The sequence below is a fragment of the Bacillus sp. BC08 genome (assembly GCF_054326875.1).
Genome location: NZ_JBTGPA010000028.1, coordinates 1 through 115,343, shown reverse-complemented (window position 1 = coordinate 115,343; position 115,343 = coordinate 1). Strand labels below are relative to the sequence as shown.

The window sequence follows — 115,343 nt, the reverse complement described above, 5'->3', positions numbered from 1 at the left end:
ACGATTTCCTCAACACGTAAATCTTCTAATAGAACAAATAATTGTGTTAAAAACTTTTTTAAGGGTGATTCTTGTAATTCAATCGCATAAGAACGAATTAAAGTCATGTCCGAGTAATGTTTATTACCAAGTGCCTTTAAAAACACTTCGCTTTTTAATCCGATTACTGTATCCTCTTCTTTTCGATCATCCCAAAAGTGACTAATGACAACCTTTTTTTCAATTTCGTCGTAGTATGCTTTATAGCCATACTCAAGGTAGGCATCATCTTCTTTTAGAAGAGCATACATTAAGTTTTCCATTTGTAGAAACAGCGACGCATCAATTTTTTTGTCACTAAAAATTTGTCTCATGAATTATCCCTCAAAGAAATAACTTTCTGCTAATTCACGGACAGTCATTTGTTCTGTTTCATCGTTTAATTTTGCGATAATACTACGTTCGATTGCGCGCATAACAGGAATATATACACCTAAATCACATGCGTCGATAATGCCGCGAATACTTGCTGCCTCTTCACTTACACGTCCATCACGAGCTAAAGGCATAAGATCGCTTGCAAATGCAACGAACTTTTCAATTGTTGCAACATCATTTAATTTTGATTCAGCTAATAATAGTTCTTTTAATGTATCACCTTGAATGTAAGGAACTTCAATAATAACGAAACGGTTTTTTAATGCTTCGTTTAGTTCACTTGTACCAACGTAACCTTCATTAATTGCCGCAATTACACGATACTCCTCATCACCATATACAACTTCTTGTGTAAACGGGTTAGTAATCATTTTACGGTAATCTAACGCACCGTGAAGAAGTGGTAACGTTTCAGGTTTTGCCATATTGATTTCATCAATATATAAGAAATGACCGCTCTTCATTGCTTTCATAAGAGGACCGTTAACAAATGTAACTTCAGATGCGCCATCTTTTGTTTGTAGCGTGTTGTATCCTAAAATACCTTCTACATCTAGGTCGACAGAACAGTTAATGCTATGCATTGGTTTTTGGAATAAAGAAGAAAGAGTTTCCGCTAGTACTGTTTTACCACTACCAGTTGGTCCTTTTAATAGAATGTTTTTGCCAAGAAGAAGTGCTGTAATAGCATCTTCAATAATGCTGTTATCAGATGCTTTATATATTTTCTTTCCAATTAAATGTGCATTTTCACCAGCTTCTTGTTTATTCTTTTCGTGAATGGTTGAGAGCTGTTGTTTTAAATCAGCATGTATATGAAATTGTTCTAACATGTATTTCCCACCTAACATTATTTTCATAAAGTAATACATCTTATGATAACTTGTTTTAATATGGTATGCAAAGAAAAGGAGAGAGGGGAAATGGAAAAGAAAAAGCAATCAATAGTACATTGATTGCTTACAGTAAAGGAGAAATGAGTCGCATAAAAGACTCTAATATTCTTTTTTTGATACTTCTTTTTTGGAATGCGTTCCATTTAATTTCAGTGGAATGCTTAAAGTCCTCTTCAAAATCACGTTTAATATTATGAACGGTTTCTGATTCATAAAGTACGCTAATAAGTTCGTAATTTAATTCAAAGCTACGTACGTCCATATTTGCTGTTCCGATTGTCGCGATTTTATCATCAACGAGTACAATTTTTGCATGCATAAAACCATCTTTATAACTATAAATGGAGGCACCAGCTTTTAAAAGTGGGGTGAAGTAGGATTGTGATGCTTGATCACTAATAATACTATCACTTTTACCAGGATATAAAATGCGTACATCTATGCCAGATATTGCACTTAAACGTAATAATGTTAAGGTTTCTTGATCTGGAATAAAGTATGGTGTAGCAATCCAAATCGATTTTTTTGCAGATCCCATAACGGCTAATAATGTATTACGAATGCTTTTATCATCTGAGCTTGGTCCGCTCGCTACAATTTGCACAGCACCTTCTGCATTTGAAATTTCTTTGCCTGGGAAGTATTGTCTATTCATAAATTGATCCCAAGAATAGTTGTTTAAACCACTAGAGGCATAGAGCCAGTCTTCTAGAAAAATTGCTTGTAATTTATATAGTGCTTTTCCTTCTATTTTTAAATGACTATCACGCCAAACGGGAAATTTTTTTGAACGACCAAGATATTCATCACCGACGTTGAGTCCACCGGTAAAACCAATTTCTCCATCTACAATAATGATTTTTCGATGGTTACGATAATTGACAGTTTCAAGTAACCAAGCTGAAAAAATAGGGTCAAATTCAACAATTTCAATTCCAGCTTCTTTCATAGGTTGTAAAAATCTTCTTCTTAAAGTATTACTTCCGAGTCCATCATAAAGGAATCGTACAATAATACCATCTTTTGCTTTTTTTATTAAAGCATCTCGAACTTTTGTACCAATCTCATCAGATTTATAAATATAGTATTGAATATGTATGTGATGTTTTGCTTGGTCGATGGCTTGCAAAATTTCTGAGAATGTTTGATCCCCGTTTGTTAAAAGCTTTGTCGTCGTTCTATCTGCGGCAGGTCCGCCTCCAAATTTTTGTACGACTTCTGTTAAATGTATAGAACGTTCATGTAAGGGGACTGTGAGTGATAATTCTAGTCGTCTTCCTTCTAATATTTCACGGAATAATTTTCTTTGTTCTTCTGAACGATGGAGATGTTTTTTTCTTCTCCAACGGCTACGACCGAAAATAGAGTATAAAAGCACTCCTATAACGGGAAGAAGTGCTAATACTAAAAACCACGCTAAGGTGCTTTGAGGAGACCTATTTTCGATAAAAATAACGAATGAAATTCCTACGATTGTAATAGACCATAGGGCACCGACAAATGTATATAAAGAAATAAACGATGTATTTAATAGGAAAAGAACGATAGATATAATTAAAAATATTGATAATAATTGAACGATAGGCTTCTTCATTTTTATAAAATTCCTCTAATCTTTCTTAAATATAAACTTCTTATATAAAGTGAAACTTTAATCAGTGGGGGGTTTCTTCACCCCCCACTGATTATTAGTTGAACCAATCGGACTTTTATGGGCAGTTGATCCCCCACCTAAATTCTTTGCTTTCGCTGCATTTTGAGGTGGGGGTCTTACTGCCCATTAAAGTGGGATAAAAAGGTATAATCCGACATTCTTATTATAAAGTGTTTTGTTTTTTTTACAAAATATAGGCAGTTTCCCCATGCTTTCCGCATTTGTCCTACATACAGTATATTGTTACGTTATTATCCCGCTATTTGCTGGTTAATAAACAGTGTAGGAGGGACAAAACCCTTGCCCCTTATATAGGAAAGGGGATAACCATATCGTGGATTTGTAGCAGGTGCATGATGAAACTTAGGATATGGTTATTCGTATTACGTGGTTTCTTCTTATTATATAGATTATTAACAAGGTCCGTACTATTCATATAATACCTATTAAGATGAGAAAATGGAAAAGGAGAGAGGAAACATGAATTATATAGACAATAATGGATTGTATTATCGTCATAATCACGGAGGGCACCATCATCATAATCATGGAGGACACCATCATAATGGCGGACACAATCACCATGATCATCACCACCATCACGGTGGCGGATGGGGCTGGGGTGGAGGCTCATGGGGCGGTGGATTTTTCCCTGGAAGTTTTGCTGGAGGCATGTTAGGCGGACTTACAGCTGGTGCATTAACGGGTGCAGCAGGTGGAGGCTACTATCCAGCACCGTACCCAGTAGCTTATCCAGCGCCATACCCAGCACCATATCCAACGCCATATCCAGGTTATCAGCAAATGCCATATCCGTATTAAACGAAAAAAAGAGGCTACCCTCTTTTTTTCGTTTAATAAAGTATATATTTATAAAATACTTCCAAAATAAAGGTGAAAATATGTTAATATTTTATTATTGTAATTCAAAAACATATATACTAATTTTAATTTTTATATTATTATTCGTGAATAGTTGTATAGTGTGCTCAAACTTCTATTTTGCTGGTAAAGCAAAGAAGTTAAACTTGAGCGGGATTAGTAGGAAACAGTGGTTGTATGGAGCTAGCTATAAAGGAATGTAAGAGAATGAATAAGGTATAATAAAGTAAGCTAATTATAACGATCAGAAACTACTATTTATAATTGAAACGGTATTATATTGCTTTTTAGTACAAATAATATTATGTTATTTTAATCGGCATATTTCAAAACGTGATTTATGTAAAGGACGATTATTAGGAAATGAAATATCTCTATTTCTATGAAAAGAAACAAGTTGTGTTTTAGTCAGATAGGAAGCAAGGAGAGATGCGCATGCTAGAACAAAGAGGTCATGCATTATATGACTCTTCATTGCGAGATTTAAAGTTAGCATTAGATGAGTCTTCAATTGTTGCGATTACAGATCGAAATGGTCTTATTACATATGTAAATGATAAGTTTTGTGAAATATCTAAATATCCACGAGAAGAGTTAATAGGGAAAGATCATCGTATTTTAAATTCAGGACATCACCCGAAAACATTTTTTCAAGTTCTTTGGAAGCGTATTTTGAGCGGAAAAGTATGGAGAGGTGAAATTCGAAATCGAGCAAAAGATGGGACATATTATTGGGTTAAAACAACAATTGTTCCATTTTTAAATGAAAAAGGAGAGCCATATCAATTTATTGCGATCCGAAATGATATTAGTAGTAGGAAAGAAGCAGAACAGAGGTTGCGTTTAAGCGAAAGTCGTTATAGGGAGCTTGCGTATCATGATGCTTTAACGAGTTTGCCAAACCGACTACAGTTAATAACGACTGTCAACGAGATGATTGCAGGCAAAAAAGAATTTGGTATGATTTATTTTGATTTGGATCGTTTTAAATTTGTAAATGACACGTTAGGTCATATTATAGGGGATTTACTTTTAAGCGAAGTTGCTTCACGGTTGCATTATGTGCTAGGAGAGAAAGATGTTCTGGCTAGGCTGGGTGGCGACGAATTTGTGCTGTTAACAAAAAATCATACGCAAGATAAAATGAGGCAGTTAGCGACATCCGTGTTGTCGTGTTTTCAGGCACCATTCATGCTTGAAGGGCATGAAGTATACATTTCAGCTAGTCTAGGACTTTGCTCATATCCGCAAGACGGACAAGATGTGGAAACGCTATTGAAAAATTCGGATTTAGCTATGTACAGTGCGAAAGAACAAGGTAGAAATGCGGCGTGTTTCTTTACAGATGAGTTACGTGCGAAAATAAATCGTAGAATGAAAATTGAATTTGCTTTGCAAAAGGCAATTCGTGATGAAGAGTTAGACGTGGCACTGCAGCCTATTATTGATTTGAAAACGAAGAAATATACTGGTATTGAGGCTTTAGCACGTTGTTCGACAGAAGAAGGACCTATTTCGCCAGGCGAATTTATTCCAGTAGCTGAAGAATCTGGACTTATTATAAAATTAGGAGACTGGGTATTAGAAAAGTCATGTCGCTTGTTTAAAACATTGCCAGATTACGAAGAAGGTCTAAAGCTATCTGTAAATTTATCTATACAACAATTAATGCAAAAGCGTTTTATTTTATCTGTACGTAGCATTTTAAGGAGAACGGGATTTCCACCGAATCGTTTAATTTTAGAAATAACGGAAAGTATTGCTGTTCGTCATTTTGATTATATTATTGCTACATTACAAGAATTAAGAAATATGGGTATTTTAATTGCTCTAGATGACTTCGGAACAGGCTATTCTTCCTTATATTATTTAAAACAACTACCACTGGATATAGTAAAAATTGATCGTAACTTTATTCGTGAATTTCATTATGATCATGCACAGCCAGAGCGAACGATTGTAAAATCTGTTATTGAGATTGCCCATAGTTTAAATTTAGCAGTAGTTGCTGAAGGGGTAGAAACAGTAGAGCAAGAAAGTTTATTACAATCTATGGGTTGTGATTATGTACAAGGATTTTATTATGCGAAACCTTTATCTGTAGGAGAGTTAAAAGAAAAGTTAATTACAGATTTTTAATAAAAAAGAGAAGCCGGTAGCTTCTCTTTTTTTAATTCATTTTTTGTGAGTTTTTCATTAGTACTGGATAAAGAATAAGACCTAGTACGAACAATCCGATTCCTAAGAAGAATGTTTTTAAATCAGCGGTTCCCGTTTTGATAACCCAAATAGAGTATACAAATGCTAATGTAGTAATAATCCCATCCTTTATTCGAGAGCCAGGCATTATATCATACGTTTCTCCTGTAATAACCAATTTGAATTGGTACAGCGTAGAAACAAGGTATGGAATTAAATAAGCTAATGTTGCTACAACGATAGCGAAATTATAAGCTTCTGACACAGTACCAGAAATCGTTGAGAATAAGAAAATTTGCGTCATCACATTTGTAATAAATAATGATTTTGAAGGACTACCTTTTTTATTTGTTTTCGCGAAAAATTTAGGGAAAAGTCCATTCTTTGCTGCCTGGTAAGGTACTTCTGAACTAACAACGATCCAGCCAACTGTAGATCCAAATAAAGATACAAGTGCAAGTAAAGCCATGATATATGCACCTTTAGTGCCAATTGCTAAATTTAACGCGTCTACTAATGGTTTTTGAGATTCTTTTAAAGCATCTTGTGAGAGAGCTCCCATTGTAAGTAGAGTAATTGACATGTAAATAAGAAGAGCGATAATTAATCCGAAAATGGTAGCTTTTTTTACATCACGCTGAGATTTTGCACGGTTAGAAAGCATTACTGCAGATTCAATACCGATAAATGCCCAAAGTGTTGCGATAGCAGCTGAATTGATTTGTCCACCTAACGAAATGGATTGTCCTGCTTCATTCATAAATGTTTGACCGTCTCCGAAATTAGAGGCATTGAAAATGAATAATGTGATTACAATAAACATTGTAAATCCGATAATCTTTGCAATGGTAGCAAGAAGATTCATATTTCCAGCTCGGTCAATATTTTGAGAAAGAATATATTGAATTCCCCATAACATAAGGCTACATACGAGGAAAGTTAATCCTTTTCCGAGTTCTAGTGAAAATCCGTTCGTTGAAAAGAGAATTTGCTTACTTTGTAAAACTGGAAAGAATGTTGATAAATATCCAGCAAAGGAAATAATAACAGATGCGGTTGCAGCCCAGTTTGCAGCCCAATATCCCCATGCCATACTGTATCCTGCAACTTTTCCCGCTTTTTTTGAAGGGAACATTGCTTGAGCGTAACTTTGTGGTCCTGCTTTTAATTCTGGTTTTCGAATTGCTAAATTTCCAAATACGAGTGCAATCATAAATACGCCAAGACCTGTAATACTCCAAGCAAGTGTAGAACCCATTGGACCTGATACTTGTGCTAAATTTGCTGGAAGCATAAATACGCCACCGCCAACCATATTTCCGATCACAAAAGCTGTTAAAATCCATAATCCCCATTTTTTCGTTTCCATTTTTGTTAACTCCTTTGTAGTAAGTTTTGCTTAAACATCATTTTTTACTAGCTTTTTGGCAATAAAAAAAGAGCCATGTAGATAAAAAATACCTACATGGCTCTTCGCCTAACGTAGGTACAACGGGAATAACCCTTGTACCTACGCGTAATTTTTCCGCTAGGTTTCAAGGGTTACGTATGATGATGATGTTTTTGTGCAAATGTAACTACAATTGTTGTATAAGTAAGCATAGTTCTTTGCTCCCTTTCTCCTCTGATTTTGAAGTTAGTATACTACATGTTTTTTTGAATGAAAAGAAAAATATAAAAATTTTTATAAAAATGCGTTTTAGAGATTAAATATTTACCTGTATTTTTCCTATACTGGAAAATAAGTGAGAGATTGGCAGAAGAGTGTAGCGTGGTATAATACATATAGAATTAGAAGGTGACAAGGGGCTATTGTAGATGATGAGCAAGTATGAACAAATTTATACAGAAATCAGCAAGTCAATTGATAATAAACAATTAAAAGAGGGATGCAAAATCCCATCAGAAACTGAATTAATGAAGCAGTATGAAGCAAGCCGCGGTACTGTAAGAAAAGCTGTAGATTTATTACAAGAGCGTGGGTATGTTCAAAAAATACATGGAAAAGGTGTTTTTGTTTTAAAGCGAAAAAACATTGAATTCAACTTTGGTGGCATTGTAAGCTTTCAAGAAGAAAATGAACGTTTAGGACGCCATTGTATTACAGAAGTCGTGGAAATGGAGAAAGTAAAAGCGACAAAAGAGGTTGCAAAGCTATTAAATGTGAAAGAGAAAACAGAAATAGATCATATTAAACGCGTACGGAATATTGATGGAGAAAAAGTAATTTTGGATATCAATCATTTTGTATCGGAATATATTCCTGGATTAACGAGTGAAATTGCAGCGCAGTCCATTTATAAATACATTGAGAAAGAACTAGGTCTTCATATTAGTTACTCACAGAGAGTAATTGAAGTACAGTCATGTACAGAGGACGATAGAAAGTATTTAGATTTAAATGGAACAGACTATGTTGTTGTCGTGAAAAACTTTACGCATTTTTATGATGGAAGTCAGTTCGAATATACAGAATCACGCCATCGTTTAGATATTTTTCATTTTTCGGATGTGGCGCGGAGGAAGTAAAGAGGTGGAACAAACTATTGTTTCATCTCTTTTTTTATAAAAAAATCACAAACTCGTATATACGAGTGTTGACTAACTTATATATACGAGTTAATATGTAATTGTAAACGGTATCAAAAAAAGAAAAGAGGGACGGGAATATGGGGAAAGACTATCGTCAAACTGCAGAGGAAGTGTTGCAGTATATTGGTGGGAAAGACAATATTGAACAAGCTGCACACTGTGTAACGAGACTCCGTATCGCTTTAAAAGATGAAAGTAAAATAGATAAAGATAAATTGCAGTCTATTTCATTAGTGAAAGGAGCGTTTCATAACGCTGGGGTATTTCAAATTGTAATCGGTCCAGGAGATGTTGATCGAGTATATGCTGAATTGATAACGCTTGCAGGTATGAAGGAAGCGACAGTAGCTGACGTAAAAGATTCTGGAAACCAAAAGTTAAATCCAGCTCAAAAGTTTGTAAAAGTATTTTCAGATGTATTTATGCCGATATTACCAGCAATCGTAACAGCTGGTTTACTAATGGGAATTAACAATCTATTAGGAGCGAAGGACTTATTTTTTGAAGGTAAAAATTTATTAGATGTGTATCCAAACTTAAGTGGGCTTTGGGATTTAATTAATATGATGGCGAATACAGCATTCGTATTCTTACCAGCACTTGTCGGTTGGTCAGCAACGAAGCGTTTTGGTGGTAGTCCGATATTAGGGATTGTTATGGGATTAATGCTTGTACATCCTGCCTTATTAAACGCGTGGGATTACGGAAAAGCAGCGACTGGTTTAGATGGACAAAAGATTGAGTACTTCGATATTTTAGGGTTATTTCAAATTGAAAAGGTAGGGTATCAAGGTCAAATCTTACCGGTTTTAGTAGCAGCATTCGTATTAAGTAAAGTGGAAATTTTCTTGAAGAAGCATGTACCGAATGCAATTCAATTATTAGTTGTACCAATTACAACGATTGTCGTAACAGGTGTATTAGCACTAGGAATTATTGGTCCAGTTACACGTCATATTGGAGATTTATTAACAGCTGGATTAGTAGGTGTATATGAAACAGTACCAGTAGTTGGAGCAGTATTGTTTGGAGCATTATATGCACCACTTGTCATTACAGGTATGCATCATATGTTTATTGCTATCGACTTACAATTAATTGCACAGCACGGTGGCACATTCATTTGGCCAATGATCGCCCTTTCTAATATTGCGCAAGGTAGTGCAGCGCTTGCGATGTTCTGGATTTCTAAAAATCAAAATGATAAAAGTATGGCATCTACATCCGCAATCTCAGCATATTTCGGTATTACAGAGCCAGCTATGTTTGGTGTAAACTTACGAAATAAATTCCCGTTCTATGCAGCAATTATAGGATCGGCTACTGCAGCTATATTTATTACGTTAAATGGTGTATTAGCACCTGCCATCGGAATTGGCGGATTACCGGCATTTATTTCTATCATTCCGAAATCGATTCCAATGTTTATTGTCGGAATGATTATCGCAGTTGCCATCCCATTTACGTTAACGTGGTTATTTGCAAAACGAGTAAAACAGAAGTAGGAGGAAGTTGAACATGAAGGATTGGCATAAAAGTGTAGTTTATCAAATTTATCCGAAGAGCTTTAATAGCTATTACAATAAAGAAACCGGTGATATAAAAGGGGTTACAGAGAAACTAGATTATTTAAAAGAACTCGGAGTAGATTATATTTGGTTAACACCGATATACCAATCACCACAAAATGATAATGGATACGATGTAAGTGATTACTACAGCATTGATCCATCTTACGGAACGATGGAAGAGTTTGAAGAGCTTCTAGAAGAAGCGAAGGTACGTAACATTGAAATTATGCTTGATATCGTTGTAAATCATAGTTCGACGGAGCATAAGTGGTTTAAGGAAGCGAAGGAAGATAAAAATAGTCCATATCGTAATTACTATATTTGGCGTGATGAAAAAAATAATTGGCAATCTAAGTTTGGCGGGTCTGCTTGGAAATATGATGAGGAGACAGAGCAATATTTTTTACATCTATTTGATGAGACGCAAGCAGATTTAAATTGGGAGAATGAAAAACTTCGTGAAGAAGTATATGATATGATGCGTTTTTGGCTAGATAAAGGGGTAACTGGATTCCGATTAGATGTTATTAATTTAATTTCAAAAGATCAACAGTTCTTAAATGATGACGGAAGTACGGCGACAAGCGATGGCCGTAAATATTATACAGATGGTCCGCGTGTTCATGAATATTTACAAGAGATGAACCAAAGTGTTTTTGAAGGGAAAGATGTGATTACAGTTGGAGAAATGTCATCTACGACAATTGATAACTGTATAAAATATTCAAACCCTGAGCGCAATGAATTAAGTATGACGTTTAGTTTTCATCATTTAAAAGTAGATTATCCGAATGGAGACAAGTGGACGCAAGCAGATTTTGATTTCATTAAATTAAAAGAGATTATGTCTAATTGGCAAATTGAAATGCAAAAGGGCGGAGGATGGAATGCATTATTCTGGTGTAATCATGACCAGCCTCGTATTGTGTCACGCTTCGGTGATGATAGAAAGTACCGAAATGAATCTGCAAAAATGTTAGCGACAGCTATGCATATGTTGCAGGGCACACCTTACATTTACCAAGGCGAAGAAATCGGTATGACGAATCCTAAATTCGAATCCATTGAGCAATATCGCGATGTAGAATCATTAAATATATACAATATAAAGCGAGAAGAAGGATTATCAAAAGAAGAGATTATCGGGATTTTAAAACAAAAATCTCGTGATAACTCCCGTACTCCGATGCAGTGGAATGAAGAGATGAACAGTGGTTTTACAACAAGTACACCTTGGATTTCAGTGGCTGAAAACTTTACAGAAATAAACGTAGAGAAGGCGTTAAAAGATAAGGAGTCTGTATTTTATCATTATAAAAAGTTAATCGAACTTAGAAAAACATATGATGTAATTACAGAAGGAGAGTATGCTATTTTAGATGAAAATCATCCTAAAATTTGGGCATATACTCGTACTACAGAGAGTGAAGTGCTGCTTGTGATCAATAACTTCTACGGAGAAGAAATAACGTATTCAGTACCAGCCCATGTTCAGTTAGATGGAATGAAACAAGAAGTACTACTGTCGAATTATAAAGATTCCAGCAAGGATCTTACAAAACTTAACTTAAGACCATATGAATCCATTGTCTATCGATATACGAAATAAAAAGGTTGTATGCCCACGCGGCATACAACCTTTTTATTTTAAGACACCGCTATACAAAATGCTTACTTCTACCTCAGGCTTAAATTTTACTTTTGCATAATCTTTATTCCAATTTTTTTTCTTCCATAAGTCAGGGTGATAAGCAATGAGATGTCTACCAATTCCGAAAGCATCACAATTTGCTTTTTGTAGTTTGTTTGTTATTTTTTTCGCTTCTTTCGTAAGTTGCTTTGATAATTCCTTATTTAGTTTTTTTCTGGCGTCCATTTTATAAATATTATCTCTTGGGGCTTCAAGTACTATTACTTTTAGTTGGAGCTTAATGTGAGCATAAACATTTCCTTTTTTATCTGTTGTTATTTTTAAGTCTCGTTTTAACTTTCGATTGCTAATTTCTATTGCTAAATAATCAGATGTCTTCTCTGATTCATCACTAGTAAGTTTCTGGATTATACGGGCATTTGTTCCCATTTTTCCAGTTAATAATACGAATAAAACAGATTGTTTCAAAGGTAAATGACCAGTTAATTTATCATTGTTAAATAAAGCTAACCCGTTTGTAACTACTTCTTTTCCTTTTATTTTTATAGAAGGGAGGGTAAAGTCTTTACCGGGATCTAACATTTTTGTAGCAGCTGTTTCTAAAGTTTCTTTTGGAAATACACTCATATCTTCTAAGCTTTTCACTTTTTTCTGTAGAAAATCTCCAATTAGTAAATTTCCTATTTTCTTTTTTTCGAGTATCTCCGATGTTTCACCATCTACTGCAATAAGTTTTACTAAAGCAGTTGGGTTTGTTGGGTCTCGAAAGCTGACATCTAAATAGGGTAGTATACCCTTTTTTAGAATTTTGGTTCCGAGTAATTGAACACCATATTTGAAATAGCGAATATTACCAGTCACATTTTTTTTTAAGGCATCGCTTGTATCCATTATGTTATGCCCCGTTGCTGAATGTATTTCATTTTCAAATGAAGATTGCTCTCCGCTTGAACTTTTTACGAGCTCGATTGTTTGCTGAAGTTTATTCTCTTCTGTAATATCAGCTCCAATGCTATAAGCTAACCTTGCCTCCCTTAATGGTTCTTGGTCCCAACAACCAGAAAGGAGGGAACTAGTACATAATATAAAGGCTAATTTAACTCTTTTTTTGAACATACTGTTCTCCTTTCTTCTTTCTTATTACTGAATAAAGTAGAAATAAAAGAGGGAGAACAACGATAAAAATATACGTGAACTTATCAGTGAAAGTTGAAATTACTTTTAATTCTTCAGGTGTATCTATAAATAAGGCTACACTAAAAGCAATAATACCAACGATTGGAACAGCCTTTTTATGATTAGCAAGATTGAATATATGTCCAATTCCTATAGAGGCGGCACAGTAATAACTAGCAATAGAAGCTACAACAGTTATCATCCAAATTGGTATGAATAATAAATCGGTTCGGTCTATAATCCCGATATGTAAGGAGCGTAATAAGTAAGCAACTGGTTCTGGAATAAGCTCAACTTGCTTTGGACTAAATACGATAAAGCAAATCCAAACGGTAAAAGCATAAAAGAGAGTTACAAATCCATTAGCAATAGAAATTGCCTTTAGTTTTGCTACAGCAGTCCCGTTTACTTTTGGAAAAGCGATAAGAATAATTTCAAAACCATACATGGCTGTAATTGTTTCTTTCGATGCTTGAATAATATTCCACCATCCAGCCTCTGTAATGGGAAAAATATAAGAAAAATCAGCCCGGGAAAGCCCGAGGGCAATTAAAAGTGCCATAGGTAAAATGAGAATAGAGGCCATGACATAAAATCGTACGATGACTTTAAATGTATTATAAGCTACATAACAACAAGCTATTGTAAATAGGATGAGAATGGCAGACCAAGGAGTTGCTTGTAATATCCAAACTTTAATGACATTACAAGCGTTTAACATAACTGTCATACCGATAAGAGTAAAATAAAAAACATAAAGAAAACCTAATAGTTTTCCAAATTTATTACCAAATAGCATACAAACACTTTCGTACATATCAGCATCAGGAAATCGTTTTAAGAAAAGCCACATAAGTAAAATAATAAGCTGAATTGCAAGTCCAGCGATGAGTGCAGAAATCCACCCACCACCTTTAGCAATTGGATGAAGGCGGTTCGGTAGAGAAAGTATACCCACTCCGATTTGGCATTGAATAACGAAAAAGGTAAATTGAACTAGCGTGATTTTACTTTGCGTGTTTGTCACCGTCCTCATCCTCTCTCGTTACATGTTGGCGCTGCATTTTTTTCGGTTTTGGATCATGTGGTCTTTCCCAAAATGACCAAATTGGTAGTCTTACGAAAGAATCTTTCATATCTTTAATCCGCATCGGGGCAACAGGAGAAAGATATGGTGTATGAAAAGAATGAAGCTGACATAGGTGAACGAAAGTTATAATTAGACCGAATGATATTCCAACATATCCAAATATGGCAGCAAGGAGCATTAATGGAAAACGAAGAATTCGAACAGCTGAACTCATATCGTTTGATGGAACGAGAAAAGACGCAATGGCAGTTAAAGCTACAACGATGATCATTGTATAAGAAACGAGTCCAGCTTTTACAATCGCATCCCCAATTACTAAACCACCTACAATACCGATCGTTTGTCCAACGCGGCTCGGCAGACGAATACCAGCTTCACGTAATAACTCGAAAATTAGCTCCATTAAGAGCGCTTCAAAAATAGGAGGAAGCGGTACTTTTTCTAATGAAGCTTTAATTGTATACACGAGTTCGAGCGGCAACACATCAGGATGAAAAGCGACAGTTGCAATATATAAAGCTGGTAAAAGAAAGGCAATTAAAAAGCTTACTAAGCGAATCATTCGGATGAAAGAACCGACAATCCAGCGATTATTATAATCATCTGGTGATTGATAGAAAGCAAAGAGTGTTACAGGTACGATGAGCGCTGTAGGATCTCCATCAGATAAAATAGCAACTCGTCCTTCCATTAAATTTGCTGCGACTCTATCTGGGCGCTCTGTATTTAATTGCTGCGGGAAGGGTGAGAAAGATGTATCCTCTATAAATTCTTGTATGTATCCTGGAGGCATGAGTGCATCTGTTTTAATCGTTTCTAATCTTCTTTTTACTTCTACAACTAAATCGTCATTCGCTATGTTTTGCATATAAGCAATTGCCACTTTCGTGTGCATTTCTTCACCAAGTGTGAAATATTTAACGACGATATTTGGACTCTTTATGAGTTTACGAATCGAAGCTAAATTAGTTGCTAGATCCTCTACAAAACCAGTATGTGGCCCACGAACAATACCTTCATTATCTGGTTCTGTTATATCTCTCTTTAAAGATAAAGCCGTTTCGAAAATACAAAAACTGTCGACATGTTCATGAAAATATAAGGATTTTCCTTGTAATAAAAGCTGTATCCCATAATTCAAATTCGTTTCTTTTTTCATATTTAACGTAGAAAAAGCTTTATCTAAAGATAAATCCGACCGTGTTAACAATGGCTCAAGAGCCAATTGATGAATTAGATTTGGATCTGCTAAAGATTCAATATATATAATCGTTCCTTTTCCATTTTGAAAAGGGACATCTAATTTTTTTATATCATCTGAGTGACAGAGCTTATTTTCAATGTAATTAATATTTTCCGGAAGTGATGGAAACATATGCTTTTGGTTTTTACTCTCTTGTTGTCCTTTTTGCTCTGCCATAATTTCCACCTCTTTTAGAATAAAGTTACTTCTGTTAATTTTTGCTTTTTGTGAGAAATTTATGCTTGGATTATTTAGAAAAAGTAGGGGGGATGGAAAGAAAGTATATATTTGAGATATTAATATATATCTTTTGTACTATAAGGTGGTAAACCTAGCGGTATGTATAATTACATCATTCGATGAATAGGAAATTTAAGCAAAGCGATTTATAATACTAGTATTGTGTCTTGCCTTTTTAGGTACAGTACACAACCGGTGATTGGCTAGTGGAGGTTATTCCATTTTGCCAGTGCCGGTTTTTTATTGGATAATAGAGAAAATGAAGTTTTATAAAGAAAGAAGGGGTTGTTTTGAAGGATGTAAATTCTATCTTTATGAGAGAAAAGATTGCTAGTTCTTATCTTTATTTCATTTCTTTTCTTGGTTTGATTACTATAACTATATCTTTACTTGAAATTAAAATCCCTTCTTATCCAACGATATTAATATTGTTATTAATATTTATGGGGATTGCAGAGTATTTTCCTGTACGATTTTGGAGAGGAACTAGCTCGCTCACCTTTCCGATAATTTACGCTATGAGTTGGCAGTTTGGAATCCATATAACTATTATTGCTATTGTACTCGTAACACTAATTATTCACCTGCATCGTCGTTCGCCGATACAAAGAATGTTATTTAATAGTACTCAGCATGCGCTTAGTTTGATCTTGGCCGAATGGTTTTCAAATAAATGTATGTCCTTATTAATTAACAAGATAGATATGTCAGTTCTATATGAAAATTTAATATATTTGTTATTATTTTGCGTGTTTTTTTGTTTTTTCAACAACCGCTTTTACGATTTGTTAATGATACTCCTTCCGCAACCATATTCAATCTATCAGTGGTATAAAAAAACTGTAACTGTATTTCTTTGCGAAACTTTTGGTTTCTCTTATGCAGCACTGATGCATGTATTAATTAGTACATATAGTGTCGAAGTAAACGAAGTTACAGTACTGTTCTTCTTTTTTCCACTTGTAGCAGCTTCAATTATTAGTTCTTTTTCTATACGGATAAGGATGGAGAAGGAACGATTATATGAGTTATTTCTTATTACGACCGAAATTAGTCGAGGATTAACGGGAGGAAACTTAAAGCATATTAAACAAGCACTTAAAGGTTTTTTTGGCATACAAGCATATGTAATATGGACAAAAGATGATGGGAACTGGAATATTCTATTAAAAGATGGGAAAGTCCGCTTTGATATTTCTGACCATTCGGAAAATTTAGGGGCATTCGAGGGACTCTCTAAAAATCTAGTATTTAATGATTGGAAAATTGGTACGGCTCCTGGAGATGAAATATTTGATAGTGTCATACGCTCACTTGTATATTTTCCTCTTATTGTAAATGATGAACTAGTCGGAATGTTTGTTGCAGGGAAAAGTAGAACTGCAGGTTTTTTTCCGGAAGATGTACAGTCGTTAGCTACATTTTCTAACCAATTAGCTAACGTAGTTAAAACAAGGATATTGATTTCTGAACAGGAAAAAAGAATGATTTTAGAAGAAAGAAATAGAATCGCACGAGAAATTCACGATGGTATTGCACAAACATTAGCCGGGGTAATATTCCAACTAGAATCCGCGCAGAAAAAATACCGTGATAAACCAATAGATATGCAACAAGTAGTTGAGAAAAGTATAAAAGATTTAAGAGGAAGCCTAGGAGAAGTTCGCTATTCTATTTATGCTTTAAAACCATATCCGACAAAACAATTAGGGCTTAAGCAGGCGATAGCGAGTAAAATAAAATTTTTAAAACAAGAATATGAACTAGATATTACATATCATGAAAGGGGTCATGCACGTGCGCTTAGTTTTTCAAAAGAAAGGGTTATTTTTGATACATTACAAGAGAGTTTGCAAAATATTGTAAAACATGCAAAAGCAGAAAAGACTGATGTTTTACTTAGCTATCAAAGTGAGCACGTGCTTTTAAGGGTTAAGGATAATGGAGTTGGTTTTTCATTATTTGAGTCTATGGTTAAAACGAAGAATGAGCCACATTATGGTATATTACATATGAATGAACAAGCTGAACAATTAGGGGCCACTTTACAGATTGATAGTTCTGTAGGGCAAGGGACAGAAATTACACTGTTAATTCCAGATTCACAAACAAGGGGTGCGTAAAATGATTAAAATATTAGTAGTAGATGATCATGCTTTTTTACGGGACGCAATTCGGAGCATACTAGAGGATGAATCTGATATGAAAGTGGTTGGAGAAGCTAGCTCTGGGGATGGAGTATTGGGAAAAGTAGAAGAATGCGGACCAGATTGTATTTTGATGGATATTAATCTTCCGGGGAAAAATGGAATTGAAGCTACAGAGTTAGTGAAAAAAAAATATCCGAATTGCCGAGTACTTGTGTTTACAATGTATGAGCATGATGAGTATTTAATGGATGCACTTCAGGCCGGTGCTGATGGTTATTTATTGAAGGATTCATCATCGGAACAGGTAGTAACAGCGATTCGAATGTTATATCGAGGTGATTCGGTTATTCATCCGCGTATGACTAAAAAATTGATTACATATCATCAGCAAAAAATGAAAGTAGAATCAAATGAAAATGAACTGACGGAACGTGAAAAGGAAATTCTTTTTGAATTAGTAAAAGGACTTAGTAATAAAGAAATTGCTGAAGTTCTATATATTAGTGATAAAACAGTTAAAATTCACATCAATAAAATTTTTAAAAAACTAAATGTGAAAAGTCGATCGCAAGCAGTGATTTATGCAGTTCGAAATCATCTGGTTCCGTTGGATTAATTAAAAGAACTATCGTGTCTCTTTATTCTATATTACAAAGAATAAGGGATGTGATAGTTCTTTTGTACTATGTAGACCTCGAATCAATTGAACAAAAATACTCCTTTTGTCCAATTTTCAGAAAAGTCAGATTGTGAAATAATAAAAACAGAATTATAGTTTAACCCAATTAATAATCCATTTTATGAAAATTTGTTATTGAAAATAAATTGTGGGGGGCTTTTATAGAAAATTATAGTGAGAAGTGTAGGGATGGTAGTAGTGTTGGAAATTCTTAATTATATGAAATAAAGCTTTAAGATTAATAGAATTTTCAATGCTAAATGGGAATGTAAGAATCAATTTGTTTCAAAAAAATTTTACTAATGGGGAGATGCAATATGAGAAAAGGGAAATTTGGAAAGATTCTTATTGGAACGCTAACGGTTGGTATGCTATTGTCTCAAGGAATTCCATATAACGTATTGGCAGAAGGGGTAAATGAATCTGCTTTAAAGGGTATTGATGATGCAAATACCGTATTGAAAGGACTTACAAAGGAACAACGTAATGCTTTGAAGACGTTAGATACAAAACCAGGTTTTGTTATTTCACCAGGAATCAATACAGCTAGCCCTGATAATGTGAATGTAATTGTAGAATTTAAGCAAGCACCTAGCAAAATTGAGGTGTTAAAAGAAGCAGCTAAAGGGAAAAAGTTAGCTCTTTCAAATGCGGAACAAAAGGTAGAGGCATCACATAAAGGATTTAAAGCAGAGCTTGAACAGCTTCAAAAGAAGAAAGACAAAGGGACGAATTTTAAATCTGCCAAAATAACAAGAGAATATAAGAATGCTTTTAATGGGGTAGCAATGTCGTTACCAGCAAATATGATTGAAGACTTAGTTCGTACTGGTATTGTTAAGCGTGTATGGGAAGATCGTGAGGTCAAAATTGATTTGCCGAAAGAAACAGCTAAGGCGAGTGTCGAGCCAAAAATGGCAGATAGTGTACCACAAATTGGTGTGGACAAGCTACACGATGAAAAAATAACAGGTAAAGGAATTAAGGTGGGGGTACTGGATACAGGTATTGATTATAACCACCCTGATTTAAAAGATGCATATAAAGGATATCGTGCAAAGCAAGGTGAAGATCCAAGCAAAATTGATCCAAACTCTATAAAGGGATGGGACTTTGTTAATAATGATGCTGATCCGATGGAGACAACGTATAAGGATTGGCAAAATTCTGGAGGCTATCCTGAGTTTTATGATGGAAGTGCATATTATACATCCCATGGTACTCATGTAGCGGGGACAATTTCTGCAGACAAAAAGAATAACGTAGATTATGCGGTTAAGGGCGTTGCTCCAGATGTAGATTTATATTCATATCGTGTATTGGGGCCGTATGGAAGTGGTCAAACAAGTGGTATCCTTGCTGCGATTGATAAAGCAGTGAAAGACGATATGGATGTTATCAATTTATCATTAGGTGCGGCTATTAATGATCCTTTATATCCTACTTCTGTGGCAGTGAATAATGCCATGTTATCTGGTGTTGTTACAGTAGTAGCTGCAGGTAATAGCGGTCCAGGTGAAGGTACTCTTGGAGCACCTAGTGCGGCGGCACTTCCAATTACAGTTGGGGCAAGTGACGCTGCGATGACTATTCCAACGTTTTCCGCTAATGCAGGTGATTTACATGTGGATAAGATGATGCTACTTGGAAAAAGCTTTACTGATAAGATTGAAGATTTGAAAGGTCAATCCTTATCGGTTGTATATGCAGGGCTTGGGAAATCAGGTGATTTTACAGGGAAAGATGTAAAAGGAAAAATAGCTCTTATCCAACGCGGTGAGATTACATTTGATGAAAAAATTAAGAATGCAAAGGAAGCAGGTGCAAAGGCTGTAATTGTATATAACAATGTTGATGGTGAAATCACAAGTTATCTTGGAGAAAGCACTTCATCTATTCCATCGTTCCGCTTAACAAGAGTAGATGGTGAGAAATTACAAGCAAAAGCTGCCCAAGGGGATGTGGCTTTAACATTCGGTGAGCTTAGTAATATAAAAACAGAGGGAGATCATTTAGCTGATTTCAGCTCTCGTGGTCCTGCAACGAAAACAGATGATATTAAACCGGATATTGTGGCGCCAGGTGTGTCTATTTTCTCAACTGTTCCTGAATATATTAATGATCCAAAGGATGGAGAAAATTATCCGGTAGCGTATGGACGTATGTCAGGTACATCCATGGCAACTCCTCATACTGCGGGGGTAGCAGCACTCATTTTACAAGAGCATCCAAACTATAGTCCTTTTGAAGTAAAAGAAGCGCTTATGAATACCGCGGTTGACTTAAAAGAAGAGCGCTCTGTATTTGAAGTAGGATCAGGTCGAATTGATGCGTATCGTGCGGTTCATGCAGATACAGCTATCGAGGTTATTGATAAAACATCAAACGTTGTAAATGATGAAGAAGTAGAAATTGAAGAAAAAACAGGTTCTATTGCATTCGGGTATAAAAATCAATTGGGAAATGGACCTATTAAAGATAGTCGAAAAGTCCTAATTAAGAATAGCAGTAAAACAGAAGGGAAAGAGTTTAAATTAGAAGTAGAGTTTTCATCTACAAGTGTAGGTGTGCAAGATGCAGCGAAGAATGGTGTGAAGCTAAACGTACAAGATTCTATTAAAGTGGCTCCTGGTACATCAGGGGAAATTAGCCCTGAAATTACCATTCCAGAAAACGCTGAGTTCGGTAGATATGAGGGATATATTCATATTTCAAATAAAAATAATGAAAAAGAAGTATATCAAGTGCCGTTTGCAGTGAAGTTCACAGAAAAGGGGATTGAATCTGTAGATTTACTGAGAGATGCAATGGCAACAGATGCGTCTAAATTCCATCCATTTATGGAAAGACCAAGTTCACCGCTGACATTTAAATTAAATAGTCCTCTTGAAACCATTGATGCAGTTGTGAAGGATCGAAAGACAGGAAAGGCATTAGGGGTCGTTGGTACACTTAATGCAAGTAGTCTAACACCGAATGTTGAATATATGATGTTTTCTGGTATGGGAGGGTATGTACTTCCATTCACAGGAGATCCAGCTCACCCAATTGGGGATAAACCTGTTCTGTTGCCTGAGGGAGATTATGAATTGAACTTCGTTGGATATGATAAAGAAGGAAAATCTTATACAAAAGGCGATAGCATTATCATTGATAATGTAATACCTGAAATGAAATTTAAGGATGTACAACCTGGTATACATGAAGTCAATGATTCTATGTTTAAAGAAGAAGACGGACAGCGAGCATTATGGGTACATGGTAATATTTATGATTCTACAGTAGATGCATTAAAGGCAAAAGGCTTGCAGTATGATCAAAAGGCTAATCAAATTGTATATTATCAAAACTCAGCCTTCCCATCAGGTTGGTTGAATACAATTCAAGAAAATGGTGATTTTAAATTTGGAGTACTTCCAGAGGAAATAAATGAGCCGTTAAATTTAAAATTATTTGGATATGACCTCGCAACTGCAGGGAATATGGCAACTGGATATAAAGATTATGTCTTTGTAAAAGAAGGGACGGAATACGCTGTTCCAATTTATGATAAAGATAAAATCAAATTGGGTGAAAAAATTACGTTAACTTTGAATCTTAATAATGTAAAACAGCTTATGTCAGGTACATTTGAAATTCCTTATTACAAGCAGTTATTTAAATTTGCAGACGTGAAACCAAATCCAGCACTTACGGAATATGTAAAACAACATGGACTGAACTTTAAATTAGAAGATCCAAAGATAAGTGAAGAAGGAGCTTGGGAAAACAAGGTGAAAGTTGGCGCGTCATTGGAAGGAAAAGAATTTAAAGGATTAGATGGAGATACACCATTTTTAGATGTTACATTCGAGATGACGAGTGATGAATACTTTAATGATTTAACTGCATTTGGAGTAGATAAGTTCTCTTATACAAAAGTTGGTGCAACAGAAGGCAATGAGATTCCTGTGTTTAAAGATAAACCTTTTGCTATTGTTTCAAAACATTCAACGGTTACAGGATATATTGGTCCGGAAGCTTTCTTGAATGAAGAGGGGTATTTAGGTAAGAAAGACTATACAAAACTAGGAGCAAAGGTGTACGCAGTTGGCAAGGATGGAAAGAAATATACAGGAACGATTAATGAAAATGGGCAATTTGAGATTCATAGTGTTCCAGTAAGCGATAAAGAATATGATATTTTCGTAGAAATGCCAGGTCATCTAAATAGTAAATTAACAACAAAAATAGGGAAGATGCAAGACGGTGAATTAGTGGGACAAAACTTTAGAGCTGACATGGATGATAACCTTGCAGGTGATGTAAACGGCGATAAAATGGTAGATATTCAAGATGCTAGAATAGCAGCTTTATCGTATGGAAAAGGAAAAGTATCTGTAAAAGATGGAGATATAAATCAAGATGGTGTTGTAGATGAAATAGATATTCGTTTTATTGAGAAAAACTTCTTGAAAAAGGGGCCAGATGCTAAAGGAAATCAGAAACCGAAAGAAAATGTAGGGCCAGTGACATTAGATAAAATCTTACGCTCTATTGGCTTAGAACCCAAAAAATAAGTGGACAAACTTCTAGAGTAAATAATGCAATCAGACAATGAATAGTAAATGAAATGAGATTAGCTAACAAATGACCGGTAATGATTTACGGTAACATTACCGGTTATTTTAAAAGTAATATTCGTTTAGGTACATGAAGTGACTAGTTTAAAGTTAGTTCGCTTTCGTTGTGGGATGGAAATAAGGTTTGTAGTTTGAACTTTAAAAATAGGGGGACTTGTGAAATGAGTATGAAGAAAAAACTTGGTATGGGTGTTGTAACTGCAGCGCTTGGTTTATCTTTAATTGGCGGGGGAACATATGCGTATTTTAGTGATAAGGAAGTATCACAAAACACTTTTGCAGCGGGTACGTTAGATTTGAGTGTTAATCCTGAAGTTGTTATTAATGTCGACAATATTAAACCAGGTGATGAAATGGAGCGTGGTTTTCAATTAGTAAACAAAGGAACCTTAGCAATAGGAGATGTGAAACTCCTGACAGATTACAGTGTAATTGATGCTAAAGGAGATAACGGGAATTCTGATTTTGGTGATCATATCCGTGTTGATTTCTTGTGGAATTTGGATAAAAATGAGGTTCCAATTTGGTCTACTACGTTATCTGAATTAAAGGTAGCTACGCAAAACGGAAGTATTCCTGATCTTGTACAAAAAGGTGTTGTAGACCGAGAAGGAAATGGACTTGCTCCTGGTGATGATGATACTTTCTATGTAATGTTCACATTTGTAGATAATGATGAAGAGCAAAATGTATTTCAAGGAGATTCATTAAAATTAAATTGGACTTTCAATTCAATGCAGACAAAAGGTGAAGAGAAATAAAAATAAAAATAAAAATAAATGTTATATACGAGAATCAATTGATGAAGAATTGATAAATAGAGCTTTTCATAGTGTAAAGGTTGATTTAATGAATCAACCTTTTTTTGTTTTTAGATTTTTTATAGTATTCATAGCAGTACTTCTAATATTTATGGTGAATTGAATAGAGGGATATAGAAGGGATGGAAACATATGCTTTTTGTTATTATCTTGTTGTGAACTCTTCTGTTCGGACATACTTTCCATCTCCTTTACATTGAAATTATTTCTGTTAATTTTTTCTTTTTTGAGAAAATTACGCTTGGATTATTTGGAAAAAATAAGCTTGAAAGTTACGTTACGTCATCTTTTATACTGTAGAAAATAGGATATAGGGGATGATATAGATGACTTTGAGGCATATGTGGGGATGGAAAGAAATCTTATATTTATTTATGTTTGTATTCATTATTGTTCCAGTAGCAGTTGAATCTCTTTTTTATGACTATGCTTTACAAGTAATAGGGAACGCATTATATGCGGGAGTATTAATGGGATTTATAATGGCAGTGATATTTACTACTGTAGTTTATCTTTTTTGTATAAAAAGATATAAATTGTCGTGGAAAGACATTGGAATTCGGAAGCTTTCATGGAGAAATTTCCTATGGACAGTTGTAGCGCTAATTTTCTTAATTATAGTTAGTATTGCTATATTAATGATGATGGAGAAATTGGGTATTTCTTTTGAAAATAGTAAAATGAAAACGATCCAAAATGATAAATCAATATACGCGTTCTGTATCGCGGTGTTTTTTATACGTTTTTTCGTGATAAATATGGCATATGGAGCGGGGTGCTTATAAGTTCCATAATATTTACCGTTGTTCATATTCCAACATATAACACATTACCAGCGAGCTTTTTAGGTGGAGTAGTATTTGCGTGGTTATATGAGAAAACAAATTCTATTTTATCAGCTATGATTGCCCACGCACTATTCAATTTCATAGCAGTACTTCTCACATTTGTGTCGAATTAAGAAGATATATAGGAGGGATATAGATGGAAATAGCTGTAGAACGCGTTTTTACCAAGGAGATTTTAAAAAGAGCAGCGAGTTTGTTTCATGTAACTGTGGAAGAAAAGCCACTTGGAGATTTTGAAAATTATATTTTTAAGGCGAAGGGCGATCGTGATGAAGATTACGTATTACGTTTAACCCACTCTTCTCACCGTTCAAAGAAAGAAGTCGAAGCTGAACTAGATTTTTTACGATATGTTGCGGAGAATGGAGCAAAGGTAGCAGGACCTCTGTATTCAACGTCTCAAAATCTTGTAGAAGAAATTGGAGCAGAGGATGGAACTTTCTTTTTCGCTTCCTTATTTACATATGCAAAAGGTGAGCAAGTAAAAGGGGAAGAATCAGCTTATTGGGGAGACGCTTACTTTGAAGCATGGGGAAAAGCGATTGGCCAACTGCATCGTCTAACAATGAACTATCCTAAAACAGACTATCGTGATACGTGGGAAGAAGATGAAAGTGGCATTGTTAATGAATTAGAAGATGATCAAGTGAAAAAGATTGCAGCGGTATTAATGGATGAAATAAAGGCTCTTCCCATTGAAAGAGAAACGTTCGGCCTTATGCACGGTGACATTCATCCAGGTAATTTTCATTATGATGGTAAAGAGCTAACAATCTTTGATTTTGATGATGCGGCTTATAATTACTTTATACACGATTTAGCGATGGTTCTCTATTATTCTGTTCTATTTACACCATGGACAGCGGAGGAAAAGACGACATTCGCTCGTAAACAGTTACAAATGCTAAGAAAAGGATACGAATATGAACACAAGTTGGCGGATAGTTGGTATGAATCGTTACCGCTATTTTTACGCTTACGTGATATAGGTTTATATGGCACGCTTCAAAAGAAGTTTAAAGGGAAAGATATGCCAGATAACTTCCGAGAATTATCAGAAGAGCTGTACGAAAGAATTATAAAAAGAGAAGCAATTGTGAATATATAATACATTTTGTTCAAAACAAAGTATATAAAATAAATATATACTTTGTTTTTTTATACAAAAACATGTTTGTTTTATTAAAATAATATTGTTATAGATTCGGTATACACTTATAATTTTATATATATTCTGAATATTCTTTATAAAAAGGAGGGGGAATGTTGGAATCTATCGTAAATTGGATAAATAATATTGTTTGGAGTCCAGCACTTGTTTATTTATGTTTAGGAGTAGGTTTATATTTTTCCATTCGAACGAAGTTTTTACAAGTAAGGCATGTAGGAGAAATGGTGAAGCTGACATTTAAAGGAGAAAAATCAGAAGCTGGTGTTTCTTCGTTCCAAGCGTTAGCACTTTCGTTATCAGGACGCGTTGGGACAGGGAATATCGCTGGGGTAGCAACAGCGGTTGCCTTCGGTGGACCAGGAGCTGTATTTTGGATGTGGGCAGTAGCCTTTTTAGGAGCAGGATCAGCTTATGTAGAATCAACACTCGCGCAAATATATAAGACGAAACATCAAGGACAGTTTCGTGGTGGACCTGCTTATTACATTGAAAAAGGTTTAGGTGTGAAATGGTATGCATTAGTATTCGTTGCAGCGACAATTCTTGCAACGGGGCTTTTATTGCCAGGTGTGCAAGCAAATAGTATTGCCGTAAGTTTAGAAACAGCTTTTGGAATTAACACTACCGTATCAGGGGCTTTATTAGTTGTTGTATTAGCTATTATCATCTTCGGTGGCGTAAAGCGAATTGTTAACGTGGCACAAGTTGTCGTACCGTTTATGGCAGTTGGTTATATTTTAGTAGCTTGCGTTATTGTTGCTATGAATATTGAAAAGTTGCCAGAAGCATTTATGTTAATTATAAGAAGTGCTTTTGCATTAGAGGCGGCTTTCGGTGGTATTATCGGTTTAGCAATTTCTTGGGGAGTAAAACGTGGTATTTATTCCAATGAAGCAGGGCAAGGAACTGGAGCACATGCTGCAGCAGCAGCTGAAGTATCACATCCAGCTAAACAAGGTTTAGTGCAAGCATTTTCCGTTTACATTGATACATTATTTGTTTGTTCAGCAACAGCATTTATGATGATTATTACAGGCATGTATAACGTATTTGATGCAAGCGGAAAAAACTTTATCGTAAATAAGTTAAATGGTGCACAGCCAGGACCTGGATATACACAGGCAGCAGTAGAATCTGTTTTCCCTGGATTTGGAAACGGTTTCGTTGCCATCTCGTTACTCTTCTTTGCATTTACAACAATTATGGCGTATTACTACATTGCAGAAACGAATATCGCGTACTTAAATCGTGATAAAGATCGTCCTTGGATGTCTATGGTACTAAAGTTTGTATTTTTAGGAGCTGTATTCTACGGCTGTATAAAAACAGCAGCAACGGCTTGGGCTTTAGGTGACATCGGTGTAGGAATTATGGCATGGGTAAATATCATTGCGATTTTACTATTGCAAAAACCTGCATTAGTTGCATTAAAGGATTATGAAAAGCAGAAAAAAGAAGGAAAAGATCCAGTATTTGATCCAGGGCCATTAGGAATTAAAAATGCTGATTTCTGGGAGCATGAATACGGAAAAGATAAGAAAGAAGAAGTATCTTAATAGAATAGAAATGAAAAAGCAAAGGGAAAATCCCTTTGCTTTTTTTATGGGAAAAATGAGGCCGGAAGTTATTTTTTTGCCTATTTTTGAATATAAAAAGAATGTACATGCTTTGTTAAGGGAAGGGGGGAGTATGTTGATAGAGTTTCGTCATGTAAATAAATATTATGGTAATTTTCAAGTTTTAAAAGATATTAATGTGCAAGTGAAAAAAGGTGAAGTGGTAGTAGTTGTTGGGCCGTCCGGATCAGGAAAAAGTACGTTGCTACGGTGTATAAATCAGTTAGAGACAATTACAGATGGAGCGTTAATTGTACAAGGTACGGAAGTACACAATGCAAAAACAGATATGAATGAATTACGCCGAAATATTGGAATGGTTTTTCAACATTTTTATTTATATCCACATAAAACAGTTCTTCAAAATATTACACTAGCACCGATTAAAGTAAATAAAGTTTCAAAAGAAGAAGCTGAGAAAACAGCGATGTTTTATTTAGAGAAGGTAGGAATCCCGGAGAAGGCTAGTGTATACCCGCATCAACTATCTGGAGGACAACAGCAAAGAGTAGCAATTGCTAGGGGGCTCGCAATGCAGCCGGAAATTATGCTATTTGATGAGCCTACGTCTGCTCTTGATCCAGAGATGATCGGGGAAGTACTTGATGTTATGAAGACGCTAGCTAAAGAAGGAATGACGATGGTCGTTGTAACGCATGAAATGGGATTCGCGCGAGAAGTAGCAGATCGGATTTTGTTTATGGATGATGGCCAAATCATTGAAGATACAACACCGGCGCAATTTTTTGCAAGTCCTGAACAAGAAAGAGCTCGTCTATTTTTAAGAAGAGTGTTAAATCATTAAAGGGGGAGTTTTATGCTTAAAATGAAAAAGTTGTTTACGTTAATCGTATTTTCATGTTTATTCGTACTTGTCGTTGCCGGGTGCGGAAGTAAAAAAGATGAGGCAAAAGAAACGAATACGAAGCAAGGCGGGGCTGTTGAGCAAATTAAAAAGCGCGGGAAACTAGTAGTCGGGGTGAAGAATGATACGAACTTATTTGGCTTGAAAAATCCTTCGACAGGACAGGTAGAAGGATTTGATGTTGATATCGCAAAGGCGCTTGCGAAAAAAATTCTTGGAGATGAAAAGAAACTAGAATTAAAAGAAGTAACGTCTAAAACGCGTATTCCACTACTGAAAAATGGTGATATTGATGCAATTATCGCAACAATGACAATTACGGAGGAGCGTAAAAAAGAAGTAGATTTTTCAGATGTATATTTTAAAGCAGGGCAATCGTTACTTGTGAAAAAAGGAGTCGATATTAAAAGTATCGATGATGTGAAAAAGGGTGTGAAAGTGTTAGCTGTAAAAGGTTCAACGTCTACAAATAATATTCGTCAAAAGTCACCGGAAGCGACCGTATTAGAATTTGAAAATTATAGTGAGGCATTTACGGCGTTAAAAGCAGGTAAAGGCGATGTCTTAACGACAGATAATGCAATTCTTTACGGCATGGCAAAACAAGATTCAAATTATGAAGTTGTAGGGAAAATTTTCACAGATGAACCATACGGAATTGCAGTGCAAAAAGGTGCAGGTGATTTAACGAAAGAGATTAATAGCTTGCTAAAAGATATGAAGGCGAACGGGGAGTACGACAAATTGTATGAGAAATGGATTGGGCAAAAACAAGAGAAGTAAAGTGATAGTTTCATTAATGGAGCTTTATTCTCATTGATAAATAGTAAGAGGATGAGGGATGCTCATCCTCTTCTTGTAAAGAAAGAGGGGAGAATATGTGCCTGATTTTTCTATATTGACGAATAACATTGATATGTATTTAGAGGGCTTTAAGTATACAGTTATGTCTAGTGTAATTGCATTAATAGGCAGCTTTATTTTGGGAGTAATTTTTGCTGTAATGCGCATTGCACCTATTCGTATTTTAAATTGGTTGGGAACGGCTTTTGTAGAGTTTGTAAGAAATATTCCACTCGTATTAATTGCATTTATATTTTATTTCGCTTTACCTGTAATAGGAATTACTTTAAATGGTTTTGTAGCAGGGACAGTAACGCTTACCGTATATACGGCAGCGTTTATTGCGGAAGTCATTCGCGCTGGTATTCTATCAGTCGCGAAAGGTCAGATGGAAGCAGCACGTTCTTCAGGATTGACTTATACGCAAGCAATGTACCATGTTGTTTTACCTCAAGCGATGAAAATCGTAATCCCTCCTTTAGGAAATCAATTTCTCAATTTAGTAAAAAACTCTTCCATACTCGGAATTATTGCGGGTACTGATTTAATGTATCATGGAGACTTAATTTCAACGAAGACGTTTGTTACGTTTGACGTCTATATATTTGTCGGGATGTTTTATTTAATATTAACAATTCCGCTCAGTATGCTAGTGCGTTATTTAGAAAAACGCTTAGCAAAGGAGGCGGTGTAAATGGATTTTAAGGGAGCAATTACAGGAGATCATATTCTGTTTTTGTTAAAAGGATTACTTATAACGTTAGAGGTAGCGCTCGTAGCAATTGTACTTAGCTTTATTATTGGTAGTGTAATAGGGATATTGCGCTACATGAAAATACCTGTCGTCTCACAAGTATTAGGAATTATCGTTGAAGTAATTCGAAATTTACCACTACTTTTAATTATATTTTTCACGTATTTTGCACTTCCAGAAGTAGGATTGAAATTAGAGATTATAACAGCTGTAATTGTTGCTTTAACAATATTTGAAGCAGCAATGATATCTGAAATTGTTCGAAGTGGTCTATTATCGATTGAAAAAGGGCAAATTGAGGCCGCAAGATCTTCAGGATTAACGTATGTTCAAGCGCTTTGGCATATTATTTTGCCACAAGCATTGAGGAGAATGGTCCCGCCGCTTGTCAGTCAGTTTATTTCATTGCTGAAAGATACATCATTAGCAGTTGGTATATCACTGCCAGAGCTTATGCATAATGCTCAAATTATTAGCGGGCAGAATGTAAATTATATGATTCCAACGTTTATAGTAGTAGCTTGTATGTACTTTATCGTAAATTATAGTTTATCAATTTTATCGAGAAGATTAGAACTTCGTTAACCTTTACAATATATGTAAAGGTTTTCCCTTGTTTATCCTTATTTTCCTCTAATTAGAATCTAAATCTCGCAATAATTCGATTTTTTACATTGTTTTATCAGAAAAGTTTTAATTTTATATAGAAATTGTAATCGCTTTCGTGTATATTTTTATTATCAGAAAATTTTAACAAGATATAGGGGTATCGGTAGGGGGAGGATTTAGATGCAGCAACCAACGAATGAGAAATTACATCGTACGATGAAGAGTAGACATTTATTTATGATCGCACTAGGTGGGGTAATCGGGACTGGTTTTTTCTTAGGTTCAGGTTACACCATTAATCAGGCTGGACCAGGGGGAGCCATCCTTTCCTATTTAGTGGGCGGATTTATTATGTATTTAACAATGCTTTGTCTTGGAGAGTTAACGGTAGCGATGCCAGTTTCAGGCTCTTTCCAAAAGTATGCGACGAAGTTTATTGGACCAGGAACGGGCTTTATGATCGGCTGGCTATATTGGCTTGGCTGGGCAGTAACAGTAGGACTAGAGTTAACGTCAATCGGTTTAATGATGAAAAGATGGTTTCCGAATGTCGATGTTTGGGTATGGTGTCTCGTATTCGGCGTTATTTTATATGCTTCAAACGCAATTTCAGCGAAAAGTTATGCTGAATTAGAATTTTGGTTCTCTAGTATTAAAGTAGTTACAATTCTTGCATTTGTTGTTCTTGGTGGTAGTGCATTATTAGGGTTTATATCATATGACGGAAAAGAAGCAGCACCTCTTTTCTCTAACTTTGTAAGCGATGGTGGATTATTCCCGAATGGACTAGCTGCTGTATTACTTACAATGATTACAGTTAACTTCTCGTTCCAAGGAACAGAGTTAATCGGGATTGCAGCGGGAGAAAGTGAAAACCCAGAAAAAACAATTCCACGTGCGATTCGTAATACAGTATGGCGCATTATGTTATTCTTCATTTTAACAATGACGATTTTAGTAGGGTTAATTTCTTGGAAAGAAGCTGGCGTAATTGAAAGTCCATTCGTAGTCGTATTTGATAAAATTGGTATTCCATACGCAGCTGATATTATGAACTTCGTTATTATTACAGCGTTACTATCTGTAGCGAATTCAGGATTATATGCGGCAACTCGTATATTATGGTCACTTGCAAATGAAGGAATGGCACCAACATCGTTCCAGAAAGTAAATAAGCGTGGTATTCCAATTACAGCATTAGTTGTAACGATTGCAGTAGCTGGTCTTTCTTTATTCACAAGTTTCCTTGCAGAAGATACAGTATACATGTACTTATTATCTATAGCTGGTTTATCGGCTGTTTCAAGTTGGATCATTATCGCTCTATCTCAACTTCGTTTTAGAAGTCAGTATATAAAAGGCGGAGGAAAGTTAGAGGACTTAAAGTATAGAACACCACTATATCCAATTGTTCCTATTTTAGCTTTAATTACAAATAGTATCGTTGTTATTAGTTTAGCGTTTATTCCAGAGCAAAGAATGGCGTTATACTGTGGTATTCCATTTATCATTTTCTGCTATATATATTATTATATGAGTAAGAAACGGAAGAAACCGATGAAAGTGGAGATGGAAGCGAAGTATGAAAATAAAAATTAAGCATGATGATATACAGGCAGATTTATCGTATGGTCCATTAGCGATTGGAAAAGAAAATGGGTATTCACCGTTACAATTACTCGTTTCTTCTATCGCAGGATGTAGTGCAATTGTCTTTCGAACAATTTTAGAAAAGAAACGTATTACATACGATACGTTTACAATTGAGACTGAAATTGGTAGAAGTGAAGCTTTATCAAAACCAGTTGAAAGTGTTCATTTGCACTATAAAATTAAAGCGCAAAACATTACAGAAGAGCAATTGGACAAGGCGCTGCAACTTGCAGTAAAAAATTGCACGATTGTTCAATCGGTAAAAGATAGTATAAAAGTTACGGAAACAATTGAACTAATAAAGTGAAACATAAAAACGTGAGAATACGGCTCTCACGTTTTTATGTTTTTAACAGAGGGGGGAAATATGATGGAATGTTTAGGGTGTAAATTAGCAAACGAAGAGGAAAACATATATAAAGTGTATGAAGATGACTATGTAACATGTTTTTTAGATCATGAACCTTTCTATCCAGGACATACTTTAATTGTGCCGAAGCAACATGTTGTAGAAGTGGACGAATTAGATGATGTTGTAGCGAAATCAATTATGGATACTTCTAAGCTGATTGCAAAAGCGATTAAAACATTATATAAACCAGATGGAATTACAGTTTGTCAAAATGGTGGAATCTTTAATGAGTTAACGCATTACCATATGCATGTCGTACCGAGATATAAAGAGCGCTCGTTTGCTGAGTTTTATACGGTACAACTAGGAGAAAAGAAGAATCATAACTTGGAAGAGACAAAGCATTTGTTACAAGAAGCGATAGAGCGAATATTGCTTACTAAAAAGGCGTAAGAGTGATGATCTTAAAGGAGCAGTCAGCAAAATTCTAATAAACAAAAGCCCAATTTCTCAGTTAAAATAGAGAAATTGGGCTTTTGTTTATTCTATTGTTAAATTTTAACTATAAAAAGATAATGTAGTGTCACAAAGTATATTGCTCATTCGTTATATAGAGTGAGAGGAGGAATTATATGAAAGTTACAAACAATGATTATGAAAAGATGGAAGGGCTATACGAGTTGTACGAACAAAAAATTTATTATGTAGCTTATTCTATTTTAAATAATATTCAGCAAGCAGAAGATGCAGTTCAAGAGACGTTTATTACTCTTTATAAGAACTTGGAAAAGCTCCATAACTTGAGCACTGAAGAGCTTAAACGTTACATTTTGAGGGTCGCGAAAAACAAGGCGATTGATAGTTACCGGAAAAATAAACGACATGAAACATTTTTAGAAGAATATGAAAGAGAATCAGTAGAGGCAGTAGATGAAAATATTGAAGAGTGGGAAAAACGTAAAATGTCTGAGCTTCAAATTGATGCATTGCTAAAAGAGTTCAACGAATCTAACAGACAGGTGTTTAAATACAAAGTCTTTTATAACTTAACGTATCAAGAAATTTCAAGTGTTATGGGGATAACGGAGGTCAATGTCCGCAAGCAGTTTGAACGCACTCGAAAACGAGTCCAAAATATGATAGGAGGTATACAACATGACGAATTCAAAGAACTGCAAAGAAATGTATGACCTTGCTGAAAAAATTGCTTTAGATGATTTTGATAAACTCGAAGAACAACATGAATTTTCACATACATATACGCGCAAAAAGAAATTGTTTATGGAGGAAATGAAGCTGAAAGATGGACAACCGCAGAAAAAGCGTAAAAAACATCGTATGTTAATCGCTGCTGCTTGCTTATTGATTGGTATGCCGACAACCGTTTTTGGTGCAGTGAAAGTTTATAATATGATTGTTCAAAAACAAAATTACGAAGTAAATGTTTCGGTAACAAATAAGGATCCGAAAAAGAGTAATAAGTGGTATAAGTTGAAAGTCGATAAATTACCAGAAAATATGGAAGCAATCGATGACACTGCTATGAAATATTCATTTAAAGATAACGACGCAAATGGAGGCTTTTCATTTAGTCTTTGGAGAGTAGGGGGAAATGCGGACTTTCAAACTTTATATTCAAAAAGCTACGAAGAAAAAGAGATAGGTGGCAAGAAAGCAGTAATTGTTCATAAAGAAACTGGAAATAATAATATAATGTTTGATAGGAAGGTCTTTCTCTTTTTTGAGAAAGAAGGGATTATGTTAGAAAGTTTTATTGGATCAGATATAAATGAAGAACAAATGATAGATGTGTTAGGGAATATTTCACTGGATCCTACTTCAAAAGAAAAGGCATCACATATAGCAGATTATGATAAAAAGTATTTTAGCCAAGCAGATGAACCTAAAAAACCTAAAGTGATTCCTTTGAAAAAAGATAGTAAACGACTATTTCATATAGGGCAAAAGGTTCCAGTAACGATATCTATGGATAACAGCAAAATTGAATATGTGATAGAAAAAGTTGAAGTTTTTGATTCGATTAAAGATTTTAAACAAGAGAACTTTAATGAACTTGGCCTAGGGATATTAAGCAAGAAGAAGGCTTTAGATCAGACAGGAAAATTGCTATCGTACAGACGGGATGTATATAAATTAGGGAATGGTAAAGATTCAATTGATACATTAGTAGATTCGAAATTCGTTAATGTTAAATTTGTCTACTTAACAACAACAGTGAAAAACATTGGTAAACAGGCGACGGAAGAAATCTATATGCATCCATCCATAAAACAGCTTAAATTTGAAGAGAATGCATGGAACTACGCTAAAGAAGAGGGAATGGACGCAACTCGTATTATGACGGGTGAAGTTGATTATTTAGAACCTCACGGAGATGGAAAAAGCTTTTATAATATTGGCAGTATCCGACCAGGAGAAACGGTAAAAGTTAATTTAGGTTATTTTGTAGATGAAGATAAATTAGATTCAATCTTTTTGGATGCTTTCAATTACAGAGGGATTGGTGACACTGAAAATATGAATTCGAAAAATCGTTGGTGGTTTGATATTCGTCAATAATAAAACAATAGGAACAACAGGACGAAGAAGCTGCTTATATTTAGCAGCTTTTTCAGTCTTCATACATATGTAAAACTTCTTTTGCACGCATACGTAAACCATCTATCAATTCTTTCGGTTCTAAAACTCGTGCATCTTTTCCAAGTCTATAAAATAAAGGGGTAATAAAGTTAATTTCACCTTTATCAATTGTTGAATGTATATATCCTGTTCCGTCTTCGTTTACTACCACGAATTCTTCAAGGTAAGGAACGCTTTTGCATTGGCGCACACCTTCTGCTGTTAATGAGACATGTAACTGGGTAGGAATGTGTACTATGTTAGAGCTCGAGTCGAACCATTCTTCTAAATTCATGAACGTCTCTTCATTTTCTTCTGTTGATAATATAGAAAAAATACGATCAACGCGATACAGTAATACTTTTTTTCTGCTGAAGTCATAGGATGGTAAGTACCATAGCCCATCATGAGCATATACACCGATAGGATGAACATGTTTTGTTTTTATCCCCGATTTAGATTCGTATTGAAAGTGTAAATTTTTATTTTCAATAGCCGCGGTTAGCACTTCGTTTAAAAGAGGTGTATCAATTGTTCTCTTTGGATTCCAAAAAGCAATATAAGAGCGTATTTTATCAACTTTCGCTTTCGCATCATGTTGTAGAGAGCTATACAGTTTATGCGTAACGGAATTGATTTCTGTATTAAAAGGCAAGTCTCTGTAGTAGCTTAAAGACTGAAAAGCAAAAAAGATGGAGACTGCTTCTTCTTCCGTAAATAAAATAGGGGGAATGACTTTATTCGTTAATACTTTATATCCTCCGTTACGACCTTGTTCAGCGTAAATAGGTAATCCCATATCACTTAAATCTAAAATGTATCTATGGACAGTACGAACGGAAATATTAAATTCATCAGCTATTTCTTGAGCTGTAAATGTCTTTTTGGCAGAAGCAAATATAAGAATATCTAATAAGCGTTTAGCTTTTGACAAATGTATCACCTTTTTCTTTTTAACATGACATAAAGTGTCATGTTTTATTGTTAGTATATTGTTTACATCATAATGTTATCAAGATGAAACACAAGGAGGAAAAGAGATGTCACGTGAAATTGTTTTATTTATAGCCGCTAGTTTGGATGGATATATTGCGAAAGAAAATGATGATTTAGAGTGGTTAATGGAAACGGAAGGAGAGGGAGATAACGGTTATACAGAAATGTATGAAACAATTGATACAATAATCATGGGAAAAAGAACGTACGATTATGTAGTAGAGCATATAGAACCATTCCCGTATTTAGATAAAAAATGTTATGTTTTTTCTAACTCAGAAAAAGGTTCAAACGAACACGTGGAGTTTGTAAATGAAGATATAGTAGAGTTTACAAAAAGGTTAAAAGCAAAAGAAGGATCTAAAATATGGATGGTCGGTGGAGGAAGTCTACTAAGAGAATTCTTTAAGAATAATTTAATTGATGAATATGTTGTTACAATTACACCGCATATATTAGGCTCTGGAGTTCCATTATTTCAAGACAAGAATCCAGAAATTAATTTAACTTTAACCGATACGAAACGTTTTGGGCAATTTGTAAATTTATATTATAAAGTGAAACTTTAATCAGTGGGGGTTTTCTTCATCCTCACTGATTATCAGCCCTCGCCAATCGGACTTTTAGGGGCAGTTGATTCCCCACCTAAATTCTTTGCTTTCGCTGAATTTTGAGGTGGGGGTCTTACTGCCCATTAAAGCGGGATAAAGTAAAATGATAAAGAAACACGACTACTGATGATAGTCGTGTTTTTGTATAGATGGCAATGAAATAATAAAGCAAGATCCGTGATTGAATTCGCTTGTTACAGTAATATTCCCGCCGTGTAGCTCTACAATTTCTTTCACGATAGATAGCCCTAAACCAGTTCCGCCTGTAGCTCGTGATCTTGCTTTATCAACTCGATAAAAGCGGTCGAAAATGTGAGGGAGGTCTTCAGGCGGAATACCTTCGCCTTCATCTTCAATTGTAATGGAAATATGTTTATGTTCTTCTGTAACAGAAATGTTTATATGAGAATGCTCTTTTGAATGTCTATAAGCGTTATTTAAAACGTTCACTATAACTTGTTCAAATCGCTTCTCATCTAAGCTTACTACCAGTGTAGGAGGACAAGAGAAAGTAACTTTAATGTATTTTTCTTTATATATGGCATTTACTTTTTCGGTTATACGAGTCAGGAAGGTGTGTAAATGTACTTCCTTTACTTGAATAGAAAAGTTATGTTGTTCCATTTGTGCAAGTGAAAATAAATCTTGAACCAAGTTCGTAATATAATCAGACTCATCTTTTATAATAGATAAATATCGCAAACGTTGCTCAGGAGATGTGCTTTCTTTTAAAGCGATATCAGCGTAACCTCTTACGTATGTTAACGGTGTTCGTAATTCGTGAGCAACGCTTGCTAGAAATTCACTTCGCTCTGTTTTCATATAATGTAAATCATTTGCAAGCGTTTGAATAGACGATGCTAGTTCACCAATTTCGTCATTTCGAGTAGTCGTTAACGAAACGGATAAATCGCCTTTACTCATTTTTTCAGTGGCATGTTTCATGTGTAACAATGGTTTTGTTAACAACCTTGATAATAGAAAGATGGTGATGACTGTTAATAGAAACGTAATGACTCCGGCAATAATGAATTGTTTTGTTAGCCCGTTAACCATTTCCTCGATTGATTCTGTTCCGAGAAACATATATACATAGCCTTCCGTTTTTCCAGCCACTACAATGGGGCTAACTGTACATATATAATTAGATGTTTTCCAATGATTCTCTATAATTGCTCCGTCATGATCTGTCCGTGTTTGCATCTTTTCAATATGCTTTTTTATAGTAGTATTTATTTCATTGGATTTAGCTAACACATCCTTATTTGCATCTGTAATAACAACAGTGGTTTCAGCTTCGGATTCCATTAGTGCAACATGGGAGATTGTTTGCTTATCAAAATACTTTTCAAGGACATCTCTGTGACTATTTCCGCGCTTTAATAAACCGGTCATTTCTTCATTTACTCTATTGTTGACAAGGCTATAATAAAGCAAGACAAATAGAACACTTTCTATTAAAAGTGTAACAATTAAAAAATAAAATCCGAGTTGAATAGAAATGCGCTTCATCGTTTTGCTCCTTACTCTAGAGTATCAACCCATCGATACCCGACTCCGTAAACAGTTTTTAAATGGTAATCAATAGGGAAATTTACTTTTCGTAATTTATCACGCAAATTACGAATATGTGAATCGACTGTTCTATCTTCTGTATTTGTATTTAGTCCCCAAATTCGTTCAATGAGCTGATCACGGCTTAATACGTAGTTCACATGACGTAAAAATAATCCGAGTAAAGAGAATTCGATTGGAGTGAGAAGAAGCTCTTCATTATCGACAGAGATGAAATGCCTTGCCTCATCCCATAAAATACCATGATATTGGATTTGTGCGTGTTGATTCGTTCGCCTTAAAACGGCTTCAATTCTTGCGAAAAGTTCTTCTTCATGGAAAGGTTTCGTTACGTAATCATCCGCTCCAAGTTTTAACCCTTGGATGACATCTACTGTTTGATCACGGGCCGTTACCATAATAATAGGAACGTTACTAAATGATCGAATTCTTTTGCACGTTTCCCACCCATCCATCTTTGGCATCATAATATCGAGTAAAACAAATTTGAAGTTTCGATTTTCTATATGTGAAATAGCTTCTTCCCCGGATACTGCACATACGCAGTTGTATCCGATTGGAGTAAGATAAAGCGTTAATAATTCAAGCATTCTCGGCTCATCATCTACGAGTAGTATATCGACCATAGAGTACCTCCGCATTTGTAGTTATTACTTAAATTGTAAGTCAAAATCATGAAGAAATGGTGCAGATTATCATGCATCTGCATAATTTCTTCAGAATTGCTTGTTATTGTAAAGTTGAAATTCCATTTTAGGTAATGACATTGGCTCGAAAACGATTTATACGGAGGCGGTATAGTGAAAAAGATGACCCGAATTTTTGGGATAACAATAATTACAGCAGTTGGTCTTGCTGCATGTGGACAAACAAACACGGATCATAAAAATCATGAATCTAAAGAAGAGAAAAAAACAGAGCAAAAGGAAATGAAAATGAATCAGGAGGTAACTGCGCCGAAAGAAATGAACGAAGGTGCATCGAATGATTTATTAACGACAAGTTTAAAAAATGTAACGAGATTAAACACAAATGATTCTCTGCAAATGGCAGTACTAACTTCGCAAACGATATGGCCAGCAACGCATAAAGAGAATCAGCCAGGCGCTATTATTTTAGTACCAATAGACGAGTGGCAATTAGGTATTGCGAGTGCGGATCTTATTCATCATCCGAATAACGGGCCGATTTTATTTATAGAAAAAGAAAAGGTACCCGAAATGACATTAAAAGAAATACAACGATTAAATCCGCTCGGAACGAAAGATGGAACACAAATTATGGTGATGGGGGATGTAGGTGCATCTATCCTTGAGCAATTAAAAGATTATAAAGTAAAGCAAATAAAAGAAACGGATCCAGCTACATTCGCTAAAGATGTGGATAAAGAATATGCCGATATAACAGGAAGCTACCCGAATAGTATTATTATCGGTTCGTCTGAAGAAGAAGGGCGTTTATACACAACACCAGCTGTGAACTGGATTTCTCATATGCCAGAACCGCTTTTATATACAGAGAAAGATAAGGTGCCAGAAGCGACGATAGAGGCATTAAAGATGAGAAAAGATAAAGCGAATATATATTTACTAGGACCAGAAAAAATCATTTCAAAAGCAGCAGAAAAAGAGTTAAGTAAATACGGGAAAGTAACGCGTATTAGTGGTGAGACTCCAACAGAAAATTCAGTTGCATTTGCGAAGTTTAAAGATGAAAAAACGAAATTTGGGTGGGGGTTCACAAAACCAGGTCACGGCTTATCATTTGTTTCAAGCAAAACACCAGACTTAGCAGTCGCAGGAGCACCATTTTCACATATGGGTAAACACGCACCTGTTGTATTGTTAGAAGAAGGTAAAGCTTCACAACCAGTGTATGACTTCCTTGCTACTATTCAGCCGAAATTTAAAGATGACCCAACGCTTGGACCGTATAATCACGGTTTCTTATTAGGAAGTACGAGTGATATTTCATTTGAAACACAAGGTATATTGGATGAGAGGTTAGAGATTGTACAAGAAAGTGGTCAAGGGCACGGTGGACATTAATGAAATGAGAGAAGACGCTATGAAGGTAGCGTCTTTTTTTAGGAAACTTTTACATAGCGCAAAATCCTCTACTCGTTATATAATAGCCTTCGTGCAGTCGGCTTAGATTTTCTTATGGAGAAAATCAAATGAGAAAAGAGTAGAGGAGTGGTATTTTGTTTCAAACGATAAAAAATGACTGGTTCTCCAACGTGAAAGGAGATGTGCTATCAGGAATTGTCGTTGCTTTAGCGTTAATTCCTGAAGCAATTGCTTTCTCTGTTATTGCAGGCGTGGATCCGACCGTTGGGTTATATGCAGCCTTTTGTATTGCAGTCACCATTTCATTTGTTGGCGGAAGAACTGGGATGATTTCAGCTGCAACAGGTGCAATGGCATTGTTAATGGTGACGCTCGTGAAAGATCACGGTTTGCAATATTTATTTGCCACGACAATATTAACGGGGATTGTTCAAATTATTTTTGGTGTGTTCAAACTGAGCTCATTTATGAAGTTTGTTCCGAAATCTGTTATGAGTGGTTTTTTAAATTCACTTGGAATTTTAGTTTTTACAGCGCAATTGCCACATTTTAAAAATGCCGCTTGGCAAATGTATGCACTTGTCGCATTAGGACTTGTAATTATATATGTATTCCCACGTATTACGACGGCTGTACCGTCTACACTTATTTCTATTATTATTGTGACAAGTATTGCACTTATGAGCGGATTACAGTTGAAAACAGTAGGAGATATGGGAAGCTTGCCGAAAGAATTACCGTTCTTTAGCATTCCTGACGTGCCTTTTACACTTGAGACATTAGGAATTATTTTACCGTACGCAGTTATGCTTGCAATTATCGGTTTACTAGAGTCATTATTAACAGCTTCAGTTTTAGATGATATGACGCATACGGAAAGTAATAAACATAAGGAAGCACGTGGGCAAGGTATTGCAAATATTGTCGCTGGTTTATTCGGAGGAATGGCAGGATGTGCAATGATTGGACAATCTGTTATTAATATTAAATCAGGTGGACGAGGTCGTTTATCAACCTTTGTAGCGGGCGGATTTTTAATCGTATTACTATTTGTTTTAGGTGACTATGTCGTTCATATTCCGATGGCAGCGTTAGTTGCAGTTATGATTATGGTTTCAATCGGAACATTTGATTGGAACTCTGTAACAACGATTCATAAAGTACCAAAAGGAAACGCATTAGTTATGATCGTAACAGTTGTGATTGTCTTAATTACACATAATTTAGCATTAGGTGTAATTATCGGAACAGTAATTAGTGCGGTTTTATTTGCATTCAATATGGCAAAGATTCACGTGAAACATTTATATATTGAAAATAAGAAAATATACGAAATTCACGGTCAACTGTTCTTTGCATCTACAGCAGACTTTATAAATAACTTTGCATTCAATGAAGATGTAAAAGAAATTGAGTTGAATTTTACCCACGCACACGTATGGGACGATTCAGCAGTAGCCGCAATTGATAAAGTTATCATGAAGTATGAACAAAGTGGCATGAAAGTAAGTATAACGGGATTAAATGAACGAAGCTCGAAGATCATTTCAAATTTAGCTACTTATAATAAAAGAATTGCTAGTTAGAAGCCTCCTTTTTAGGAGGCTTTAATATATAATACGAGTAGGATAACGAAAAGGGGATTCAGCATATGTACAAACAAATTATATTAGCATGTGACGGTTCTGAACATGCACTTCGAGCAGCGGAACATGCAACATATATTGCGAAATGTAGTGAAGAAACAAATGTTGAAGTTGTGTACGTAGTAGATAATAGAACGGCAAAATCAGATATTATACAAGGCCAAACAGATTTAGAAACAATATCGGCTAGTCGAAAAGATAAATTAAAAGAGATTGAAGGTTTATTAAAGAAAAAGAACATTTCTTATACAATTACGATATTACATGGTGATCCAGGAGATACGATTGTTCAATATGTAAATACAGGAGATATAGATCTTGTTATAGCTGGAAGTAGAGGATTAAATACACTGCAAGAGATGGTGCTTGGTAGTGTCAGTCATAAAATAGCAAAACGAGTGAAATGCCCGGTGATGATTATAAAATAAATTGAGTGAGATATTCTGTAGTGTAAGCAAGACCTTGATATAATGCAAGGTCTTTTTTTACGTATAAAGAGGGGGAGTACGGGCATACTAGATATATAAGTTTAAAGGAAAATTGTTAACTTACAAATTTGTAAGTTAGTTGTTAGTGAAATCGATGTTATGAAAATTATTCCATTGGTAAAATAAACATATCGAAGGGGAGAGAGGGAGGATGAAAAAGATGAAAGTATTTCAAAATTTATCATATAGCCAAGGTGTCGGTCTTATTTGTTTAGGGGGATTTGCTGCATCTGTTACGTTAGCTGTTGTAATAAAGATGATTCATCAAATTTTTTAATCTTAGAGTCGGGAAGGAATTGATTGTTATTAATAGTAAGAGAAGGATGGTAAATAAAAAATAGCTCCTAGCATGTATGTAGATGCTAGGAGCTATTTTCTTATTTCTCTGTTTCTGCTTTATCGCTTGTTACGCTAACGTTACCCCATTTATATTGATCTTCTGGTGTATATTTATAATCTTTTACGCGGTTATTTACACCTTTTAAGTCAAATTTATAATGAAGTGGAATTAATGGTACTTCATCATGAACTAATTTTTGCCATTTGTCGTATACATCTTTACGGTATTTTTCATCAGCAGCTTTTGGAGAAATACCTTGTTTTAATAATTCTGTGTTTTTGTCAGTAGCCCAACGTGAGTAATTGAACGCTGCGTTTTTAGCCCAAATACCAGAAGGGTCTGGATCAGATGCAGTTCCCCAAGCTGCCGCGAAAAGGTCAACTTTTGGATCATCTTTTTTAATCATATCGTAGAATGAGTTGAATTCATGCAAGCGACCATCAAGAAGCTCTACTTTTAGACCGATGTCTTTCCAAGATTGAATAAAGAATTTTGCAAGAGGTTCACTTACATCGCTACCACTCATTGATAAGAAATTAGCTTTAAATTCTTTACCATTCGGATCTTCGCGGAATCCATCCCCGTTCGTATCTTTATAGCCAGCTTCATCTAATAACTTTTTAGCTTTCTCTACATCTTTATCATAGGCACCAATTTTATTGTTATGATATTTTGGTAGAGATGGTGGGATTGGTGAGTTAGCCGGATAACGTAGGCCGTGATATAATTTTTCGCCAATTTCTTTTCGGTCAATAGCATACGCCATCGCTTGACGTACACGAACATCTTTAAATTTCTCCTTATCCATCACTACTTCTTCTTTTTCTTTATCCATATGGCCTAATTTAAAGCCGATATAACTATAGTATAAATCGGTTTTACCGACTAATTGTGCATTTTTTAATTTACTTACATTTGGATATTGATCTGCACTTACTTCAGCAATGTCAATATCGCCATTTTTTAAGGACGCGTTAACAACGGAAGGGTTAACAACTTTTAAAACCATGCTTTTCAGCTTTGGTTTTCCGCCATAATAGTCATCAAAACGTTCAAATTCAACGGATTCTCCAGGAGTAATTTTCTTCACTTTAAAAGGTCCGAAACCAATTGGGTTTTTACGGATTTTATCAGATTCTGCTAATTTATCGATCGGTACATCTCCTAAATATTTCTTATGAAGAGGGTATGCCCAAAGCCCAGTTTTCACTGAAGGATTCGGTTCTTTAAATGTAATTGAAATTGTTTTCGGATCCGTTACCTTTATACCTGAAATTTTTTCAGCTTTTCCATTGTGGTAATCTTCCATACCTTCAATCATTTGCATTTGAGAGTCATAGCGAGAACCAGCATATTGTTTGCTACCAATCACTAGATAAGAGTATTCTAAATCCTCAGCAGTAACAGGGTTTCCATCATGCCATTTTACATTATCTTTGATTTTTAGTGTAATTGTCTTTTTATCTTCAGAAATTTCATATGTAGCAGCGCCATCATTCGTGTATTCCCAGTTTTCGTCATTTGATAATAAAGATTCATCGAAAATTGTAATGACTTGGTTATCAGGATCTCCTTCATATACAGCGAAATTTAAAAGTCCTTCAAATGGTGTGTTAGAAACAAGACCATATGTTAATGAACCATCTTTAACTTCTTTTTTATCATTTTTAACAGATGCACTAAATTTATTTGTATCTACTTTTTTTGTGCTGCTCGTTTTTTCACTACCACCACTACCACTGCCCCCACATGCTGAAAGTAGTAATGTTGAAACTGCAAGTGTACTTAATACTTTGAAAAACTTTGGCTTATTTGTCATTTCCTCCACCCCTTATCCTTTTCTTTGTCTTGCGTCGGCCGAACGGCGTAGCGCTTGACCAATAAAATTTATACACAGCATCAATGTTAAAATCATGACTGATGCGGGTAACCAAATCCACCATTTTTCTTGTAATACATCTGGATTTCTAGCATAACTAACAAGTGTCCCAAGGCTTGGTGTACTTTCTGGTAGACCAAATCCTAAGAAAGTTAGACCAGATTCAATACCGATGTTTCCAGCAAGGTTTAATGTAATGCTAACAATGATAATGGAACTTAAGTTAGGTAGCACTTGGAAAAGAATGATTTTCCAGTTTGGCGTACCTAAAGTTTTTGATGCAGAGACATAATCGAGTTCTTTTTCAGTTAATACTTTTGAGCGAATTAATCTTGCTTTTCCTGTCCATAAGAACACGCTCATAATTAAAATGAAAGTGAAAATATTGAATGTAGGAACAAGTGTAATAAAAACAATTACAAGCATTAAAAATGGTAAAACCATAACGAAGTCGATAATGCGCATAATGATATTATCAATTGCTCCTCCAAAATAACCGGCAATTAATCCAATTGAAAGGCCAATGAAACAAGAAAGAATAGTAATTGCTAATCCGATTGTAAAGGAGTTACGTGTACCAATAATAAGTTGGCCGAAAATATCGCGTCCTCCATAATCTGTTCCTAACCAATGTTCAGCAGAGGGAGGAGCATAAATAGCGAATAAATCAACTCGTACAATATCTTCTTGTTTCATAATAAAAGATGTTGCGTAGACTGCTAGTAATAAGATTGCTAGGAAAACAAGTGAAAACATTGCTAATTTATCTTTACGAAGTTCTCGCCACATAATAGAGAAACCAGAAGGACTTTTTTCGTAATGAACAACTTCATTTTGTTTTTCAGGGTTTGCTAACATAACGTCTGCTCCTTTCTTTAATCAATACGAATACGTGGATCGACGATGCTTAGAATAATATCTGAAAGGAGAGTTCCAAGTAACGTTGCAAATCCAGTAAACATAACGAGTGCAGTTATTACACTAAAATCGCGTTGAGAGATAGATTGTATAAATAGTTGTCCAATTCCTGGATAGCTAAAAATACTTTCTAAGAAGATGGCACCGCCAACCAATCCTGTAATTTCATAACCTAAGAAGGCTGCAATTGGTAAGAATGAATTTCGTAAAATATGCCTAGAATAGATTTTTGATTCTGGAACACCTTTTGCTCTTACTGTACGAACAAAATCTTTATGTTTCGTATCGATAATTTCGCTTCGTAAATATTGAACTGTACCAACTGTTGCAATTAATGCGCCGGATAAAGCTGGTAATAGAAGGTGATTCAATTTGCTTAAATAGTAAGCAAATGTACCTGTTGCAACTTGAGGATCTACGCTACCACCGGTTGGGAATATTGCAAACTTAAATCCGAATAGGAAGAGCATAATTAATGCAAATATAAATAGTGGTGTAGCAAATCCTAGATAGTTATAAATGGTAATGAGTCGATCAGCCCAGGTGTCATTCCAACGCCCACTTATAACTCCCAGTGGTATGGCAATTAAATAAGTAAGAATAAGAATAACAAGTGCTAAAGATACTGTATTTCCAAGTCGTTCTCCAATTAAATCAGTTACTTTCATTTTATGTGCATAGGAAATACCAAAGTCACCTTGGGCTGCATTTTTAATCCAGCGAACATATTGTGTTGCAACTGGGTCATTTAATCCAAGTTTTTCACGTTGTTCTTCAATTACTTTTGGATCCGCTTTTGGATTCATCGCTCTGCCGGTTAAGGCATCGCCTGGCATTGCCTTAGCTAGTAGAAAGACAAGTACACTTAACACGAATAATTGCGGGATCATTACTAAAAATCTCCGTAATATAAACTTCCACATGTTTTATCACTCCCTTATGGTAATGCCACCCGGTGCGTTGGCGAGATTGGCTTTAAATCATAAGCCCGACCGTTTTCATTGAAATAACTTCCGTATGATTTCTCGTATTCAGAGCTTACTTGTTGACGGAGCTTACGCTGTCTCTCTCTGTTTTCAGGACGAATATCAGGAATGGCTGATATTAGGCGCTTCGTATAAATATGTTGCGGATTACTGTATATTTCTGCACTAGTTGCTTCTTCTACGATGCGTCCGCGATACATAACACCGATACGGTCACACATGTGACGAATTACACCTAAATCATGACTAATGAATAAGTAAGTTAGTCCGAGATCAGCTTGTAAATCTTGCAAGAAGTTTAATACTTGTGCCTGTACAGAGACGTCAAGCGCAGATACAGGTTCATCAGCAATAATAAGCTTCGGTTTTAATGTAAGAGCGCGTGCAATACCAATCCGCTGCCTTTGCCCACCGGAAAATTCATGTGGATATTTATAAATTGACTCTGGATTTAGACCAACTTTATCAAGATATTCTTGAACTGCTCTACGTTCTTCATCAGGTGAGAGCTTCTCAAAATTTCGAAGAGGCTCAGCAATAATGTCGAGAACACGTTTCTTCGGATTTAATGATGAATACGGATCTTGGAAAATCATTTGAATATCTTTTCTTTGTTCACGTAACTCAGAGCGACTTAACTTTGTTAAATCTCTATTATTAAAATGAATGCTACCCTCTGTTGCTTTCGTTAAATGCATAATTGCTTTACCCGTTGTTGATTTACCACTTCCTGATTCACCAACGATCCCGTATGTTTCACCTGGTTGTAATTCAAAACTTACACCATCGACAGCACGCACGTAATCTAATGTGCGGCCGAAGAAACCACCTTTAATTGGGAAATGTACTTTTAAATCTTCTACTTTAAGCAGTGCCATGAGTTACGTCATCTCCTTTCTTATCTTGGAAGTTGAAATGCTTGTAGCAAGTACAACGCACCCAATGGTCTGGTTTTACTTCATGTAAAATTGGATTTTCCTCGTGCTGATCAGGTCTAATCCATGGAATTCGAGCTTGGAAGCGACAACCAGTGCGAGGAAGCTTCGCTAACGAAGGAACCACCCCTTGAATTACATGCAATTTTTCTTTTTCACCGTACGCAGATGGAATGGAGTTTAATAGAGAACGAGTATATGGGTGAAGAGGGTTATTAAAAATCTCTTCAACTTTTCCTGTTTCTACAACTTGTCCGGCGTACATAACGACGATACGATCGGCTGTTTCTGCGACAACACTTAAATCATGAGTAATTAAAATGATGCCCATTTTCGTTTGTTCTTGAATAGATTTTAGTAAGTCTAAAATTTGTGCTTGGATGGTTACGTCAAGAGCCGTTGTTGGCTCATCAGCAATAATGAGTGCCGGGTTACAAGCAATTGCAATTGCGATAACAATTCTTTGTCTCATTCCGCCAGATAATTCGTGTGGGTATTGTTTATATGTAAGTTCTGGTTTTGGAATACCAACTTGATGGAGTAGTTCTAAGGTGCGTTCTTTCTTTTCAACTTTTGAAAGGCTTGTGTGGTAGTCTAAGTTTTCTTCGATTTGTTTTCCAACTGTCATGAGAGGATCAAGTGCTGTAAGAGGTTCTTGGAAAATCATACCGATGTTTGATCCGCGTACTTTATTCATCTCTGCGGCTGACATAGTTAGTAGATCCTTATCTCTATAGTTAAGCTGCCCTTGTAATTTTGTATTTGCTTCATTATGCAGTCGCATAATAGAAAGGGCAAGTGCACTTTTTCCGCAACCTGATTCACCAACGATCGCGACAATTTCATTTTCATGGACAGTTAACGAAACATCATCAACTGCGGCATGATAGTGATCTTGTATGCGAAAGGAAGTCTGTAAGTTTTCAATGCGAAGAAGTGGATTCTTCATGGCTATCCCTCCATCTTTTCAGAAAAGACTAAATATTTTGTATGTTGTTGTTATTTTAATATAAATTGACAATGTTTGACAAGCATAAGTTAAGAAAATATTCAAAAATCTTTTTATACAAAAATTGAATGCAGTTGTAGTGGTATTTGAAGTTGTTTGAAAACGCTAACATATATGTGAGAGGGAAATAAATCTTTTGTAGGAAAAAAGTATTATATGTAGAAAAAAGAGAGGTGTTCTGGAAAGAACAGTCTCTCTTTTTTTGCTAAGAATAATATTAGTACTTAAGCTTGCTTTGGTTTTGCAGACCCTGTCTTTAAAGTAAGAGCAAGGAAGAACATTGCAAGTACACAAGATGCAAGTAATAAGATGAATCCGCCATCCCATCCGAATGCATCTACGATAAAGCCCATAGCGGCACTAGCAAAAGAAGCTCCGCCTAAGTAACCGAAGAAGCCAGTTAATCCTGCTGCAGTTCCAGCAGCTTTCTTTGGCGCTAGGTCAAGGGCATGTAGACCAATTAACATAACAGGTCCGTAAATTAAAAATCCAATCGCGACAAGTGCGATACTATCAACCATTGGATTCCCAGGAGGGTTTAGCCAATACACAAGAACGGCGATAAATACACCAACCATAAATAAAATACCAGCAGGTGCGCGGCGTCCTTTAAATAGTTTATCACTCATCCAGCCACAAAGAAGTGTACCTGGAATACCAGCCCATTCATATAGAGCGTAAGCTGTACGTGAGCTACTATGAGTAAAGCTTTTTTCTTCTACTAAATAAGTAGGAGCCCAGTCTACAACACCGTAGCGAACGAAATAAACGAAAACGTTCGCGATAGCGATATACCATAAAAATTTATTGTTTAGTACGTATTTAAATAAAATTTCTTTTACCGAAAGTTCACGTTCGCGGTCTTGTACTTTTTCATCTGGTGGATATTCTCCAGTATGTTCTTCAATAGAAGGTAATCCGCAAGATTGAGGTGTATCTTTCATCGTAATTAACACATAAATACCAACTAAAATTGAAAGAATACCTGGGAAGTAAAAAATACTATGCCAGTCATTTGCAAAGAAATATAGGCCTAATGTTACAAGAGAAGGCATAAGTGCGCCGCCGACATTATGAGCGACGTTCCAAATAGACATTTTTGTACCGCGTTCACTAATAGAGAACCAGTGAACCATTGTACGACCACAAGGAGGCCATCCCATACCTTGTACCCATCCATTTAAAAACTGAAGTACAAACATAAGTATAATGCTCGTTGTAATGAAAGAAAATGAGCCGAAAATAATATTAATGATACCTGATAAAAATAGCCCAGCTGCTAAAAAGTAGCGAGGATTACAACGATCGGATACGATACCCATAAGAAATTTACTTAATCCGTAAGCGATAGAAACTGCTGAAAGGATAACCCCAAGTTCCCCTTTACTAAATCCTTGTTCGATCAAGTATGGCATTGCAAGTGAAAAGTTTTTTCGAACAAAGTAATAACCCGCATAACCGATGAAGATACCTAAGAATACTTGTAAACGTAATTTACGGTATTCGCTATCAACGCGATCAGCTGGTAAGCGTTCCGCGTGGGGCGCAGGTTTAAAGAATTGTGTAAAAAACATAAAATGAAAATCCTCCCCTAATTAATTCGAAGCGTTGTAAGGCAGAGAGAATATAAAAAGGCCATGAAATATAAAAAAGTTTCCTTTTTTATGATTCATAGCCGTGTACTCCGATTCTCCGTGACTGTCAATATTAACTTCGTCGAAAATTATACAACTTTGTGACAGAAATGTAAACGTTTTTAAAAATAAAAAGTGTTGACGGATTTTGTTCGTGGGATTAATATTTAAATACGTTAAATATTTTATTGCTTAAATAAGAGGTGGATAACATGCCAAATGATATGACGCATATCGATAAAATTCAAGCTCTTGCTTTTTCGATTGGAAAGAAAATGCAGACGGAGTTATTAGAACAAATGCAAGCAACAGGACTTACACCACCGCAGTTTTATATTTTAAAGATTTTAGATCATTATGGTGCTTCAAGAGCGACAAAATTAGCAAAAAAGATGTATGTAAAGCCTAGTGCAATTACAGTGATGATTGATCGCTTAATTGACCAAGAGCTTGTAGAGCGCTATCACGACAAAGATGACCGTCGTGTTGTCGTCATTGAGCTGACAAAAAAGGGGAAAGCTAGAGTAGAAGAGGCAATGATCGCTCGTAATGAGCACATTGCAAAATATTTCTCACATTTAGAATTACAAGAAAGAGAAGATTTGTTACGCCTCTTTGAGAAGTTAGAAACAATTATTTGCGGGACACAAGAGAAAAAAGAGAATAACTAAGAGGAATTGAGGAGATTACATGGAGCAACAAGAAAACATAAATAGAAAGTTGCTGTTAATTGGTTTAATAATCGCGATGCTATTTGCTGCATTAGATGGAACAATCGTTGGTACAGCAATGCCGCGTATCGTCGGTGAACTAGGCGGATTAAGCTTAATGACATGGTTAACAACAGCTTATATGTTAACATCAACAACAGTCGTACCAATTGCAGGTAAATTAGCGGATTTACTTGGCCGTCGTAACGTATATATAACAGGGTTAGTTATCTTTATGGTTGGTTCAGCGTTATGTGGTATGGCAAATGGTATGACAGAATTAATCATTTTCCGTGGTATTCAAGGTCTTGGTGGCGGTATTATGATGCCAATGGCTATGATTATTATCGGAGATATGTTCACGGGAAAAGAACGTGCGAAATGGCAAGGTATTTTTGGTGCGTTATACGGTCTTGCTTCTGTAATTGGACCACAAGTTGGTGGTTGGATTGTAGACGCAGTGAACTGGAGATGGGTATTCTACATTAACTTACCAGTTGGTATTTTAGCAACAATCTTTATTGCAATGGGATTAAAGTCACATAAACAAACAGGACCGATCAAAATTGATATTGCTGGAATCTTTACGATGATTCTCGGTGTTGTAAGTTTATTACTTGCATTAACGTTTGGCGGGAAAGATTATCCATGGGATTCTTGGCAAATTATCGGGTTATTTGCATTAGCTCTAATTGGTATTGTTAGCTTTATTATCGTTGAAACGAAAGCAGAAGAACCGATTTTACCGATGCATTTCTTTAAAAATCGTACATTTACATTACTGAATGCGATTGGATTCTTTATGAGTATCGGAATGTTCGGTGCGATTATGTTCGTACCATTCTTCATGCAAGGAATTGTAGGAGTAAGTGCTGCTGAATCAGGAACAATCATGACGCCAATGATGATTACTATGATTGTGATGAGTATTATCGGCGGGCAACTTGTATTAAAAGTTGGTGTAAAACCACAAATTATTACAGGAATGCTTATTATGGCTGGTGGTTTCTGGTTATTAACAACGATGGATATGCACACAACTAAATTAACTGCAACTTCGTATATGATGGTTATCGGCTTAGGAATGGGTCTTGTAATGCCAACATTAACATTAGCGTTACAAGAAAGTTTCCCGAAAAAAGACCTTGGTGTTGTAACATCATCAAGTCAGTTCTTCCGTCAAATCGGTGGAACATTTGGTATTACAATTTTAGGATCAATTATGAATAACACTTCAGGTACAACATTAACAAAGAATTTAGTACCTGTATTAGATACATTCCCGAAAGAAGCGGGACAAATGGTAACGAAATTTAAAGATATGATTCATACAGACCCACAAGGTTTATATTCGATGCTATTTAGTCCAGAGGCATTAAAACAAATGCCAGAAGCATTTGCTAATAGCATTGTACCAATCTTGAAAAACTCTTTAGTAGACTCACTTCATACTGTATTCTTAACAGGATTAGTATTTATCGTGGTAGGTGCCATCTTTACGATTTTCTTACAGAAGATTAAACTATCAGATCGTAAAAAAGGTGCTGAAGAGCCAGCTGCAGAGGAAAAAGAACAGACTGTATCATATTCGTAATGAAAAAGCATCGCCTTATGGCGGTGCTTTTTTGAGTATAACCTTAAAAGCTTTTTCGTGAGAAATGATTGACGTATTTCTAGAAATGCGTTATATTATTTTCTGTAAACGGTTACATGAAATGGAGAGGGAAGAGAATGAGTACGATTAAAGACGTTGCGAAATTAGCGGGAGTATCTGTTGCGACCGTTTCCAGAGTGTTAAATAAAAATGGATATGTTCATGAAGATACATTAAAGAAAGTAGAGCGAGCAATTGAGATGCTAGATTATAAACCTAGTATAGTAGCGCGTTCACTGTATAATAAAAAATCTCGTTTAATTGGCTTAGTTGTTCCCAATATCGTGAATCCATTCTTTCCGGAAGTTGCACGTGCCGTAGAAGATGTAGCACATAAGCAAGGATACACAGTTGTCCTTTGTAACTCTGATGAGAGTTTAGAGAAAGAAAAGCAATATATTGATGTACTTAGGCAAAATAATGTGGATGGATTTATTGTAGCAACAAATCCACAAAATAGTGTTAATTACATGAAGTTGTCTGTTCCAGTTGTTGCAATTGACCGTATGTTTAATGAGCGTATTCCTACTGTATATGCAGATAACTATGCAGGGAGTCAGGCAGCGACAAAGTTATTAATAGATAAAGGCTGTAAACATATTGCACATATTCGCGGACCGCGTGACGTAAGCACCGCTAATGAACGTTTTGAAGGTTTTGTAGACGTTATTACGCAAAATAATCTTTCTTATATGATCGCAGAGAGTACATTTGATCCAGCTAATAGTGAGTGTGTAGCGGTGGAATTATTAGAAGAATACCCACATATTGATGGCATTGTTGCTGGAAATGATTTAATTGCAATAGGTATTGTAAAGGCTGCACTTCAAAAGGGGATTTCTATTCCGGATGATTTACAAATTATCGGATTTGATGGGATTTCTTTAACAGAGATGATGTATCCATCTATTACAACTGTTGCACAGCCAATTTATGAAATGGGGAAAATTGCAACAGAGCTATTGTTAGAGCAGATGGAAGGAAACGTATTAGAAGAGAAACACTATCGTTTACCGATTGAAATTATAGAACGAAATACAACGAAGTAAGGAGATGAAATAGATGCCAAATATTGCAGTAGTAGGTAGCATTTCAATGGATTTAGTGGCCGTTTCACAAAAACGTCCGAAAGCAGGGGAAACAGTAATTGGTGAAGCATTTCATACAATTCCAGGAGGGAAAGGAGCCAACCAAGCAGTTGCTGCAGCTAGATTAGGCGCAAATGTAGCGATGGTTGGCGCGGTAGGAAACGATAATTATGGAACTGTAGTTAGGGGGAATTTGGAGAATGAACGTGTTTTTATCGACTATGTGGTACCGGTTACAGATACAGCAACAGGAATTGCTCATATCGTTTTAGCCGAAGAGGATAACAGTATTGTTGTCGTGCAAGGAGCGAATGCTCTTGTAAATGAGTCGGTTGTAGATCGTTCAAAAGATCTTCTTATAAAAGCAGATATGGTTGTTCTTCAACTAGAGATTCCACTTGAAACAGTAAAATATGTATTGGCTATTTGTGAGGAACACAAAATCCCGGTTATGCTAAATCCAGCGCCAGCACAAGTGTTATCAGAAGATATTTTAGAAAAGGCAACTTATATTACACCAAATGAACATGAGTGCCGCATCGTATTAGATGATTTCACATCACCAATTGAAGATTTACTGGCTAAATATCCAAATAAACTATTGATGACAGAAGGTTCTAAAGGTGTTCGTTTCTATAATGGTACGGAGATTGTACATGTTCCTAGCATCGCTGTTGATGTAGTAGATACAACCGGAGCTGGTGATACATTCAATGGTGCATTAGCAGTTGCGCTTTCTGAAGGAGAAGCACTTCAAAAAGCAATTCGTTTTGCGAATATTGCTGGTGGCCTTTCTGTAACGAAACTTGGGGCGCAAGGCGGTATGCCAACGAGAGATAAAGTACGTGAAGTGCAGGTGATTGTCGGATGAAAAAGCACGGTGTATTAAACAGTGAGATTGCATCAGTCCTTGCTTCACTTGGGCATACAGATACAATTGTGATTGCAGACTGCGGGTTACCGATTCCTGACGGAGTAAAACGAATTGATTTAGCTGTTGAGATTGGAAAACCTAGCTTTTTAGACGTATTGCAAGTGGTAGTTGATGATATGGCAATTGAAAAAGTGACGTTAGCAGAAGAAGTCATTAATAATAATGCAGAAGTAAATAAAGAGATCGAGCTGAAACTAATAGAGCCAGCATTTGAATATGTATCTCATGAACAATTTAAAGAGCATACGAAGAAAGCGAAGGCGATTATTCGTACAGGAGAGGCTACTCCTTATGCCAATGTAATTTTACATGCAGGCGTGATTTTTTAATAAAGGGAAGTGATGGGAATGCGTATTGAAATGAAAAATATTTCAAAGGCGTTCAATGGTAATGCTGTTTTAAAGAATGCACAGTTTATGATTGAAACAGGGGAAGTTCATGCATTGATGGGGGAAAATGGAGCGGGTAAATCAACGCTCATGAAGATTTTAACAGGTGTATATAAAAGAGATGGTGGAACAATCACGATTGATGGACAAGAACGAACTTTTAAAAATGCGAAAGAAGCAGAAGAGTACGGTATTGCATTTATACATCAAGAATTGAACATATTATCGAATTTAACAGTAGCTGAGAATATGTTTCTCGGTAAAGAGTTAATGTATGGGAAGACGGGTATTTTGCGTACGCGTCAAATGAACGCGATTGCGCAGCAGCAACTAGCGGAGTTAGGGTTACATGTAAAAGGCGCTATGTTGGCAGGAGCGTTATCAGTTGGACAACAGCAAATTATCGAAATTGCGAAAGCGTTAATGACAAACGCGAGCGTTATTATTATGGATGAACCTACAGCTGCATTAACAGATCGTGAAATTGAAACGTTGTTTACTGTCATTAATAAATTACGTAAAGAAGGCGTTTCGTTCGTTTATATCTCACACCGAATGGAAGAAATTTTTTCAATATGTGATACCATTACGATTTTACGTGATGGGGAATACGTAGGAAAGAGACTCATTCCGGAAACATCATTTGATGAAGTAGTGAGTATGATGGTGGGGCGCAGCATCGGTGAACGTTACCCAGAGCGAAATAGTCAAATTGGCGATGTCATTTTTGAGATGCGTAACGGAACGAAAAAAGGGAAGTTTGAAAATGTTTCGTTTCAAGTGAGAAAAGGTGAAATCCTTGGTGTTGCTGGCTTGATGGGAGCTGGCCGTACAGATATTATGAAAGCGATATTTGGATACGAACCTTTAGATTCTGGCCAAATTTTCATAAATGGACAAGAAGTAAAGATTGATAGTCCAATAGATGCGATTAGACAAAGAATAGCCTTTATTACAGAGGATAGAAAATCTGAAGGGTTAGTGTTAGATTTCTCAATTCGAGAAAATTTAGCTTTACCGAATTTAGAGAGTCTTTCAAAGGGAAGTGTCTTAAGTAACGAACTAGAACAACAGTTTACAGCGGATATGATGAAGCTACTTAATGTGAAAGCATCTAGTGGAGAGCAAGCAGTGAAATCTCTTTCTGGTGGAAATCAGCAAAAGGTTGTTATTGCAAAATGGCTAGGTATCCACCCGCAGTTACTCATTTTAGATGAGCCAACAAGGGGTGTAGATGTTGGAGCGAAAAAAGAAATTTACTCTATTATGAATAAGCTTACTGAGCAAGGCGATGCCGTTATTATGGTATCATCTGAGCTTCCAGAAGTTTTAGGAATGAGTGATCGCGTTCTTGTCATTCATGAAGGAAAAGTCGGAGGCATTTTAGAGAAAGATGCGGCATCACAAGAGTCTATTATGGCACTAGCTACAGGGGGAGAGTAAGAATGGCTAAGAAGGGGAATGTATTACAACAACTTGGTTCTTTAATCGGTTTAGTATTAATTATCGTCGTAATTACAGCTTTAAATCCAGCATTTATTGAAATTCCAAATTTATTTAATATACTGCGTCAAGTATCGATTAATGCGCTTATTGCATTCGGAATGACCTTTGTAATTTTAACAGGGGGTATTGACTTATCGGTAGGTTCTATTTTAGCATTATCAAGTGCACTTGTTGCTGGAATGATGGCAAGTGGTATGGACCCGTTTCTTGCAATGGCAGTTGGATTATTGGCTGGTCTTGTAATGGGGATTGTAAACGGTATCATTATTGCGAAGGGAAAAGTAGCTCCATTTATTGCGACGTTAGCAACAATGACTATTTTTCGTGGGTTGACGCTTGTTTATATGGACGGACGTCCGATCACTGGTCTTGGTGATCATTTAATGTTCCAAATGTTTGGACGCGGTTATTTTCTCGGTATTCCGGTACCAGCTGTTACAATGATGATCGCTTTCGCAGTACTATACTTCATTTTGAAGAAAACGACATTTGGTCGCCGTACATTTGCAATTGGTGGAAATGAAGAAGCAGCAGCACTATCAGGTATTAATGTTACGAGAATTAAAGTAATGATTTATGGTCTTTCCGGAATTTTGGCAGCGCTTGCAGGTATTGTCTTAACATCACGACTAGATTCTGCACAGCCAACTGCAGGTACTTCTTACGAATTAGATGCAATTGCAGCAGTTGTATTAGGTGGAACAAGTCTTTCTGGAGGAAGAGGCTGGATCGTTGGTACATTCATCGGTGTACTTATTATCGGTGTACTAAATAACGGTTTAAATTTATTAGGTGTATCTTCTTTCTTCCAACAAGTTGTAAAAGGGCTTGTAATCTTACTAGCTGTATTAATTGATCGTCGAAAAGAAGCGTAATGGAGGGACAGTTCATGAAGAAATGGTTACTTATACTCGTTGCATGTATTATGGTCATTACTGCTGGTTGTTCAATGGAACCACCAGAATGGGCAAAGGATTCTAGCGATAAAGGTCGAAATAAAACTATTAAAGTTGGATTCTCTGTTTCAACTTTAAACAATCCATTTTTTGTGACTTTGAAAAAAGGGGCAGAAAAGAAAGCGAAAGAAAGCGGCATTGAATTGATTGCTGTTGATGCACAAAATGATGCAGCAAAGCAAACAAATGATGTTGAAGATTTAATTCAAAAAGGTGTCGATGTAGTTGTTATTAATCCAACCGATTCAGATGCTGTTGCTTCAGCAGTAAGTGCGGCAAATGCAGCAAATATCCCTGTTATTACTGTAGACCGCGTTGCAAATTCAGGTAAAGTTGTTTCTCACATTGCCTCTAATAATATTGAAGGTGGTCAAATGGCTAGTGATTACATTCGTGAATTAGTTGGCGAGGGAGCAAATGTTGCTGAATTAGAAGGAATCCCTGGCTCTTCTGCTGCTCGTGAGCGCGGGAAAGGATTCCATAACGTAGCGGATAAGTCTTTAAAAGTAGTTGCAAAACAAGCAGCTGATTTTGATAGAGCAAAAGGATTATCTGTTATGGAAAACATTTTGCAAGCAAATGGTGATATTAAAGCCGTGTTTGCGCATAACGATGAAATGGCATTAGGGGCACTTGAAGCATTGAAGTCTTCTGGAAAAACAGATGTAGTCGTTGTTGGTTTTGATGCAACAGAAGATGCTGTAAAGGCGGTTAAAGATGGGCGTATGGCTGCAACAGTTGCTCAAAAACCGGAATTAATCGGGGAGAAGGCGATGCAAACAGCAAAAGAGATCACGCAAGGTAAAAAAGTGGACAAATCTATTCCGATTGAATTAGAGCTTATTAAGAAAAATAAATAAATATAAAATGAAAACCAGGAAGGAAGAATAACAAATGAAATTCTTTATTGATACAGCAAACATTAATGAAATTAAAGAGGCAAATGCATTAGGCGTAGTAGCTGGAGTAACGACAAATCCATCACTTGTAGCAAAAGAAGGCGTAGATTTCCATGAGCGTATTCGTGAAATTTGCAGCTTTATAGAAGGACCTGTAAGCGCAGAAGTAATTAGCTTAGAAGCTGATAAAATGATTGAAGAAGGGAAAGAATTAGCGAAGATTGCTCCAAACGTTGTTGTAAAAGTACCAATGACAACGGAAGGTTTAAAAGCAGTAAAAGCATTCTCTGATTTAGGAATTCGTACAAACGTTACATTAGTATTCTCAGCAGTGCAAGCATTGCTTGCAGCTCGCGCTGGTGCAACATACGTTTCACCATTCTTAGGTCGCTTAGATGATATCGGTCATAATGGTATGGACTTAATTCGCCAAATCGCAGAAATCTTTGCGATTCACGGCATTGAAACAGAAATCATTGCAGCATCTGTACGTCACAGTGTTCACGTAACTGACGCAGCATTAAATGGCGCACATATTGCAACAATCCCAGCAAACGTAATTGCTTCATTAGTGAAGCATCCATTAACAGATCAAGGAATTGAGAAATTCTTGGCTGATTGGGAAAAAACACAAGAGAAATAATAGAAAATCGAGAATCCTAGTTTAATTGACTAGGGTTCTTTTTTTATTTAAAAGAATTTTCATGCAATTTTGCATATTGTCTTTTAAATTTGTTATATAAGCTATTTAATATATATCAAATCACTTTTTATTTTTCATATTTCGACATAAAAAGGTAGAAGTTCTGACCAGAAAACTGGAGGGGCATGATTCTATAACAGAAAGCTTAACGTTTATAGAATTATGCCTTTTTATATAGGGAGGGCAGAAAGTAGGGATTTCGATTTAAATGCACTTATTTATCTGAATTTTAAGTTTTATAAAAGGAGAGAAATAGAATGAGAAGAAAAGCGCCATGTAAAGTGTTATCATCATTAGCAATTGCGGCAATTATCGGATGCACATCTGTAATGAGTACGCCGCTAGCATACGCAGAAACGCCAGCAAAAGAGAAAGAAAATGTATCTACAACACCAATTGATTACAATTTAATTCAAGAAGATCGTTTAGCGGAAGCACTGAAGGAAAGAGGAACAATAAATCCAGCCTCTTCTAAAGAAGAAACGAAAAAGGCTGTAGAAAAGTACATTGAAAAGAAACAAGGCGATCAGGCAAATAAAGAAATTCTTCCAGCAGATACTGCTAAAGAGGCATCTGATTATGTGAAAAAAGTAAAAGAAAAGAAAATGGAGGAAAAGGAGAAAGTAAAGAAACCTGAAAAAAATGTGAATCCTGAGCAAAAACCTGAACCAAATAAAAAGCAATTGAATGGACAAGTCCCAACGTCTAAAGCAAAGCAAGCGCCTTATAAGGGATCTGTTCGAACTGATAAAGTATTAGTATTACTTGTTGAATTTAGTGATTATAAACATAATAATATTGATCAAACGCCAGGGTATATGTATTCGAATGACTTTAGTAGAGAGCATTATCAAAAAATGTTATTTGGTAATGAACCGTACACATTATTTGATGGTTCAAAAGTAAAAACGTTTAAACAGTATTATGAAGAGCAGTCTGGCGGAAGTTATACGACAGATGGATATGTAACGGAATGGCTAACTGTTCCAGGAAAAGCGTCTGACTACGGTGCTGATGGTAGCAGTGGTCACGATAATAAGGGACCAAAAGGCGCACGTGATTTAGTGAAAGAAGCTTTACATGCAGCTGCTGAGAAAGGGTTAGATTTATCTCAATTTGATCAATTCGATAGATATGATACAAATGGTGATGGAAATCAAAATGAACCTGATGGTGTAATTGATCATTTAATGGTAATCCATGCTGGTGTTGGTCAAGAAGCTGGTGGCGGTAAATTAGGGGATGATGCAATTTGGTCACATCGTTCAAAATTAGCAATAGATCCAGTAGCGATTGAAGGTACAAAATCAAAGGTAGATTACTTTGGTGGAAAAGTAGCAGCGCATGATTACACAATTGAACCAGAAGATGGAGCAGTAGGTGTATTTGCGCATGAATTTGGACATGATCTTGGCTTACCGGATGAATATGACACGAAATATACTGGATTGGGTTCACCTGTCGAAGCGTGGTCATTAATGAGTGGGGGTAGTTGGACAGGGAAAATTGCAGGAACAGAGCCAACTAGTTTCTCACCACAAAATAAAGACTTCCTACAAAAGAATATGGGTGGCAACTGGGCAAAAATTTTAGAAGTAGATTACGATAAAATTAAGCGTGGTGTAGGAGTTCCTACATATATCGATCAAAGTGTTACGAAATCCAATCGTCCAGGCGTTGTACGTGTTAACTTACCAGGTAAGAGTGTTGAAACGATTAAACCTGAGTTGGGAAAACATGCATATTATAGTACAAGAGGTGATGATATGCATACAACATTAGAAACACCATTCTTTGATTTAACAAAAGGAACAAATGCGAAATTCGATTATAAAGCAAATTATGAGTTAGAAGCAGAGTGCGATTTTGTCGAAGTGCATGCAGTAACAGAAGATGGAACGAAAACATTAATTGATAGACTTGGAGAAAAAATAGTCCAAGAAGATAAAGATACAACAGGTGGAAAATGGATTGATAAATCATATGATTTAAGTCAATTTAAAGGAAAAAAAGTGAAACTGAAATTCGATTATATTACAGATCCAGCTGTAACATATAAAGGTTTTGCGATGGATAATGTAAATGTAACTGTTGATGGACAAGTTGTATTTTCTGATGATGCAGAAGGACAATCTAAAATGAATGTAAATGGTTTTGTTGTTTCTGATGGGACAGAAAAGAAAGCTCATTATTACTACTTAGAGTGGAGAAACTATGCGGGATCAGATAATGGATTAAAAGCAGGAAAAGGTCCAGTGTATAATACAGGACTTGTCGTTTGGTATGCAGATGATAGCTTCAAAGATAACTGGGTTGGGGTGCATCCAGGTGAAGGATTCCTTGGTGTGGTAGATTCTCATCCAGAAGCATTTGTTGGCAATTTAAACGGAAGACCAACTTACGGTAATACAGGTATGCAAATTGCAGATGCTGCATTTTCATTTGATCAAACACCAGCATGGAGTGCAAATTCATTAACACGTGGACAGTTTAACTATTCTGGATTACAAGGTGTTACAACTTTTGATGATTCAAAAGTATATAGTAACAAACAAATTGCTGATGCAGGAAGAAAAATTCCAAATCTTGGACTTAAATTCCAAGTTGTTGGACAGGCAGAGGATAAATCGGCAGGCGCTGTTTGGATTAAACGTTAATAACATAGAAGCACATTCTTCATATGAAGAATGTGCTTTGTAATTTGTACAGTAAGTTATTATTTTAGTTCATGTAATACAAGTGTCTGTTCATATGTAGTGTATCAAATTATGTTGGAGAAGGAAATATTTCCGAGGAAATTGTCGAAGTATCGTCGGTATTTATACACTTTCTTTGTAAAAGAAGAAGTGTAGTATTGCCTTTACAGTTTAATTTATTTACATTGTTATTTGGTTAGACACAAAAGTAATATATCCATAAAAAAGAGCGCTATTGGATAGTGCTCTTTTTTATGAATAGAAAGGAGTGAGCTAAATGAAAGAAATAATTGAATGTCCACAGTGTGAAGGAGATATTACTGCGCAACATATTATTGATCTCCCGCATCCTTTTTCATTCAGGTGTCCACACTGTAAGGTGAGGCTAAAAGAAATGAGGATCACACCATGCTTAATATTAGCGGCAATTTGTATCATTCCACTGTTTATTATAATTGGAGAGAGTATTAAGGAATTACTAGTAAAATATTTTTCTATTATAGACGATATACCAACTGTACTTATTTTCTTCTTATTTTGTTACCCATTGTATTATCTCTATGAAAAATATAATGCCATATTGTTTATTAAATACGGATTATTGAAAGTTAAAAGTTAAATAGGAGATTATCACTATGTTGTGGAAAGTTTATTTAGTAATTGTAGCGATATTGGCTATTACTTCTTTAGGAAGAGGTATGTTTCAAACGCCAATTCAAAAGTTTGATTTTGTAGTGACTATCATTACATGGATTGGGCTATTTGGTTTTGTTTTTGATGTAGAGATAGTAACCCCACTCGTTTGGAAGTGCATCTTCGTGTTTAGCGTTATTTGGACTTTTACTGCAGTTTTTGTTTTACGTTTATATGAAGAGAAGGATGAACCGCTACCTTTTATATTTAAATTAATTGGTATTATCCCAACTCTGCCATTATATTATGGACTATATCAATATGCATTTAAAAAAAGACAATGATGGAATTAACCCATCATTGTCTTTTTTACTTTGCTTTTTGTTTTACTTTTTATTTTGCTTCTTACATAAATCATTCCAGCGAATGTTAATAAGAATGCAGTTCCGATAACGAAGCTGACGCTAGGGGGTGCCCCGATTGCTCCAACTGTAAAGGATCCAGCAACAACTCCTAATGAGAAGAAAGCATAAAACAATCCGAATGCTTTTCCGCGCTTATCATCTGTCGTATTTTCAACAAGTAACGCATTTATTGATGGGAAAAGGATAGCGAATCCAATGCCATAAATCATCATAACGATAAAGAGCATACCTTTTGTTGTGAATAATCCAAGTAAAGATAACGCGAATGCCATTACTGTAATACCAATTAGCATGAGTTTTGAACGATTAAATCGATCATAAATACGATTTGTTGGCAGCAAGAAGAAGAGGATAGCAGTAATTCCGAATACACTTAACATCATACCTGTTGTAGATGCTTTAAGTGCTAATGCCTCAACTTTCACTGGTAGCATATACGTGACAATTCCTTGTGAAAACATTAGCGTGAAAGCACCAATATATGCTTGTAATAAAGGTTCTGATTTCAATAGTTCAATCATATCTTCTTTGTTCATCATTTGTGTTCTTGAAGTATCTTTTCTTGATACGTTATTTGGTAAGAAGAATAGAGATACGATTGTACCAAGGACCATTAAAATAGAAATGGTAATGAACACCCACTCTATACCAGCAGTTGCTTTCATAATTCCACTGAACGCAGGTCCTACGATTGCCGCTGTTCCAACAGCAGCACCAGATAGAGCCATTGCCTTACCTTGTCTTGCTGCATTTGTTTGTTTTGATAAAAACGTAAAGGCAGCAGGAATTAAAAATCCGTCACTAAAGCCGTGCATAAAGCGAACAACTAATAGTTGTTCACCACTTTGAACAACGGTGTATAACAAGACTATGAAACTCGTAAGTCCCATGCTTATATAAAGTATTTTTTTTGCACCAAATTTATCGACAGCAGCGCCAGCAATAATATTACCGATCATATTAGCGAATGAGTACATACCGACAACTAGTCCAATAATAAGAGGAGATCCTCCCAGACTTTGAGCGAACGTACTCATAATAGGTAATTGTGAAAATGTATCTAGAAACGCTACGATAACAATAAAGTAAATAAAATATTTCAAGCGATATTCACCTCTCCTATGCTATTATGGCATAATGCTAATTTCAACCGCAATGAAATTAGCATTAACAGATGTGGGAAAAAGTACAAAGTGACAAAATATTGAACGTTATTTGTTAAAATTTAGTGGGAATGAGATTGTTTTTTTGAAATATATGGATGAAAGTATTATAATAGATCTGTAAACTTCACCAGGTTAAGTATATACGTAGAGAGGGATGTATAAAATGAAAGCACTACTTTGGCATAATCAACGTGATGTACGAGTAGAAGAAGTACCAGAACCAACTGTAAGACCAGGAGCAGTTAAGATTAAAGTTAAATGGTGTGGTATCTGCGGAACAGACTTGCATGAATATTTAGCAGGACCTATTTTTATTCCAACAGAAGAGCACCCATTAACACACGTAAAAGCACCGGTTATTTTAGGTCATGAGTTTAGTGGTGAGGTAGTTGAAATCGGTGAAGGCGTTACTTCTCATAAGGTGGGAGATCGCGTCGTTGTAGAACCTATTTATTCTTGTGGTAAATGTGAAGCTTGTAAACATGGACATTACAATGTTTGTGAACAACTTGTTTTCCACGGTCTAGGTGGAAAAGGCGGCGGTTTCTCTGAATATACAGTAGTACCAGAAGATATGGTTCACCATATTCCTGATGAAATGACGTATGAACAAGGTGCACTTGTAGAACCAGCAGCAGTAGCCGTTCATGCAGTACGTCAAAGTAAATTAAAAGAAGGGGAAGCTGTAGCAGTATTTGGTTGTGGTCCAATTGGACTTCTTGTCATTCAAGCAGCTAAAGCAGCAGGAGCAACTCCTGTTATTGCAGTAGAGCTTTCTAAAGAACGTCAAGAGTTAGCAAAATTAGCAGGTGCGGATTACGTATTAAATCCAGCTACTCAAGATGTACTAGCAGAAATTCGTAACTTAACAAATGGTTTAGGTGTAAATGTGAGCTTTGAAGTAACAGGTGTTGAAGTAGTACTTCGTCAAGCGATTGAAAGTACAAGCTTTGAAGGACAAACTGTAATTGTTAGTGTGTGGGAAAAAGATGCGACAATTACGCCAAACAACCTTGTATTAAAAGAAAAAGAAGTTATCGGTATTCTTGGATACCGTCATATCTTCCCAGCTGTTATTAAATTAATTAGCTCTGGCCAAATTCAAGCAGAGAAATTAATTACGAAAAAAATCACAGTAGATCAAGTTGTTGAAGAAGGATTTGAAGCACTTGTAAAAGATAAAACACAAGTGAAAATTCTTGTTTCACCTAAATAATAGAGAATAGTAAAAAGTAGCCCTTTTCTAGAAATAGAAGAGGGCTACTTTTTTTCTATACAGAAAGGTGATAGACTTTCCTATAACTACAGGTATTTTATTTGGAAGGGGAAGTCGAATGTTTTCATTTATGTTGACATTGAAACGGATGCTAAAAGCTTGTTTACGAGCGTGGAAAGATAAAGAATTTCAAGTATTATTCGTATTAACATTTCTAACATTAACATCTGGTACAATTTTTTATAGTACAGTTGAAGGATTACGTCCTCTTGACGCTTTATATTTTAGTGTGGTCACGTTGACGACTGTCGGTGATGGGAACTTTAGTCCACAAACGGATTTCGGAAAGGTATTTACAATCTTATACATATTTATTGGGATTGGACTAGTATTTGGATTTATTCATAAGTTGGCAGTTAATGTACAATTGCCAAGTATATTATCAAGTAGAAAAAAAGAGTAGAGCATGTGGATGCTTTACTCTTTTTTTACATTAGTTTAGACAATCATTTGTAGTAGCTTAACAATACTTTATTACAATATAAGTGCATTCAATCATTATATTCACTATGTATAAAGTTATAATGATATGAACATTTGCATATTTTGATTTAATGATAGAAATTTCATGAAAGGTGGGATATTCTAGTCATAGGTTAACCGGACGACATCATAGGATTCTAACAAAAAAGTTTACAATAATTCAATTATAAAATGGAGGATTTCAGATGAAAAAGAAAGTACTTGCTTTAGCAGCAGCTATTACATTAGTAGCTCCGTTACAAAGTGTTGCATTTGCACATGAAAATGATGGGGGAAGTAAAATAAAAATAGTTCACCGCTGGTCTGCTGAAGATAAACATAAAGAAGGCGTAAACTCTCATTTATGGATTGTAAACCGTGCGATTGATATTATGTCTCGCAATACAACACTTGTAAAACAAGATCGAGTTGCACAATTGAATGAATGGCGTACGGAGCTAGAGAACGGTATTTATGCTGCTGACTATGAAAATCCTTATTATGATAATAGCACATTTGCTTCACATTTCTATGATCCAGACAATGGAAAAACATATATTCCATTTGCAAAGCAGGCAAAAGAAACTGGAGCTAAATATTTTAAATTAGCTGGTGAATCATATGAAAATAAAGATATGAAACAAGCATTCTTCTACTTAGGATTATCTCTTCATTATTTAGGAGATGTAAACCAACCGATGCATGCGGCAAACTTTACAAATCTTTCATATCCACAAGGATTCCATTCTAAATATGAAAACTTTGTAGATACGATAAAAGATAATTATAAAGTAACGGATGGAAATGGGTATTGGAACTGGAAAGGTACAAATCCAGAAGAGTGGATTCATGGAGCGGCAGTAGCGGCGAAACAAGATTACTCTGGAATTGTAAATGATAATACGAAAGATTGGTTCGTAAAAGCAGCTGTATCACAAGAATATGCAGATAAATGGCGCGCTGAAGTTACACCAATGACAGGTAAGCGACTAATGGATGCACAACGTGTTACTGCTGGATACATTCAGCTTTGGTTTGATACGTACGGAGATCGTTAAGTATTTAAAAAAGGTCAAATCTCACAATAGAGTATTTGGCCTTTTTATTACTAATATATGGAGGTATGAATCGTGAGAAGGAAATTGCTAAAAAGTATACTGAGCGTTGGAATCGGTCTAGCGGCTTTATATAGTGGATCCTCAGCTCAAGCGGAAGTGTCTACAAATAAAAATAATACATTAAAAGTGATGACACATAATGTGTACATGTTATCAACAAACTTATATCCGAACTGGGGACAAAGTGAGCGTGCTGATTTAATTGGGGTGGCAGATTATATAAAGAATCAAGACGTTATTATATTAAATGAAGTGTTTGATAATAGTGCTTCAAATCGCTTATTAGGAAATTTGAAGAAAGAATATCCAAATCAAACAGCGGTATTAGGTCGTAGTAACGGAAATGAATGGGATAAAACGTTAGGTAGCTATTCATCTTCAACTCCTGAAGATGGAGGCGTTGCAATCGTGAGTAAATGGCCGATTGTTGAGAAGATTCAATATGTATTTGCAAACGGATGCGGGCCAGATAATTTATCAAATAAAGGATTTGTATACACGAAAATCAAGAAAAATGATCGTTTCGTTCATGTAATTGGGACGCATTTGCAGGCTGAAGATAGTATGTGCGGAAAAACTTCACCTGCATCTGTACGTACAAATCAGCTAAAAGAAATTCAAGAATTTATTAAAAATAAAAATATACCAAATGACGAGTATGTCCTATTTGGTGGTGATATGAACGTGAATAAAATGAATGCAGAGGACAATAGTGACTCAGAGTACGCATCCATGTTCAAAACATTGCACGCTTCTATTCCATCTTATACAGGACATACAGCAACTTGGGATGCGACGACAAACAGTATTGCGAAATACAATTATCCAGATGCACCTGCTGAACATTTAGATTATATTATTGCAAGTAAAGATCATGCGAATCCAACATTTATAGAGAATAAAGTATTACAACCGAAATCTCCACAGTGGACTGTTACATCATGGCTCAAAAAATATACGTATGATGATTATTCTGATCATTATCCAGTAGAGGCAACTATCTCTATGAAATAGTTCTACAAAAGTTTCTTCTTAAATAGGAAGAAACTTTTTTATTTTGTAGAGGAAATTCCAACTTTCTTTCCAATATGTATAAGACATATAGAGAAGAGGAGAGAAAAATGTGGATAGAGGAATTTTTAAAGAAGTTCCATTACCGTGTGCATTTTTGGATGAAGTGGCTTTAGATAGAAATATTCAATCGATTATAGAATTAAGTGGAAATAAGAAGATTCGTATAGCGAGTAAATCGTTACGTTCTGTTCCGGTTATGCAAAAAATTTTAGCAGCAAATAATCGATTTCAAGGCATTATGTGTTTCTCACCTAGGGAGGCTTTGTTTTTAATTGCACAAGGATTCAATGATGTATTACTCGGATATCCTGCTTATGATGAAAGAGCTTTACATGAAATAAGTTTGCTAACAAAGCAAGGGCTCATTATAACTTGTATGGTGGATTGTGAAGACCATATTGTTTATCTAGAAAAAATTGCTGAGAAGTCTAAAGGGTGTTTTCGTGTCTGTTTGGATATTGATATGAGTAGTCGTTTTTTTCAATTTCATTTTGGGGTAAACAGATCACCGGTAAAAGATGTGCAAGGTGCTTTGAAAATAGTGAAAAGGGTGAAAGAATCATCATTTTTAATACTAGATGGTGTAATGGGATATGAAGCTCAAATTGCTGGGGTAGGAGATCACATACCAAATCAGCGAGTGAAAAGTAAAGTGATTTCGTATTTAAAGAAGAGGTCAGTGTTAGAAGTTAAAGAAAGAAGAGGACATATCATAAAAGAAATACAAAACCTAGGTATTGAAATAAGGTTTGTAAATGGGGGAGGAACAGGAAGTATAAAAACAACCGAGCAAGATAATTCAGTTTCAGAGATTACAATTGGTTCTGCTTTTTATGCCCCGAAGCTGTTCGATTATTATAAAGAGGTGCAATTTCATCCAGCTGTCGGATTTGCTTTACCAGTTGTACGTAAACCAGCCCCGTATATTTACACTTGTCTAGGTGGTGGATATATTGCTTCAGGCGCAATTGGTAAAGATAAAGAACCTGAGATTTGGAGGCCAAATGGTGCGGAATTATTAGCTTTAGAAGGTGCTGGCGAGGTACAAACACCGATTTTTTATAACGGTGAGGACCGGATAGAGATAGGAGATTCTATCTTGTTTCGCCATAGTAAAGCTGGAGAGTTATGTGAGCGGTTTCCTTTTTTATATCGTGTGAAAGAAGGAGAGATTGTTGGGGAGTATTCAACATATCGGGGGGATGGCCAATGCTTTCTATAAAGGGACAAAAATGGAGAAATTGGACAGGGAATGTAGAAGGAACACCGCATTATACGATGTATCCAGAAAGTATACAAGATGTAGTAGAAGTGGTGGGACTTGCACGAAAAAAAGGGAAGAAAATTCGTGTTGTTGGTTCAGGGCACTCTTTTACACCTCTTGTACAAACAGAAGAAATTTTAGTTTCTTTAGATGAATTGAAAGGTATTATGAATATCGATGAAGAGAAGATGGTTGCTGAAGTATGGGCAGGAACAAAGTTACATGATTTAGGGAGATTACTTGAAGAAAAAGGTTATGCACAAGAAAATTTAGGGGATATTGATTCACAATCTATTGCAGGAGCGATTAGTACAGGGACTCATGGAACGGGTATTACCTTTGGAAGTTTATCAACACAAGTTATAGAGATTACCGCAGTTTTATCTACAGGTGAGAGCATAGTTTGTTCGGAAACTGAAAATGTGGAATATTGGAGAGCCTTTCAGTTATCGCTTGGAATGTTAGGTATTATTGTGAAAATAAAATTGAAGGTTATTCCAGCCTATTCACTCGTTTATAAAAGTGAAAAACAGTCATTATCTACTGTAATGAACAAGCTAGAAGAATATAAGAAGAATCGCCATTTTGAATTTTTCGTTTTTCCTTATTCAGATGAAGTGCAAGTGAAATTTACAAATGAAACAACGGATAAAAAAAGTGATTTGAAATGGCATAAACTAAAGGTAGAGTTGCTTGAAAATAAGATGTTTTCTTTGTTATCTAAAGGATGTAAATGGTTTCCTTCTATAAGTAAAGGTGTAAGTCGATTATCGGCTAAAGCTGTACCGAATACAAAAATAATTGGTCCAAGTTATGAAGTATTTGCTACATCGCGTGCGGTTCCATTTTATGAAATGGAGTATAGTGTTCCTTCAAAGTATATGCGGGTCGTTGTAGAAGAAATTTCAAACCTTATTGAAAAGAAAAAGTATAAAGTGCACTTCCCAATTGAATGCCGTTATGTGAAAAGTGATGATATATGGCTCAGTCCAGCGTACGGAAGAGATTCAGCGTATATTGCTGTTCATATGTATAAAGGTATGAAGTATGCTGCTTATTTTGGTGAGGTGGAGAGAATTTTTCTAAAGTATGAAGGGCGCCCACATTGGGGGAAAATGCATACGTTAATGTACGAAAAATTACAAAATATATATCCAGAATTACATTCATTTCTCAAGGTGAAGAAGTTATTAGATGAAACAGAAATGTTTTCAAATCCTTACACAGAAAAATTATTTACGATTATGAAAAAAAGCTGACAAAGTATTATTTGTCAGCTTTTTTTAGTATGATCGCATTTCTTGTTTGACTAATACGCTCGTAAAATAGTAATTTATCACGACTAAATACATGTAATAAAACATGAATAATAAATAGACCGTTAATTACAAATTGGAATAAGAGTATAACTAGTAATATTAAAGGCTCTGTATGATTTAAGATAGAGCTACTCGAAAGAATATAATTGATTCCGCCTAGAATGAAATAGAATATACCGTAACGAATGAATAATTCTTTTAGTGTAATACGCTCTGCTTGTCCTTTAATGTAAATTCGAAGTAACGCTTTTCCTATTGTTCTTCCATTTGTAAAGTATGGAATGATAATAAAGTAAATTAAAATTGAACATGTAATGAAAAGGAGTTCGTATACATTTGTATAAGATTGGATGTTAGCAATAAATAGTGAATTTCCTTTGTTTTTAATGAAAGGTACAACGATAGATAAGAAAATCCAATCAATTTGCATAGCGATGAGACGACGAATGAATCCGACTGGTTTCGTTTCTAAATCAATATGAATATCTAGTTCACTTGTTTTTGGAAGGAAGTACGTAAATATTGGTGCAATGATAAAACCAATTACGCCGCCTAGTGTGTTTAAAAACAAATCATCAATATCAAATAAGCGATAGGCACAATTATAAATACCATATAATCCAGTTACTTGTGTTAGTTCAAAGAACAGTGAAAGGCAAAGAGAAATACACACTGTTTGTAAGAAGCTACGTCGGAAATAATAACGTAAGTACATACCAAATGGAACGGTTAGTAGAACGTTAAAAGCGACTTGTAAAAACGCAGATTCCTTTAATAAATAGAAGTAGGTAGCTGGCTTCGTTAAAATTGCCGAGGTATGATTACTAATCTCTTGTATGAAATAAAATGGCGAGAGTTGCATATGTTGTGTATTAGCCGATTGTAGGCTACATGTATCATATGTTTGTGGCAAAGGTAAGATAACAAGAAAATAGGCATTTAATACATAGAGTAATAGTGAATATAAAATAAATGAACGCCATTTATTCAAATAACCATATTTGCGATAATTAAATATTAAAAAAGGGATTAATAGAAACATCGCTAAAATAGGAAATAAAATAAATGCTGTTTTTATTGGAAATAAATATGCAGTCAAAATGGAGCTCCTTTCAATGAAAATTCGTTTATCATTATAACGTTAAAAGAACCTGAAAACAAAATTAAAATATTTCGAAATAGATAAAATTACAAATTTCAATGGAATTAAGTTATACTAAATTTAATATGAGGATATTATGATTATTATAAGTTGAGAGAGGGTACAAGATATGCGATATGAGCTTTTTTCTGTAAGTGGGGATCATATTACAACTTTTGAAAGTGCATGGCATTTTCAGGAGGGAGAACAGATTTTTGTTCATGATGATCAAACAAAACGAAATTTTATTATTATCCGCCTAACGCATGATGTATTTCAACAAAATAAACATGTTATTCGTTTGTATTGTCAAGAAAAGAAAGTATACGCATAAAAGGGGCCCCTCTTACTGTATAAAAAAGTAAGAGGGGATTTTATCATTATAAAGATATAAAAAAGCGAGTCATCCTAGTAGTTTAATAGAATGACTCGCTTTTCGCTTTGTAAGTTTCACTTTATAAGAAAATAAGAGTAAGTACACCTACGATAATGCAATAGAAAGAGAAATATTTTAAATTCCCTTTTGCCATAATGTTCATAAACCATTTTAACGAAATATATGTCATGATAAATGTTGCGATAAACGCAACGACATATGGTACGAATAATGTATCTAGGTTTGGATCTTTTGCAATGTCTGTAATACTTAGTAATAAACCACCTAAGCTAACGGGGATGTATAGTAAGAATGAGAAACGAAGAGCTGTTTCTTGCTTCATACCAAGTAACATCGCTGCGACGATTGTTGCACCTGATCGGCTTATTCCAGGAATTAGTGCGCAAGCCTGTGCTAATCCGATGATAATTGCATCTTTCATAGAAAGATCGCCATCATTTTTACGTCCACGCAAGTTTCTAATAATCCAAAGGCCAACAGCAGTAATAAGAAGGGAAATCCCAACCATCTTCACGCCTTTTAAGTACTGGTCGATATAGTCTTTAAATAAAACACCAATAACGCCTGCTGGAATAGTCGCAATAACAAGGTAAATAATAAAGAAGAAATCTGATTTTGCGTCTTCTGCTCTTGTAAATATATAAGATAGACCATTCTTAGTTAGACGAATTAAATCATTTCTATAAATAAGTAATACAGCTAATAATGAAGCTGAATTAACAAGTAGTTCGAAGCTAAACCCTTCTATTTTTAGTCCTAGCAAATGCTGTGCTAAAACGAGGTGACCACTTGAAGAAATCGGAATTGGTTCTGTTAGTCCTTGGAACAGACCAAGAATTAAATATTTTAAAATGTAATAAAATTGTTCCATAATAACCTCCTTGTTTAATAGTCGAAAGAAACAACTTGTCCATTATAACAAAGGTACGGATGAATATTGAGAAGAAATAAATATTCGAAATATAATAAAAACCCCTTATAGCGGCGCTATAAGGGGTTTTTACTATTAATGAGAAGCTGCTGTTTCTTGAAGACCTTTATTCAATTGAACATCGACTTTCTCAGCATCATGAATATGATTCATAATAGTAGTATTTAACTTTTGGAACATTTGTTGTGTATTAGCGAATTCTCGTAATATATCATCATTACACGATTTTTGGTTTTCGATAGCTTTAATAACATTTGTAGCACCATTTTGTAACGTTTGAATCATAATTAAAATATTTTCAATTCTAGCGTTTGTATCAGCACTCATTTCTACACCTTCATCAACTAAATGCAAATTATCTTTTGTGTTATCGTATGCTTTTTCAATTTCTTCTTGAATTTTTTTCGTTAAGTTACCGATGTTTTTTGTACTTTCGGCTGTACTTTCCGCTAGTTTTCTTACTTCATTGGCAACGACAGCGAATCCTTTACCGTGTTCTCCAGCACGCGCAGCTTCAATACTCGCATTTAATGCAAGTAAATTTGTTTGTGCTGCAATGTTTTGGATGACTTCTACAATTTGCTCGATTTCTTTTGAGCGTTCACTTAAATGATTCATACTATTAGACGTACGTTGAGATTGTTCACCTAATTTGTTAATTACAATAAGTAAACGGTGAACAGATTCTTTTCCTTCATTAGAACAGTCGATAATTTCTTCAATAGATTGAATTAAGCTTTGTTCTTTTTGTAACATTTCGTTATTCAATTCATTGGAATGTGTAGTACGCGTTGAAACATTTTTGAAACATGAGTTTAATTGTTGAACTAAATTTTGAAGTGTATGGTGTTGATTATTTACAAGTTTATGCTCTTGAACAACGCTTTGTACACGATCGTGGATAGAAGAAATAATCTCTTGTTTTTCAATATCTTTTTGTTTTAATGCTGCTTCTAGTTCCTGTATACGATCTTCTAATTGATCAATTTTATGTTGGAGTGATTTCTTTTGAGTAAACATATATTTATTTCAACCGCCTTTAGAAGTTATATTTTCTCTATATTTGGATTTTAGCATCTTTTATAATTTTTAAATATAGGAATTGTTAAATATTTAAGAATCTATTACATTTTATGCATAATTCCCTTTTTTTCGTCATGAAAAATAAACTGTATTTAATGGTATTGTAAACAAACTGTAAAATAAATCATGTATAACTGTATAAGAAGGGAGTCGGATTATGAACTATTTTAAGCGAATCAGTAGTCTAGTATTAGCAGGCATTATAGGTCTTTCTAGTACAGTCGCTGTAAAAGCAGAGTCAAACGACGAGAAACTTAACAACATGCAACAGCAATTGCAGCAAAACGATGCAGATATGCAAAAGAAAGAGCAAGAGAAGCAAGCTGTTAATAAAGAAATTCAAGGTATCGAAAACGAACTACATAATTTAAATAATACAATTGCAAAAAATAAAGAGGATCAAGCTGCTATTCAACGTAAAATCGATGAAACACATAAGCAGATTGAGCAAAAAAAGAATGAAATTGTCGTTTTAGAGGATAAAGTCCTTGCTCGTAAGGAGATTATGAGAAAACGTATGGTTTCTGTTCAAAACAGTTCAAATACAAGTTTAGTAGTAGAAGTTGTAGTAGAGTCAAAAAACTTTGCAGATTTTTTACAACGTATGAACGCAGTTTCTACTATTCTAGAAGCTGATAAAGAAATTTTGCGTCTACAAGAACAAGATCTTCGTCAAATTGAAGAAGATAAGAAAACAATTGACGAGAAAGAAGCGTCTTTAGTAGTAGACAAACAAAAATTAGCAAAAGCACAAGCTGAGTTGCAAGATAACTTGAAAAAACGTCAAGATAACTTACAAACAGTTCAAGCTAAATATAATGCGATTGCAAGCCAACTTAATTTAGCAGCAGAAGAAAAGGCTAAAATCGAATCAAATATGAAGGCAGTTCAAGAAACAATTGCTCGTGAGCAAGAAGCAGCAAGAATTGCAGCAGAAGAGCGTGCAAAAGCAGAAGCAGCTGCAAAGGCTGAGCAAGAGGAGTTAGCAAAAGCAAAGGCAGCGGTAGCTAAGCAAAAAGAGGAACAGGTAGCTAAGTCGGCAGAGCCTGTAGCAAAAAATACATCACCAGAGTCTAAGCCTGACACGAAACCAGCTAAAGGTGGAAAAGAATTTTATGTAACAGCAACAGCTTATACAGCTGATCCATCTGAAAATGGCTATAAACCAGGTGAAACTGTAAAATCTAAGTTAGGACATAATTTAACTGCAAATCCAAACATGAAATTAATTGCTGTAGATCCAGCTGTTATACCTTTAGGCTCTACTGTATATGTAGATGGATATGGAACAGCGATTGCTGGAGATACTGGTAGTGCAATAAAAGGGCATATAATTGATTTATTAATGCCAAGTTCAGCTCAAGCAAATGAATGGGGCAGAAGAACAGTTAAAGTTACAATCTTAAATTAAAAAGAAATCCAACTTTACAAAACGTAAAGTTGGATTTTTTTACAAAAATAATGTTAAGTTGAGTTTACGTTTTGTTAAGGTTAGCATACAATATAATCGAGAGGTGGTAAATTTGACCATTTTAAATAGAGTGAAGGAATTAAGAGCTCGGTTTAATTTTTCGCAAAGTGTATTAGCAGAAAAGGTTGGAGTGACGAGACAAACAATCGCTGCAATTGAAAAAGGGGATTATGTTCCTTCCTTGTTATTAGCGCTTATGATTTGCGATGTATTTCAGTTAAAGATGGAAGATGTGTTTGTTTTAAATAAGGAGGGGAAAGAGGATGAATAGACTTGTATTTTCTTATATGCTAAATGTACTTTTAATGGTATTAGCAGGTTGGGCGTTTATTGAGTTGTATTATTTTACTATTGAAGTCGCCAATTTTATTCAAACGGAGAGAGTACCATCTGAAATTTCAATGAGTTTAACGCCACTAGGATTGCTTTTGATATTTGGTATTGTATCGACTGTTCTTTATAAAATTCAAAAGAAAAAATATAAAGAGCTATCATATTGGATGTTTCCACTATTATTTCCTCAAGAAGACGAGCGGGAAAAGGCAATTACAGAAAAGGCTTGTCGCACTACATTTATGTCACTATGGTACGTGTTGCCTTGTGCGGTTGGTTTTTTAACGCTTTCTCCAATTGCTAATCTATATGTTCCTGCATATCCGGTATATATTGCATTTAGTATTTTCTTTATTCAAATGACAGTATTTCATGTATCACTATACAGAAATAAATTAGCTTAAAAAGAAACCTTCTTGCATCGGCAAGAAGGTTTCTTTTCAGCTTACACTTGTACATATAGCAATATTATCTTATCATTTTATATAGAGTAAGATTTTGTAAGGGAAAGGAATTGTATATGAATAAGCAAAGAATTTATAGTATAGTAGCAATCCTTCTATTTGTTGTAGGTGGTGTGTTAATCGGAAAGCCATTTTATGATGGATATCAGGCTGAAAAGAAACAGACTGAAAATGTACAGGCTGTTCAAAAGATGGATTATGAAAAACATGAGACGGAATTTGTAGATGCTTCGAAAATTGATCAACCAGACTTGGCAGAAGTAGCGAATGCATCATTAGATAAGAAACAAGTAATTGGTCGTATTTCGATCCCGAGTGTTTCATTAGAACTTCCTGTTTTAAAATCTTCTACTGAGAAAAACCTATTATCAGGTGCAGCAACAGTAAAAGAAAATCAAGTAATGGGAAAAGGGAATTATGCATTAGCAGGACATAACATGTCTAAAAAAGGTGTTTTATTTAGTGATGTAGCCTCTTTAAAAAAAGGCGATAAAATTTATTTGTATGATAATGAAAACGAATATGAATATGCGGTTACTGGTGTATCTGAAGTAACTCCTGATAAGTGGGAAGTTGTCGAGGATCATGGGAAAGATGAAATAACGCTTATTACATGTGTATCTGTTAAGGATAATTCTAAGCGTTACGTTGTTGTTGGTGATTTAGTAGGAACGAAGGCGAAGAAATAAAAAGAAGGTCAACTCTTTAAAGAGTTGACCTTCTTTTTACTAATGTTGAGAAATAATAGAATATTTTAGTGGGTATTTAAGTATTTTTCTATTTATGTATAATAAAGTTAGAATTCAGGATTTTGGGAGGAACAAGAGTGAAACAACAGATGAAGAAACTTCTTTTAACAACAAGTGTAGCGTTATTGGTAGCTCCAATCTCAGCTTATGCGCATCCAGGACGTACAGATGCTAATGGAGGACATACGTGTCGTACAAATTGTGAAAAATGGGGATTACAGTACGGGGAATATCATTATCACAATAAACCAGCTTCTAGTAGCGGTGCAACAAGTCCAGCTCCTAGCACTAATAATAATGGTGCTGTAGAAGCTGAAAGACAAGCAGAAGCGCAGCGCAATGCTGAGGCTGAAAAACAACGTGCCGCAGAGGCGCAGCGTCAAGCTGAAGAAGAGAGACAACGTGTAGCGGAGGAACAAAGAAAGGCAGAGGAAGAGAGACAACGTGTAGCTGAAGAGCAAAGAAAAGCAGAAGAGGCACGTAAGCGAGAGGAAGCACAGCATCAAGCTGATATGGAAAAAGGGCAGCTTGAGGGACAAAAAAGTGGAGAGACTGATTTTAAAGCAGGGAAAAATGATGCAGAATCACATTTAACTGGAAAATCAGATACATATAAAGAAGCATTCAAAACTGCGTATGCTGCATCTTGGTCTTTAGAAGAGCAGAAGAAAACGCATTTTGAAAAAGGAAAAGAGCAAGGTTTAGCACAAGAGACGATGGAAGATAGTCAAATTGCTCCGGAGTTTAAGCCAAACTTTGCAGAAGGTTTCCAAGTAGGGAATAAAGAAAGAACAGAAAAAGTTGAAAAAGAGCAAGCTGAACTAGGAGAAAAGGCAGGTAAGGAACTAGCTGGAAAGGACCCTGGAAATAGAGAGAAAGATGTGTACGTGAAGGCGTATGAAACAGCTTATGAAAAGGGTTATAAGTCTACCAAAAAAGCAGTAGAAAAGGCTGGCTATAAGTATGCATTTGAAAACTATGATTTGAAAGTTCCTGCTAAGTATGAAAAAAATGAATCGTTAAAGAAATGGTTTATTGATGGATTTAAATCAAATAAAAAAGCAGCAGAAATTAGAGAAGAAGGATATAAAAAAGGAGATAGTTGGCTTGCATTCTTCTATAAGAATTTTGTGCCGAGTGAATATAAAGAACATAAAGAGCTGTACGAACAAGCGATAGAAAAAGGTAAGAATGCATAAAAAAGATGAGGGAAATCCCTCATCTTTTTTTAATCCATCCATTTCACTAACTTCTTAGAAATTAGTAATAAAACACAACCTAATACAATTGCTACAGCTCCGATTACGGTGAATACTTCAGCATATCCAAGTGAAGTTGTGAAGCTTGCAAGTTGTCCGCCTAAAATGTTAGCAATTCCTGAGCTTGCTAACCATACTCCCATTAGTAATGAAGCAAGTTTTACTGGGGCAAGTGCACTAACCATTGATAGTCCAACAGGTGATAAGAATAGCTCACCTAACGTATGGAAAAGATACGTAAAGACGATAAATAGTAAGTTTGCTTTTTCTGTAATGTTATGTTCATCACTACCTGTTTTTAATGTAGCGATAACGAGAATGATATAACCGATACCAAGCAAGATCATACCAAGTCCCATTTTAGTTGGGATTTTTAAATCCCCGCGCTTGCGAGTTGCAAGTTTTGCCCATAATGCTGAAATAACTGGAGCAAGTAAAATAATAAATAATGGATTGACCGATTGGAACCAAGATGTTGGAACTTCCCATCCGAACACAGAGCGGTCTACAAATTTGTTTGTATATAATGTTAATGAGCTACCAGCTTGTTCAAAGCCAGCCCAGAAGAAGACAACGAAGCATGTTAAAATGACGATAACTGCGGTACGTTGTTTTTCTTTTTTTGTTAACGGTGTATCTCCTACTGATGGTTGTCCATCTGTTGTTTGTAAATCGCGAGTTGGTTTTTTACCGATATCACCAAGGAAGCGATTTGATAGTGTTGTAAATAAAATTTGTCCAATGATCATTCCGATTGAAGCGGCTAAGAATCCGTAACGGAATCCGTAATGTACGACGCCATCAACTGTTGTTTTGAATAAATTTTCTGATAAAAATCCGCAAACGAGTGGAGCTAAAAATGATCCGACGTTAATACCCATATAGAAAATGGTAAATGCACTATCACGTTTTGGATCATTCTCTTCGTATAATTCTCCAACAAGTGTAGAGATATTCGGTTTGAAGAATCCATTACCGATAATAATAAGCGCTAATCCGAGGTATAGGCCGACTTGGTTTTGCATGGCAAATAATGTAAGGTTACCGAGTGCCATTGTTATACCACCAATTGTGATCGCTTTTCGTCTACCTAGGAACCGGTCTGTTAAGTATCCACCAATCATTGGTGTGAAATAACAGGCTCCAGTATAAAATCCGTAAATAGAGAGTGCCCATGCGGGACTAAACCCAAGACCACCGCTTACTAAAGCTGTCGTTAAATATAATGTTAATAATCCTCTTAATCCATAGTAACTAAATCTTTCCCACATTTCTGTAAAGAAGAGTAAGTATAAACCTGGAGGATGTTTCTTTTTTCTTTGTTGTTCTCTTTCTAGTTGTATCGCTGATTCCATGTTATTTTCCTCCTGACACAAACAAAAACAAAGTTAATAATTTTGCACATTTAATATTTTACCTTATTAACTATTATAAGTCAATAAAGGTTGATTTTTCAGAAGAAATTGGAAAAGAGAGATAGCTATAGAATGGGTATTTCTTTTGTGATAGACTATGGACTATGTTTTCTTTGTAAGGAAGCGGGTTATTGCACTTTTTTATATGTGAAATTGATTTCATGAAAGATGGAATTAAAGAAGGAGAAAGAAATGAAATTGTTACAGAAAAAAGAAATTTTACTTATTAGTCTTATGTTATTCTCGATGTTCTTTGGAGCGGGGAATCTTATATTCCCACCTTTCCTTGGATATGAAGCAGGAGAACATGTGTGGGTTTCATTAATAGGATTTATTATATCAGCAACAGGTCTTCCTATATTGGGCGTTATTGCGATTGCAAAAGCAGGAAGTTTTCAAACGCTAGCGGGTAGAGTTCATTCTTCATTCGCCATTATTTTTCCGTGTATCGTGTATTTATTTATTGGACCAGGTCTTGGTATACCACGTGCAGGAAGTTTAGCGTTTGAAATGGGACCAGGTCAGTTCTTCACAGAATCAGGAAGTATAGTTTTATTATGTTACACGGTTATTTTCTTTAGTATTGTGTACTGGTTAAGTTTATCACCGTCTAAATTAATGGGGTTGTTCGGAAAGGTTTTAACACCGTTATTATTAGGTATGATTGCCCTTATCTTTATAAAGAGTATGTTTACATCAGTAGGTAGTGTGAAAGAGGCTGCCGGAAACTATGGACAAGCTCCGATGTTTCAAGGATTTTTAGATGGGTATTTAACGATGGATGCATTAGCAGCTTTAATTTTTGGGATTGTTATTGCGAATGCTCTTCGGGCAAAAGGTATTGAAGATGATAAAGGTTTAGCGAAATATATGAGTATTGCTGGAATTGGAGCAGGACTATTATTATCTATTATTTATGTCATACTTGGATATGTTGGTTCAATTAGCGGTTCGTTAGGTGCATTTAATAATGGGGCGAACGTATTAGCACAAGTGATGACGACGTTATTTGGACAAGGTGGAGTCGTTTTATTAGGTCTTATTTTTACGATCGCGTGTTTATGTGTTTCAATTGGACTTGTTACATCTTGTAGTCAATTTTTCGCAAGTGCGTTTCCGAAAGTAACTTATAAAGTTTGGGCATTTATATTAAGTTTTGTTAGTATGATTTTAGCTAATTTAGGATTAACACAAATTTTAAAAGTATCAGTACCGATTCTTGGATTTATTTATCCAGTTGCATTAACACTTATTATTTTAGGGTTATTTCATAAGTATATTGGAAAGTATGCATACGTATATGCAGTAACAGTTGGGGGTGTAGCGGTATTTAGTGCAATCGATATTTTCAATAAAAATGTGATGATGAATCAGTGGACATTAGTATTGAAATACATTCCGTTCTATACAGAAGGTGTGGGATGGATTGTTCCAGCTATTATAGGTGCTTGTATTGGTGTTATCGTGAGTATTGTTTTAAATAAGAAGAAATAAGTAAGAGGTGTTTTCCTATTTCGGAAAACACCTTTCTTTTTTTGGAAAAATGGTATTGAAAATGAATAGACTAAGAGTATGATAAAGGTAATTGGTAATATATAGGTTTTGAATAGGTGATGAGGGGGGAGTGTATGAAGGAAGATTTAAATAAGAAAATAGAAGCACTCGAAACGACAATTGAAACAATGCAAGAAGCTCTTTTTGAATTGAAAGCAAAACAGAGAGAAATAGAAGTAGAAAATGCTCAGCAACATGTTAGGAAGGAAAAGAAAGAATATATTGAAACGGTGATGGAGGAAAAGCAAAAAGAAGAAGTAGTTACAATAAAAGAGCCTGTGCAAGAACGTGATATAAAACAAGTGGATATATCTGCTTTTAAACCAGAACCATTTAATATTATTAAGTTTTGCCAAACTTGGTTACCACGCATATTTGTTGGCATTATGTTACTTGGAGTAATATGGTTATTTAAAGCAGGGGTAGATGCCGGATTATTAACACCAGCAATACGAATTGTGTTTGGCATTGTCCTATCTATCGGTTTTTATTATATAGGGGATATTCAAATTAAACGAGAGCGGCAAGCGTTAGGGTTAGTATTAGCAGGAGGAAGTATAACGGGTATAGTTTTAACGACATTTGCGGCACATTATTTATATGGATTTATTCCAGCAAGTGTTGCGTTTGTATGTAATATTGCATGGGTCATTTTAGGTATTTATGTAGCGAAGAGGTATCAATCGGAGTATCTGACTATCTTCGTAGCGGTAGGAGCTTTCTTCGTACCATTCTTATTAAATAGTACGACTCCTAATCCTTATATTTTCTTTGGATATGAGACGATACTAACACTTAGCTTGTTATGGTATGCGTTGAAAAGTCGTTATCAGTATTTATATATGATTTCTTATGCTGTTGCTGCTATTGTTCTTTTCGTCTTCTTTGCTATTATGTCAATGTTAGTAGAGGATTTGCAAATACAGTTAACGGTTGTTTATGGTTTGATTCACTTACTATTATTTTGGCATATGTTTACAGAGAGAAGTTTTATAGTAGAGCCACGCTTGGCGATATTTAGTGCGAATGCAGTTTTCTTTATATTAGCCCTTTCAAAAATACCTGAATTTACAACATGGGGATTAATGATTAGCGCACTTGTGCACGCTATTATGTTCGTGTTTGAATATAGGAAAAATCGACATTCTACATTTACAAATCTTTTATTTGGTTTCGCAATGGGTGCATTTAGTTTAGCGATTTTATATGAGTATAGTTTAGTGAATGCAGCGATTGTATTATTATTACAAGGTTTCCTCGGTATGGTGACTGCTATTAAAGTAAAACAACAGATAAAATTGTATGTTAGTGCGACGGTTTATGCGATTGGAATGATACAGACTATTTTTAGCCCATTTGATCATTTCCTTTCAGCTGGGTTTGTTGCTCATATTATTTTAATAGGTACATTTTATTACTGCATGAAACAAGTGAAAGATGTGTTAATGAGTTTTGGAAAATATGTTTATTCTATAGCACTCTATTGGTTTATGGTTATCATATTTATTGCAATTACTAGAGTCGGTGAAGTGCTTTCTACAGATGGAAGTATAATAAGTGTATCTGTATCGTTATTATGGATGGTATATGCATTATTTGCAGTTTGGCTTGGACGGAATAAAAATATGAATGAAATATTGTATGCCGGCTTAGTCGTGTTAGTCGTAACGATAGGGAAGCTATTCCTTCTGGACTTACCAGAAGTATCGATGATGATCAGGGCAGTGTTATTCTTAATAGTAGGTAGTATAGGTATCGTTATTTCAAGGATGTTTTTCTCAAAAGAAGAGAAATAAAAAGAAGGCAATCCGTATGCGGATTGCCTTTTTCATTATTTCTTATCAATTGTTACAGCTTCACTGTATTTCGCTGTCGTATTTTGGCGTAGACGCAGCGTTGCTTGTCCAGTCGTATTTGGGTTGATTTGTACATTTACAATCTTCTCAGCAGAACCTAAGCTGTTTGTTGTGAAAGAGAATACACTACTATATCCAAAAGCAGATGGCCAAGTGCCATTTGTGTTTTGAACTTTTGCTACTTGTGTACCGCCAGTAGTGAATATACCTAAAGAGTAATTATTGTATGTTGTGTTTGGTAATAAGTTATTTACTTGGATTTTTATTTGGAACACTTCATTGTTTGGTAGAGTACTAGGGTGTGTAACTACGTAGTCGTTTGCTGTTACAGCACCGTTATAACCGTATGATCCTGGTTTAAAAGTATTTGTATTAAACCATTGATAACCTGCATTTGGCGCACTCCAAGGTTCTGGTTGTGGCTCAGTTGATAAGCTTGGTTGTTCAAATGTTTGTAAAGTGGTAGGTAAATCAAGTTGTAAACCATTTACTTGATCTAAACTTGTAAATGTTTCTTTATTCGATAGCCAATTTACGATATTTTCTAGTAAGATAGCATCGTTTTCTTCTTTATAACCATCGTAAGTTTTCTTTGTTTGGCCAGAATCTTCACGAACGTATTTTGGCGTCGCATCTTCAACTGGAGAAGAGTCACCGATAAAGGCAGCTTTTCCAAGTCCTACTTTTGCGATAGCGGCATAAGGACCCTCTGCAATACCACCGCCGTTATAAACACCGCTATCAACAGCATTATTCCATTTTGACGGGTTTTCTGGAAGATAAACAAGTCCTTTTGCTAGTTTTGGGTTTGTAATAGCTAGAGTAGAACCAGCATGCATTGCTACAGATGAAACACCTTTTGTAATTCCGAATGATTGTTCAGGTGACACAATATTTTTAGCAGAAACATCACCAAGTGCATTGTAGCGGAAGCGAATACCGAAGTTGTCAGATAGCCAATCAGAGCTTTCTACTCCTTGCATAGCTTGTGAATTTACTTCTTCACTAGACATTCCTTTTGCAGGATTATCCCAAGCACCGCGTCTATATCCATTAAATACTTCAGAAGAGTCCCAGCGATTTTTGTTACGATCTGCATTATAATGATCTGCAATAAAGAAAATACTTCCGCCATTTTTCACATATTGTAACATTGCATCTTGTTCAGATTTCTTGTAAGGAATATTAGCTTCTGGAACGATAAATACATTGTAGTCTTTTAAATCTGCATACGTAATCGGTGTTGATTTACGAAGTTCTTTTACATGATATCCGTTTTGGGCAATACCGTTTCCGAAGTCAGAAAAGCCGCCATCGATAACCCAGTCAGCGGTCCCAGCAGTTTGACCGTGTGTATTATCGAATAATACTTTCTTCCCGCTATTTTGATTTACAACTTTTGCAGCAATTTCAGGAGCTGGGTCCATTGAGCTTTCCGCATAAGTAGACGGAAGGAATGAAGCTCCTATACTTAGTGTAATTGCTGTTGCTAAAGAAAATGTAATCCATTTTTTATTCTTCATAGAAGAATCCCCCTAATAAAAATATTTGCTTTAATAATGTAATCTATTTTTTTCAGGAAAGAAAGATAGAAAATATTAAATAGTGTAAAGATAGCGTTAATTTGATTGAGAAATATTTGTGTGAATAATGAAAAAATCTCTTCCTAGTAAATAGGAAGAGATTTTGAGCTTAACTAATTTTAGAATTAGGTGTTTCATCAATTTTATGAAACCCTTTCATATAATACACGATAGCTAAACCAATGAGCCAAATTGGGCCAACAATTAATGCAATTCTTGTATCTTCTGAATACGCCATTATACCTAATACTAGTGCAAGGAAAGCGAGTGAGAAATATGAACTTAATGGATATAAAGGCATTTTATATGTTAGCTTGTCCTTTTTATCAGTTTGCAATCCCTTACGGAATTTAATTTGAGCGATTAAAATGATGCCCCAAGTCCAAATTGCCCCGAAAGTTGAAATACTAGTGAGCCATGTAAATACTTTTGCGGGCACAAGATAGTTTAATATAACACCAACGAGTAAAACGATAGCTGTTGCTACAATTCCTTGACTTGGAATGCCGTTTTTATTTAAACGACCGAATCTTTCAGGGGCTTTCTTCTGCTGAGCTAATGTATACAGCATACGGCCTGTACTAAATAAACCACCATTACAAGAAGAAAGAGCTGCTGTTAATACGACAAAGTTAATAATCCCTGCTGCTTTTGCGATACCGATTTGCTGGAATGTTAAAACGAATGGACTTCCTTTCTCACCAAGTTCGTTCCATGGATAAATTGCCATCATAACGAATAGAGCCCCAACGTAGAACAGTAATATTCTCCAAAATACGTTATCGATTGCTTTTGCGAGTGTTTTTTTCGGATTTTGAGCTTCACCCGCTGTAACACCGATTAATTCAACGCCTAAATAAGCGAATAACACCATTTGTAAAGAGAGCAATAACCCAGAGAAACCATTCGGAAACCAGCCACCATGTGACCAAAGGTTTGAAATACCAGTAGCGACACCGCCGTTTCCGAATCCGAATAAAATAATACCAGCTCCAACAATTATCATACAGATAATTGTGACAATTTTTATGAGAGCAAACCAAAATTCAAGTTCTCCAAATACTTTTACGGATAAGAAGTTGAAAGCACTCATTAATAATAGAGCGAGTAACGCCCAAGTCCAGCGCGGGATATCTGGGAACCAGTACTGCATGTAAATGCCAGCTGCTGTAATTTCAGCCATACAAGTAACAACCCATAAGAACCAGTAGTTCCAACCGGTAATGTAGCCAGCTAGTGGTCCAAGATAATCAGAAGCATATTTACTAAAAGAGCCGGCAACAGGTTGTTCAATTGCCATTTCTCCAAGTGCTCGCATAATGAAAAAAATAACGAGTCCAGCGATCATATAACCTAGTAGAATGGAAGGGCCAGCTAGCTTAATAGCAGAAGCGGATCCTAAAAATAGTCCAACGCCAATAGCTGAACCGAGTGACATTAAAGTAATATGTCGTTCTTTTAAACCTCGATTTAAAGTTCCTGATTTGTTTGTGTGCTGCATAAGAAGAATCCTCCTTGTAGAGTGAACGATATTTGAATGCGGTTACTAAATATTTAACTATTTCAAATTATAAAACATTTCTATCTGTTATGCTACAAAAATAAACATGATTAACTGTACTACATCTGCACTTGTCAGACTTAAACTTAAAATTCGAACTATTAGTGAATATATTGACTCTTCTTTTTATTGATTGCTAAGATTAAGTATTATATTTTCTCACATACTAGTAAGAAAAGAATGTGTGATAATAATTCAGATGTAGGAAGGGTACATAACCATGTTTCAATTACAAAAATATAACACTTCTGTGAAGCAAGAGCTTTTAGCTGGCATCACAACTTTTTTTACATTTGCGTATATTCTTGTCATCAATCCGAAAATATTATCTGATGCAGGTGTACCATTTGATCAAGCTTTTACAGCAACCATTATTGCGACGGTTGTAGGGACGCTATGTATGGCGTTTTTAGCTAACTATCCAATTGTTATTGCTCCAGCTATGGGAATGAATGCGTATTTTGCTTATTCTGTTGTTCAACAGGCAGAGGGGATTACATATGTCATTGCATTTTCAGCAGTATTTGTAACAGGTATCATTTTTCTTTTATTATCTTTCACTTCATTTAGGCAAAAGCTAATTGTCGCAATTCCTGATAGTTTAAAACATGCAATTGCAGGTGGAATTGGACTATTTATTGCTTTTATTGGATTACGCCTTTCTGGAATTATCGTCGATCATCCATCTAATTTAGTTACGATTGGTGATTTTCATTCTCCAGCCGTTATTTTAACTTTAATTGGTTTAATATTAGCGGCGGTATTAATGGCATTGCGTGTGAGCGGTGCATTATTTATTAGTATGATTGTGACGGGAGTTATCGCTTTCTTTACAGGGCAACTGAAGTTTACGGATAAAATTGTTGCGATGCCTCATTTACCAGAGGGTATTATCGTTTCAAACCCAATCAACGCCTTTTCAGATGTAATTGAATACGGATTATATGGTGTTGTATTTTCATTTTTACTTGTACTGTTATTTGATACAACAGGTGCATTACTTGGTTTAATTAAACAAGCAGGCTTAATTACAGATAATACTGAGAAACGTTTTGGTAAAGCGTTTATTGCAGATGCAATTGGCGGGACTACAGGCTCTATCTTTGGAACAAGCCCAACAGCAGCGACGATTGAATCGTCAGCTGGTATTGCTGCAGGTGGTAAAACAGGATTAACAGGTATAATCGTTGTCGGTCTAACGATTATAACGGCATTCTTCAGCCCTGTCATTGCTTCTTTATCAAGTGTAGCCGCTATTACAGCTCCTTCATTAATTATTGTAGGTAGTTTAATGGCGCAAAGTCTTCGTGATATTAATTGGAATGAATTTGATGATGCATTACCAGCATTTTTAATTTTCGTTGGTATTCCGTTAACGTCTAGCATTGCGAATGGAATTGCAATTGGATTTCTAGTATATCCAGTCTTAAAAATTGTGAAAGGGAAAGGGATGGAAGTACATCCGTTACTATACTTATTTACAATTTTATTTGGATGTCATTTATTCTTATAATATAGATATAGGTGAGGGAGCTTCTTATGAGAGGCTCCTTTTTTGTGTATAATAAAGTGAAAATCAAATTAATGGCGTAAAATATAAATTACTTAATGGAATATATATGTTACAATATAGGTAGAGGAGGAACATGAATGGCTGTCAGTAAAATAAAAGTCGCGCGTGTTCAGTTAGATTTAACACAGCAACAATTAGCAGAAAAAGTAGGCGTTACAAGGCAAACGATTAGTTTAATTGAGAAGGGGAAATACAACCCGTCTTTAGATTTATGTTTGAAAATTTGTTATGCGGTAGATAAAACATTAAATGATTTATTTTGGGAGGAAGAGGAGTGAGGGGATGAGAATCGTGAAAGATGAACGTTTAATGATTGAGGGGCTAAAACATATTAGACTCGTTTTCATCTTACAAAATATCATCATACTAGGTATTGTTTTTTATCGCTACGTTTTGCAAGGTACAGGATATGAAAGTGTTTCGGATTTATTAATGGTATTTATGTGCGGGATAATAGGTATTAACTTTTTAAACTTAAAAAATTCGGTGCAAGTGTATGAGCATACGGGCGGAGTATCGCGTAGTTATTTTATGAAGCTATTATTCATTCCAGTAGGTATTGTTATTGGGATTTTAGCTATTTGTATCGTTGTAACACCAGATATTTCGATAAAGGAAATTAGTATGACAGGACTTATTATGCTTGCTTGTTTTTTAGTTCCTAGTTTGTTTATATACATATATATGAAAAAAATAAAAAATGAAGATTGAAATATAAGAAAAGCTTTCCCGTATTGCGGGAAAGCTTTTCTTATATTTTTTTATACAGTACTTTATGAAGACCAATCGGTTCAATTTCAAAGATTTCACCATGTTCCTGAAAGCCTAAGCGCTTGTAATATTCAGCTACAGTAATTCGGCCATTACACCATAATATATTTGCTTTACGTTCTTGCAAGACTTGCTCCGCCTTCTGAATTAAGGAGCTTCCAGCACGTTTGTTTCGAAATTCAGGTAATGTGGCCATTCCTCGTAGACGATAATGAACACCTGCTAGTAAGTCAGGGTATATTTCTTTTGAGAAGGAAGCGATACTAATCAGTTCATCGTTTATAAATGCGCCTAAGTGAAAGGTGTCTGTCTCATAGTCGGAAGAGTATTTACAATCTGCTAATGTTTGATTCGGGCGTAAAATTTTTTGACGTAATACGTAAGTTTCAGATCCCTCAATATTTTTCACGGTAATCATATTAACATCCTTTCTTATAAGGCATTTTCTGTTAGTTGTATAAAGAAATAGGCAGGTGCGGCGAAAAGCCCGAGTATGCTAGCAGTTCCGAGAAGGAGTGAAAGTAAGAGGCAAGAGTATTTTATTCCATTCGATTTTTTCCATCCGTAACTACAAATTTCAATGCTAACACCGATGAGAATAATGGCAATGAGTATTTCTGCCAATAATAAAAGAGCTAAAGTTACAATAGACATAATGTGATCCATCCTCATAATATGTGATAGTAACATTTTACCATATGAAATGGAAAAAAATGCCCCTCAATTATGTGAGGGGCATTTTTTATTCTAATATGTTTTTCAACGTATCAATATGTTCTTTTGAACCTGTGACAAGCAATGTATCACCATGTTGTAGTCTCGTATCACCATGCGGGATTAATGCTTTATTACCGCGATAAATTTGAATAACGAGTACATCGCCTAAAAATGGAAGGCGACGTAGTGCAACACCGTTATATGTATTGCTGCGTAGTTCAACTTCACGAACAGTTTCGTTTGCTGTTGTAATTAAGCGTACGAGACTCGGTTTATCAATTAGTGCACGTAACAGAATACGTGTAGAGTTAATTGTTGAGAATACGGCGATATGTTCTTGCGTTGCTTTTTCTTGTAGAAGTGGATCTTCTACACTTGCAATAACATGTTCAACACCTAGTTCTTTTGCATGTTCTGCTAATAATAAGTTTTGTTCATCATCGCTTGTTGCAACAACAACGCGGTCTGCGATAAATGCTGTTCGTTCAGTTAATGATGCGATTGTGATGTCATCTAATTTTACGATAGGGAAGTCATGTGATTTCGCTTCCTCATCATTTATTTTATTTTGACGCATCATATAAAGTGTTACGTCATAATCTTCTCGTTTTAAATCAAGTGATAACGGAAGGGTAATTCTGCTTGCGCCAATAATAGAAACTTTTGGTTTTGGTGTTTCTACTTTTGGGAACATTTTTTTAAATAATATAGGTGCAAAAATACAAGTAATAACTGCGCTTAAAATAAGGGAAGCAGATAAACTTGGACTGATGATTCCTAGTTTTTCACCAATTTGTGCAGCTGCAATAACTAAAGAAAGTGTCGATGTTAATAAGATGGCACTTCCTAGTACGATATTACGTGGATACCATTTTCGTAAAACGAGTGATGGTAACAGTTTTGAGATAAAGAGTCCTACAATTAAAATTGGGATCATTAGCATACTAGAAGGTTCTTTAAAAATAGACCAAACTTCTAAGTTTACACCAACCATCACGAAGAAAATAGGAATGAAGAAACCATATCCGATGGAATCCAGTTTTTCTACCATATCTTCATTTGGTGATAATAACGATACGAGTACCCCTGCTAAGAAGGCGCCTAAAATATTTTCAGCTCCAACAGATTCAGATAACCCAACTAATATTAAGATGAGTGCAAAAACAGCTCGTGTATCAATTTGTACACTACCAGCTTTTAAGCTATCCAAGTATGGAATGTTTTTAAAGCGTTTTGCAACGAAGTAAATAACAATACCAGCGCCGAATAGAAGAAGAAGGAGCCACATGCTTTGGCCGCTTTCGGAATTTAATCCGACGAATACAGCGAGTAAAATCATTGTAACTAAATCTGCAATAACAGCGACTAATAAAATGATTTGTCCGATTGCCGTTTTTCCTAAGTTGTTTTCTTTTAATGTTGGTACAACAACACCTAAAGAAATAGTTGAAATAATTAAAGTCATAAACATTGCATTATCCACGAATCCTAGCCATACGAATAGTAATGATAGGGCATAAGATAAGATGAAAATAAATAAGAAGATAATGCTTGCTGCTTGGAATGTGTTTGGTTCGTTTGTCGTATTCTTTTTCCCTTTTTGTTTAAAGATAGAAAAATCAATTTCTAAACCGCTTAAGAACATTAAGAAGATAAATCCTAGTGTCGATAAGACTTGAAGCCACATATCTGGCTCAATAATATTAAACCCACTTTTACCTACAAAGATTCCTGCGATGATTTCTGCAACAACGACAGGAAGTGCTTTTAATTTAAAGCGTTGTAACAAAAGGGGAACGAAAAACGCGATTGCAACGACAACCATAAGTGATAGAACAGAAGTATGATGTTCCATTGCGTTCTCTCCCTTCAAATAAATATAGTACCTATTTAGCCATATAATAGGTAGAAAAGCAACGCATATGAATTCGATTTCATAAAGAAAGAGTTTTCTTAACATTTGTCATAATAAGTATATTTTTCATGATTCTGTTGTTAATTCCGTAATGTGGATGTAATAGGGGAGGGGATAAAAAAAGACTGCTGAGAAACTTCAGCAGTCTTTTTCATGTACATTACATTGAGAAGAAGATCCATACAGTTAAACCAACTGTTGCAGTTGCAACGAAGAAACTGTATATCATTGTAAGGATTTGAACTCTGCCTTCTCCTTCTTTTAAATGCATGAACATAATTAATTGTAACAACGCTTGCGCAACAGCCATTACGATAATAGTTGTTAAGATCGTTGAAAGTGGCAAGTTTGTATAAAGTGCCACGTATAACGCTAGAAACGTTAGTGCAAGCGATAAAATAAATCCGAAAACGTGTGACCAAGGGAATCCGCTATGCGCATGCCCGTTTGCTTGGTTGTTATTTTGATCCATTTACGCCACCATCCCGTTCAAGTAAACTAGTGTGTAAATAAAGACCCAAACTAGATCAAGGAAATGCCAGTATAAGCTGATAATGAATACTTTACGCGCTGTAACTGGTGTTAAACCTCGTTTTAAAATTTGGATAATAACACAAATTGCCCAAATGATACCGCCTGTTACGTGGGCTCCGTGCGTTCCAAGAAGAACGAAGAATGCAGATAGGAAAGCACTTGTTTGAATTGTTGCGCCTTCACCGATGTACATAATGAACTCTTCGATTTCAAAGAATAGGAAACCTGCACCTAAAAGTAATGTAAGGATGAACCATCCAAGCATTGCTTTTTGGTTGTGCTTACGCATTTCGTGAATTACGATACCACATGTGAAACTACTTGTTAAAAGTAGTAATGTTTGAATTAAAAGCGTTTTAAGTTCAAACAGTTGCGCTGGAGTTGGGCCATCAGCCGTACGACCAGCAAGTACTAGATAAGAGGCGAAAAGTGTTGCGAACAGCATAATTTCAGCCCCAAGAAAAATCCAGAATCCTAGGATATTCAATCTGCTTTGCTCGGATTGATATTCCAAAGGTAAGCTTTTATCTAAAGCCGCCATATCATTTCACCTCTCATGCTATATGTTCTGTTTCTTTAATTTCATCAACGCTTACGTAGTAGCCATCATCATAATCGAATGAACGATAGATTAAGCAAGCTAAAATACCAACGCCGCCGATTGCTGCAAGCCAGAACCAGCTAAATACTAATGCGAAACCTGCAAGACCGAAGAATAAAGACGCAATAATAGGCACGCCAGAGTTACTTGGCATGTGAATTGGTTTAATATCTTCTGCTGCTGGTGTAACTGTTTCTCCGCGTTTTTTCATGTACCAAAAAGCATCAGCTTCTTTGATTTCAGGAAGTTTCGCGAAGTTGTAATGTTGTACAGGAGATTGAGTTGCCCATTCAAGTGTACGGCCATCCCATGGATCTCCAGTTGTGTCACGTTCACCGTGACGAGCACTCCAAATTACGTTGTAACAAAGAAGTAGGAAACCAATACCCATCATTACCGCACCAACAGATGCGATTTGGTTTAGCCATCCCCATCCAAGACTTTCAGAGTAAGTGTACATACGACGAGTCATACCGTCTAAACCTAAGAAGTACATCGGGAAGAAACAGATATTGAATCCGCTCATAAAGATCCAGAATGTCCATTTACCTAGGCGTTCATTTAACATATGACCAGTCATTTTTGGATACCAGAATGTGAATCCAGCAAGCATAGCGAATACTGTACCTGCGATTAATACGTAGTGGAAGTGAGCAATTAGGAAGTAGCTGTTATGGTACTGATAATCAGCTGCTGCCATACCAAGCATAACCCCTGTAACCCCACCGACTACGAAGTTTGGAATAAATGCCAATGACCAAAGCATTGGAACTGTAAAACGAATACGTCCTTTATACAGTGTAAACAACCAGTTAAAGATCTTAACCCCGGTTGGAATCGAAATCGCCATTGTCGAAATCGAGAAGAATGAGTTAACCGCTGGACCTGCACCCATCGTGAAGAAGTGGTGAAGCCATACGACGAAACTTAGTAAAGAAATTGCAACCATTGAGTATACCATCGCACTGTAACCGAATAGACGTTTACGTGAGAATGTACTAATGATTTCAGAGAAAATACCGAATGCCGGTAAAATAACGATATATACTTCAGGGTGACCCCATACCCAGAATAGGTTGGCCCATAACATTGGCATACCGCCGCTCGCCATCGTAAAGAAGTGAGCATCGAATAGACGGTCAAATGTCATTAATGCAAGAGCAACTGTTAATACTGGGAAAGCGAAAATAATGATAATCGTAGTAATTAAGATTGACCAAGTAAACATTGGCATTCTCATTAAAGTCATACCAGGTGTACGCATTTTTAAGATAGTAACAAGGAAGTTAATACCTGTCATTAACGTACCGAGACCTGAAATCTGTAATGCAATTGCGTAGTAGTTATTTCCTACACCAGAAGTAAACTCTGTACCTGCCATTGGGAAGTAAGAAGTCCACCCAGCGTCTGGAGAACCACCGATTACGAAAGCGATGTTGAATAACATTGCTCCGACAAAGAATAACCAGAAACTTAAAGCGTTTAAGAACGGATATGCAACGTCACGAGCACCAATTTGTAATGGTACTACAAGGTTCATTAATCCCATAACGAATGGCATCGCCATGAAAAGAATCATAACTGTACCATGTGTTGTGAAGATTCCGTTATAATGTTCAGCATTTAAATAAGTTGTTTCTGGGAATGTTAACTGTGCACGGATCATTAAACCGTCCATACCACCACGGAATAACATGATAACCGCAGAAATAATATACATGGCCCCAATCTTTTTATGGTCAACAGTTGTTAACCATTCGTCCCAAAGCCATTTCCATTTTTTATACTTTGTTAGTACGAAAATGATTGCTAATGTCACAAGAACGATAGAAGCGTCTGCACCGTAAATAATCGGGTCACCTGTGACAAAGAATTCATCAAGCTTCACTGTGTTCACTCCAATCTGTTGGAATAATAGCTATTATTTTTTGTTTTTGTAGTAGTTGTAATCACAATACTCAAGTGATTTTGGATCTACATAACTTAAGTGATGACTAGAGAATGTCATACGACCAACTACACCAGGTTTAACAATTTCGTTGTACTTATCTTCTGTTAGTTTAGGAGCAGTTTGTTGTACTTCTTTAACCCACTTGTCATACTTCTCTTTAGTTTTTGCTTCAACTTCGAATTCCATGTGAGTGAATCCTTCACCAGAGAAATTCGCGCTACGGCCTAGGTAAGAACCTGGCTTATCAGCTTGTAAATAAAGATCCATAATCATACCATCCATAGTGTACTTCATACCACCAAGTTCTGGTACCCAGAAAGCATTCATTGGACCGACAGAAGTCAGTTTGAATTGAATTGGTACACCAGCAGGGATGTTTAAATAGTTAACGGTTTCAATTTTTTCCTCTGGGTAACTGAATAACCATTTCCAGTTTGCAGATGTAACATAAATCTCAACTGGTTTAATATGTTTGGACTCTTTCGGAACCTCTTCCGAAGCATAAGTTGCTTTTACTGTTGGAATCGATAATGCAATAACGATAATAACAGGAACAAGCGTCCAAATGATTTCTAATAATGTGTTACCGTGTTGTTCAGGTGGCTCATAGTCCATATTCTCTGGTTTTTCACGATAACGAATCAAGATGACTGTAAACAAGATGAATACAATTGCGATAATTAATGACATAAGCAAGAATGACCAAACAATTAAATCATACTGTGCTTTTGCAACAGGTCCTTGCGGATTTAATACTGCGAGTTTCTTATCACAGCCGCCGAGGAACAGAAGTAATGATAACGGAAGAAGCGAAGCCAGCTTCCAAAACGTTTTCTTTAGTTGCACGATTGAAAATCTCCTTTCTCCTTGGATTGAAACTATGCCAATAAAACAATATAAACCTATTAATTTATAGATGGCAATAGTTTTTTTGATATTGTTAAAAAATAGACACAAATGCACACTTTTTAAGGTGAATATCATTTGTAACTTGATAACATTGTAAACCATTTTCCAGTGAAAAACGTGATTGTGAAAATTTTAAGATAAATAAAGTTATACCAAGATATCCAAGAAATAGAAAAAAGCTATCTTATCATAAGAAAGATAGCTGAATATTTGATATATTTAGTTTACTTCTTTTTTTAGATTTATTTGTTGTTCAAATGTGACAACTTTTTTATATTTTAATTGGTATAAAATGTAACAAATAATCATAAATGGAATACCGCAATAAAGAGCAATTCTCTGATCTGGGATGAAAGCTAAACTAACAAATGTAATGAAATTGAGTGAGAATGCTACGATTGGAACGATTGGATAAAGCGGTGTGCGATATTTTAAATCGTTAATGTCTCCGCCGTTTTTTAAGAAGTTTCTACGGAAGAAAAACTGTGAAGCTGCGATTGACATCCAAACTACGACAGCGGCCATAGCTGCAATAGATGTTAAAACTAAAAATACAGTATCTGCCGCAAATATACTTGTTAATAGAGACAAACTTGCAAATATTAGACTGAAAATTAATGCGTTTAGTGGCACACCTTTTTTCGTTAACTTCGTAAAAGCTGGACTTGCCATTCCTTGTTTTGCCATCGCCCAAAGCATACGAGAATTTGCGTATAGACCAGAGTTGGCTACGGATAATACTGCTGTAATAATAACAAAGTTCATAATGTCAGCTGCATATGGAACACCAGCTACATCAAATACAAGTACAAATGGACTTTCGACTAGATTAGCTTCTTGCCATGGGAGTAAACCTACAACAACTGATATTGCTAGGACGAAGAAGAAGAGAGTTCGCCAAATGGTATTTTTAATCGCTTTTGGAATTGTTTTTTCAGGGTTTTCACTTTCTCCTGAGGCAATCCCGATTAATTCTGTTCCTTGGAAGGAGTAATTTACTGTAATCATCGTAAGAAGAACAGCTAATGCACCGTTTGGAAATAATCCGCCATTTTCAGTGAAATTGTGAAGCATGGGTGCTGGTTTTCCGTTAAAGTCTAGTAGACCGAACATAACTGCACCACCGAGTACGATGAAAACAACAATGGTTGCGACTTTTACACTTGCGAACCAAAATTCTGCTTCTGCATATGCTTTTGCTGATAATGCGTTTACAAGAAAGAGTGCTGCTGCAAATGTAACACACCAAATCCACGAAGAAACGTCTGGAAACCAGCGTTTCATTAAAATACTTACAGTTGTTAACTCTACCCCAACTGTAACAGCCCAATTTAACCAATACATCCAACCGACAACAAATCCAAAACCAGGTGAAATAAATTTGCTTGCATAGCTTTGGAATGAACCTGCTTCTGGCATAGCAACGGATAATTCACCAAGACATAACATCGTTAAATACATAACAAATCCACCGACTAAAAATGCAAGAATAGCACCACCAGGACCGGCGTTATGGACGATTTGACCAGATCCCATAAATAGGCCAGTTCCAATAACACCACCGAGTGCAATCATAAATAGGTGTCTACTTTTCATTGTTCGTTTTAAATCTGTTTGTTCTACTTGTTGATTCATATGCCCCTCACCCCGTTATTTTCTGTATGTATGAACTGATTTTCATTCCGAGTTTTTAATCATTAGTGGGGGATATGATACATACTCGGTTTATTTACTATGAAGTGAATGGAGTATGTAAAAAGCGAACTATGACTAAATACTCTAAGAATGTTTTTATTAACAAAGTGATATCTTCACTATGTTAATTATTTTGATTTTAGCAAAAATATTCAGAAAAGTATATTGTTTTTTCTTTTTATTAAAAATAATTAGAATTTTATAACGATGGAAGTGTGAACAATAATTCACAGAATCTTTCTAGCAAACTAGTGAGAAGAAAGGTACAATGATAAGAGGTATGTCTGTAAAATAATAATTAATGGAGTTTTGTTTAAAATGAAAAAGTTAAAATATCTTTTTGTTTTTGGAATTATATTTGCTGCCGCGTTTTTTATAGGGAAAGATAAAATTATACAAAAGGCGCAAGTGTTCCGTTTAGAGTTTCTATCTGAAATGAAAGAAGCGACTATGATTGAAAATGTTCCGTTTATAAAACAGTTACCAGAATTACCTCGTGGATGTGAAGTTACAAGTTTGGCTATGTTGCTGCAATACAAAGGTATACAAGTAGATAAGATGCAACTTGCTAGCGAGATTCATCGTGTTCCATTTGAGCAAAATGGTTTACGTGGAAATCCTTATGAGGGGTTCGTTGGAAATATTTATACGAAGGCAGAGCCAGGATATGGTGTATATAATCAACCTATTTTCAATTTAGCAGAAAAATATATTCCTGGAAAAGTAGTTAATTTAACAGGTAGAGACGTGCAAGATATGTATAAAGTAGTTAGTTCTGGGTCGCCAGTATGGGTCATTATTAATACAACGTTTAAACCACTCGCCGAGAGTAGTTTTGAAACATGGAATACAAGCTCTGGCGAAGTGAAAATTACATATTATGAGCATAGTGTAGTAGTAATTGGATATGATCAAAACTTTGTGTATGTAAATGATCCTCTGAAAAATAATCCGCGTTTAGCTGTTCCGCGAGCAGAGTTTGAGAGTGCTTGGGGACAAATGGGGAAACAAGCAATCACTATTTTATAATAATGAAAAAGTCATCTTTTTGATGGCTTTTTATTTTTAAGTCATAGTGATAGAAAATTCAGAAGATTCTTTCAAAAGTTAACAATTCACGTTATAATAACATTTAACTTAGTGAAGAAGGGGCGAAGAGAAATGGATGTCGCAAAGGAACTTGTTTTATTAAAGAATCAGTTGATTGAGTGGAGAAGGCATTTTCATAAGTATCCAGAGTTATCTTTTCAAGAAGAAAAAACATCAAAGTTTGTATTCGATATACTTCGGGAAATCCCGCATTTAGAAGTGTCAAGACCTACTAAATATAGTGTAATGGCAAGGTTAATTGGTAAACAACCTGGTAAAACTATCGCGGTTCGTTCTGACATGGACGCTCTTCCTATTCATGAAGAAAATGAGTTTGATTTTATTTCTACATATCCAGGTGTGATGCATGCATGTGGCCATGATGGACATATAGCGATATTACTTGGGGTTGTACATAAGTTAGTAGAGGAAAGAGAGAAGGTTAAAGGGGAGGTTCGTTTTCTCTTCCAACATGCAGAAGAAAACTTTCCGGGCGGTGCAGAGGAAATGGTTGCGGCGGGTGTAATGGAAGGTGTGGATTATATTATTGGCGCTCATCTTTGGGCATCGTTAGAGGTTGGTAAAATAGGTGTAATTTATGGTCCTGCAATGGCTGCCCCAGATGTTTTTAAAATTACGATAGAAGGAAAAGGTGGCCATGCTGGAATCCCACATGAAACGGTTGATAGTATTGCAATCGGTACACAAGTTGTTGCGCAACTTCAGCAAATTGTATCTCGCCTCACAGATCCGTTAGATTCCCTTGTAGTATCTGTTACCCAATTTCACGCTGGGACAACCCATAATGTGATTCCAGAACAAGCGGAGATTGAAGGGACAGTGCGGAGTTTAAGACATGAGTTGCGAGAAGTAACAGAGAAAAGGATTGAACGGATTGTGAAGCATGTGACGGAAGCTTACGGGGCAAAATATACGTTTTCTTATGAATATGGATATCGACCGGTAGTAAATGATTATGAAGTTACAGAGGTTATTGAGCAAGCGGCATTACAGCTTTATGGAAGAGAACAAGTTACTCGTTTACAGCCGACGATGGCTGGGGAAGATTTTTCAGCGTTTTTACAAAAGGCACCAGGGACATTCTTTTTTATCGGAGCGGGAAATAAAGAGAAAGGAATTATATATCCTCACCATCACCCTCGTTTTACGATTGATGAAGATGCATTACCGATTGGAGTGGAAGTCTTTGTATCATCCATTATGAATTTTATAAGCAAAGGAGAATGAGATGAAGAAAATACACGTATTGGCGCTTATTCCAGTTTTTTGTTTAGTTGTTGGCCCCGTATTTGCTAATTCAGTTACTCCTTACGTATTAGGGATGCCATTTTTATTATTTTGGGTATTATTATCGGTGCTCATTACGTCTCTTTGTATGGGACTTGTGTACGTATTTGATCCTGCTAATAAGGGGGATGTGAAATGACCGCATTACTTATCATTATATTATTTTTGTTTCTCGCACTATTTTTAGGAATTCGGGCACAACATGGAAAAGATATGAATTTAGAGCAATGGTCAGTTGGTGGAAGAGGGTTTGGCACTATTTTTGTTTTTCTTCTGATGGCAGGTGAAATTTATACGACTTTCACATTTTTAGGAGGAAGTGGATGGGCGTATAGTAAAGGAGCGCCTACTTTCTATATTTTAGGTTATGGGGCATTAGCTTATATTTTATCTTACTTTTTATTGCCGCCAGTTTGGAAGTATGCGAAAGAGCATAATCTTGTTTCACAGCCAGATTTTTTTGTGAAAAAATACAAGAGTCAGACACTTGGCATAATCGTTTCTATCATTGGGGTTATTTCGATAATCCCCTACCTTGTATTACAGTTAAAAGGGTTGGGGATTATTGTTTCGGAAGCATCTTACGGAAGGGTATCACCGGTTATTGCAGTTTGGATTGGTGCAATTGTCATAACGATATATGTAATGGTTTCAGGTATACACGGTTCTGCTTGGACGGCCGCTTTGAAGGATATTATGATTCTGTTTATCGTTATGTTTTTAGGTATATATTTACCGTACCATTATTACGGAGGATTTCAGCCGATGTTTGAAGCGGTAGAAGCAGCGAAACCAGGATTTTTATCTTTACCTGATGAAGGAATGAGTATTTCTTGGTTTGTTTCTACTATTGTATTAACAGCTCTCGGTTTCTATATGTGGCCCCATACATTCGCTTCTGCTTTTTCTGCAAAAAATGAAAAAGTATTTCGTAAAAATGCAGCAATTATGCCACTGTATTCTTTAGTATTACTTTTCGTATTCTTTGCAGGCTTTGCAGCTATCTTGCAAGTTCCTGGATTAAAGGGAGGGGATGTAGACCTTTCGTTATTCCGTCTGGCTCTTCAAACTTTTGATCCGTGGTTTATTGGGATTATTGGTAGTGCTGGGGTTTTAACCGCATTAGTTCCAGGTTCTATGCTTGTCATGGCCGCTTCTACATTATTAGCAAAAAATATTTACCGAACAATGGTCCCATCTGCTTCAGACAGACAAGTTGCTAAAGTGGCGAAGTTATTTGTTCCTGTAGTAACTCTTGTAGCTGTTTTGTTCACTTTTAAAGGTGGAGAAACAATAGGAGCACTTCTTTTAATGGGATATAGCATAGTGACACAACTTTTCCCTGCACTTGTATGTAGTTTGTTTCCGCGGCAAATTATTACGAAGCAAGGGGCAATTGCAGGCATGGGGATTGGATTGTTAGTGGTCGCATATATTACTTTATCGGGCTCAACTATAGCTACGATGTTTCCAGGTTTCCCTCAATATATAAAAGATTTAAATGTAGGTATAGTTGCATTGTTAATGAATATGATTGTGATGTTTATCGTTAGTGGATTCACGAAAAATGTGTCTATAAAGACAGACAATATAATAGTAGAAAAGTAATCCGTGTGCTAGAGCTATCTTTGAAAAGAGATAGCTCTTTTTTGTATATATTTTCTTCTATTAGCGGAATCTAACTAAAAACTTGTTGAAAAGGAAGTTAGGTGGGGGACTTGTTAGAGCTAAAAGGTAACTTAGTTGAAGTTATGAAAGAAATTAGGGATGAGTTAGGTTCGCCTAATGATTTAACAATTAGGGAAGTTGCCCTTGCTGGTAGTTTTACACGCTGTGCTGTTATTTTTTTATGTGGGCTAACAGATAAGGATAATGTTTATAAATATGTAGTTCGTACGCTTCAATATGAAGAAGTACACAAAGAAGAAGCTGTTGTTCAAACATTATTAGATCGTTTGATTTCTATTGCGGAAGTTGGTAAGAAGACAACGTTTCCGGATATTATAAATGCGATTTTAGCAGGAGATACGGTTATATTAATTGATAATATTCCAACCGCTATCGTGATTAATAGTAGAGCGTGGGAAAAAAGAAGTTTAGAACCGCCAGTAACAGAAGATTTAATCCGTGGACCAAGAGTTGGGTTAAATGAAGATATTAATGTGAATAAAATGTTAATTCGCCGTGGTTTACGTGATCCAAAGCTGAGGTTTCAATCTTATATTATGGGGAAGAGATCCCAAAAAGAAGTGACATTAGTATATATAGAAGACATTATTAATCCTTACATTGTAAAAGAACTAGATCGGCGTCTTCAATCCATAGTGACAGATGTCGTTTTTGAGACGGGTACGATTGAGCAATTAATTCAAGATAATAATTTGTCACCGTTTCCGCAGTTTTTGAATACAGAAAGGCCTGATAATATTGTGGCCTCATTAGCAAAAGGAAAGGCAGCTATTTTGGTGGACGGATCACCGTTTGCCCTTATAGCTCCGCTAGTATTTGTTGATATTTTTCAATCTGTGGAAGATCACTATGAGCGTTGGGTAATTGGGACTTTATTAAGGATTTTGCGGATGGGTTCGGGTATTGCTGCTGTTTTATTACCTGCCATGTACGTAGCGCTTGTATCGTATCATCAAGGGCTTATTCCATCTAAATTAGCTTATTCTATTGCGGGAGCGAGAGAAGGGGTACCATTTCCGGCATATATAGAAACATTAATGATGGCATTAACGATGGAGTTAATACGAGAAGCGGGAATTAGGTTACCGAAACCAATGGGGCAAACGATTGGGATTGTAGGTGGTCTTGTAATCGGAGAAGCAGCGGTGAACGCAGGGATTGTAAATCCATTTTTAGTAATTATTATTGCAGTTACTGCAATTGCTACCTTTTCACTGCCTGTATATAGTATTACGATTACGTTTCGGATTTTACTTTTTGTCTTTGTTTTAGCGGCGACTGCTTTTGGGCTATATGGAATTATTTTAGCTCTTATTGCACTTGCGGTTCATATTACGAATTTGAAGAGTGTCGGGGTACCGTATACAACGCCTATTGCTCCTGCATTTTATAAAGATTGGAAAGAAGAACTTATTCGTATGCCAAAATCGATGTTGAAAGAGAGACCGGAATATTTACAAACGAAAGACGCTATATTACGTCCAAAGGAGCGAGAGTAATTGAAACCATTTGAGTATGGCGATGAAGAGATTGGATCTCGGGAAATTGGGTTTGCGGTATCTTCAACAATTATTGGTATAGGAGCATTGTCTATGCCAAGAGATATTGCTGACCAAACTTTATTTTCGGACGGTTGGATTATTTTGCTTTTGGGTGGATTGGTTTGTGCAGTTTTAGGTTGGTTTGTAACGAGGGTAGCTATTTTATTCCCGAAACAAAACTTTGTTCAATATACGAGTGCGCATTTGACAAAGCCTGTTGCGTATACAATTAGTAGTATTTTAATATTAACATTTTCTGCTTTGACAGCATATGAATCGCGAATGATTTCAATAATTTCTCAAACATATTTGTTTAGTGATACACCGATACAACTACTGTCTTTCTTCTTCTTATTAGTTGTTATTTATGGAATAGCGGGATCAAGAGCGGCCTTATTAAGGTTAAATGTTCTGTTTTTACCTATTGTTTTAATTGCGATAGTGCTTCTTTCTTTATTGAATATAAATTTAATGGAAATAAATAATTTGTTACCAGCTTTTCAAACGAAAGTGAGTCAATATGCGGTTGGAGTTAAGAATTCTATTTTTACGTTTATTGGATTTGAAGTAGCTTTGTTTTATGCTGTGTTGTTAAACGATAAGACGGCAAAAAAAGCACCGATGGCAGTTGCAAAAGCTGTGATGGTAAACGTGTTGTCTTACATTTTAATTTATTTAACTTGTATTAGTGTTTTTACATATATGACAACCCGGGGATTAACATATCCAACAATTGAATTAGGGAAAGAAATTGAAATTGGTGGAGGGTTTTTAGAAAGGTTTGATGCAATTTTTTTTACGACTTGGATTATTACTATTTATAACACGACAGCCATGTATTATGACGTCGCATCTCTATTGTTTTGCGCTATGTTTCCAAAAGTGAAGAAACATATTTTCATTTTTGTAAGTGCCCCGATTATTTTTATGCTGAATATGATACCGAGTAGTTTGAATACTTTATCAAGTTATGGGACTTATTTAGCTTGGATAGATATGGGATTTGTTGTTTTAGCACCTTTGCTCGTTTTAATTGTATATAAAATAAAAAGAAGGAATGGTGGAAATGAAACACCTTCTTAAATTTATAATGGTTATGGTTGTAGTTGGATTTATGAGTGGGTGTTCTGAGTTAGAGGAGATAGAAGAAAGGGGATTTGTAGTAGGTGCAGCCTATGATATTGTGAAAAAAAAGCAGTCGAATCCAATCATGAAAGGGACGTATCAGATGGTACTTCCGAGTAAGCTAGCACAGCAAGGTGGACAAAGTGGTGGGGATAGCGAAAATTATATTAATGTTAGTGCAAAAGCAGATAGTGTCTTTGAGCAAATACGAATTATCGCTAAAAAAATTAGTCGTACATTATTCTTTCCACATATACAAGTAATCATTTTTTCTAAAGATTTATTAGCGAATCCATATGTTTTACAAAATACGTTAGATGTATATATTCGTGATCATGAGATGCGAAGAAATATTCGTTTGTTCGTTTCTAAGAAAGATGCAGAAGCTATTTTAAAACAAAGTGCCAAGCCTGAAAATTTACCGGCGCAGTATATTGATATGTTAGCTGAACATCCTCCGAAAAACGCCCAAATGATTGAGGCCGCAAGAATTGGTGAAGTCCAGGAAAAGATGATTTCCAATCGAAGTTTCGTATTACCTATTCTTGAACTAACAAAACAAGGAGTACAAATGAACGGAGCAGCGTTGTTTCGTGGGAAGGATAATAAGTGTGTAGGCAGTTTGAGTGGAGAAGAAACATTAGGGATGAATTATATAATAGGTAAAAAAATTGGAGGTTTTTTTACCATTCGTAAAAAGGATCAACTGATTACATATGAAATTCATAAGTTGCGTCGGAAAATTAAAGTATCTACAATGAATGCTGAAAAACCAAAGTTTAATATTCATTTATATATGGAAGGGACATTGGCTGAGTTACACTTTAGTGATCATAAAAAGGTTTTGAATGAAAAACGTTTAGAGAAGGATATCTCGGCAGAAATGGAGAAGCGCATTCAAAAATCGATTAAGCTTGTTCAAAAAAAATATAAGGTAGATGTATTAGAATTAGGAGAAGTATATAAGCGACATAATTATAAAGAGTGGGAAAAGATAAGTGATAATTGGGATCAAGGCGAAAATTACTTTAGTAATGCTGAAATTACTGTTCATGTTCACCCAACAATTGAACATTCTGGTTCAGCTTTACCGAAAAGAGTGAAATAAGGTGATGTAGGTTGTTTACTGGATTAGGAATTAGTTGCACGATATTAATGGCGGTTCTTCCGGGAACCATATACTTTATTCATAAGAAACTTACAACGTATGGGGCACAGCCTTGGAATACTGATGCACAAAAAAAGAAACCTAAATAAATTCAGGTTTCTTTCGTGCAAAGCAAATGAAGGGGGATACCTTCTATGTATGCTTTGCTTATACAAGCCCTAACCAATGTACCAATTGTGTAGAGAGGAATGTCACAACAATGGCGATAACGGTAGGGATTGCAAACGATAAGAATGTCCATTTGGCACTTTTTGTTTCTTTATATATGTTAACCAGTGTTGTTCCACATGGGAAATGAAGAAGTGAGAACAACATTGTGTTTAACGCTGTTAACCAAGTCCAACCATTTTCTAAGAATAGATTTTTAATTTGATTAAAATCATCTATTTCAGTTAAAGCTCCAGTTGATAAATAAGACATTAATAAAATCGGGATAACAATTTCATTAGCTGGTAGTCCAAGAATGAACGCAGCTAGAATAAAACCGTCAAGTCCTAACATTTTAGCAAATGGATCTAGGAAGTTTACAAAATACATAAGTAAGCTTGTGTCACCGATGAAAATGTTAGCAAGTAACCAAGTTAATGCAGCCGCAGGGGCAGCTACAACGACAGCTCGTTTTAAAACATAAATAGATTTATCGAGTGTTGCACGTACAATTGTATTCCAAACTTTTGGCTTACGGTACGGTGGTAACTCAAGAGTATAGTGAGTTGGCACACCTTTTAAAGCTGTTTTTGATAGTACCCAAGAAACAGTTAATGTCATAATAACACCAATTACAACCATCCCAACTACAACGCCAGCAGTAACTAATGTTTGCATACTACCTGTATAACCAGCAGCCATAAATAATGAAGCCATTAAAATTAACATAGGCCAGCGACCGTTACAAGGAACGAAGTTGTTTGTTAAGATTGCAAGCATGCGTTCACGTGGTGACTCAATAATACGTGTTGACATAATAGCGGCTGCATTACAACCAAAGCCCATCGCCATTGTTAAAGATTGTTTGCCATGTGCACCGGAGCGTTTGAATAAGCGGTCCATATTAAATGCAACACGTGGTAGGTATCCGTAGTTTTCCAATAGTGCGAACATAGGGAAAAAGATTGCCATAGGTGGTAACATAACGCTAATAACAGCACCGATACCACGGAATAAACCAAGTATTAAAATGCCATGTAACCATTCAGGTGCATGTGCTGCCTGGAACCAAGATGTTAAATATCCTTCGGCCCATCCGAAGAATTCAGCAATCATATCAGACGGTACGTTAGCGCCTGCAATTGTAAGATAAAAAATAATAGATAAAATACCGAGCATAATTGGGAATCCCCAGATGGGAGATGTGAAAATTTTATCTAGTTTTTCAGAACGATACAATTTATCAGTATTTGTATATTGAACAGACTCTTTACATATGCTTGCAGATGTTCGATAAATATCTCCGACAATATCATCTCGTATATCTTCTTTTGAGAGTGCTTGTGCATGTTGAATAATATAGTCTAATGGAAGAGCTTTACTGGCTGAGTGAGATTCCATTCATTACGACCTCCCTTACAAGTGGTTCATTATGGTGTTTTTGAAGTGTAGTTAAGAAATTTTTATCTCCATCTAATATACGTAACGCAATCCATCGTGCTGGATACGTATCACCGAACACTTTATAAATTTGTGGTTCTAATTCTTGAATCATACTTTCGATTTTTTCACTGTAAGAAACCTTAATTGGTGTCGGAATTAGTTTTTTATTTGCTACTTTAGCGACAACACTTAGTAAATGCCCAATACCTACTCGGTTACGAGCAGAAATCTTAACTACAGGTACACCGAGCGATTTTGCTAATTTCTTTTCATCAATAACGATGCCTTTTTTCTCCGCTTCATCAATTAAATTAATACAAATGACTACGTTGTTCGTCATTTCCATCACTTGGAGTGCTAAATTTAAATTTCTTTCCATTGCAGTTGCATCTATAACAACGACAGTTACTTCTGGTTTTTCAAATATAATATAATCTCTTGCTACTTCTTCATCCGCAGAATTTGAATATAGTGAGTAAGTTCCAGGTAAATCTATTAATGTATATTTACTTCCGTTATGTTCATATTCCCCTTCAGCTTTTAAAACAGTTTTTCCCGTCCAGTTTCCAGTATGTTGTTTTAAGCCTGTTAAAGTATTAAATAATGTACTTTTCCCGGTGTTCGGGTTGCCAGCTAAAGCAATGCGATGTTTGCTCATCTGAAATCATCTCCTATTAATACCCCGAAAATAAGGGAACTTTCTTCCTTACGTAATGCAATAGTTGTATTGCTTACTTGATAAGCGACCGGATCTCCAAGTGGACTGCGCTGTAATACTTTAATCGTTGCCCCAGGGATAAATCCTAAATCTAATAAACGTCGTTTCATAGTTCCTTCTAATTGTATCTTCTCAATCTGTACAAACTCTCCTGTCTTAAATTCGGAAAGTGGTTTTGTGTTAGCCGATACCATAAAAGTTACCTCATCTCTATATTGTTAGTTTGAGTTTAAAAAGTTTCCTTAGGTAAACTTTTTGTTAGTAATATAGTAGACTACATTGGATGATGCTGTCAATTAGTACTTTAAAAATATTCATTTATTTTTGGAATTGTTCCAATTTATTTAGTTGTACTAAAAAATATTACTGAAATTCTGTTGAATGTAAATGAAATAAGAGTGTAAAAGTTAAAAAATATAATGGATTTGTAAATGTATTTTTAACTAAAAGGGGAAAAGAGCCAAAAATATTTACATTGAATTTACATTGTTAAGAATAAATTTACATTACAGCTTAATTAGTGTGGATTTTGTTGGGTTCTTTAACTGTGAATGTTGGGATTCCTAGCTTTTAAAGATTATTATCGTCATTTACTTAAAATTAAAGATTGCTTAACACTCACATAATATTGTTGTCCTACAATGAATTTGTGTTCGAAAGAAAGTGAATTCGAAAAGTGATAATCCAAATGGGGGTACAAGACATGGTTATGAAAAAAGGTATTAAATTTTCTTTAGCGGCTTTAGTGGTAGCAGGAGCGTTAGTTGGATGTGGGAAAGCAGATGATACAGCTAGTAAAGAAACTGCTAAAGGAAGCGATAATACAAAACAAGAATTATCAGGTACGATTGCAGCGGCTGGTTCTACAGCTCTTCTACCTCTTGCGGAGGAAGCTGGAAAGAAATTCATGGAAAAAAATTCAAAAGTTTCTATTCAAGTCCAAGGTGGCGGTAGTGGAACTGGGATTAACCAAGTAGCATCGGGTGCAGTACAAATTGGTAATTCAGATGTTCCATCAGCAGATAAAATAAAAGATGCTGAAAAAGCGAAAGAATTAGTAGATAACAAGGTTGCGGGTATTGCATTCGCACTTGTCGTAAATAAAGATGTAAAAGTTGATAACTTAACAGTACAACAAGTACAAGATATCTTCACTGGAAAAGTAACAAACTGGAAAGAGGTAGGCGGGAAAGATGAAAAAATCAACGTAATTAACCGTCCAGCTTCATCTGGTACACGTGCTACATTTGAAAAGACGGTTATGAAAGACGCAAAAATTAATGATGGAACTGGTACAACACAAGATTCTAACGGTGCAGTAGAGCAAGCAATCAATTCTACGCCAGGATCAGTAAGTTATTTAGCAATGTCTTACATGGTTGGCGATAAAAAAGGTGCACTACAAACAGTGAAAATTGATGGTTCTGAACCGAAAGTTGAAAACATTTCGTCTGGTAAATATCCATTCTGGTCTTACGAGTACATGGTAACAAAAGGTGAGGCAAAAGAAGCAACGAAAGCTTACATTGACTATGTAAAAGGTAAAGACTTTGAAAAGCAAGTAGAAGATATGGGCTACATTCCAATGTCTAAATTAAATAAGTAATAAAATTTTATGGGGCTGGCTGCAAGGCCAGTCCTGTTCATTTCAATCTATGAAGTGGGGTCTGACCTGTGATGAAGGGGAAAAAACAAATTAATTACGTAAAAAGTGAATATATAGGAAGATCGCTTGTTACGTTTTGTGGTATTTTTATTGTTTTAATTACATTAGCTATTATTGCGTTTATTTGCGGTAAAGGTATTCAATCTTTTACACAAAGCGGTATCTCATTTACTGAGATGTTAACATCGACAAAATGGAATCCAAATGCTGACGAAGGAACCTTCGGAGCTTTGATTTTCATTGTAGGTTCAACGGTGGTTTCGTTAGGTGCGGTTGTTATTAGTGCGCCAATTGCTATAGCTCTTGCTATATTCATGAATTTAATTTCGCCGAAATTTGGAAATAAAGTATTGAAGCCTGTTTTAGAATTATTAGTTGGTATTCCGTCGGTTGTATACGGATTATTAGGGGTTACGATTTTAGTGCCGCTATTACGTGATTCATTCGGGGGAGTGGGCTTTAGTTTAATTGCGGGTATTGTTGTATTAAGTATTATGATTTTACCTACTATTGCTAGTATCGCTTCTGATGCAATACGCTCTGTTCCATTTGATTATTTAGAAGCTTCTTACGGTCTAGGATCAACGAAATGGCAAGCGGTTAGCCGAGTAATTGTTCCTGCTGCGAAAAAAGGGATTTTAACAGGTGTTGTTTTAGGTTTAGCGCGTGCTTTTGGTGAAGCATTAGCGGTTCAAATGGTAATCGGGAACACAATTAAATTACCAGAAGGAATATATAGTCCGACAGCAACGTTAACTGGTATTTTGACAATGGACATGACAAACACATTGAACGGAACTGCTTGGAACAATGCGCTATGGACTTTAGCGATGATTTTACTTGTTATTTCATTCCTGTTTATTTTAGTAATTCGAGCGATTGGGCAAAGAGGTGAGCGATAATAATGAATGCAAGAATGGTAAATAAAATTTGGACGGGTATCTTTTATGCAGTTGCAGCTTTAGTTGTAGCTCTGCTAGTATTCTTAGTGTTTGAAATTTTGCAAAAGGGATGGGGATTTTGGGATCCTAATTTCTTGTTTGGAGAACCAAGTAATACAAGAGCTGGTGGTGGGATTGGTCCACAGTTATTCAATTCCTTCTACATGCTTGTTATAACGCTTGTTATATCTATTCCTCTTGGGTTAGGTGCTGGAATATATTTAGCAGAGTACGCAAAACAAGGGCGTTTTTTAAATTTTGTTCGTTTATGTATTGAGACAATGGCGTCTTTACCTTCTATTGTTGTTGGTTTATTCGGTTTGTTAGTGTTCGTTACAATGACAGGCTGGGGATACACAGTAATGGGTGGTGCTCTTGCTCTAACTATTTTAAATTTACCAGGTTTAACACGTGTTTGTGAAAATGCAATTTCAGAAGTTCCTCATAATGTAAAAGAGGCAAGTCTTGGATTAGGTGCAACGAAGTGGCAAACGATTGCTCGTATCATTATTCCGTCGTCATTACCGCAAATTATTACGGGTATTATTTTAGCGGCGGGTCGTATATTTGGGGAAGCGGCCGCACTGATTTACACAGCGGGTTTAACATCCCCAATTTTAAATTCAGCAGCGGACTTCTCAAGTCCTGCGCATCCTTTAAATCCATTTAGACCAGCTGAAACGTTAGCGGTTCACATTTGGAAGTTGAATTCTGAAGGATTTATTCCGGATGCAAAGTTGATTGCGACAAAATCTGCAGCGGTATTAATTATTATGGTATTACTATTCAACGTTATTTCACGCTTGGTAGCATCTGTATTGCACAAACGTTTTACAGGAACGAAAAGAAAAAGTAAAACGACGAAGAAGGTAAAAGCAGCATAAATTATAAAAAAGAACTCTCTATTTATAAGTAGGGAGTTCTTTTTGTATTTTAATATAGAAGGAATGGATGTAAGGATTGTTGAATTTGTAATTGGTTATAGAGATGAATAGGTGCGGATGAGAGGGGAAGTTAATTTGTTCTTTCTGTAAATGTCAGGATTTCCTGGGTCGGGAAAATCGACAGTTTCTAAGTATATAGCGAAGTTAACAGGTGTTGTAATTGTAGATCATGACGTTTTGAAATCAGCGTTGTTACAATCATTAGAAATGAAAGGTATTGAATCAACGATTGTTGGAGGAGTATCATACGATATTGAATGGGTATTGATTGATTCTTATTTAGAACAAGGGCATAGTGTGATATTGGATAGTCCATGTCTATATGAAGGGATGGTTGAAAAAGGAATGAAACTGTCTAATAAACATGGTGTAAAATATAAATATATCGAATGTTACCTTAATGATATGGAAGAGATTAATAATAGGCTACAAACACGTAAGCGTATGGTCAGTCAGATTGGAAGAGTGGATTCTGAAGTAGCTTTTAAAAAGTGGTTAGATGGTAGTGAAAGACCTTTAAATAGCGAATATCTTATTGTGGCTTCTGATAAACCGCTAGGGCGATATGCTCAAAAAATGATGGATTATATCGATAAGTAGAGAAAAAGCGTTATCTTCATTCATGAAGATAACGCTTTTTCTTTTAAATATCAGGTGTTTCTATGGAAGTGCTTATTTTTCTGCGAGAGCGTCTTTTTCTCCCGATTTTATCTAATAGTTCATACATAACTGGAACGACTACTAATGTAAGAACAGTTGAGACTGCTAAACCACCGATGACAACGACGGCAAGACTTTTTGATACCATGCTTCCTGCTTGTGATTGACCAAATAGGAGAGGAAGCATCGCGACGATCGTTGTTATAGCCGTCATAATAATTGGACGTAATCTAGTGGAACCCGCCTCTAGTAAGGCTTCTCTTGTTCCCATTCCATATTCCCGATTTTGTTGCACTCTTTCTATTAATACAATAGCGTTTGTAACGACGATCCCGATTAACATTAATGCGCCGATCAAGGAATTTATATCAACGGGTGTTCCTGAAATGATTAATCCTAAAATACCCCCAACAGCAGCTAGTGGTAAGGAGAACAGAATTGCAAAAGGAGCGCGCGCCTGTCCGAAGGTAATAACCATAATTAAATATACAATCCCGATCGCAATCCCCATGATTTTAAATAAATCTGTGAAGTTCTCTTGCATAGATTCAGTTGCGCCTGCAATAGTTACTTTTGCACCGCTAGGTAGATCTAAGTTAGCTATCGTTTCGTTTACTTCTGCGCTTACTTTACTTAAATCTTCATTTGATGCCTCGGCAGTAATCTGAATCGTTTCTTTTCCGTTTTTATGGAAGACCTCTGTTTGAAGTTGCTTTTCTGAAATAGTTGCAATGTCTTTTAAAGGAATTGATCCATTAATAGGTGATAGTATGTTTGTGTTTAAAATGTCTTCTCGTTTAGTAATGCTTTCTTTTTTGTGTTCTATCATAATAGTTGTTTTTTCATTATCGATTGAAACTTCACCAATAGGTGATTTCTTCATAAGGAATGCTACTTGTTGTGCTGCCAATTCTGGTGTTAATCCTAGTTGTTCGGCCTTTGTTTGATCAACATGGATTTGCCATTCTTTCTTAGAGTCTTCTAAATTTGTTTTTACTTTAGAGAGAGCAGCCATATCTTTTAGTTTTGTTTCGACGATAGTAGCAGCCTCTTTTAAATTCGTTTCGCTAGTAGCTGTTACGTTAAATTGCAAATTGTTGCCCCCACCAGAGCTTGAATAACTCGTTTTTATATAATCTAGTTCAGCAGGCTCAAAAGCTTTATGTTCTTTCTTTAACTCTTTAATATATTGATCAATATCAGAGCCTTTCTTGAAGACTACAAATATACTCGCAAGATTATTTTTTGTCGTTTGCCCCCATTGTGCATCTTCTGCGCTAGATCCCATTCGTAAAATAACATCCGTTACATCCGAGTTAGAAAGTAATTTCTTTTCGAAATCGAAGGCTTTTTGTTTTTGTGTTTCAGGTGCGTAATCAGCTGGGAAAGTCATGTTAATAGATAACATTGTGTCGTCTTCAGATTTTATGTTCGCTTTCGGTAGCAATATATAGGTTGCAATCGATCCTGCGAATAATAAAAAGGCGGTAAATAGAATAATGAATTTATGCGAAAGAGCCCACTTTAATGTAGCGACATATCGTGGTGAAGAACTTGGCTTTTTGTGTTTTGTTTTTTTGAGTAGTAAAAAAGCCATAAGTGGAACAACTGTTAGTGCAACGATTAAGGATGATAGTATAGAATATACAACTGCTAGTACCATAGGTAACATTAATTTTCCGATTACTCCTGATACGAGGCCGATAGGTAAGAAAACAGCGACCGTTGTTAAAGTAGAAGAAGTAATTGCAACGGAGACCTCTTTCGTTGCATCGAGAATAATATCTTTAGAGAAAGATTCTTTTTGTAAACGACGGAAAATGTTCTCGATGACAACGATACTATCATCAACGAGACGTCCAACTGCAACCGCTAAACCACCAAGAGTTAGAGTGTTAAGTGTGATGTTAGATTGGTGTAGTAAAAAGAGTGTTAATAAAATAGATAATGGAATACTGACAACAGCGATGAGTGTCGTTCGGAAGTTACGCAAAAAGATTAAGATAATTAGAGTTGCAGCAATTGCCCCAAGGATTACTTCTTTTCCCATACTAGTAACAGCATTTTCAACTTGCTCATGAGTTGAGGCTAAAAGTTTGATAGAAAACTGATCTTTATATTGTTTACTTATATCTTTGATTTTCTTATCGATTTCTTTTCCGATTGCAACCGCATTTTTGCTTGGCTCTTTCATGATGATTAATCCAGTGCCTTCTTCTCCGTTTATATGTGAGATTGTATCGTAGTGTTGTTTAAGTTCAATTTGAGCAACATCTTGCAATTTTACTTGAGGTGCAACGGTTATGTTTTTAATAGCATCTACATTTTTTATATCTCCAATGACGCGAAGGTTATATTCTTCTTTATTAACGGTAACGGCTCCAGCTGGAGTGGACGTTTCTTTTCCTTGTAAAACTTTTAATATTTGCTCGGGTGTTACGTTTTTACCTTTTAATTGGTTTGGGTCTAGTACGATAGATAATTCAGAAGTTGATTTTCCGAAAAACATAACGTTGGCAACGCCATCAATGCTTTCGAGTTGTGGTACGATTTCTTTTTCGATTTGTTTTTCATCTGCTTTTGAAAATCCATTTTGCTTCTGGATTGCAATTTGAGCGAGTGGAATCATAGAAGTATTTAACTGGCTCACTACGGGTTTCGTTGCATCTTTAGGTAGTTTAATTGTATTAATGGCTTTTTCAACTTCGCGTGCTGCATCTTTCATATTTGCTTTGGATGTATACGCGATATCGATGCGTGATAACCCCTCGTGCGTAGAAGAGGTGATGCTGTCGATATGTTCTAAATTGCGAAATTGTTTTTCGAGGGGATCAGTTACTTCTTTCGTCATCGCTTCAGCGTCGAGTCCTTGAGATAAAGTTGTGACAGTGACGGCTGGGTTATCGATGCTTGGTAAAAATTCCATAGGTAATTTAGAGCCGGAATAAATGCCGAGTATGGAAATGAGAAAAACCATGATGATAACAGCAGCGCGGTTTTTTAATGAGAACTTTGTTAACCTATCCATAAAGTGATTCCTCCATTGGTTTATTTATAGTTGAGTACGTCCTTTCTTACTATATAACAAAAAATGGATATTTTTCATTAATTAAATGTAAAAAAATTCTAACAATATTTTTAAGTTAATATTTTTGTTGGGATGTCTTTATTTAGCGCGCTATTCGCTAGAGGATAAGACCCTTGCTTCAAAATTCGGTTGGATTTGAGCAGCTTATAAACATCTGATCCGTTAATAATCTTCGGGAAGAACAAAATCAAAAATCAGCATGTTCGCTTTATTATAGAAAGTGAACATGCTGATTGGAGAGGGAAGTGCTGAATCTATTTTTTAGTGTGGATTGATTTGTTCTGTTATATTGTTGGCTTATGGAGAGGTAAATGGTTATGTGCTTTAATATAGAAGAGAATAGGTTTATAAAATGCGGTTGGGTCAATTCGAGTGTATTGGTATACAATTTTAAATGGCTGTTTTCTGTAGAGGGGATGAGGTGTTTCTATATAGAAGAAATTAGGTTGGATATTTTTTTGTGTTTTTTTATAAAAAACACTTGTTATTTAAAAACCATGATGGTATATTAATAAACGTCGCTGATGCGGAAACGCAGAAAACGACGAAAAAGAAATTTTAAAACATAGTTGACATCGAAAAATGAAGATGTTAATATGATGAAGTCGCTTCTGAAGCGGCAGACAAGTTCTTTGAAAACTGAACGAAACAAACAACGTGAAACGTCAATTTTTATTTTTAGATGCTAGACAAACTAACTTTATTGGAGAGTTTGATCCTGGCTCAGGATGAACGCTGGCGGCGTGCCTAATACATGCAAG

General features: G+C 35.7%; 100 protein-coding genes, 1 rRNA gene and 1 pseudogene (1 of these 102 running past the window's edge). 67 read left to right on the top strand and 35 right to left on the bottom strand.

The window, feature by feature from the left end:
* The 3 genes from ACXVYO_RS09205 to ACXVYO_RS09195 form a co-directional block, all read right to left on the bottom strand.
* Positions 1-353: the 5' portion of a vWA domain-containing protein gene (locus ACXVYO_RS09205; RefSeq protein WP_242242611.1), read on the bottom strand. 1,531 nt of this gene lie to the left of the window's left edge; 353 of the gene's 1,884 nt are visible here — the first part of the coding sequence; it begins with the start codon at positions 351-353; its stop codon lies off the left edge, out of view.
* 3 nt (positions 354-356) lie between these two features.
* On the bottom strand, positions 357-1,250 hold the full coding sequence (locus tag ACXVYO_RS09200; RefSeq protein WP_458466791.1) for an ATP-binding protein: 894 nt from the start codon (positions 1,248-1,250) through the stop codon (positions 357-359).
* A 127-nt stretch (positions 1,251-1,377) separates the two neighbouring features.
* On the bottom strand, positions 1,378-2,907 hold the full coding sequence (locus tag ACXVYO_RS09195; RefSeq protein WP_458466790.1) for a cardiolipin synthase: 1,530 nt from the start codon (positions 2,905-2,907) through the stop codon (positions 1,378-1,380).
* A gap of 540 nt (positions 2,908-3,447) precedes the next feature.
* Here ACXVYO_RS09195 and ACXVYO_RS09190 point away from each other — a divergent pair.
* The gene (locus ACXVYO_RS09190; RefSeq protein ID WP_458466789.1) at positions 3,448-3,789 is read left to right on the top strand and encodes a cobalt transporter; all 342 of its coding nucleotides are present in this window, start codon (positions 3,448-3,450) and stop codon (positions 3,787-3,789) included.
* Positions 3,790-4,284: 495 nt separating this feature from the next.
* Positions 4,285-5,988, top strand: coding sequence for a putative bifunctional diguanylate cyclase/phosphodiesterase (locus ACXVYO_RS09185; protein WP_458466788.1), 1,704 nt, complete (start codon positions 4,285-4,287; stop codon positions 5,986-5,988).
* Between the two features lie 31 nt (positions 5,989-6,019).
* On the opposite strand, the gene ACXVYO_RS09180 is transcribed toward ACXVYO_RS09185, so the two are convergent.
* On the bottom strand, positions 6,020-7,417 hold the full coding sequence (locus tag ACXVYO_RS09180) for an amino acid permease (RefSeq protein ID WP_458466787.1): 1,398 nt from the start codon (positions 7,415-7,417) through the stop codon (positions 6,020-6,022).
* A gap of 449 nt (positions 7,418-7,866) precedes the next feature.
* Between ACXVYO_RS09180 and treR the strand changes: the two genes are divergently transcribed.
* The 3 genes from treR (at position 7,867) to treC (ending at position 11,820) form a co-directional block, all read left to right on the top strand.
* Positions 7,867-8,577: a trehalose operon repressor gene (gene treR, locus ACXVYO_RS09175; RefSeq protein ID WP_000987245.1), complete on the top strand. Its 711-nt coding sequence runs from the start codon at positions 7,867-7,869 to the stop codon at positions 8,575-8,577.
* Between the two features lie 140 nt (positions 8,578-8,717).
* Positions 8,718-10,145: a PTS system trehalose-specific EIIBC component gene (gene treP / locus ACXVYO_RS09170; RefSeq protein WP_458466786.1), complete on the top strand. Its 1,428-nt coding sequence runs from the start codon at positions 8,718-8,720 to the stop codon at positions 10,143-10,145.
* A 13-nt stretch (positions 10,146-10,158) separates the two neighbouring features.
* On the top strand, positions 10,159-11,820 hold the full coding sequence (gene treC, locus ACXVYO_RS09165; RefSeq protein ID WP_458466785.1) for an alpha,alpha-phosphotrehalase: 1,662 nt from the start codon (positions 10,159-10,161) through the stop codon (positions 11,818-11,820).
* A 33-nt stretch (positions 11,821-11,853) separates the two neighbouring features.
* Here the strand turns inward: treC and gerKC are convergent, their stop codons facing one another.
* The 3 genes from gerKC to gerKA are packed head-to-tail and all read right to left on the bottom strand — an operon-like array spanning position 11,854 to position 15,548.
* On the bottom strand, positions 11,854-12,978 hold the full coding sequence (gene gerKC / locus ACXVYO_RS09160; RefSeq protein ID WP_458466783.1) for a spore germination protein GerKC: 1,125 nt from the start codon (positions 12,976-12,978) through the stop codon (positions 11,854-11,856).
* Complete coding sequence (locus ACXVYO_RS09155; protein WP_458466782.1) at positions 12,959-14,065, bottom strand: GerAB/ArcD/ProY family transporter; 1,107 nt, start codon at positions 14,063-14,065, stop codon at positions 12,959-12,961. The genes gerKC and ACXVYO_RS09155 overlap by 20 nt, the downstream gene beginning before the upstream one ends.
* Positions 14,046-15,548, bottom strand: coding sequence for a spore germination protein GerKA (gene gerKA, locus ACXVYO_RS09150; RefSeq protein WP_458466781.1), 1,503 nt, complete (start codon positions 15,546-15,548; stop codon positions 14,046-14,048). The genes ACXVYO_RS09155 and gerKA overlap by 20 nt, the downstream gene beginning before the upstream one ends.
* A gap of 353 nt (positions 15,549-15,901) precedes the next feature.
* On the opposite strand from gerKA, the gene ACXVYO_RS09145 reads away from it, so the two are divergent.
* The 16 genes and pseudogenes from ACXVYO_RS09145 to ACXVYO_RS09070 all read left to right on the top strand — a co-directional run bounded on the left by ACXVYO_RS09145 (position 15,902) and on the right by ACXVYO_RS09070 (position 35,174).
* On the top strand, positions 15,902-17,734 hold the full coding sequence (locus tag ACXVYO_RS09145; RefSeq protein ID WP_458466780.1) for a GAF domain-containing sensor histidine kinase: 1,833 nt from the start codon (positions 15,902-15,904) through the stop codon (positions 17,732-17,734).
* Position 17,735: 1 nt separating this feature from the next.
* Entirely contained in the window at positions 17,736-18,377 is a 642-nt protein-coding gene (locus ACXVYO_RS09140) for a response regulator (RefSeq protein WP_458466778.1), read from the top strand.
* Positions 18,378-18,757: 380 nt separating this feature from the next.
* Positions 18,758-22,999 (top strand): S8 family serine peptidase, encoded by a 4,242-nt coding sequence (locus ACXVYO_RS09135; protein WP_458466777.1) that lies wholly within the window; start codon positions 18,758-18,760, stop codon positions 22,997-22,999.
* Between the two features lie 224 nt (positions 23,000-23,223).
* Positions 23,224-23,823, top strand: a complete 600-nt coding sequence (locus tag ACXVYO_RS09130) for a TasA family protein (RefSeq protein WP_242242598.1) — start codon at positions 23,224-23,226, stop codon at positions 23,821-23,823.
* A 386-nt stretch (positions 23,824-24,209) separates the two neighbouring features.
* Positions 24,210-24,844 (top strand): annotated as a pseudogene (locus ACXVYO_RS09125) (CPBP family intramembrane glutamic endopeptidase).
* Between the two features lie 23 nt (positions 24,845-24,867).
* Complete coding sequence (locus ACXVYO_RS09120) at positions 24,868-25,839, top strand: phosphotransferase enzyme family protein (protein WP_458466776.1); 972 nt, start codon at positions 24,868-24,870, stop codon at positions 25,837-25,839.
* 158 nt (positions 25,840-25,997) lie between these two features.
* Positions 25,998-27,458 (top strand): alanine/glycine:cation symporter family protein, encoded by a 1,461-nt coding sequence (locus tag ACXVYO_RS09115; protein WP_458466775.1) that lies wholly within the window; start codon positions 25,998-26,000, stop codon positions 27,456-27,458.
* Positions 27,403-28,323, top strand: a complete 921-nt coding sequence (locus ACXVYO_RS09110) for an amino acid ABC transporter ATP-binding protein (protein WP_458466774.1) — start codon at positions 27,403-27,405, stop codon at positions 28,321-28,323. The genes ACXVYO_RS09115 and ACXVYO_RS09110 overlap by 56 nt, the downstream gene beginning before the upstream one ends.
* 12 nt (positions 28,324-28,335) lie before the next feature.
* The gene (glnH, locus tag ACXVYO_RS09105; protein WP_458466773.1) at positions 28,336-29,166 is read left to right on the top strand and encodes a glutamine ABC transporter substrate-binding protein GlnH; all 831 of its coding nucleotides are present in this window, start codon (positions 28,336-28,338) and stop codon (positions 29,164-29,166) included.
* Between the two features lie 97 nt (positions 29,167-29,263).
* Positions 29,264-29,920 carry an amino acid ABC transporter permease gene (locus tag ACXVYO_RS09100; RefSeq protein WP_458466772.1) on the top strand — a complete coding sequence of 219 codons (657 nt, stop codon included), beginning with the start codon at positions 29,264-29,266 and terminating at the stop codon, positions 29,918-29,920.
* The gene (locus tag ACXVYO_RS09095) at positions 29,921-30,565 is read left to right on the top strand and encodes an amino acid ABC transporter permease (protein ID WP_000345976.1); all 645 of its coding nucleotides are present in this window, start codon (positions 29,921-29,923) and stop codon (positions 30,563-30,565) included.
* A gap of 204 nt (positions 30,566-30,769) precedes the next feature.
* Entirely contained in the window at positions 30,770-32,188 is a 1,419-nt protein-coding gene (locus ACXVYO_RS09090) for an amino acid permease (RefSeq protein ID WP_458466771.1), read from the top strand.
* A complete protein-coding gene (locus ACXVYO_RS09085) occupies positions 32,172-32,549 on the top strand; it encodes an OsmC family protein (RefSeq protein ID WP_306008056.1) in 378 nt (125 codons plus the stop codon). Before ACXVYO_RS09090 ends, ACXVYO_RS09085 begins: the two co-directional genes overlap by 17 nt.
* Positions 32,550-32,612: 63 nt before the next feature.
* A complete protein-coding gene (locus ACXVYO_RS09080) occupies positions 32,613-33,047 on the top strand; it encodes an HIT family protein (protein WP_458466838.1) in 435 nt (144 codons plus the stop codon).
* A gap of 179 nt (positions 33,048-33,226) precedes the next feature.
* Complete coding sequence (locus ACXVYO_RS09075) at positions 33,227-33,784, top strand: RNA polymerase sigma factor (protein WP_458466770.1); 558 nt, start codon at positions 33,227-33,229, stop codon at positions 33,782-33,784.
* Positions 33,750-35,174, top strand: coding sequence for a DUF4367 domain-containing protein (locus ACXVYO_RS09070; protein ID WP_458466769.1), 1,425 nt, complete (start codon positions 33,750-33,752; stop codon positions 35,172-35,174). Before ACXVYO_RS09075 ends, ACXVYO_RS09070 begins: the two co-directional genes overlap by 35 nt.
* 52 nt (positions 35,175-35,226) lie before the next feature.
* Here ACXVYO_RS09070 and ACXVYO_RS09065 read toward each other — a convergent pair whose 3' ends face one another.
* Positions 35,227-36,177 (bottom strand): helix-turn-helix transcriptional regulator, encoded by a 951-nt coding sequence (locus ACXVYO_RS09065; RefSeq protein WP_458466768.1) that lies wholly within the window; start codon positions 36,175-36,177, stop codon positions 35,227-35,229.
* A gap of 97 nt (positions 36,178-36,274) precedes the next feature.
* On the opposite strand from ACXVYO_RS09065, the gene ACXVYO_RS09060 reads away from it, so the two are divergent.
* Complete coding sequence (locus tag ACXVYO_RS09060; RefSeq protein WP_458466767.1) at positions 36,275-36,799, top strand: dihydrofolate reductase family protein; 525 nt, start codon at positions 36,275-36,277, stop codon at positions 36,797-36,799.
* Positions 36,800-36,961: 162 nt separating this feature from the next.
* Here ACXVYO_RS09060 and ACXVYO_RS09055 read toward each other — a convergent pair whose 3' ends face one another.
* Positions 36,962-38,353 (bottom strand): HAMP domain-containing sensor histidine kinase, encoded by a 1,392-nt coding sequence (locus ACXVYO_RS09055; RefSeq protein ID WP_458466766.1) that lies wholly within the window; start codon positions 38,351-38,353, stop codon positions 36,962-36,964.
* Positions 38,354-38,364: 11 nt separating this feature from the next.
* Positions 38,365-39,042 (bottom strand): response regulator transcription factor, encoded by a 678-nt coding sequence (locus ACXVYO_RS09050; protein WP_458466765.1) that lies wholly within the window; start codon positions 39,040-39,042, stop codon positions 38,365-38,367.
* A 174-nt stretch (positions 39,043-39,216) separates the two neighbouring features.
* On the opposite strand from ACXVYO_RS09050, the gene ACXVYO_RS09045 reads away from it, so the two are divergent.
* The 4 genes from ACXVYO_RS09045 to ACXVYO_RS09030 all read left to right on the top strand — a co-directional run bounded on the left by ACXVYO_RS09045 (position 39,217) and on the right by ACXVYO_RS09030 (position 42,896).
* Complete coding sequence (locus ACXVYO_RS09045) at positions 39,217-40,464, top strand: cell wall-binding repeat-containing protein (protein WP_458466764.1); 1,248 nt, start codon at positions 39,217-39,219, stop codon at positions 40,462-40,464.
* Positions 40,465-40,619: 155 nt separating this feature from the next.
* A complete protein-coding gene (locus ACXVYO_RS09040; RefSeq protein WP_458466763.1) occupies positions 40,620-42,071 on the top strand; it encodes a SulP family inorganic anion transporter in 1,452 nt (483 codons plus the stop codon).
* A gap of 65 nt (positions 42,072-42,136) precedes the next feature.
* Positions 42,137-42,559, top strand: coding sequence for a universal stress protein (locus ACXVYO_RS09035; protein WP_458466762.1), 423 nt, complete (start codon positions 42,137-42,139; stop codon positions 42,557-42,559).
* Between the two features lie 211 nt (positions 42,560-42,770).
* Complete coding sequence (locus ACXVYO_RS09030) at positions 42,771-42,896, top strand: DUF4027 family protein (protein ID WP_458466761.1); 126 nt, start codon at positions 42,771-42,773, stop codon at positions 42,894-42,896.
* Between the two features lie 100 nt (positions 42,897-42,996).
* Here ACXVYO_RS09030 and opp4A read toward each other — a convergent pair whose 3' ends face one another.
* From opp4A to glpT, 6 genes are all read right to left on the bottom strand, one after another.
* Entirely contained in the window at positions 42,997-44,778 is a 1,782-nt protein-coding gene (gene opp4A, locus ACXVYO_RS09025) for an oligopeptide ABC transporter substrate-binding protein (protein WP_458466760.1), read from the bottom strand.
* 12 nt (positions 44,779-44,790) lie between these two features.
* Complete coding sequence (locus ACXVYO_RS09020) at positions 44,791-45,696, bottom strand: ABC transporter permease (protein ID WP_458466759.1); 906 nt, start codon at positions 45,694-45,696, stop codon at positions 44,791-44,793.
* A gap of 17 nt (positions 45,697-45,713) precedes the next feature.
* The gene (gene opp4B / locus ACXVYO_RS09015) at positions 45,714-46,679 is read right to left on the bottom strand and encodes an oligopeptide ABC transporter permease (RefSeq protein WP_262751079.1); all 966 of its coding nucleotides are present in this window, start codon (positions 46,677-46,679) and stop codon (positions 45,714-45,716) included.
* Positions 46,680-46,693: 14 nt separating this feature from the next.
* Positions 46,694-47,620: an ABC transporter ATP-binding protein gene (locus tag ACXVYO_RS09010; RefSeq protein WP_458466758.1), complete on the bottom strand. Its 927-nt coding sequence runs from the start codon at positions 47,618-47,620 to the stop codon at positions 46,694-46,696.
* Positions 47,607-48,626 (bottom strand): ABC transporter ATP-binding protein, encoded by a 1,020-nt coding sequence (locus tag ACXVYO_RS09005; protein ID WP_000795364.1) that lies wholly within the window; start codon positions 48,624-48,626, stop codon positions 47,607-47,609. The genes ACXVYO_RS09010 and ACXVYO_RS09005 overlap by 14 nt, the downstream gene beginning before the upstream one ends.
* A gap of 284 nt (positions 48,627-48,910) precedes the next feature.
* Positions 48,911-50,260: a glycerol-3-phosphate transporter gene (glpT, locus tag ACXVYO_RS09000; protein WP_458466757.1), complete on the bottom strand. Its 1,350-nt coding sequence runs from the start codon at positions 50,258-50,260 to the stop codon at positions 48,911-48,913.
* A 272-nt stretch (positions 50,261-50,532) separates the two neighbouring features.
* Between glpT and ACXVYO_RS08995 the strand changes: the two genes are divergently transcribed.
* The 12 genes from ACXVYO_RS08995 (at position 50,533) to ACXVYO_RS08940 (ending at position 62,832) form a co-directional block, all read left to right on the top strand.
* Positions 50,533-50,991 carry a MarR family winged helix-turn-helix transcriptional regulator gene (locus ACXVYO_RS08995; protein ID WP_061676345.1) on the top strand — a complete coding sequence of 153 codons (459 nt, stop codon included), beginning with the start codon at positions 50,533-50,535 and terminating at the stop codon, positions 50,989-50,991.
* A gap of 19 nt (positions 50,992-51,010) precedes the next feature.
* The gene (locus ACXVYO_RS08990) at positions 51,011-52,624 is read left to right on the top strand and encodes an MDR family MFS transporter (RefSeq protein ID WP_071721019.1); all 1,614 of its coding nucleotides are present in this window, start codon (positions 51,011-51,013) and stop codon (positions 52,622-52,624) included.
* Between the two features lie 137 nt (positions 52,625-52,761).
* Positions 52,762-53,733: a ribose operon transcriptional repressor RbsR gene (rbsR, locus tag ACXVYO_RS08985; protein ID WP_458466756.1), complete on the top strand. Its 972-nt coding sequence runs from the start codon at positions 52,762-52,764 to the stop codon at positions 53,731-53,733.
* A 13-nt stretch (positions 53,734-53,746) separates the two neighbouring features.
* Positions 53,747-54,643 (top strand): ribokinase, encoded by an 897-nt coding sequence (gene rbsK, locus ACXVYO_RS08980; protein WP_458466755.1) that lies wholly within the window; start codon positions 53,747-53,749, stop codon positions 54,641-54,643.
* The gene (gene rbsD, locus ACXVYO_RS08975) at positions 54,640-55,035 is read left to right on the top strand and encodes a D-ribose pyranase (RefSeq protein ID WP_458466754.1); all 396 of its coding nucleotides are present in this window, start codon (positions 54,640-54,642) and stop codon (positions 55,033-55,035) included. Before rbsK ends, rbsD begins: the two co-directional genes overlap by 4 nt.
* 18 nt (positions 55,036-55,053) lie before the next feature.
* Positions 55,054-56,538, top strand: a complete 1,485-nt coding sequence (gene rbsA, locus ACXVYO_RS08970) for a ribose ABC transporter ATP-binding protein RbsA (protein ID WP_458466753.1) — start codon at positions 55,054-55,056, stop codon at positions 56,536-56,538.
* A 2-nt stretch (positions 56,539-56,540) separates the two neighbouring features.
* A complete protein-coding gene (locus ACXVYO_RS08965; protein WP_001074641.1) occupies positions 56,541-57,476 on the top strand; it encodes an ABC transporter permease subunit in 936 nt (311 codons plus the stop codon).
* 14 nt (positions 57,477-57,490) lie between these two features.
* The gene (gene rbsB, locus ACXVYO_RS08960) at positions 57,491-58,417 is read left to right on the top strand and encodes a ribose ABC transporter substrate-binding protein RbsB (protein ID WP_458466752.1); all 927 of its coding nucleotides are present in this window, start codon (positions 57,491-57,493) and stop codon (positions 58,415-58,417) included.
* A 34-nt stretch (positions 58,418-58,451) separates the two neighbouring features.
* Positions 58,452-59,099 (top strand): fructose-6-phosphate aldolase, encoded by a 648-nt coding sequence (gene fsa / locus ACXVYO_RS08955; RefSeq protein ID WP_000667666.1) that lies wholly within the window; start codon positions 58,452-58,454, stop codon positions 59,097-59,099.
* 317 nt (positions 59,100-59,416) lie between these two features.
* Positions 59,417-61,816, top strand: coding sequence for a M6 family metalloprotease immune inhibitor InhA2 (gene inhA2 / locus ACXVYO_RS08950; protein WP_458466751.1), 2,400 nt, complete (start codon positions 59,417-59,419; stop codon positions 61,814-61,816).
* 316 nt (positions 61,817-62,132) lie between these two features.
* On the top strand, positions 62,133-62,474 hold the full coding sequence (locus ACXVYO_RS08945) for a hypothetical protein (RefSeq protein WP_458466750.1): 342 nt from the start codon (positions 62,133-62,135) through the stop codon (positions 62,472-62,474).
* Positions 62,475-62,490: 16 nt separating this feature from the next.
* Positions 62,491-62,832: a hypothetical protein gene (locus tag ACXVYO_RS08940; protein ID WP_458466749.1), complete on the top strand. Its 342-nt coding sequence runs from the start codon at positions 62,491-62,493 to the stop codon at positions 62,830-62,832.
* A gap of 5 nt (positions 62,833-62,837) precedes the next feature.
* Here the strand turns inward: ACXVYO_RS08940 and ACXVYO_RS08935 are convergent, their stop codons facing one another.
* Complete coding sequence (locus ACXVYO_RS08935; RefSeq protein ID WP_458466748.1) at positions 62,838-64,016, bottom strand: MFS transporter; 1,179 nt, start codon at positions 64,014-64,016, stop codon at positions 62,838-62,840.
* 226 nt (positions 64,017-64,242) lie between these two features.
* On the opposite strand from ACXVYO_RS08935, the gene bdhA reads away from it, so the two are divergent.
* From bdhA to ACXVYO_RS08905, 6 genes are all read left to right on the top strand, one after another.
* Positions 64,243-65,295, top strand: coding sequence for a (R,R)-butanediol dehydrogenase (gene bdhA, locus ACXVYO_RS08930; RefSeq protein ID WP_458466747.1), 1,053 nt, complete (start codon positions 64,243-64,245; stop codon positions 65,293-65,295).
* Between the two features lie 118 nt (positions 65,296-65,413).
* The gene (locus tag ACXVYO_RS08925; RefSeq protein WP_458466746.1) at positions 65,414-65,758 is read left to right on the top strand and encodes a potassium channel family protein; all 345 of its coding nucleotides are present in this window, start codon (positions 65,414-65,416) and stop codon (positions 65,756-65,758) included.
* A gap of 265 nt (positions 65,759-66,023) precedes the next feature.
* Entirely contained in the window at positions 66,024-66,875 is an 852-nt protein-coding gene (gene cerA, locus ACXVYO_RS08920; protein WP_458466745.1) for a phospholipase CerA, read from the top strand.
* Between the two features lie 72 nt (positions 66,876-66,947).
* A complete protein-coding gene (sph, locus tag ACXVYO_RS08915) occupies positions 66,948-67,949 on the top strand; it encodes a sphingomyelinase C (protein ID WP_458466744.1) in 1,002 nt (333 codons plus the stop codon).
* A gap of 109 nt (positions 67,950-68,058) precedes the next feature.
* Positions 68,059-69,231 (top strand): amino acid deaminase/aldolase, encoded by a 1,173-nt coding sequence (locus tag ACXVYO_RS08910; RefSeq protein WP_458466743.1) that lies wholly within the window; start codon positions 68,059-68,061, stop codon positions 69,229-69,231.
* The gene (locus tag ACXVYO_RS08905) at positions 69,219-70,532 is read left to right on the top strand and encodes a D-arabinono-1,4-lactone oxidase (protein ID WP_458466742.1); all 1,314 of its coding nucleotides are present in this window, start codon (positions 69,219-69,221) and stop codon (positions 70,530-70,532) included. The genes ACXVYO_RS08910 and ACXVYO_RS08905 overlap by 13 nt, the downstream gene beginning before the upstream one ends.
* A gap of 7 nt (positions 70,533-70,539) precedes the next feature.
* On the opposite strand, the gene ACXVYO_RS08900 is transcribed toward ACXVYO_RS08905, so the two are convergent.
* A complete protein-coding gene (locus ACXVYO_RS08900; RefSeq protein WP_458466741.1) occupies positions 70,540-71,691 on the bottom strand; it encodes a VanZ family protein in 1,152 nt (383 codons plus the stop codon).
* Positions 71,692-71,863: 172 nt separating this feature from the next.
* Here ACXVYO_RS08900 and ACXVYO_RS08895 point away from each other — a divergent pair, with 172 nt between their 5' ends.
* Complete coding sequence (locus ACXVYO_RS08895) at positions 71,864-72,067, top strand: hypothetical protein (RefSeq protein WP_001268328.1); 204 nt, start codon at positions 71,864-71,866, stop codon at positions 72,065-72,067.
* 121 nt (positions 72,068-72,188) lie between these two features.
* On the opposite strand, the gene ACXVYO_RS08890 is transcribed toward ACXVYO_RS08895, so the two are convergent.
* Together ACXVYO_RS08890 and ACXVYO_RS08885 are read right to left on the bottom strand one after the other, a co-directional pair.
* A complete protein-coding gene (locus ACXVYO_RS08890) occupies positions 72,189-73,001 on the bottom strand; it encodes an undecaprenyl-diphosphate phosphatase (protein WP_097817871.1) in 813 nt (270 codons plus the stop codon).
* A 135-nt stretch (positions 73,002-73,136) separates the two neighbouring features.
* A complete protein-coding gene (locus tag ACXVYO_RS08885) occupies positions 73,137-73,817 on the bottom strand; it encodes a methyl-accepting chemotaxis protein (RefSeq protein ID WP_458466837.1) in 681 nt (226 codons plus the stop codon).
* A 484-nt stretch (positions 73,818-74,301) separates the two neighbouring features.
* Between ACXVYO_RS08885 and ACXVYO_RS08880 the strand changes: the two genes are divergently transcribed.
* The 5 genes from ACXVYO_RS08880 to ACXVYO_RS08860 all read left to right on the top strand — a co-directional run bounded on the left by ACXVYO_RS08880 (position 74,302) and on the right by ACXVYO_RS08860 (position 78,360).
* Positions 74,302-75,555 carry a 3D domain-containing protein gene (locus ACXVYO_RS08880; protein ID WP_458466740.1) on the top strand — a complete coding sequence of 418 codons (1,254 nt, stop codon included), beginning with the start codon at positions 74,302-74,304 and terminating at the stop codon, positions 75,553-75,555.
* A 112-nt stretch (positions 75,556-75,667) separates the two neighbouring features.
* Entirely contained in the window at positions 75,668-75,886 is a 219-nt protein-coding gene (locus tag ACXVYO_RS08875; protein ID WP_000154008.1) for a helix-turn-helix transcriptional regulator, read from the top strand.
* On the top strand, positions 75,879-76,352 hold the full coding sequence (locus ACXVYO_RS08870; protein ID WP_458466739.1) for a DUF2178 domain-containing protein: 474 nt from the start codon (positions 75,879-75,881) through the stop codon (positions 76,350-76,352). The genes ACXVYO_RS08875 and ACXVYO_RS08870 overlap by 8 nt, the downstream gene beginning before the upstream one ends.
* A 116-nt stretch (positions 76,353-76,468) precedes the next feature.
* Entirely contained in the window at positions 76,469-77,101 is a 633-nt protein-coding gene (locus ACXVYO_RS08865; protein WP_458466738.1) for a class A sortase, read from the top strand.
* A gap of 137 nt (positions 77,102-77,238) precedes the next feature.
* Positions 77,239-78,360 (top strand): YHYH domain-containing protein, encoded by a 1,122-nt coding sequence (locus tag ACXVYO_RS08860; protein WP_458466737.1) that lies wholly within the window; start codon positions 77,239-77,241, stop codon positions 78,358-78,360.
* Between the two features lie 29 nt (positions 78,361-78,389).
* On the opposite strand, the gene ACXVYO_RS08855 is transcribed toward ACXVYO_RS08860, so the two are convergent.
* The gene (locus ACXVYO_RS08855; protein ID WP_458466736.1) at positions 78,390-79,775 is read right to left on the bottom strand and encodes a peptide MFS transporter; all 1,386 of its coding nucleotides are present in this window, start codon (positions 79,773-79,775) and stop codon (positions 78,390-78,392) included.
* Between the two features lie 252 nt (positions 79,776-80,027).
* Between ACXVYO_RS08855 and brnQ1 the strand changes: the two genes are divergently transcribed.
* A complete protein-coding gene (brnQ1, locus tag ACXVYO_RS08850; protein ID WP_458466735.1) occupies positions 80,028-81,329 on the top strand; it encodes a branched-chain amino acid transport system II carrier protein BrnQ1 in 1,302 nt (433 codons plus the stop codon).
* Positions 81,330-81,463: 134 nt separating this feature from the next.
* Positions 81,464-83,185, top strand: a complete 1,722-nt coding sequence (locus ACXVYO_RS08845) for a DUF2339 domain-containing protein (protein ID WP_458466734.1) — start codon at positions 81,464-81,466, stop codon at positions 83,183-83,185.
* Positions 83,186-83,220: 35 nt separating this feature from the next.
* Here the strand turns inward: ACXVYO_RS08845 and ACXVYO_RS08840 are convergent, their stop codons facing one another.
* Both ACXVYO_RS08840 and ACXVYO_RS08835 read right to left on the bottom strand, forming a co-directional pair.
* Positions 83,221-84,768 (bottom strand): DNA-binding protein, encoded by a 1,548-nt coding sequence (locus ACXVYO_RS08840; protein WP_458466733.1) that lies wholly within the window; start codon positions 84,766-84,768, stop codon positions 83,221-83,223.
* 169 nt (positions 84,769-84,937) lie between these two features.
* Complete coding sequence (locus ACXVYO_RS08835) at positions 84,938-86,329, bottom strand: amino acid permease (RefSeq protein ID WP_458466732.1); 1,392 nt, start codon at positions 86,327-86,329, stop codon at positions 84,938-84,940.
* Positions 86,330-86,609: 280 nt separating this feature from the next.
* On the opposite strand from ACXVYO_RS08835, the gene ACXVYO_RS08830 reads away from it, so the two are divergent.
* From ACXVYO_RS08830 to ACXVYO_RS08820, 3 genes are all read left to right on the top strand, one after another.
* Positions 86,610-87,902: an NCS2 family permease gene (locus ACXVYO_RS08830; RefSeq protein WP_073517247.1), complete on the top strand. Its 1,293-nt coding sequence runs from the start codon at positions 86,610-86,612 to the stop codon at positions 87,900-87,902.
* A 137-nt stretch (positions 87,903-88,039) separates the two neighbouring features.
* A complete protein-coding gene (locus ACXVYO_RS08825; RefSeq protein WP_000301181.1) occupies positions 88,040-88,240 on the top strand; it encodes a helix-turn-helix transcriptional regulator in 201 nt (66 codons plus the stop codon).
* 4 nt (positions 88,241-88,244) lie between these two features.
* The gene (locus tag ACXVYO_RS08820) at positions 88,245-88,673 is read left to right on the top strand and encodes a hypothetical protein (RefSeq protein WP_458466731.1); all 429 of its coding nucleotides are present in this window, start codon (positions 88,245-88,247) and stop codon (positions 88,671-88,673) included.
* 40 nt (positions 88,674-88,713) lie between these two features.
* On the opposite strand, the gene ACXVYO_RS08815 is transcribed toward ACXVYO_RS08820, so the two are convergent.
* From ACXVYO_RS08815 to ACXVYO_RS08780, 8 genes are all read right to left on the bottom strand, one after another.
* Complete coding sequence (locus tag ACXVYO_RS08815) at positions 88,714-89,151, bottom strand: GNAT family N-acetyltransferase (protein ID WP_458466730.1); 438 nt, start codon at positions 89,149-89,151, stop codon at positions 88,714-88,716.
* A gap of 14 nt (positions 89,152-89,165) precedes the next feature.
* Positions 89,166-89,423, bottom strand: a complete 258-nt coding sequence (locus ACXVYO_RS08810) for a DUF4022 family protein (RefSeq protein WP_237981639.1) — start codon at positions 89,421-89,423, stop codon at positions 89,166-89,168.
* 52 nt (positions 89,424-89,475) lie between these two features.
* A complete protein-coding gene (locus tag ACXVYO_RS08805) occupies positions 89,476-91,305 on the bottom strand; it encodes a monovalent cation:proton antiporter family protein (protein WP_458466729.1) in 1,830 nt (609 codons plus the stop codon).
* A gap of 220 nt (positions 91,306-91,525) precedes the next feature.
* Entirely contained in the window at positions 91,526-91,837 is a 312-nt protein-coding gene (gene qoxD / locus ACXVYO_RS08800; RefSeq protein ID WP_000372611.1) for a cytochrome aa3 quinol oxidase subunit IV, read from the bottom strand.
* Positions 91,838-92,440 carry a cytochrome aa3 quinol oxidase subunit III gene (gene qoxC, locus ACXVYO_RS08795; RefSeq protein ID WP_000729313.1) on the bottom strand — a complete coding sequence of 201 codons (603 nt, stop codon included), beginning with the start codon at positions 92,438-92,440 and terminating at the stop codon, positions 91,838-91,840. It lies immediately after the preceding gene.
* Between the two features lie 13 nt (positions 92,441-92,453).
* Positions 92,454-94,388, bottom strand: a complete 1,935-nt coding sequence (gene qoxB / locus ACXVYO_RS08790) for a cytochrome aa3 quinol oxidase subunit I (RefSeq protein WP_000762374.1) — start codon at positions 94,386-94,388, stop codon at positions 92,454-92,456.
* 33 nt (positions 94,389-94,421) lie between these two features.
* Positions 94,422-95,297, bottom strand: a complete 876-nt coding sequence (locus ACXVYO_RS08785; RefSeq protein WP_048527849.1) for a cytochrome aa3 quinol oxidase subunit II — start codon at positions 95,295-95,297, stop codon at positions 94,422-94,424.
* Between the two features lie 282 nt (positions 95,298-95,579).
* Positions 95,580-96,995: an amino acid permease gene (locus ACXVYO_RS08780; protein WP_327798731.1), complete on the bottom strand. Its 1,416-nt coding sequence runs from the start codon at positions 96,993-96,995 to the stop codon at positions 95,580-95,582.
* Positions 96,996-97,373: 378 nt separating this feature from the next.
* On the opposite strand from ACXVYO_RS08780, the gene ACXVYO_RS08775 reads away from it, so the two are divergent.
* The 7 genes from ACXVYO_RS08775 to ACXVYO_RS08745 all read left to right on the top strand — a co-directional run bounded on the left by ACXVYO_RS08775 (position 97,374) and on the right by ACXVYO_RS08745 (position 104,915).
* Positions 97,374-98,084 (top strand): C39 family peptidase, encoded by a 711-nt coding sequence (locus tag ACXVYO_RS08775; RefSeq protein WP_458466728.1) that lies wholly within the window; start codon positions 97,374-97,376, stop codon positions 98,082-98,084.
* Between the two features lie 132 nt (positions 98,085-98,216).
* Entirely contained in the window at positions 98,217-99,392 is a 1,176-nt protein-coding gene (locus tag ACXVYO_RS08770; protein WP_458466726.1) for an amidohydrolase, read from the top strand.
* Position 99,393: 1 nt separating this feature from the next.
* On the top strand, positions 99,394-99,591 hold the full coding sequence (locus tag ACXVYO_RS08765; protein WP_000719861.1) for a DUF3311 domain-containing protein: 198 nt from the start codon (positions 99,394-99,396) through the stop codon (positions 99,589-99,591).
* Positions 99,588-101,060, top strand: a complete 1,473-nt coding sequence (locus ACXVYO_RS08760; RefSeq protein WP_458466725.1) for a sodium:solute symporter family protein — start codon at positions 99,588-99,590, stop codon at positions 101,058-101,060. The genes ACXVYO_RS08765 and ACXVYO_RS08760 overlap by 4 nt, the downstream gene beginning before the upstream one ends.
* A gap of 101 nt (positions 101,061-101,161) precedes the next feature.
* On the top strand, positions 101,162-102,640 hold the full coding sequence (gerLA, locus tag ACXVYO_RS08755) for a spore germination protein GerLA (protein ID WP_458466723.1): 1,479 nt from the start codon (positions 101,162-101,164) through the stop codon (positions 102,638-102,640).
* The gene (gene gerLB / locus ACXVYO_RS08750; RefSeq protein WP_458466722.1) at positions 102,641-103,765 is read left to right on the top strand and encodes a spore germination protein GerLB; all 1,125 of its coding nucleotides are present in this window, start codon (positions 102,641-102,643) and stop codon (positions 103,763-103,765) included. It begins immediately after the preceding gene.
* Positions 103,749-104,915: a Ger(x)C family spore germination protein gene (locus tag ACXVYO_RS08745; protein WP_458466721.1), complete on the top strand. Its 1,167-nt coding sequence runs from the start codon at positions 103,749-103,751 to the stop codon at positions 104,913-104,915. The genes gerLB and ACXVYO_RS08745 overlap by 17 nt, the downstream gene beginning before the upstream one ends.
* A 207-nt stretch (positions 104,916-105,122) precedes the next feature.
* Here the strand turns inward: ACXVYO_RS08745 and ACXVYO_RS08740 are convergent, their stop codons facing one another.
* From ACXVYO_RS08740 to ACXVYO_RS08730, 3 genes are read right to left on the bottom strand one after another with little or no spacing between them, the layout of a single operon-like run.
* Positions 105,123-106,523: a nucleoside recognition domain-containing protein gene (locus ACXVYO_RS08740; RefSeq protein WP_061676309.1), complete on the bottom strand. Its 1,401-nt coding sequence runs from the start codon at positions 106,521-106,523 to the stop codon at positions 105,123-105,125.
* Positions 106,501-107,223: a FeoB small GTPase domain-containing protein gene (locus tag ACXVYO_RS08735; protein WP_073517234.1), complete on the bottom strand. Its 723-nt coding sequence runs from the start codon at positions 107,221-107,223 to the stop codon at positions 106,501-106,503. The genes ACXVYO_RS08740 and ACXVYO_RS08735 overlap by 23 nt, the downstream gene beginning before the upstream one ends.
* Positions 107,220-107,477 carry a FeoA family protein gene (locus ACXVYO_RS08730; protein ID WP_000252989.1) on the bottom strand — a complete coding sequence of 86 codons (258 nt, stop codon included), beginning with the start codon at positions 107,475-107,477 and terminating at the stop codon, positions 107,220-107,222. The genes ACXVYO_RS08735 and ACXVYO_RS08730 overlap by 4 nt, the downstream gene beginning before the upstream one ends.
* Before the next feature lie 509 nt (positions 107,478-107,986).
* On the opposite strand from ACXVYO_RS08730, the gene ACXVYO_RS08725 reads away from it, so the two are divergent.
* The 4 genes from ACXVYO_RS08725 (at position 107,987) to ACXVYO_RS08710 (ending at position 111,434) form a co-directional block, all read left to right on the top strand.
* Entirely contained in the window at positions 107,987-108,889 is a 903-nt protein-coding gene (locus ACXVYO_RS08725; protein WP_458466720.1) for a phosphate ABC transporter substrate-binding protein PstS family protein, read from the top strand.
* A 71-nt stretch (positions 108,890-108,960) separates the two neighbouring features.
* On the top strand, positions 108,961-109,851 hold the full coding sequence (gene pstC, locus ACXVYO_RS08720; RefSeq protein WP_458466719.1) for a phosphate ABC transporter permease subunit PstC: 891 nt from the start codon (positions 108,961-108,963) through the stop codon (positions 109,849-109,851).
* A 2-nt stretch (positions 109,852-109,853) separates the two neighbouring features.
* A complete protein-coding gene (pstA, locus tag ACXVYO_RS08715; RefSeq protein ID WP_073517233.1) occupies positions 109,854-110,774 on the top strand; it encodes a phosphate ABC transporter permease PstA in 921 nt (306 codons plus the stop codon).
* A 150-nt stretch (positions 110,775-110,924) separates the two neighbouring features.
* Positions 110,925-111,434, top strand: coding sequence for an AAA family ATPase (locus tag ACXVYO_RS08710; protein WP_458466718.1), 510 nt, complete (start codon positions 110,925-110,927; stop codon positions 111,432-111,434).
* Between the two features lie 43 nt (positions 111,435-111,477).
* On the opposite strand, the gene ACXVYO_RS08705 is transcribed toward ACXVYO_RS08710, so the two are convergent.
* On the bottom strand, positions 111,478-114,522 hold the full coding sequence (locus ACXVYO_RS08705; protein ID WP_458466717.1) for an efflux RND transporter permease subunit: 3,045 nt from the start codon (positions 114,520-114,522) through the stop codon (positions 111,478-111,480).
* A 760-nt stretch (positions 114,523-115,282) separates the two neighbouring features.
* On the opposite strand from ACXVYO_RS08705, the gene ACXVYO_RS08700 reads away from it, so the two are divergent.
* Positions 115,283-115,343: ribosomal RNA gene (locus ACXVYO_RS08700) — 16S ribosomal RNA — on the top strand; the annotation flags it as partial.

Coding starts and splice junctions, on each gene's coding strand:
- ACXVYO_RS09120 (WP_458466776.1), top strand. CDS start 24,868: ATGGAAATAGCTGTAGAACGCGTTTTTACCAAGGAGATTTTAAAAAGA.
- ACXVYO_RS08770 (WP_458466726.1), top strand. CDS start 98,217: ATGGATGTCGCAAAGGAACTTGTTTTATTAAAGAATCAGTTGATTGAG.
- rbsA (WP_458466753.1), top strand. CDS start 55,054: ATGCGTATTGAAATGAAAAATATTTCAAAGGCGTTCAATGGTAATGCT.
- cerA (WP_458466745.1), top strand. CDS start 66,024: ATGAAAAAGAAAGTACTTGCTTTAGCAGCAGCTATTACATTAGTAGCT.
- ACXVYO_RS09020 (WP_458466759.1), bottom strand. CDS start 45,696: ATGTTAGCAAACCCTGAAAAACAAAATGAAGTTGTTCATTACGAAAAA.
- treC (WP_458466785.1), top strand. CDS start 10,159: ATGAAGGATTGGCATAAAAGTGTAGTTTATCAAATTTATCCGAAGAGC.
- qoxC (WP_000729313.1), bottom strand. CDS start 92,440: ATGGCGGCTTTAGATAAAAGCTTACCTTTGGAATATCAATCCGAGCAA.
- opp4A (WP_458466760.1), bottom strand. CDS start 44,778: ATGACAAATAAGCCAAAGTTTTTCAAAGTATTAAGTACACTTGCAGTT.
- ACXVYO_RS09095 (WP_000345976.1), top strand. CDS start 29,921: ATGGATTTTAAGGGAGCAATTACAGGAGATCATATTCTGTTTTTGTTA.
- ACXVYO_RS08840 (WP_458466733.1), bottom strand. CDS start 84,768: ATGAAGAATAAAAAATGGATTACATTTTCTTTAGCAACAGCAATTACA.
- ACXVYO_RS08710 (WP_458466718.1), top strand. CDS start 110,925: ATGTCAGGATTTCCTGGGTCGGGAAAATCGACAGTTTCTAAGTATATA.
- rbsB (WP_458466752.1), top strand. CDS start 57,491: ATGAAGAAATGGTTACTTATACTCGTTGCATGTATTATGGTCATTACT.
- ACXVYO_RS08855 (WP_458466736.1), bottom strand. CDS start 79,775: ATGGAATCAGCGATACAACTAGAAAGAGAACAACAAAGAAAAAAGAAA.
- ACXVYO_RS09005 (WP_000795364.1), bottom strand. CDS start 48,626: ATGAAGAATCCACTTCTTCGCATTGAAAACTTACAGACTTCCTTTCGC.
- ACXVYO_RS08780 (WP_327798731.1), bottom strand. CDS start 96,995: ATGAATCAACAAGTAGAACAAACAGATTTAAAACGAACAATGAAAAGT.
- ACXVYO_RS08740 (WP_061676309.1), bottom strand. CDS start 106,523: ATGGAATCTCACTCAGCCAGTAAAGCTCTTCCATTAGACTATATTATT.
- qoxD (WP_000372611.1), bottom strand. CDS start 91,837: ATGGATCAAAATAACAACCAAGCAAACGGGCATGCGCATAGCGGATTC.
- ACXVYO_RS09110 (WP_458466774.1), top strand. CDS start 27,403: ATGCTGATTTCTGGGAGCATGAATACGGAAAAGATAAGAAAGAAGAAG.
- ACXVYO_RS08905 (WP_458466742.1), top strand. CDS start 69,219: ATGCTTTCTATAAAGGGACAAAAATGGAGAAATTGGACAGGGAATGTA.
- fsa (WP_000667666.1), top strand. CDS start 58,452: ATGAAATTCTTTATTGATACAGCAAACATTAATGAAATTAAAGAGGCA.
- glnH (WP_458466773.1), top strand. CDS start 28,336: ATGCTTAAAATGAAAAAGTTGTTTACGTTAATCGTATTTTCATGTTTA.
- inhA2 (WP_458466751.1), top strand. CDS start 59,417: ATGAGAAGAAAAGCGCCATGTAAAGTGTTATCATCATTAGCAATTGCG.
- ACXVYO_RS08995 (WP_061676345.1), top strand. CDS start 50,533: ATGCCAAATGATATGACGCATATCGATAAAATTCAAGCTCTTGCTTTT.
- pstC (WP_458466719.1), top strand. CDS start 108,961: ATGAAGGGGAAAAAACAAATTAATTACGTAAAAAGTGAATATATAGGA.
- ACXVYO_RS09135 (WP_458466777.1), top strand. CDS start 18,758: ATGAGAAAAGGGAAATTTGGAAAGATTCTTATTGGAACGCTAACGGTT.
- ACXVYO_RS09030 (WP_458466761.1), top strand. CDS start 42,771: ATGAAAAAGATGAAAGTATTTCAAAATTTATCATATAGCCAAGGTGTC.
- ACXVYO_RS09010 (WP_458466758.1), bottom strand. CDS start 47,620: ATGGCACTGCTTAAAGTAGAAGATTTAAAAGTACATTTCCCAATTAAA.
- ACXVYO_RS08760 (WP_458466725.1), top strand. CDS start 99,588: ATGACCGCATTACTTATCATTATATTATTTTTGTTTCTCGCACTATTT.
- ACXVYO_RS08940 (WP_458466749.1), top strand. CDS start 62,491: ATGTTGTGGAAAGTTTATTTAGTAATTGTAGCGATATTGGCTATTACT.
- ACXVYO_RS08870 (WP_458466739.1), top strand. CDS start 75,879: ATGAATAGACTTGTATTTTCTTATATGCTAAATGTACTTTTAATGGTA.
- ACXVYO_RS08865 (WP_458466738.1), top strand. CDS start 76,469: ATGAATAAGCAAAGAATTTATAGTATAGTAGCAATCCTTCTATTTGTT.
- ACXVYO_RS08735 (WP_073517234.1), bottom strand. CDS start 107,223: ATGAGCAAACATCGCATTGCTTTAGCTGGCAACCCGAACACCGGGAAA.
- ACXVYO_RS08805 (WP_458466729.1), bottom strand. CDS start 91,305: ATGGAACATCATACTTCTGTTCTATCACTTATGGTTGTCGTTGCAATC.
- brnQ1 (WP_458466735.1), top strand. CDS start 80,028: ATGAAATTGTTACAGAAAAAAGAAATTTTACTTATTAGTCTTATGTTA.
- treR (WP_000987245.1), top strand. CDS start 7,867: ATGATGAGCAAGTATGAACAAATTTATACAGAAATCAGCAAGTCAATT.
- ACXVYO_RS09075 (WP_458466770.1), top strand. CDS start 33,227: ATGAAAGTTACAAACAATGATTATGAAAAGATGGAAGGGCTATACGAG.
- pstA (WP_073517233.1), top strand. CDS start 109,854: ATGAATGCAAGAATGGTAAATAAAATTTGGACGGGTATCTTTTATGCA.
- ACXVYO_RS08885 (WP_458466837.1), bottom strand. CDS start 73,817: ATGTTACAAAAAGAACAAAGCTTAATTCAATCTATTGAAGAAATTATC.
- ACXVYO_RS08925 (WP_458466746.1), top strand. CDS start 65,414: ATGTTTTCATTTATGTTGACATTGAAACGGATGCTAAAAGCTTGTTTA.
- opp4B (WP_262751079.1), bottom strand. CDS start 46,679: ATGTGGAAGTTTATATTACGGAGATTTTTAGTAATGATCCCGCAATTA.
- ACXVYO_RS09090 (WP_458466771.1), top strand. CDS start 30,770: ATGCAGCAACCAACGAATGAGAAATTACATCGTACGATGAAGAGTAGA.
- ACXVYO_RS08895 (WP_001268328.1), top strand. CDS start 71,864: ATGCGATATGAGCTTTTTTCTGTAAGTGGGGATCATATTACAACTTTT.
- ACXVYO_RS09055 (WP_458466766.1), bottom strand. CDS start 38,353: ATGAAGCGCATTTCTATTCAACTCGGATTTTATTTTTTAATTGTTACA.
- ACXVYO_RS08775 (WP_458466728.1), top strand. CDS start 97,374: ATGAAAAAGTTAAAATATCTTTTTGTTTTTGGAATTATATTTGCTGCC.
- ACXVYO_RS09070 (WP_458466769.1), top strand. CDS start 33,750: ATGACGAATTCAAAGAACTGCAAAGAAATGTATGACCTTGCTGAAAAA.
- ACXVYO_RS08765 (WP_000719861.1), top strand. CDS start 99,394: ATGAAGAAAATACACGTATTGGCGCTTATTCCAGTTTTTTGTTTAGTT.
- ACXVYO_RS08845 (WP_458466734.1), top strand. CDS start 81,464: ATGAAGGAAGATTTAAATAAGAAAATAGAAGCACTCGAAACGACAATT.
- ACXVYO_RS09190 (WP_458466789.1), top strand. CDS start 3,448: ATGAATTATATAGACAATAATGGATTGTATTATCGTCATAATCACGGA.
- ACXVYO_RS09180 (WP_458466787.1), bottom strand. CDS start 7,417: ATGGAAACGAAAAAATGGGGATTATGGATTTTAACAGCTTTTGTGATC.
- gerKC (WP_458466783.1), bottom strand. CDS start 12,978: ATGTTCAAAAAAAGAGTTAAATTAGCCTTTATATTATGTACTAGTTCC.
- bdhA (WP_458466747.1), top strand. CDS start 64,243: ATGAAAGCACTACTTTGGCATAATCAACGTGATGTACGAGTAGAAGAA.
- ACXVYO_RS08990 (WP_071721019.1), top strand. CDS start 51,011: ATGGAGCAACAAGAAAACATAAATAGAAAGTTGCTGTTAATTGGTTTA.
- treP (WP_458466786.1), top strand. CDS start 8,718: ATGGGGAAAGACTATCGTCAAACTGCAGAGGAAGTGTTGCAGTATATT.
- ACXVYO_RS09130 (WP_242242598.1), top strand. CDS start 23,224: ATGAGTATGAAGAAAAAACTTGGTATGGGTGTTGTAACTGCAGCGCTT.
- ACXVYO_RS09140 (WP_458466778.1), top strand. CDS start 17,736: ATGATTAAAATATTAGTAGTAGATGATCATGCTTTTTTACGGGACGCA.
- ACXVYO_RS09080 (WP_458466838.1), top strand. CDS start 32,613: ATGGAATGTTTAGGGTGTAAATTAGCAAACGAAGAGGAAAACATATAT.
- ACXVYO_RS08830 (WP_073517247.1), top strand. CDS start 86,610: ATGTTTCAATTACAAAAATATAACACTTCTGTGAAGCAAGAGCTTTTA.
- ACXVYO_RS08965 (WP_001074641.1), top strand. CDS start 56,541: ATGGCTAAGAAGGGGAATGTATTACAACAACTTGGTTCTTTAATCGGT.
- ACXVYO_RS08835 (WP_458466732.1), bottom strand. CDS start 86,329: ATGCAGCACACAAACAAATCAGGAACTTTAAATCGAGGTTTAAAAGAA.
- rbsR (WP_458466756.1), top strand. CDS start 52,762: ATGAGTACGATTAAAGACGTTGCGAAATTAGCGGGAGTATCTGTTGCG.
- ACXVYO_RS09200 (WP_458466791.1), bottom strand. CDS start 1,250: ATGTTAGAACAATTTCATATACATGCTGATTTAAAACAACAGCTCTCA.
- ACXVYO_RS09060 (WP_458466767.1), top strand. CDS start 36,275: ATGTCACGTGAAATTGTTTTATTTATAGCCGCTAGTTTGGATGGATAT.
- ACXVYO_RS08815 (WP_458466730.1), bottom strand. CDS start 89,151: ATGATTACCGTGAAAAATATTGAGGGATCTGAAACTTACGTATTACGT.
- ACXVYO_RS08890 (WP_097817871.1), bottom strand. CDS start 73,001: ATGGAACAATTTTATTACATTTTAAAATATTTAATTCTTGGTCTGTTC.
- rbsD (WP_458466754.1), top strand. CDS start 54,640: ATGAAAAAGCACGGTGTATTAAACAGTGAGATTGCATCAGTCCTTGCT.
- ACXVYO_RS09035 (WP_458466762.1), top strand. CDS start 42,137: ATGTACAAACAAATTATATTAGCATGTGACGGTTCTGAACATGCACTT.
- ACXVYO_RS08810 (WP_237981639.1), bottom strand. CDS start 89,423: ATGTTACTATCACATATTATGAGGATGGATCACATTATGTCTATTGTA.
- rbsK (WP_458466755.1), top strand. CDS start 53,747: ATGCCAAATATTGCAGTAGTAGGTAGCATTTCAATGGATTTAGTGGCC.
- ACXVYO_RS08730 (WP_000252989.1), bottom strand. CDS start 107,477: ATGGTATCGGCTAACACAAAACCACTTTCCGAATTTAAGACAGGAGAG.
- ACXVYO_RS08705 (WP_458466717.1), bottom strand. CDS start 114,522: ATGGATAGGTTAACAAAGTTCTCATTAAAAAACCGCGCTGCTGTTATC.
- ACXVYO_RS09085 (WP_306008056.1), top strand. CDS start 32,172: ATGAAAATAAAAATTAAGCATGATGATATACAGGCAGATTTATCGTAT.
- ACXVYO_RS09050 (WP_458466765.1), bottom strand. CDS start 39,042: ATGGTCGATATACTACTCGTAGATGATGAGCCGAGAATGCTTGAATTA.
- ACXVYO_RS09195 (WP_458466790.1), bottom strand. CDS start 2,907: ATGAAGAAGCCTATCGTTCAATTATTATCAATATTTTTAATTATATCT.
- ACXVYO_RS08880 (WP_458466740.1), top strand. CDS start 74,302: ATGAACTATTTTAAGCGAATCAGTAGTCTAGTATTAGCAGGCATTATA.
- gerKA (WP_458466781.1), bottom strand. CDS start 15,548: ATGGCAGAGCAAAAAGGACAACAAGAGAGTAAAAACCAAAAGCATATG.
- ACXVYO_RS08825 (WP_000301181.1), top strand. CDS start 88,040: ATGGCTGTCAGTAAAATAAAAGTCGCGCGTGTTCAGTTAGATTTAACA.
- ACXVYO_RS08725 (WP_458466720.1), top strand. CDS start 107,987: ATGGTTATGAAAAAAGGTATTAAATTTTCTTTAGCGGCTTTAGTGGTA.
- ACXVYO_RS08820 (WP_458466731.1), top strand. CDS start 88,245: ATGAGAATCGTGAAAGATGAACGTTTAATGATTGAGGGGCTAAAACAT.
- ACXVYO_RS08745 (WP_458466721.1), top strand. CDS start 103,749: ATGAAACACCTTCTTAAATTTATAATGGTTATGGTTGTAGTTGGATTT.
- ACXVYO_RS08945 (WP_458466750.1), top strand. CDS start 62,133: ATGAAAGAAATAATTGAATGTCCACAGTGTGAAGGAGATATTACTGCG.
- glpT (WP_458466757.1), bottom strand. CDS start 50,260: ATGTTTTTTACACAATTCTTTAAACCTGCGCCCCACGCGGAACGCTTA.
- ACXVYO_RS09185 (WP_458466788.1), top strand. CDS start 4,285: ATGCTAGAACAAAGAGGTCATGCATTATATGACTCTTCATTGCGAGAT.